The sequence below is a fragment of the Stenotrophomonas sp. CCNWLW57 genome (assembly GCF_037203925.1).
In the GTDB taxonomy this organism is placed as follows: domain Bacteria; phylum Pseudomonadota; class Gammaproteobacteria; order Xanthomonadales; family Xanthomonadaceae; genus Stenotrophomonas; species Stenotrophomonas rhizophila_A.
Map to the genome: position 1 here is coordinate 226,486 of NZ_JBBCBJ010000006.1, position 114,069 is coordinate 340,554.

General features: G+C 66.8%; 99 protein-coding genes and 3 pseudogenes (2 of these 102 cut by a window edge). 44 read left to right on the top strand and 58 right to left on the bottom strand.

Translation table 11 applies throughout. The features are described from left to right. The 9 genes from V9K91_RS15720 to V9K91_RS15760 all read right to left on the bottom strand — a co-directional run. Positions 1-914, bottom strand: partial view of a GDSL-type esterase/lipase family protein gene (locus V9K91_RS15720; protein WP_336443613.1) — the 5' portion only. The gene continues 193 nt to the left of window position 1, outside the view; 914 of the gene's 1,107 nt are visible here — the first part of the coding sequence; its start codon is at positions 912-914; its stop codon lies off the left edge, out of view. 157 nt (positions 915-1,071) lie between these two features. Next, the gene (gene kduD, locus V9K91_RS15725; RefSeq protein ID WP_093535379.1) at positions 1,072-1,827 is read right to left on the bottom strand and encodes a 2-dehydro-3-deoxy-D-gluconate 5-dehydrogenase KduD; all 756 of its coding nucleotides are present in this window, start codon (positions 1,825-1,827) and stop codon (positions 1,072-1,074) included. Positions 1,828-1,860: 33 nt separating this feature from the next. Next, positions 1,861-2,709: a 5-dehydro-4-deoxy-D-glucuronate isomerase gene (kduI, locus tag V9K91_RS15730; RefSeq protein WP_068848104.1), complete on the bottom strand. Its 849-nt coding sequence runs from the start codon at positions 2,707-2,709 to the stop codon at positions 1,861-1,863. A gap of 219 nt (positions 2,710-2,928) precedes the next feature. Continuing rightward, the gene (locus V9K91_RS15735) at positions 2,929-3,987 is read right to left on the bottom strand and encodes a LacI family DNA-binding transcriptional regulator (RefSeq protein ID WP_093535383.1); all 1,059 of its coding nucleotides are present in this window, start codon (positions 3,985-3,987) and stop codon (positions 2,929-2,931) included. Between the two features lie 41 nt (positions 3,988-4,028). After that, positions 4,029-5,606: a family 43 glycosylhydrolase gene (locus V9K91_RS15740; RefSeq protein ID WP_336443654.1), complete on the bottom strand. Its 1,578-nt coding sequence runs from the start codon at positions 5,604-5,606 to the stop codon at positions 4,029-4,031. An 89-nt stretch (positions 5,607-5,695) separates the two neighbouring features. Beyond that, the gene (locus V9K91_RS15745; RefSeq protein WP_068848098.1) at positions 5,696-6,979 is read right to left on the bottom strand and encodes a TRAP transporter large permease; all 1,284 of its coding nucleotides are present in this window, start codon (positions 6,977-6,979) and stop codon (positions 5,696-5,698) included. A 3-nt stretch (positions 6,980-6,982) separates the two neighbouring features. Continuing rightward, positions 6,983-7,516, bottom strand: a complete 534-nt coding sequence (locus V9K91_RS15750) for a TRAP transporter small permease (RefSeq protein ID WP_210132924.1) — start codon at positions 7,514-7,516, stop codon at positions 6,983-6,985. Positions 7,517-7,527: 11 nt separating this feature from the next. Then, complete coding sequence (locus V9K91_RS15755; RefSeq protein ID WP_336443611.1) at positions 7,528-8,535, bottom strand: TRAP transporter substrate-binding protein; 1,008 nt, start codon at positions 8,533-8,535, stop codon at positions 7,528-7,530. Between the two features lie 37 nt (positions 8,536-8,572). After that, on the bottom strand, positions 8,573-9,394 hold the full coding sequence (locus tag V9K91_RS15760; RefSeq protein WP_336443610.1) for a 2-keto-4-pentenoate hydratase: 822 nt from the start codon (positions 9,392-9,394) through the stop codon (positions 8,573-8,575). 170 nt (positions 9,395-9,564) lie between these two features. On the opposite strand from V9K91_RS15760, the gene V9K91_RS15765 reads away from it, so the two are divergent. From V9K91_RS15765 to V9K91_RS15775, 3 genes are all read left to right on the top strand, one after another. Then, a complete protein-coding gene (locus V9K91_RS15765; protein WP_336443609.1) occupies positions 9,565-10,542 on the top strand; it encodes an alpha/beta hydrolase in 978 nt (325 codons plus the stop codon). Then, positions 10,539-12,164 (top strand): carboxylesterase/lipase family protein, encoded by a 1,626-nt coding sequence (locus V9K91_RS15770; RefSeq protein ID WP_336443608.1) that lies wholly within the window; start codon positions 10,539-10,541, stop codon positions 12,162-12,164. The genes V9K91_RS15765 and V9K91_RS15770 overlap by 4 nt, the downstream gene beginning before the upstream one ends. Before the next feature lie 161 nt (positions 12,165-12,325). Continuing rightward, positions 12,326-12,916 carry a cysteine dioxygenase family protein gene (locus V9K91_RS15775; protein ID WP_336443607.1) on the top strand — a complete coding sequence of 197 codons (591 nt, stop codon included), beginning with the start codon at positions 12,326-12,328 and terminating at the stop codon, positions 12,914-12,916. A 21-nt stretch (positions 12,917-12,937) separates the two neighbouring features. On the opposite strand, the gene V9K91_RS15780 is transcribed toward V9K91_RS15775, so the two are convergent. Continuing rightward, on the bottom strand, positions 12,938-13,294 hold the full coding sequence (locus V9K91_RS15780) for a hypothetical protein (protein WP_095362412.1): 357 nt from the start codon (positions 13,292-13,294) through the stop codon (positions 12,938-12,940). A gap of 165 nt (positions 13,295-13,459) precedes the next feature. Between V9K91_RS15780 and V9K91_RS15785 the strand changes: the two genes are divergently transcribed. After that, positions 13,460-14,299: a PhzF family phenazine biosynthesis protein gene (locus V9K91_RS15785; protein ID WP_095362629.1), complete on the top strand. Its 840-nt coding sequence runs from the start codon at positions 13,460-13,462 to the stop codon at positions 14,297-14,299. Positions 14,300-14,303: 4 nt separating this feature from the next. On the opposite strand, the gene V9K91_RS15790 is transcribed toward V9K91_RS15785, so the two are convergent. After that, complete coding sequence (locus V9K91_RS15790; RefSeq protein WP_336443653.1) at positions 14,304-18,065, bottom strand: LamG-like jellyroll fold domain-containing protein; 3,762 nt, start codon at positions 18,063-18,065, stop codon at positions 14,304-14,306. 259 nt (positions 18,066-18,324) lie between these two features. After that, positions 18,325-21,084: a TonB-dependent receptor gene (locus tag V9K91_RS15795; RefSeq protein WP_249833406.1), complete on the bottom strand. Its 2,760-nt coding sequence runs from the start codon at positions 21,082-21,084 to the stop codon at positions 18,325-18,327. A gap of 268 nt (positions 21,085-21,352) precedes the next feature. Here V9K91_RS15795 and V9K91_RS15800 point away from each other — a divergent pair, with 268 nt between their 5' ends. The 3 genes from V9K91_RS15800 to V9K91_RS15810 are packed head-to-tail and all read left to right on the top strand — an operon-like array spanning position 21,353 to position 23,389. After that, complete coding sequence (locus V9K91_RS15800; protein ID WP_176472573.1) at positions 21,353-22,375, top strand: sugar kinase; 1,023 nt, start codon at positions 21,353-21,355, stop codon at positions 22,373-22,375. After that, entirely contained in the window at positions 22,362-23,000 is a 639-nt protein-coding gene (eda, locus tag V9K91_RS15805) for a bifunctional 4-hydroxy-2-oxoglutarate aldolase/2-dehydro-3-deoxy-phosphogluconate aldolase (protein WP_068848083.1), read from the top strand. Before V9K91_RS15800 ends, eda begins: the two co-directional genes overlap by 14 nt. Positions 23,001-23,005: 5 nt before the next feature. Beyond that, positions 23,006-23,389, top strand: coding sequence for a hypothetical protein (locus V9K91_RS15810; RefSeq protein ID WP_095362409.1), 384 nt, complete (start codon positions 23,006-23,008; stop codon positions 23,387-23,389). A gap of 14 nt (positions 23,390-23,403) precedes the next feature. Here V9K91_RS15810 and ligD read toward each other — a convergent pair whose 3' ends face one another. From ligD to V9K91_RS15825, 3 genes are all read right to left on the bottom strand, one after another. Further along, positions 23,404-25,959, bottom strand: coding sequence for a DNA ligase D (gene ligD, locus V9K91_RS15815; protein WP_336443606.1), 2,556 nt, complete (start codon positions 25,957-25,959; stop codon positions 23,404-23,406). A gap of 5 nt (positions 25,960-25,964) precedes the next feature. After that, positions 25,965-26,921 carry a Ku protein gene (locus V9K91_RS15820; RefSeq protein ID WP_093535409.1) on the bottom strand — a complete coding sequence of 319 codons (957 nt, stop codon included), beginning with the start codon at positions 26,919-26,921 and terminating at the stop codon, positions 25,965-25,967. Between the two features lie 96 nt (positions 26,922-27,017). Beyond that, positions 27,018-27,416, bottom strand: a complete 399-nt coding sequence (locus tag V9K91_RS15825) for a hypothetical protein (protein WP_068848077.1) — start codon at positions 27,414-27,416, stop codon at positions 27,018-27,020. A gap of 154 nt (positions 27,417-27,570) precedes the next feature. On the opposite strand from V9K91_RS15825, the gene V9K91_RS15830 reads away from it, so the two are divergent. Continuing rightward, positions 27,571-27,912 carry a hypothetical protein gene (locus tag V9K91_RS15830; protein ID WP_184126341.1) on the top strand — a complete coding sequence of 114 codons (342 nt, stop codon included), beginning with the start codon at positions 27,571-27,573 and terminating at the stop codon, positions 27,910-27,912. A 21-nt stretch (positions 27,913-27,933) separates the two neighbouring features. Here the strand turns inward: V9K91_RS15830 and V9K91_RS15835 are convergent, their stop codons facing one another. Beyond that, the gene (locus V9K91_RS15835) at positions 27,934-30,069 is read right to left on the bottom strand and encodes a TonB-dependent receptor (protein ID WP_336443605.1); all 2,136 of its coding nucleotides are present in this window, start codon (positions 30,067-30,069) and stop codon (positions 27,934-27,936) included. A gap of 149 nt (positions 30,070-30,218) precedes the next feature. Between V9K91_RS15835 and V9K91_RS15840 the strand changes: the two genes are divergently transcribed. The 8 genes from V9K91_RS15840 to V9K91_RS15875 all read left to right on the top strand — a co-directional run bounded on the left by V9K91_RS15840 (position 30,219) and on the right by V9K91_RS15875 (position 39,762). Beyond that, positions 30,219-31,421 (top strand): amino acid aminotransferase, encoded by a 1,203-nt coding sequence (locus V9K91_RS15840; protein WP_095362627.1) that lies wholly within the window; start codon positions 30,219-30,221, stop codon positions 31,419-31,421. A 155-nt stretch (positions 31,422-31,576) separates the two neighbouring features. Continuing rightward, positions 31,577-32,590 (top strand): class 1 fructose-bisphosphatase, encoded by a 1,014-nt coding sequence (locus V9K91_RS15845; RefSeq protein WP_095362405.1) that lies wholly within the window; start codon positions 31,577-31,579, stop codon positions 32,588-32,590. 101 nt (positions 32,591-32,691) lie between these two features. Beyond that, the gene (locus V9K91_RS15850) at positions 32,692-33,402 is read left to right on the top strand and encodes a 2OG-Fe(II) oxygenase (RefSeq protein WP_068848069.1); all 711 of its coding nucleotides are present in this window, start codon (positions 32,692-32,694) and stop codon (positions 33,400-33,402) included. A gap of 319 nt (positions 33,403-33,721) precedes the next feature. Next, positions 33,722-34,042 (top strand): SymE family type I addiction module toxin, encoded by a 321-nt coding sequence (locus tag V9K91_RS15855; RefSeq protein ID WP_249833403.1) that lies wholly within the window; start codon positions 33,722-33,724, stop codon positions 34,040-34,042. Positions 34,043-34,142: 100 nt separating this feature from the next. Then, positions 34,143-34,523, top strand: a complete 381-nt coding sequence (locus V9K91_RS15860) for a tautomerase family protein (protein ID WP_249833402.1) — start codon at positions 34,143-34,145, stop codon at positions 34,521-34,523. A gap of 1,031 nt (positions 34,524-35,554) precedes the next feature. Beyond that, entirely contained in the window at positions 35,555-35,956 is a 402-nt protein-coding gene (locus tag V9K91_RS15865) for a GFA family protein (RefSeq protein ID WP_093535423.1), read from the top strand. A gap of 75 nt (positions 35,957-36,031) precedes the next feature. Next, positions 36,032-39,460 (top strand): response regulator, encoded by a 3,429-nt coding sequence (locus V9K91_RS15870; RefSeq protein ID WP_336443604.1) that lies wholly within the window; start codon positions 36,032-36,034, stop codon positions 39,458-39,460. 65 nt (positions 39,461-39,525) lie between these two features. Next, positions 39,526-39,762 carry a hypothetical protein gene (locus V9K91_RS15875; RefSeq protein ID WP_141236168.1) on the top strand — a complete coding sequence of 79 codons (237 nt, stop codon included), beginning with the start codon at positions 39,526-39,528 and terminating at the stop codon, positions 39,760-39,762. 1 nt (position 39,763) lies between these two features. Here V9K91_RS15875 and V9K91_RS15880 read toward each other — a convergent pair whose 3' ends face one another. Both V9K91_RS15880 and V9K91_RS15885 read right to left on the bottom strand, forming a co-directional pair. Further along, positions 39,764-40,042, bottom strand: a complete 279-nt coding sequence (locus V9K91_RS15880; RefSeq protein ID WP_095362400.1) for a hypothetical protein — start codon at positions 40,040-40,042, stop codon at positions 39,764-39,766. 70 nt (positions 40,043-40,112) lie between these two features. Continuing rightward, positions 40,113-40,517: a hypothetical protein gene (locus tag V9K91_RS15885; RefSeq protein WP_141236167.1), complete on the bottom strand. Its 405-nt coding sequence runs from the start codon at positions 40,515-40,517 to the stop codon at positions 40,113-40,115. 126 nt (positions 40,518-40,643) lie between these two features. On the opposite strand from V9K91_RS15885, the gene V9K91_RS15890 reads away from it, so the two are divergent. Then, on the top strand, positions 40,644-41,624 hold the full coding sequence (locus tag V9K91_RS15890) for a polysaccharide deacetylase family protein (protein ID WP_255220450.1): 981 nt from the start codon (positions 40,644-40,646) through the stop codon (positions 41,622-41,624). 18 nt (positions 41,625-41,642) lie between these two features. On the opposite strand, the gene V9K91_RS15895 is transcribed toward V9K91_RS15890, so the two are convergent. Next, the gene (locus V9K91_RS15895; protein WP_095362398.1) at positions 41,643-42,134 is read right to left on the bottom strand and encodes a hypothetical protein; all 492 of its coding nucleotides are present in this window, start codon (positions 42,132-42,134) and stop codon (positions 41,643-41,645) included. 203 nt (positions 42,135-42,337) lie between these two features. Then, positions 42,338-43,396, bottom strand: a complete 1,059-nt coding sequence (locus tag V9K91_RS15900; RefSeq protein WP_336443603.1) for a hypothetical protein — start codon at positions 43,394-43,396, stop codon at positions 42,338-42,340. A 197-nt stretch (positions 43,397-43,593) separates the two neighbouring features. Here V9K91_RS15900 and V9K91_RS15905 point away from each other — a divergent pair, with 197 nt between their 5' ends. Then, the gene (locus V9K91_RS15905) at positions 43,594-44,151 is read left to right on the top strand and encodes a transglycosylase domain-containing protein (RefSeq protein ID WP_336443602.1); all 558 of its coding nucleotides are present in this window, start codon (positions 43,594-43,596) and stop codon (positions 44,149-44,151) included. Here V9K91_RS15905 and V9K91_RS15910 read toward each other — a convergent pair. The 7 genes from V9K91_RS15910 to cls form a co-directional block, all read right to left on the bottom strand. Continuing rightward, positions 44,138-44,530, bottom strand: coding sequence for a hypothetical protein (locus V9K91_RS15910; RefSeq protein WP_255220444.1), 393 nt, complete (start codon positions 44,528-44,530; stop codon positions 44,138-44,140). The two genes, V9K91_RS15905 and V9K91_RS15910, sit on opposite strands and share 14 nt — an antisense overlap. Before the next feature lie 282 nt (positions 44,531-44,812). Continuing rightward, positions 44,813-45,070, bottom strand: a complete 258-nt coding sequence (locus V9K91_RS15915) for a hypothetical protein (protein WP_095362396.1) — start codon at positions 45,068-45,070, stop codon at positions 44,813-44,815. A 193-nt stretch (positions 45,071-45,263) separates the two neighbouring features. Beyond that, entirely contained in the window at positions 45,264-45,782 is a 519-nt protein-coding gene (locus tag V9K91_RS15920; RefSeq protein WP_141236166.1) for a hypothetical protein, read from the bottom strand. 69 nt (positions 45,783-45,851) lie between these two features. Then, on the bottom strand, positions 45,852-46,943 hold the full coding sequence (locus V9K91_RS15925; RefSeq protein WP_095362395.1) for a PA0069 family radical SAM protein: 1,092 nt from the start codon (positions 46,941-46,943) through the stop codon (positions 45,852-45,854). Between the two features lie 257 nt (positions 46,944-47,200). Next, on the bottom strand, positions 47,201-47,944 hold the full coding sequence (locus V9K91_RS15930; protein ID WP_336443601.1) for a pyridoxine 5'-phosphate synthase: 744 nt from the start codon (positions 47,942-47,944) through the stop codon (positions 47,201-47,203). Beyond that, positions 47,941-48,225, bottom strand: a complete 285-nt coding sequence (locus V9K91_RS15935; protein ID WP_336443600.1) for a hypothetical protein — start codon at positions 48,223-48,225, stop codon at positions 47,941-47,943. The genes V9K91_RS15930 and V9K91_RS15935 overlap by 4 nt, the downstream gene beginning before the upstream one ends. A 62-nt stretch (positions 48,226-48,287) precedes the next feature. Beyond that, entirely contained in the window at positions 48,288-49,757 is a 1,470-nt protein-coding gene (gene cls, locus V9K91_RS15940) for a cardiolipin synthase (protein ID WP_336443599.1), read from the bottom strand. A gap of 116 nt (positions 49,758-49,873) precedes the next feature. On the opposite strand from cls, the gene V9K91_RS15945 reads away from it, so the two are divergent. Continuing rightward, entirely contained in the window at positions 49,874-50,503 is a 630-nt protein-coding gene (locus V9K91_RS15945; RefSeq protein WP_141236165.1) for a hypothetical protein, read from the top strand. Positions 50,504-50,702: 199 nt separating this feature from the next. On the opposite strand, the gene V9K91_RS15950 is transcribed toward V9K91_RS15945, so the two are convergent. The 11 genes from V9K91_RS15950 to dnaA form a co-directional block, all read right to left on the bottom strand. Then, positions 50,703-51,119, bottom strand: a complete 417-nt coding sequence (locus tag V9K91_RS15950) for a biopolymer transporter ExbD (RefSeq protein ID WP_068848037.1) — start codon at positions 51,117-51,119, stop codon at positions 50,703-50,705. A gap of 3 nt (positions 51,120-51,122) precedes the next feature. Next, entirely contained in the window at positions 51,123-51,548 is a 426-nt protein-coding gene (locus V9K91_RS15955) for a biopolymer transporter ExbD (RefSeq protein WP_068848035.1), read from the bottom strand. A 57-nt stretch (positions 51,549-51,605) separates the two neighbouring features. Continuing rightward, positions 51,606-52,367, bottom strand: a complete 762-nt coding sequence (exbB, locus tag V9K91_RS15960) for a TonB-system energizer ExbB (RefSeq protein ID WP_068848033.1) — start codon at positions 52,365-52,367, stop codon at positions 51,606-51,608. 84 nt (positions 52,368-52,451) lie between these two features. Beyond that, entirely contained in the window at positions 52,452-53,009 is a 558-nt protein-coding gene (locus tag V9K91_RS15965; RefSeq protein ID WP_184126410.1) for an energy transducer TonB, read from the bottom strand. 256 nt (positions 53,010-53,265) lie between these two features. Continuing rightward, positions 53,266-54,471 carry a tetratricopeptide repeat protein gene (locus V9K91_RS15970; protein WP_095362389.1) on the bottom strand — a complete coding sequence of 402 codons (1,206 nt, stop codon included), beginning with the start codon at positions 54,469-54,471 and terminating at the stop codon, positions 53,266-53,268. Positions 54,472-54,603: 132 nt separating this feature from the next. Then, entirely contained in the window at positions 54,604-55,410 is an 807-nt protein-coding gene (locus V9K91_RS15975; RefSeq protein ID WP_093535447.1) for a M48 family metallopeptidase, read from the bottom strand. 68 nt (positions 55,411-55,478) lie between these two features. Then, positions 55,479-56,318 (bottom strand): CPBP family intramembrane glutamic endopeptidase, encoded by an 840-nt coding sequence (locus V9K91_RS15980; RefSeq protein WP_249833387.1) that lies wholly within the window; start codon positions 56,316-56,318, stop codon positions 55,479-55,481. Positions 56,319-56,391: 73 nt separating this feature from the next. After that, positions 56,392-58,851, bottom strand: a complete 2,460-nt coding sequence (gyrB, locus tag V9K91_RS15985) for a DNA topoisomerase (ATP-hydrolyzing) subunit B (RefSeq protein WP_068848023.1) — start codon at positions 58,849-58,851, stop codon at positions 56,392-56,394. A 110-nt stretch (positions 58,852-58,961) separates the two neighbouring features. Continuing rightward, entirely contained in the window at positions 58,962-60,059 is a 1,098-nt protein-coding gene (recF, locus tag V9K91_RS15990) for a DNA replication/repair protein RecF (protein ID WP_249833386.1), read from the bottom strand. 796 nt (positions 60,060-60,855) lie between these two features. Next, positions 60,856-61,956, bottom strand: coding sequence for a DNA polymerase III subunit beta (gene dnaN / locus V9K91_RS15995; RefSeq protein WP_068848019.1), 1,101 nt, complete (start codon positions 61,954-61,956; stop codon positions 60,856-60,858). Between the two features lie 276 nt (positions 61,957-62,232). Continuing rightward, positions 62,233-63,567 (bottom strand): chromosomal replication initiator protein DnaA, encoded by a 1,335-nt coding sequence (gene dnaA, locus V9K91_RS16000; RefSeq protein WP_068848017.1) that lies wholly within the window; start codon positions 63,565-63,567, stop codon positions 62,233-62,235. 253 nt (positions 63,568-63,820) lie between these two features. Between dnaA and rpmH the strand changes: the two genes are divergently transcribed. The 6 genes from rpmH (at position 63,821) to V9K91_RS16030 (ending at position 71,457) form a co-directional block, all read left to right on the top strand. Further along, the gene (gene rpmH / locus V9K91_RS16005; RefSeq protein ID WP_006404565.1) at positions 63,821-63,961 is read left to right on the top strand and encodes a 50S ribosomal protein L34; all 141 of its coding nucleotides are present in this window, start codon (positions 63,821-63,823) and stop codon (positions 63,959-63,961) included. A 5-nt stretch (positions 63,962-63,966) separates the two neighbouring features. After that, on the top strand, positions 63,967-64,455 hold the full coding sequence (rnpA, locus tag V9K91_RS16010; protein ID WP_083214014.1) for a ribonuclease P protein component: 489 nt from the start codon (positions 63,967-63,969) through the stop codon (positions 64,453-64,455). After that, positions 64,455-66,146 (top strand): membrane protein insertase YidC, encoded by a 1,692-nt coding sequence (gene yidC, locus V9K91_RS16015; RefSeq protein WP_068848015.1) that lies wholly within the window; start codon positions 64,455-64,457, stop codon positions 66,144-66,146. Before rnpA ends, yidC begins: the two co-directional genes overlap by 1 nt. A 93-nt stretch (positions 66,147-66,239) precedes the next feature. After that, on the top strand, positions 66,240-68,918 hold the full coding sequence (locus tag V9K91_RS16020) for a polysaccharide deacetylase family protein (RefSeq protein ID WP_306990327.1): 2,679 nt from the start codon (positions 66,240-66,242) through the stop codon (positions 68,916-68,918). Between the two features lie 3 nt (positions 68,919-68,921). Beyond that, positions 68,922-70,265 carry a tRNA uridine-5-carboxymethylaminomethyl(34) synthesis GTPase MnmE gene (mnmE, locus tag V9K91_RS16025; RefSeq protein ID WP_336443598.1) on the top strand — a complete coding sequence of 448 codons (1,344 nt, stop codon included), beginning with the start codon at positions 68,922-68,924 and terminating at the stop codon, positions 70,263-70,265. A gap of 154 nt (positions 70,266-70,419) precedes the next feature. Continuing rightward, a complete protein-coding gene (locus V9K91_RS16030; RefSeq protein WP_336443652.1) occupies positions 70,420-71,457 on the top strand; it encodes a glycerophosphodiester phosphodiesterase in 1,038 nt (345 codons plus the stop codon). Between the two features lie 151 nt (positions 71,458-71,608). On the opposite strand, the gene V9K91_RS16035 is transcribed toward V9K91_RS16030, so the two are convergent. Further along, entirely contained in the window at positions 71,609-72,388 is a 780-nt protein-coding gene (locus V9K91_RS16035; RefSeq protein ID WP_068848008.1) for a rhomboid family intramembrane serine protease, read from the bottom strand. Positions 72,389-72,487: 99 nt separating this feature from the next. After that, the gene (locus V9K91_RS16040; protein ID WP_249833383.1) at positions 72,488-73,444 is read right to left on the bottom strand and encodes a TerC family protein; all 957 of its coding nucleotides are present in this window, start codon (positions 73,442-73,444) and stop codon (positions 72,488-72,490) included. Between the two features lie 277 nt (positions 73,445-73,721). Between V9K91_RS16040 and V9K91_RS16045 the strand changes: the two genes are divergently transcribed. Together V9K91_RS16045 and V9K91_RS16050 are read left to right on the top strand one after the other, a co-directional pair. Next, on the top strand, positions 73,722-74,894 hold the full coding sequence (locus tag V9K91_RS16045; protein WP_068848004.1) for a class I SAM-dependent rRNA methyltransferase: 1,173 nt from the start codon (positions 73,722-73,724) through the stop codon (positions 74,892-74,894). A 114-nt stretch (positions 74,895-75,008) separates the two neighbouring features. Further along, entirely contained in the window at positions 75,009-76,244 is a 1,236-nt protein-coding gene (locus V9K91_RS16050; protein WP_249833382.1) for a dipeptidase, read from the top strand. Between the two features lie 44 nt (positions 76,245-76,288). Here V9K91_RS16050 and V9K91_RS16055 read toward each other — a convergent pair whose 3' ends face one another. From V9K91_RS16055 to V9K91_RS16070, 4 genes and pseudogenes are all read right to left on the bottom strand, one after another. Further along, entirely contained in the window at positions 76,289-77,719 is a 1,431-nt protein-coding gene (locus V9K91_RS16055; RefSeq protein ID WP_217537877.1) for an amino acid permease, read from the bottom strand. Positions 77,720-77,819: 100 nt separating this feature from the next. Next, positions 77,820-78,203, bottom strand: coding sequence for a hypothetical protein (locus tag V9K91_RS16060; RefSeq protein ID WP_249833381.1), 384 nt, complete (start codon positions 78,201-78,203; stop codon positions 77,820-77,822). 165 nt (positions 78,204-78,368) lie between these two features. Further along, positions 78,369-78,995 carry a leucine efflux protein LeuE gene (gene leuE, locus V9K91_RS16065; protein ID WP_249833380.1) on the bottom strand — a complete coding sequence of 209 codons (627 nt, stop codon included), beginning with the start codon at positions 78,993-78,995 and terminating at the stop codon, positions 78,369-78,371. A gap of 16 nt (positions 78,996-79,011) precedes the next feature. Further along, positions 79,012-79,979: pseudogene (locus V9K91_RS16070) on the bottom strand (LysR family transcriptional regulator); the annotation flags it as partial. Positions 79,980-80,066: 87 nt separating this feature from the next. Here V9K91_RS16070 and V9K91_RS16075 point away from each other — a divergent pair. After that, a complete protein-coding gene (locus V9K91_RS16075; RefSeq protein ID WP_336443597.1) occupies positions 80,067-81,074 on the top strand; it encodes a zinc-binding alcohol dehydrogenase family protein in 1,008 nt (335 codons plus the stop codon). Between the two features lie 3 nt (positions 81,075-81,077). Here the strand turns inward: V9K91_RS16075 and V9K91_RS16080 are convergent, their stop codons facing one another. Next, positions 81,078-81,698: a glutathione S-transferase N-terminal domain-containing protein gene (locus V9K91_RS16080; RefSeq protein WP_336443596.1), complete on the bottom strand. Its 621-nt coding sequence runs from the start codon at positions 81,696-81,698 to the stop codon at positions 81,078-81,080. A 49-nt stretch (positions 81,699-81,747) separates the two neighbouring features. On the opposite strand from V9K91_RS16080, the gene rmuC reads away from it, so the two are divergent. The 5 genes from rmuC to V9K91_RS16105 all read left to right on the top strand — a co-directional run bounded on the left by rmuC (position 81,748) and on the right by V9K91_RS16105 (position 85,049). After that, the gene (gene rmuC / locus V9K91_RS16085; RefSeq protein ID WP_336443595.1) at positions 81,748-83,211 is read left to right on the top strand and encodes a DNA recombination protein RmuC; all 1,464 of its coding nucleotides are present in this window, start codon (positions 81,748-81,750) and stop codon (positions 83,209-83,211) included. Positions 83,212-83,269: 58 nt separating this feature from the next. Beyond that, complete coding sequence (locus V9K91_RS16090; RefSeq protein ID WP_336443594.1) at positions 83,270-83,647, top strand: hypothetical protein; 378 nt, start codon at positions 83,270-83,272, stop codon at positions 83,645-83,647. Positions 83,648-83,705: 58 nt separating this feature from the next. Next, positions 83,706-84,266, top strand: a complete 561-nt coding sequence (locus V9K91_RS16095; protein WP_184126375.1) for a glutathione peroxidase — start codon at positions 83,706-83,708, stop codon at positions 84,264-84,266. 83 nt (positions 84,267-84,349) lie between these two features. Next, a complete protein-coding gene (locus V9K91_RS16100; protein WP_336443593.1) occupies positions 84,350-84,736 on the top strand; it encodes a type II toxin-antitoxin system RelE/ParE family toxin in 387 nt (128 codons plus the stop codon). Next, positions 84,717-85,049 carry a helix-turn-helix domain-containing protein gene (locus V9K91_RS16105; RefSeq protein ID WP_095362372.1) on the top strand — a complete coding sequence of 111 codons (333 nt, stop codon included), beginning with the start codon at positions 84,717-84,719 and terminating at the stop codon, positions 85,047-85,049. The genes V9K91_RS16100 and V9K91_RS16105 overlap by 20 nt, the downstream gene beginning before the upstream one ends. 42 nt (positions 85,050-85,091) lie before the next feature. On the opposite strand, the gene V9K91_RS16110 is transcribed toward V9K91_RS16105, so the two are convergent. From V9K91_RS16110 to V9K91_RS16135, 6 genes are read right to left on the bottom strand one after another with little or no spacing between them, the layout of a single operon-like run. Beyond that, the gene (locus V9K91_RS16110) at positions 85,092-86,108 is read right to left on the bottom strand and encodes a VacJ family lipoprotein (RefSeq protein ID WP_336443592.1); all 1,017 of its coding nucleotides are present in this window, start codon (positions 86,106-86,108) and stop codon (positions 85,092-85,094) included. Between the two features lies 1 nt (position 86,109). Then, the gene (locus V9K91_RS16115; protein WP_336443591.1) at positions 86,110-86,421 is read right to left on the bottom strand and encodes an STAS domain-containing protein; all 312 of its coding nucleotides are present in this window, start codon (positions 86,419-86,421) and stop codon (positions 86,110-86,112) included. Next, on the bottom strand, positions 86,411-87,073 hold the full coding sequence (locus V9K91_RS16120) for an ABC transporter substrate-binding protein (RefSeq protein WP_068847976.1): 663 nt from the start codon (positions 87,071-87,073) through the stop codon (positions 86,411-86,413). Before V9K91_RS16120 ends, V9K91_RS16115 begins: the two co-directional genes overlap by 11 nt. Next, positions 87,070-87,594: an outer membrane lipid asymmetry maintenance protein MlaD gene (mlaD, locus tag V9K91_RS16125; RefSeq protein ID WP_068854468.1), complete on the bottom strand. Its 525-nt coding sequence runs from the start codon at positions 87,592-87,594 to the stop codon at positions 87,070-87,072. The genes V9K91_RS16120 and mlaD overlap by 4 nt, the downstream gene beginning before the upstream one ends. Positions 87,595-87,631: 37 nt before the next feature. Next, positions 87,632-88,381, bottom strand: coding sequence for an MlaE family lipid ABC transporter permease subunit (locus tag V9K91_RS16130; RefSeq protein WP_068847974.1), 750 nt, complete (start codon positions 88,379-88,381; stop codon positions 87,632-87,634). Next, entirely contained in the window at positions 88,381-89,169 is a 789-nt protein-coding gene (locus tag V9K91_RS16135; protein ID WP_320458234.1) for an ATP-binding cassette domain-containing protein, read from the bottom strand. The genes V9K91_RS16130 and V9K91_RS16135 overlap by 1 nt, the downstream gene beginning before the upstream one ends. Before the next feature lie 234 nt (positions 89,170-89,403). Here V9K91_RS16135 and recC point away from each other — a divergent pair, with 234 nt between their 5' ends. Genes recC through recD form a run of 3 tightly spaced genes read left to right on the top strand, consistent with a single transcriptional unit; the run spans position 89,404 to position 98,278 of the window. Next, a complete protein-coding gene (recC, locus tag V9K91_RS16140) occupies positions 89,404-92,748 on the top strand; it encodes an exodeoxyribonuclease V subunit gamma (RefSeq protein WP_336443590.1) in 3,345 nt (1,114 codons plus the stop codon). Beyond that, positions 92,745-96,392: an exodeoxyribonuclease V subunit beta gene (recB, locus tag V9K91_RS16145; protein ID WP_336443589.1), complete on the top strand. Its 3,648-nt coding sequence runs from the start codon at positions 92,745-92,747 to the stop codon at positions 96,390-96,392. Before recC ends, recB begins: the two co-directional genes overlap by 4 nt. Next, a complete protein-coding gene (gene recD / locus V9K91_RS16150; protein ID WP_336443588.1) occupies positions 96,389-98,278 on the top strand; it encodes an exodeoxyribonuclease V subunit alpha in 1,890 nt (629 codons plus the stop codon). Before recB ends, recD begins: the two co-directional genes overlap by 4 nt. A 27-nt stretch (positions 98,279-98,305) precedes the next feature. Here the strand turns inward: recD and V9K91_RS16155 are convergent, their stop codons facing one another. The 6 genes and pseudogenes from V9K91_RS16155 to V9K91_RS16180 all read right to left on the bottom strand — a co-directional run bounded on the left by V9K91_RS16155 (position 98,306) and on the right by V9K91_RS16180 (position 103,991). Further along, positions 98,306-98,725, bottom strand: a complete 420-nt coding sequence (locus V9K91_RS16155) for a hypothetical protein (protein WP_093535498.1) — start codon at positions 98,723-98,725, stop codon at positions 98,306-98,308. A gap of 35 nt (positions 98,726-98,760) precedes the next feature. Beyond that, entirely contained in the window at positions 98,761-100,785 is a 2,025-nt protein-coding gene (locus V9K91_RS16160) for an FUSC family protein (protein WP_095362365.1), read from the bottom strand. A gap of 115 nt (positions 100,786-100,900) precedes the next feature. Next, positions 100,901-102,334 (bottom strand): annotated as a pseudogene (locus V9K91_RS16165) (efflux transporter outer membrane subunit); the annotation flags it as partial. Beyond that, a complete protein-coding gene (locus V9K91_RS16170; protein ID WP_179197390.1) occupies positions 102,331-103,245 on the bottom strand; it encodes an HlyD family secretion protein in 915 nt (304 codons plus the stop codon). The pseudogene V9K91_RS16165 and the gene V9K91_RS16170, both read right to left, overlap by 4 nt. Continuing rightward, positions 103,242-103,451: a DUF1656 domain-containing protein gene (locus V9K91_RS16175; protein WP_017354740.1), complete on the bottom strand. Its 210-nt coding sequence runs from the start codon at positions 103,449-103,451 to the stop codon at positions 103,242-103,244. Before V9K91_RS16175 ends, V9K91_RS16170 begins: the two co-directional genes overlap by 4 nt. An 84-nt stretch (positions 103,452-103,535) precedes the next feature. After that, positions 103,536-103,991: a MarR family transcriptional regulator gene (locus V9K91_RS16180; RefSeq protein ID WP_068847958.1), complete on the bottom strand. Its 456-nt coding sequence runs from the start codon at positions 103,989-103,991 to the stop codon at positions 103,536-103,538. 129 nt (positions 103,992-104,120) lie between these two features. On the opposite strand from V9K91_RS16180, the gene folE reads away from it, so the two are divergent. From folE to V9K91_RS16200, 4 genes are all read left to right on the top strand, one after another. Further along, positions 104,121-104,723, top strand: a complete 603-nt coding sequence (gene folE, locus V9K91_RS16185) for a GTP cyclohydrolase I FolE (RefSeq protein WP_210132850.1) — start codon at positions 104,121-104,123, stop codon at positions 104,721-104,723. A gap of 94 nt (positions 104,724-104,817) precedes the next feature. Next, positions 104,818-106,287, top strand: a complete 1,470-nt coding sequence (locus V9K91_RS16190) for a DUF3375 domain-containing protein (protein WP_068847954.1) — start codon at positions 104,818-104,820, stop codon at positions 106,285-106,287. Continuing rightward, positions 106,274-106,975: a DUF4194 domain-containing protein gene (locus V9K91_RS16195; RefSeq protein WP_068847952.1), complete on the top strand. Its 702-nt coding sequence runs from the start codon at positions 106,274-106,276 to the stop codon at positions 106,973-106,975. The genes V9K91_RS16190 and V9K91_RS16195 overlap by 14 nt, the downstream gene beginning before the upstream one ends. A gap of 19 nt (positions 106,976-106,994) precedes the next feature. Continuing rightward, positions 106,995-110,366 carry an SbcC/MukB-like Walker B domain-containing protein gene (locus V9K91_RS16200; protein ID WP_336443587.1) on the top strand — a complete coding sequence of 1,124 codons (3,372 nt, stop codon included), beginning with the start codon at positions 106,995-106,997 and terminating at the stop codon, positions 110,364-110,366. 5 nt (positions 110,367-110,371) lie between these two features. Here the strand turns inward: V9K91_RS16200 and V9K91_RS16205 are convergent, their stop codons facing one another. Beyond that, positions 110,372-111,148: a TSUP family transporter gene (locus V9K91_RS16205; RefSeq protein WP_068847948.1), complete on the bottom strand. Its 777-nt coding sequence runs from the start codon at positions 111,146-111,148 to the stop codon at positions 110,372-110,374. A gap of 59 nt (positions 111,149-111,207) precedes the next feature. Between V9K91_RS16205 and V9K91_RS16210 the strand changes: the two are divergent. The 4 genes and pseudogenes from V9K91_RS16210 to V9K91_RS16225 form a co-directional block, all read left to right on the top strand. After that, positions 111,208-111,596 (top strand): annotated as a pseudogene (locus tag V9K91_RS16210) (YchJ family metal-binding protein). Positions 111,597-111,680: 84 nt separating this feature from the next. Beyond that, entirely contained in the window at positions 111,681-112,973 is a 1,293-nt protein-coding gene (gene egtB, locus V9K91_RS16215) for an ergothioneine biosynthesis protein EgtB (RefSeq protein ID WP_336443586.1), read from the top strand. After that, complete coding sequence (egtD, locus tag V9K91_RS16220) at positions 112,970-113,944, top strand: L-histidine N(alpha)-methyltransferase (protein WP_249833371.1); 975 nt, start codon at positions 112,970-112,972, stop codon at positions 113,942-113,944. The genes egtB and egtD overlap by 4 nt, the downstream gene beginning before the upstream one ends. Positions 113,945-113,999: 55 nt before the next feature. Beyond that, on the top strand, positions 114,000-114,069 hold the 5' portion of the coding sequence (locus tag V9K91_RS16225) for a lytic murein transglycosylase (protein ID WP_336443585.1). The gene runs 2,108 nt beyond the window's last position; the window shows 70 of its 2,178 coding nt (coding positions 1-70); the start codon lies at positions 114,000-114,002; the stop codon falls past the right edge of the window.

Consider the following 114,069-nt stretch of genomic DNA (forward strand, 5'->3'; position numbering starts at 1 on the left):
GCGCCCTTGTGCAGCACGCGCTTGCGCAGCACGAACGGCAGGTCCTTGTCGTCGGCGAAGAACGGGTACGCCGTGGTCGGGCCGGCGCCGCCATGCGGTCCCGGCTGCGAAATGCCGATATCGCGCTCGTGGACCACCCGCGAGGGCTTGGCTGGGTCGCTGCCCTGCCCTGCGGGTTGGCTTACGTCGCAGTCGATGTCGCGCTTCAAGGCCGGCTTCAGCGTTGGCTGCAACGCCACCCAGTCACGCAGCACCAGGCAGGCCACCGCGGTGGCACCGGCGGTGCTGAAATGGGTGCCGTCGGCCTTGTTCTGTTCGGGTACGAACATGAAGTATGGCTTGGCGCCCTGCTCGCCCAGCGCGCGGATCCAGCGGGTGGAGCTGGCGTTGAGATCGATCAGCGCCACCTGTTCGCGCGCGGCCAGCTGCTTCACCGCCTGGGTGTACAGCCCGTGCGTGTCCAGCAGCGAACCGAAGTCGTACAGCAACCGCGCCACCGGAGTGATCAACACCGGCGTGGCGCGCTTGTCGCGGGCCAGCTGCACGTAGCGCATCAGGTACTGCGGGTAGGCGGCGTCCGGGTCGTCGTAACGGGTGGGGTCTTCGAATTTTGCGTCGTTGTGGCCGAACTGGATCAGCAGCACGTCGCCGGGCTGGATCTCGGCCGCAATCGCATCGAGGCGTTTTTCCTCGATGAAGCTGCGCGCGCTGCGGCCCGCCTTGGCGTGGTTGCGGACCTGCCAGACCGCGGGGTCCAGATAACTTGGCAGGGCCTGGCCCCAGCCCATCAGCGGCGCGCGCTCGGGGCCGTAGTCGGCAGCGGTGGAATCGCCGGCAATGAAAACACGGTGCGGCGCCGCGTGTGTGGTGACCGCCGCGAACAACAAAAGCATCGGGAGCAGGAAGCGGTGCATGTTCGGGCTCCAGGAGGGCCGGCCAACGGCCGGCGCTACCGTCAGGACGTTTGGCGGGGGTACCGACCAACGGTCGGTACCTACCGGTCTTGCGCCGCGGGTTCGCGGCCGACGATCTGATCCCGGTAGGTATCGACCGTTGGTCGATACCCATGCATCACCGAGCCAGCCAACCACCGTCAACGGGAATTACCGAACCATTGACGTAGTCTGACGCGCTCGACGCCAGGAACACGGCCGTACCTGCGAGATCTTCCGGGGTACCCCAACGCCCGGCCGGAATGCGGTCGAGGATGGACTTGTTGCGGTCCTGGTCGGCGCGCAGGGCGGCGGTGTTGTCGGTGGCCATGTAACCCGGGGCGATCGCGTTGACGTTGATGCCCTTGTTGGCCCACTCATTGGCGAGCAGGCGGGTGATGCCGGCGATGCCGCTCTTGCTGGCGGTGTACGACGGCACCCGGATCCCGCCCTGGAAGGACAGCATCGAGGCGATGTTGATGATCTTGCCGCGGCCCTGCGCGATGAAGTGGCGACCGGCAGCCTGCGAGATGAAGAACGCGGACTTGATGTTGACGTTCATCACGTCGTCCCAGTCCTGCTCGCTGAAGTCCACCGCATCGGCGCGGCGGATCAGGCCGGCGTTGTTGACCAGGATATCCAGGCCACCCAACCCTTCGATGGTTTCGCGGATCACCCGCTCCACCGGCTCGATGCTGATCAGGTTTGCTTCCACCGCCAGGCAGCGGCGGCCGAGCGCGGTGATCTTTGCGATGGTGTCGGTGGGCGGCGCGATGCCGGCCACGGCCACATCGGCGCCGGCCTGGGCCAGCGCTACGGCGATGCCCTGCCCCAGGCCGGTGTTGCCACCGGTAACGAGGGCGACCTTGCCTTCCAGACTGAACGGATTAGCCATTGCGGTTACGGTCCTTATCCAATGCGGTGTGGGTTACTTGAGCTGGCAGATGTCCAGCACGTGCATGTCGGTGTAATCCAGGTTTTCGCCGCCCATCGCCCAGATGAAGGCGTAGTTGCTGGTACCGGCACCCATGTGGATCGACCACGGCGGGGACACCACCGCTTCGTTGTTCTGGATCACGATGTGGCGCTGCGCGTCCGGCTCGCCCATGAAGTGGTACACGCGGTCGTTCTGGCCCAGGTCGAAGTAGAAATAGACCTCGCTGCGGCGGTCGTGCAGGTGCGGCGGCATGGTGTTCCAGACGCTGCCCGGCTTCAGCACGGTCAGGCCCAGCAGCAGCTGCGAGGACTGGCAGGTTGCCGGCACGATGTACTGGTAGATGGTGCGTTCGTTGCTGGTTTCCAGCGCGCCGCGTTCCAGCGCAACTGCATCCTTGATGGACAGCTGCTTGGTCTCGAAGCGCGCGTGCGCCGGGGTCGAGGCCAGGTAGAACTGCGCGGGGTTGGCCGCGTCGTCGGAGGCGAACACCACCTCTTCGCTGCCCATGGCCACGTACAGGCCGTCCTTCGGGCCCAGCGTGTACACGGTGCCGTCGACGGTGACGGTGCCGCTGCCGGCGCCGACGTTGATGATGCCCAGCTCGCGGCGCTCCAGGAACGCGTGGCCGGCGGCGGAGGCCGGTTCGGTCTGCTTCGGCAGCGACACCGGGCCCTTCACCGGGGCCGCACCGCCGAGCACGAAGCGCTCGTAGTGGGTGTACTTCAGGGTCACTGCGTCGGCATTGAACAGGCCGTCGAGCAGGTACAGCTCGCGCAGGTCGTCGTTGCTGGCGCCCTTGATGGCGTCGGGATGGGTGGCGTAGTGGGTCTTGCAGTACATGGCGTCTCCAGAGCAGGGGTGGGCCGACGGGGCGGCCCCGGCGCGATTTCCCCCATTCTAGCCAAGGAGGAAACCGGTGTCATTTTGCATTGCGGGATCGGTGGGAAGTCACGACCAACGGTCGTGACCTACCACGTGGAATCATCTCGTGGGGCTTTCGGTCGGGTGGGCTACCTTGCCGGTAGGTCACGACCGTTGGTCGTGACCCGCACCGTCCCGTCAGTCCTCCGGCGGCTGGCACGAATCGCGCACGATCAGGTGCGGGCGTACGCTGGCGATCTGCAGCGCGGCCTGGCCGTCGGGCTGGACCAGCATCGCGGCGGCGGTGCGGCCGGTGTCGCGGGTGTGGCGGCGCACCGAGGTCAGCGACGGCCACAGGCGCGAGGCCAGCGGGCTGTCGTCGTAGCCGATGATGGACAGCTGGCGCGGAATGTTGATGCCCGCGCGCAGCGCCACCTTGTAGATACCGGCGGCCATTTCATCGTTACCGGTGAAGATCGCGGTGGGGCGCTGCTTGCCCAGCAGCAGCTTCTCGGCGGCGGCCACACCGGATTCGAAGGTATAGCCGGCTTCCACGATGCGCCCGGGCGGCAGCTCGATACCGCGCTGGGCGAGGGCATCGATGAAGCCGGCGGTGCGCTCGTGCGCCGACCGGTAGGCACTGGGGCCGGTGACCAGCGCGATGTCGCGGTGGCCCAGCGACAGCAGGTAATCGGCCGCTTCGGCCGCGCCGTCGCGGTCGTGGGTCACCACCATCTGCGAGGTGTCATCCAGCGGCAGCGCAGCGATGCGGGTGAAGCGGCAGCCGATCTCATCCAGCATGTCCACCAGCGCCTGGTCTTCCGAGGCACGCGGCACCAGGATGACACCGTGCAGCTTCTGCTGCTGCACGAAGCGGCGCACGCCTTCGATGTAGCCGGGGCTGCGCGAATCGCACGGGTGCACCACGAGTTCGAAGCTGGACCCACGCAGCGCGTCCAGCGCGCCGTACTGCATGTCCACGATGTACTGCGCGGTGGGGTTGTCGTAAACCATGCCGATCAGGAACGAGCGGCGGAAGGCCAGCCCGCGCGCCAGCGGGTCGGGCGTGTAGCCCACCTCGCGCATCAGCGTTTCCACCTTCTCACGGGTGTCCTTGCGCACCAGTGGCGAGTTGTTGATGATCCGCGAAACCGTTTTCTTGGATACACCCGACAGCCGCGCGATGTCATTGATCGTGGCGGCCTTGCCCTTGGTCAACCCGTGCGGTGACGGGTCGGTCTTGCTGCGCAGTGACATGTGTTCAAACCATGAGAGGTCGAAGGAGTCTACCGGCGCCCTCAATCAAGGGCGCGGTAGCGGAACTGGCGGAAGGTCACCTTGCCGTCGCCGGCAGCGTACAGGGCCGGCTTCAGGGCGAGGAACTTCCCGGCCACATTGTGATGGTAGCCGGAGACTTCCATCTGAACCGGGTACTTCTGCCAGGTTTTGCCGTCGGTGCTGGAATGGATGGTCACGATGTGGCGGTTGTTGGTCACCCGCAGCCACAGCTTGCCGCCTTTGGCACTGGGGGCCAGCCGGGTGGGGCGCTCCTCGCCGTAGCGGTGCATGATGAACTTCTCGCCGTTGCTGCCCACGCCCACGTACAGCCGGTCGCTGTAGAAGAGCAGGGCACCGCCCACCGCGCCGGGCGCGATGTCCATTTCGACCTCTAACTGGTAAGCCTGGTCGCCGGCAATGGCGGTCAGCGGCGAGCTGTCCTTCGGGGTGTCGCCCTTGCCCTGCAGGGTCAGGCCGTTGGCGCTGAAGCCGAGGCGTTTGTACTCGTCCTGGGCCGGGTTGAAGAACGACCACTGCGCGCCCAGGGTCTTGCCGGTGAAGTCGTCCGACAGCGCCATGCCGTGCTGGCCCACCGACTCGCCCGAGGGCTTGGCCAGCGGCTGGCCGAGATCGCCGCCCTTGGCCACGAACCAGCCATCGTCGGTCCACTCGATCGGCTCCAGCAGTGCCTGGCGGCCCAGGGTCCAGTAGCCGTTCTCGTAGCCGTGGTAGATCATCCACCAGCGCCCGTCGGTGCCTTCCACCACGGTGGCATGGCCACGCGACCACCACGGCTCACTGGCGGACTTCGTGCGGGTGATCGGGTTGTTCGGCGCGTTCACCCACGGCCCGTGGATCGAGCGCGACCGCGCGGTGATCACCATGTGCCCGGTCGGCGGTCCGGCGGTGCCGCCCACGGCGGTGGTCATGTAGTACCAGCCGTTGTGGAAATTGATCTTCGGGCCTTCCTGCGCGTAGGCCTCCACGTCCCAGCTTTCCGGGTACTTCCAGCCGTCGTAGACGTGTTTCGGCTTGCCCACCACGCTCAGGCCATCGTCGGCCAGCTGCACGTAGGCGCCGCCGCTGAGGAACAGGTAGCGCTTGCCGTCTTCGCCCACCGCGTGGCCCGGGTCGATGTAGCCGCCCAGGCCGATGTCGATCGGCTCGCTCCACGGCCCGCGGATGTTGTCCGACCACACCACGAAGTTGCTGCGGGTTTCGCCGGTGCGTGCCGGGAAGTAGATGAAGTAGCGGCCGTCGTGCTTGACGATGTCCGGTGCCCAGATCGCGCCGACATTCTTCGTGATCGCGTGGCCCAGCGGCTGCCAGTTCACCAGGTCGCGCGAATGCCAGATCGGCAGGCCCGGGTAGGCGTCGAAGGAGGACAGGGTGAGGTAGTAGTCGTCGCCATCCTTGAGCACCGAAGGATCGGGGCGGTCGCCGGCGAACACCGGGTTGAGGAAGGTGCCGTTGCCCAGGTCGGCCTGGCGCTGGTTCTCGATGCCACGCTTCCACGACGTGGCCGGCACATCGGCGGCATGCAGGGCGCCGGCGAGCAGCAGGCCGGCGGTGGCCAGCCCGGCCAGCAGGGTCTTCATACGCATGGGGTGTCTCCCTGGTTCGGTGCAGGACCCGCCCGTGCGGGGCGGGTCCACGTCAGCGATGGCGGCAGTGGGCCGCCGTGCGGTCAGGCGCGCAGCAGCGCAGGCAGCCACAGCGACAGCTGCGGGAAGAACGTCACGATCAGCAGCACGCCCACCGCCGCGAACCAGAACGGCCAGATCGAACGCATGCTTTCGCCCACGCTGATCTTGCCGATTGCCGTGCCGATGAACAGCACCGAGCCCACCGGCGGGGTCACCAGGCCCAGTCCGCCGGTCAGCACCAGCACCAGGCCGAAGTGGATCGGGTCGATCCCGTAGGCCTTGGCCACCGGCAGGAAGATCGGCGTGCAGATCAGGATCATCGGTGCCAGGTCCATGAAGGTGCCCAGCAGCAGCAACATCACCACGATCATCAGCAGCACCATGAACTGGCTGTGCGCGAACGACTGCAGGAAGTCCACCGCCGCCGCCGGCACCTGCAGGAACGCCAGCAGCCAGCCGAACACGGCAGCGGTGGCGATCACGAACAGGATTACGCCGGTACTGCGCGCCGCATGGGTCACCGTGCCCAGGAACTCGCGCCAGTTGAGCTGGCGGTACAGCACCGTGGTCACCAGCAACGCGTAGACCACGGCAATGGCCGCGCTTTCCACTGCAGTGAAGATGCCGGCGCGGATACCGATGAAGATCAACGCCACCAGGCCCAGGCCGGGCAGGGCGGAGACCATGCGCAGCAACACCGCGCGCCAGCCCGGGAACACTTCCACCCCGTAGCCACGACGGCGTGCCACCACGTAGCCGGTGACCATCAGTGCCACGGTCATCAACAGCGCCGGCACGATGCCCGCCGCGAACAGGTCGGCAATGGACAGGCCGCCACCGGCGGCGGCCGAGAACAGGATCAGGTTATGCGAGGGTGGCACCAGCAGCGCCACCAGCGCGGCGGTGATGCTCACGTTCACCGCGAAATCGCGGTCGTAACCCCGCTTGACCATCTGCGGAATCATCGTGCCGCCAACCGCAGACACGTCCGCGATGGCCGAACCGGAGACACCGCCGAAGAACAGCGAGGACAGGATCGACACCTGCCCCAGGCCACCGCGCATGCGCCCGACCAGCGACGAGGCCAGCGCGATCAGTCGTTCGGAGATGCCGCCGCGCATCATGATTTCGCCGGCGAAGATGAACAGTGGAATGGCGATCAGCGAGGCCGAACCGGTACCGGCCGAAATCTGCTGCACCAGCACCAGCGTCGGCAGGTCCAGGTACCACAGGGTGGCAAGCGCCGCCGCGGCCAGCGCATAGGCCACCGGCACGCCGAGCAGCAGCAGCACCGCGAATACAGTGAAAAGAATCGTAATACCCATGACTCAGCGGTCTCCCTCTGCTTCAGCGACGGCCGGTTGCACGGCCTGCACCATCTGGTTCACGGCGAACACCGCCATCAGCGCACCGCCAATGCACAGCGGCAGGTAGTTGATGCTCTGCGGCAGGTTGGCGCCGGCGGTCTTGATGTCCAGGCCATCCAGCAGCAGCACGGCTGCCCACCAGGCGATCACCACGCCAAGCAGGGCCACCACGAACGAGGCAAACACGTCCACGGCACGACGCAGGCCGGGACCCATGTGCGCGGCCAGCAGGAAGAAGCCGAAGTGGCGTCGGGTGTGCACACCGGTGGCCGCGCCCAGGCTCATGGCGGTGGCCAGCAGCAGCAGGGTCACCGGCTCGGTCCAGCTGGGCGAATCGTTGATCACATAGCGGGCGAACACCTGCCAGCCCTGCACCACCACCAGCCCGAGCAGGGCAAGTACGGCGATGTAGATGGTGATGTCGGCAATGCGGTCGAGTGCGCGCTGCGGTAGCGTGCGCAGGTCTACGGCGGTTTCGGAAGTCGGGTCGGACATCGCGGCAGGCCTCAGGCGAAGTCGCGGATGCGACGGGTGAGGGCAGCCAGCTCCGGCTGCTGCAGGTACTGCTGCAGCAACGGGTCGGCGGCCTTGCGGAAGGCCGGCATGTCGACCTCGTTGAACTGGATGCCGAAGTCGGCCACCGCCTGGCGGGCGGTGCTTTCCGAGGCGTCCCACTGCTGGCGCATCACCCCTACCGATTCGCGCGCCGTCTGCAGCAGCAGCTGGCGGTCTTCCGGGCTGAGCGATTCAAAGCTGCGACGCGACATCAGCAGCACGTCCGGCGCATACGAATGGTCGCTCTGCGACCAGTAGCGCGCGGCCTCGAAGTGGCGGCTGGAGTGGAAGCTGCGCATGTTGTTTTCCGCACCGTCGATCATGTGCGTTTCCATGCCCGAGAAGGTGTCGCCCAGCGACATCGGGGTCGGGTTGGCGCCCAGCAGGCGCATCAGCTGGATGAAGATGTCCGAGGAGGCCACGCGCAGCTTCAGGCCGTGCAGGTCTTTCGGTTCCACGATCGGATGCTTGGTGTTGTAGAAGCAGCGCGCGCCCGAATCGTAGATCGCCAGTCCCACCAGGTCGCGGTTTTCAAAGCCGCGCAGCACGGTATCGGCCACGCCGCCGTCGAGCGCGCGGCGCATGTGCGCCACCGAATCGAACACGTAGGGCAGGCACAGCGCCTGGGTGAGCGGGAAGGCGTTGTTGAGCGCGCCGGAATACACGCGGGTGATGTCGATGACCCCGAAGCGGGCCATGTCGATCGCTTCCGATTCGCGGCCGAGCTGGCCCGAATGGTACTGGCGCAGCCGCAGGCGGCCGCCGGTCTTCGCTTCCAGCTGCTGGCCGATCCACTTCACCGCGGTCACGGTGGGGTAGTCGGCCACATGCACATCGGTTGCGGTCAACAGGCGCGCGCCATCGGGCGCGTCACCGGTGGAACGTGAACACCCGGCCGACAACAGGGGCACGCTGAGCGCGCCCACGCTGGTGGCAAGGAAACTTCTGCGAGTAATCATCTGCGCCCTCCCAAGCGTACTCGCCATGGCCGCACGGTTACCCGGCGGCGATGGCCCTGCAGGTAATGTCGCCGTAACCGGCGAAACGGATCAGTGCCTGTTGGCCTACGGCGATGTCATGGATACCGGTGGCATTACCACTGGCGATCAGATCGCCGGCTTTCAGCGGCCGGCCACGCTGGGCCGAACGGGCCAGCGCGAAGGCATACGCGGTGCGCAGGCCACCCGGCAGCAGGGTGGCGCCACCGGTGCCTACCACTTCGCCTTCAATGCGGGTTTCGGCGCGCAGGTCGGCATCGTCCAGCGAGGTCCAGTCCGCAATCTCCGGGCCCAGCACCAGGCCGTTGTTGTTGCCGAAGTCCGACACCACTACGCGCGGGCCCAGTTTGTTGATGGTGGCGAGCGGGCTGCTGGCCACTTCCACGCCGATGAACAGCTTGGCGGGCAGGGCTTCTGCCTCTTCGGCGGTCCAGTGCAGCTTGTCGGCCGGGGCGTCCTGCTGCAGCTGGATCACGTACTCGGCTTCCACCGCGCCGAAGCCGCCGACGAACACCGGAATGTCCACTGTTCCACCGGTAGCATTCCAGAGCCGCTGAGAGAAAATCGGGCCCAGCAGGCGGTCGTCGCCGGAGACATCGCGGCGCTCGGCGGCGATGTAGCCGACCTTCCAGCCCACCACCTGGTCGTTCCAGAGCGCGATGGCCTGGTCCTGCACCTGGTAGGCGGTAACCAGGTCTTCCGGGATGGTTCCGGGGAAATCCGGCAGTGAACGGCCCTGCTGGCGGGCCGTGACGAACGCGTGGGCGATGTCGCCCAACCCTTGTTCTGGCAGGTCCTGTTTGCCTTGATCGTTGCTCAAGCGGGTCTCCCGGTGAATTGTTGCACTGCCCATCGACAGCACTTGGATGAGCTGTATATGGTAAACCGGTGTCATTGGCAATGTGCACCGCGTCAGAACCTGCACGAGCCCGGCACGCTACCGTTTGCCCACCCCTGAGAGGACTGCCGCGGATGCGTTGTGCTGTGTTGATGTCCCTGCTGGCCGGCTGCCTGCTGGCCGCCGTTGCCCCACCGCCGGCCCAGGCCGTTGAGCGCCCGGTGCCGCAGAGCGAGCCCGCCCCCGGCACGCCCACCCGCATCGCGCTCTGGCCCGCCGGCAGGGTGCCCAGGGAACCCAAGCGCGGCGCGGTGCCCAACGTGGTCGAGCGCAGCGCCGACCCCGCGCTGCCGGACCGCTACATCGACAACGTCAGCGCGCCGTACCTGGTTGCCTACCGCCCGGCCAGACCCAACGGCACCGCCCTGCTGGTCATTCCCGGTGGCGGCTACCAGCGCATCGTCCTGGACAAGGAAGGCACCGCGCTGGTGCCGGCCTTCGTGGAGCAGGGTGGGGTAACCCTGTTCGTGCTGCGCTACCGGCTGCCGGCCGGGCGCGGGGACCGCCAGGCCGCACTGGCCGATGCACAGCGCGCGATGCGGGTGATCCGCGCCGGCGCAGCGAAGTGGCAGCTGGATCCGCAACGGATCGGCGTGATCGGCTTTTCCGCAGGCGGCCATGTTGCTGCGCGGCTGAGCAACGGCTACGCCACCGCGCTGCCGGGCATCGGCGATGCCACCGATGCGCTCAGCGCGCGCCCGGATTTCGCGCTGCTGCTGTACCCGGTGATCGACATGGGCCGGCACGCGCACAGCGGCTCGCGCACCCGGCTGCTAGGCGAACACCCCACGCCCGCGCTGGAGCAGCAGTATTCGATGCAGGCGCAGGTCAGCGCGCAGACTCCGCCCACCTTCCTGGTCCACGCGCAGGACGACGACGTGGTGTCCGTGCACAACAGCCTGCTGTACTACCAGGCACTGCTGGCGGCGGGCGTGCCCAGTGAAATGCACCTGTTCGCGCACGGCGGGCACGGCTTCGGTGTACGCCTGCCGCCCGCTGCGCTTGCCACCCAGTGGCCCACCCTTGCGCTGCGCTGGATGCAGGCGCAGAACGGGGAAAAGGCGCCATGACGCTCACCCCTGCCGACCTGCAGCGCCGCCGCTTCCTGCGCGACAGTGCGCGCTACGCAATGCTGCTGGCGGCCGGTACGTTGCCGTTGGCTTCATCGCTTGCAGGCGCGTCCACCCGCACCGACTCGACCGCTTCACTGGCGACGGTGCGCGGCGGCCGCCTGCGCGGCCGGTATGACCAGGGCGTGCACCGTTTCCTTGGCGTGCCCTATGGCGCGGACACCGCGACCCGGCGCTTCCAGCCGGCACTGCCTGAGCTGCCGTGGCGCGGGGTGCGCGATGCACTGGCCTACGGCCCGGCCGCACCGCAGGGCAGCAAGGAGGACGGCCCCGGCAGCGAAGACTGCCTGTACCTCAACGTGTGGACGCCGGCGCTGCGCGACGGCAAGCCCCGGCCGATCCTGTTCTACATCCACGGCGGCGCGTACAACAACGGCTCCGGCAGCGACCCGCAGTACGACGGCAGCGCGCTGTGCCAGCGTGGCGATGTAGTGGTGGTCACCGTCAACCACCGGCTCAATGTGTTCGGCTACCTGTACCTGGCGCAGCTGGGTGATGCGCGCTTCGCTGATTCGGGCAACGTGGGCCAGCTCGATCTGATCCAGGCCCTGCGGTGGGTGCGCGAACATGCGCACGAGTTCGGTGGCGATGCCGGCAACATCACCGTGTTCGGTCAGTCCGGCGGCGGCGCCAAGATCGCCACGCTGATGGCCATGCCCGCCGCGCGCGGCCTGTTCCAGCGTGCCTGGACGATGAGTGGCCAGCAGGTCACCGCGGCCGGGCCGCGTGCGGCCACCCAGCGTGCGCAGATCGCCATGCAGGCGGTGGGCGCACAGGATGTGGAGGGCTTGCTGGCGCTGCCGGTGTCGGCGCTGCTGGCGGCCACCCGCGCGCGCGATCCGTCGCGGGTGGAGAACACCAGCCTGTACTTCGGGCCCGTGGTCGATGGCGGCGCGCTGCCGGCACATCCGTTCTGGCCGCAGGCGCCCGAGCAGTCCGCCGGGATCCCGATGGTGATCGGCAACACCCACGACGAGACACGCGCGTTCCTGGGCCACGACCCGGCCAACTTCGCGCTGACCTGGGAGACGTTGCCGGCCAGGCTGGAGAAGGAACAGTTCGTCGATCTGCTGCCATCGGTGGTGATCGCCGAATATCGGCGCCTGTATCCGCACTACACGCCCTCTGATGTGTTCTTTGCCGCCACCACCGCCGGCCGCTCCTGGCGCGGGGCGGTGGAGGAACTGGAAGCACGCGCGCGGCAGGGCGCGCCCACCTGGGCGTACCAGCTCGATTGGTGCTCACCGCTGGACGGCGGCAGGCTGGGAGCGTTCCACACGCTGGATATCCCGCTGGTGTTCGACAACACCCGGGCAGAGGGTTCGCGTACTGGGGAAGCGGCCGACGCGCAGCGCATGGCGGCAGCGATGAGCGATGCCCTGATCGCCTTCGCCCGCACCGGCAACCCGCAGCACCCGGGGCTGCCGCAGTGGGAGCAGTACGGGCTTGATCGCCGCCAGACGATGCTGTTCAACACCCCGCCGCAGCTCGCTGACGACCCCCGTGGCGGCGAACGACGCCTGTACCAGCAGGCCCCGTTTGTACAGCGAGGCACGATGTAGCGACACGCCTCGCGCGTCCCACGCACAGCCGTGCCCGTTCCAAACAACGATAGGCAGCACCAACCAAACAACGAAATCCAATAGATTTTCGGCCAATACGCAGTTATTTGCCGTGATTCAGATCAAACATGTCCTTAACCTCCATCGCCTAGACTGGGGGCATGCAGGACCATTGCGATCTCTTTACGCCGTTCCATGGCCGCGATCGATTGATAGCCGCCATCGATCACGCCGTGCAGCATGACGATCCCCAGCAGATCGCCAGAACCTTGCGCGGTGCGCTCTGCGAGGCCATTGCCGACAGCCGCATCCAGCTGCCGGCCTGCGTGCACCGCCCGATCAGCGACCACTACGCACGCCGCGAGCTGTACCGCAGCCCGGCGCACGGCTACAGCATCGTGGCGATGAGCTGGGCGCCGGGGCAGGGTACGCCGCTGCATGACCACAGCGGCCTGTGGTGCGTGGAAGGGGTGTGGCTGGGGCAACTGGAAGTCACCCAGTACCGGCTGCTCGAACGCAGGGGCGAACGTTTCCGCTTCCAGGCCGAGCCGTCGGTGATCGGCGACTGCGGCAGCGCCGGCAGCCTGATTCCGCCGCACGAATACCACACCATCCGCAACACCAGCGACGAGCGGCTGGCCATTTCCGTGCACGTCTACCAGGGCAAAATGACCCGCAGCGCGATCTTCGAACCCGACCACGACGGCTGGTACGAGCGCCGCATGAAGGAAATGGAAACCGACGCCGCGTGACGCGGCGTTGCCAAGCCGCAGTCATGCGGGATGGATGCACCACACCGCTTCTTCGCCTTTGCTGAACCGGGTGAGGGAGAAACGGGCACCAACGTAGACCTCGGTGCATCTGGCGCCCTCGGGCAACTTCAACCGCCAGTTCGGCAGCGACACCCGCGCTGTGGGAAACCCTACGTGGAGTGCCCAGAACACGCCCGCGGCGTAGGCGATGACCAGTTGCACCCGGCCCGTACCATCGCGGACTTCAACGTGGTCCACACCGCCGTCCTCGTACTCCCGCACCCGCCAACCGTGGGTTGCGCCAGAAACGTCAGGCTGTGGGCGCGGACGTGCTTCGGTCAGCAGCGCCTTGTCGATGGCGGCGACGCTCGTGTTCATAGGTGCATCCCCAAGAAGTAAGGCGCTGTGCATCGGCGTGTCGATGACGACTAGATGCTATCTGCGGCCATTGGGGTGGTGCGTTGAAAAAGATCCTAGATTTGATGCAGGGTTCACCGCCAAGATGCCCGCATGTCGCCACATCCCGCCAAGGAACCGCTGCCCATGACGTCCCACCCCTTCCTCCAGGTCAACGTCTTCAGCACCGATCCGCTGCTGGGCAATCCGCTGGCCGTGGTGCTTGATGCCGATGGGTTGAGCGATGCGCGCATGGCCGCCTTTGCGCGGTGGACCAACCTGAGCGAGACCACGTTCGTATCGAAGCCGAACGACCCGCGTGCCGATTACCGCGTGCGGATCTTCACCACGCTGGGCGAGCTGCCGTTCGCCGGGCATCCCACGCTGGGCAGTTGCCATGCGTGGCTGGCCAATGGCGGCGTGCCGCGTGGCGGGGAAATCGTGCAGGAGTGCGGGATCGGGTTGGTGCGGATCCGCCGCGATGCGGCCGGGTTGGCGTTCGAGGCGCCGCCATTGCGGCGGGAGGGGCCGTTGGACCCGTCGTTGCGCGAGCGGGTGCGGGTGGGATTGGGGGTGGCCGTGGATGAACTGGTAGATGCGCAATGGGTGGACAACGGCCCGCCGTGGTTGGCGTTGCGATTGCGCAGCCGTGCGGCCGTGTTGGCGGTGCGCCCCGATTACGCGGCGTTGGATGGGCTGATGGTAGGCGTGTTCGCGGCGTGTGGCGAAGGCGACGCGGTGGATGCACAGTTTGAATCGCGTGCGTTCATTGCCGGCGAGGCCGCACCAGAGGATCCGGTGACCGGCAGCCTCAATGCGGGTATCGCGCGGTGGTTGCTACGGGAGACTGCGGCGCCGGACCGGTATGTAATCAGCCAGGGCACGGTGATGGGTCGCGCCGGACGCGTGCAGGTGGAATGGGTGGGGGACGCGCTGTGGATCGGGGGTGCCTGCGTGACGTGTATCGAGGGGGCGGTGACGTTGTAGGCGGTCACTCGACCGCCACCACGTTGTTGAGCTGGGTCACTTCGGCGCCGCCATCGCCCAACATCACCCGCACCTTCAGCCCGCTGCGGTTACCCGCAGACAGCGGCAATGCCACCGTGGTGGTCTTCGGCACCAGATCGGTGGGCGCTGCCATTGCCGGAATTTCGGTCCGCGCCAGCTCACGCCCGTCCGCATCTTCCAGCACCGCCGTCCCCAACGGCGTGCCCACATGCCCCAGGCTGTGCACGGTCACGTGCACCTGGCGGCCATCCACGCGCACGTCGCCACGGCCTACCGCCAGGTCGGGCCGCTGTTCCACCGGCGTGCCCGCCTGGATCAGCTCGAACTCCACCACCTGCGCCTGCCCCGGCGCGAACCGCAGTGGCACGGACGCGCTGCGCTCCAGCGTCACCTCGCGCACGTCGGCCCTGCCGTCGATCCGGTCATCCCCGTCGCGGTCGACCCCGCTGGTCATCCGCCAGGTCCCGGCGGTGACATTCCACGTGCTCATCTGCGCATCCACCGCGCGCTTGCCGGTGTTGTAGGCAATCACCTTGAAGCGCTCGGTGGACGGTGCATGCACCAGCAGCGCCACCTGTTCGGCTGCATCGGGCTGGGCGAAACGCCAGCTCACCGTGTGGCCCGGCCAGCTCTGGTTGCGCTTGAGCGCGATACCGCCCAGGCGGGCGCGCTGCAGGAACTCGCTCGGTGCTTCGACGCGGTCGGACCACCAGTGGCCTTCAGTGTTCATGTACTCGCGCTGCGCCTTGGCCTGGATGCCATCGGCGTGCAGCGCCTCCAGGTACTTCTTGTCACCAGTGGCCTGCCACGCCATCAGGCTGGAGAACCCGGTGTTGCCTGCATCGGCATCGGCGACCAGGCCGGGGTTCCACTCCGCGCCCTTGCCCAGCACCTCGACGAAGTTTTCGCCCAGGTTGGCCAGTGCGCCAGGGCCCCCCCGCTGCACGCGGTAGTCCAGCGCCTTCAGGTACTTGTCGTCGCCGGTCCAGCGCCACGCCGCCCAGAAGGTGTGCATCACATCGCCGCCGCCGGAGCCGTTGTTGAGCTCACCGCCGCGCACCTTGCCGGTGGCCCAGTTGATCTCGTTGGGCAGCGCCCAGCGGCCCTTGTCGTCGGTGTAGGCGTGGGCCAGGTAGCTGTCGGCCAGTCCGGTGACCAGCTTGCGGCCGGTCGGGTCGGCGTTGTACTGGCCCATCAGGAAGGCCGGGTGCAGCGCCGGGAACGAGTATGGCTTCTGCCACTGCCAGTTCGGCTCGCGGTAGACCTTGTTGCCGCCGAACCAGTTGCTGGAGAACAGCAGGTGGCCCTGCGGGTTGGGCAGGATGATGCGCTCGTCGAACGCCTTCACCGTTTCCATCAGGCGCTCCACCGTGAGCGGGTCGCCCCAGTTGAGGTAGAGCATGGCGCTGTTGGCGTTGATGCCTTCCTCGTAGGCGTGCAGCTCGTCGGTTTCGATGGTGCTCAGGCCATTGGAGAACATGCCGTTGCGGTACACCGCGTCGGACAGGGCGGTGAGCGAGCGGTTGAGCCGGTCCGGCTCCACGCCCATCAGCGCCAGGCCCGGCCACTGCTGGGTCAGGTCGGTGTCGTCGGAGATGCCGCCACCGAAATCGCCGTAGGGGATCTGGCGGTTGTCGATCCACCAGTCCACGAAGCGGCGCACGAACTTCAGGTCTTCGGTCTGGCGGAACGCCCACAGCGGCACGCCCTTGGGCGCATCGGGCTGCGTGAACGGCGGTTTGCCCTGGCTGTTGTAGCTGATGTAGTTCCAGTACAGCCGCCCCAGTTCGTGGTCCGGGTCGACCCGCAGCAGGTCGGTCAGGTCCGCGTACACGCGCGCATACAGGCGCTGGCGCTTGGAGGTGGTGTGCTCTTCGACCAGGAAGCCCCAGTTGTCGCGGGCCTGGTTGAAGCGGTCGGCTACATGTTCCTTTTTCGCTTCGGCGCGATCCTTGTACACCATGCGGATTTCCGCGCCGTCCAGCGAGCCGGCGTTGAATCCGGGCGCACCGGAAGCGATGCTGATCCACAGGCTGTTGGCGGTGAGGATGCGGTCGCGCAGGTCCAGCCACAGCGTGCGCTTCTCGTTCGGCTTCACCGACACCGACACGTCGATCATGTCGCGCGCCGGCCAGATCGGGTCCTTGATGCGGATGTTGAGCGGAATGAGCCCGTCCTTCGCCGCCGGCAGGTCCAGCGCAGGCAGGTCGATGGCCACGCCGTCCAGGCCGTCATGCATGTTTTCCCAGCTGTGCGCCCAGCTGCGGATCAACGGCTGTGCAGCGGGGGCGTCGCCCACGCCGGAAGGAATCAGCACGTGCACGATCGGCAGTGGGTTGGCCGGCAGCGTATCGGCCGCACGCCGCCGCGAACCTGCGCCCTTGGGCAGGGCCATCACGGTGCTGCGTTCGGCCGCCGGATAGCGGCCGCCGATGTAGTCGCGCAGCGCGGTGATGTTGAGGTAGTCCGGCCGTGCCTTGCTGTCGATCAAGTAACGCTGCTTGACGGTGCCGGTCGGCTCGGCCGCGTCGCTGACCTGGTAGGCCCAGATTTCCTGGATGGGGGTTTCCTGCGCGGTGTTGCGGAAGTGCAGCACCCCGCCGGTCTGCGCCGGAATTGGGTCGACGCTGCGCACCACGCCCTGCGGGCGCTGCAGCAGCGGTGTGGCCGCCGTGCTGCCCGCGCTGTGACTGAGCGCGCCAAAGGCCGCGCCGCGCACCTCGATGCGGTTGACGGTCTCACCGTCAGGCAGGGTCAGGTCCAGCTGCTGCCCGCCTTCCACGTAGGTGTTCCAGTCGGGCAGCTGGAAATAGTCGTTGCGACCGGGCAGGCGCGAGCGGTTGTACACGCCCGGCCAGGTGGTCTCGGCGATGCCATCGGTGGCCTTCCACATCCACTGCTTGTGGTCTTTGGTGTCGGCGAACTCGATCTTGCGGATGCTGGTGCTGGGCGCGGTCAGCGCGGGCGGTGCCGCCGTGTCCCAGCCGAAGCGATGGTTCCAGGCGCGCATCGCATTGCCATCGGCAACGGCGGAGGCCGGCGCCCTGTTCGCGGCAAGCGCGGCCATGCCTGTCGGGTCCAGCAGGCGGTCGTAGACGCGTATTTCGTCGACATCGCTGCCGCGCAGGAAGTTGTAGCGGCTCTGCACTTGGTACGGCGCCATCACCCTGCCGGCCAGGCCGAGCTGATCCAGGGCGGCATCGTAATCGGCGGTGGTTTCCTGACGGGCGACCTCTTTGCCGTCCACGTACAGGCGCACGCCGTGGTTCTCGTCCCAGCCGAAGGCGATGTGCTGCCACTGCTGTGGCGACGGAAGGGCATCCAGTTTGAACGACACGCGGGTGCGTGCCAGGTTGGCGTCGGTCACGAAGGCATCGAAGCCGTGCCCGTTCCAGTCGATGCGCAGCCAGGCCATGTCCCAGCTGCTGTGGTCGGCATAGCCGACCCGGAAAATCACGAACGGCGCTTCACCCACCGCGTAGCGGGGGCGCCAGAAGAAACCCAGGGTGCCGCGTTGTGCCTGGATGTTGCCGGGGGCATTCCAGGACAGCACGCCGTCGTCTTCCCACTGGATGGCCGCACCGTGCGCGCCATCGGGCACGCGTTTGACCTTGTCCTGGAAGTTCGGAACCGCGTCGCCTTGCGCGGTGTCGGCGGTAAAGCCGCTGTCGGCCGAGACATGGAACAGCAGCTGCGGCGCGCCCTGTGCCCAGGCGCCGGCACTGCCTCCCAGCAGCAGCAACATCAGGCTGGCGGAAAGGCGGGTACGGCGGGGCGAACGGACAACGTGCAGCGGCATGGCAGGTTCCTTTCGACAACTCAGCAGTACGGCAGTGGCGTTGGAGAGCGGCACAACGCAGTGCACGTGCGCTGCGTGCAGGCGCGCGGACATCCCCGCCGCACGCCTGCACGCAGTACACGCTAGCAAAGCAGCGGTTCCCCAACATCTTGCGTCGCAGCAGCGGCGGCGTGCACGTGCACGCCGCCGCCGGCTCTGCGATGGATCAGAACTTGTAGCGCGCGCCCAGCATGAACTGCCGGCCGGTTTCGGTGTACTGAAGCGGCAGGCGACCGGTGGCCGGCGAGTACACCCACTCGTCGCTGGCTTCGTTGGTCAGGTTCATGCCTTCCAGGCTCAGCTCCAGCTTGTCGCTGATCGCGTAGCGGATCGAGGCGTCGATGAAGGTGGTGCCGGTCATGCCGTGGGTACCGTCCACGTTGAAGCCTGCTTCGGTGCCCGGCACCTGGGTCAGGTAATCGTCGCGGTTGGTGGCCGAAACGCGGCCGGAGAACACCTTGCCTTCGTAGAACAGCGTGGCGTTCCAGCTCGACTTGGACAGACCGGTCAGGTCGGCCTTCATCACCGGCTGGCCGCTGGAGTTGATGTACTGGATCTGCGATTCAACCCAGGTGTAGTTCAACTGGATGCCCAGGTTGGACCAGTTGCCCGGCAGGAAGGTGAAGGGCTGGGTGTAGTTCGCTTCCACACCGTGCAGCTCGCCACCGGGGGTGTTGACCGGCTTGGTGTAGGTGAAGTCATCGGCCGGCGACGCACCGGTACCGATCAGCAGCTCGGCCGGCAGGCCGCTGGCGCTGTACGGCGCCACTTCGCGGGTGGTCTGCACGAAGCTTTCGATGTCCTTGTAGAACAGGCCGATACCGGCCATGGCGCCTTCGCTGAAGTACCACTCGAAGCCCAGGTCCACGTTGGTGGCCCGGATCGGGTCCAGGTTCGGGTTGCCGCTGGAGATCGTGCGCGCACCGCCGGCCACGGCCACCGTGGCGCCCGGAGTCAGGCTGCCCAGGCCCGGGCGGCTCATCACCTTGGCCGCACCCAGGCGGATCAGGAAGTCCGGCGCCACTTCGGCCACCACGTTGAACGAAGGCAGGGTGTCGTCGTAGCTGCGGTCCACCGTGGTGGACACGGTGCCGGTGGCCAGCGTGGAAAGACCGGTGGAGCTCTGCTTGGTCTTGACGTAGCGCACACCGAAGTTACCGGAGAACGGAATGCTGCCCAGGTCGGTGGAGAACTCGCCCATCAGGTAGCCGCCGCGGTCTTCCTCATCCACGCTGCGCACGTTGTTGGCGCGCGGGGCGACGGCGAAGGTGCCCGAGTTGCTGTAGATGTTGAACTGGTCGGCGATGGCGTCCAGGTTCGGCACGACCCACTGGTCCGGCGTACCGGTGATGCCCTTCAGGCCGGCCTGCTGGGTCATGTCCACCGGCACGATCTTGGTGCCGTTGGGGAAGTTGGGCACGGCCAGTTCGCTGGCGCGGCGCAGTTCCACGGTGCTGAAGGTGTAGTTCTTGGCCAGGATGCCGCCCTTCAGGCGGAAGCCGGGGCTGATGTTCCAGTTGAAATCGACCTGGCCGGTGTCGAAGTCATTGTCGACGTACTGCGGGCGCAGGCGGATTTCCGCCAGTTCCCAGCCCGCCGGGTTGGTCGGGTCGATGCCGTAGTTCAGCTTCGGGAACCGGCTGTTGCCCCGGTAGTCGTAGCTGTAACCATCCACATCGTACTTGTCCATGATGATGGTGGTCTGGATCGGGTTCTCGTGCTTTGAGCGCGAGATGCCGACTTTGCCGGACAAGGTGAAGTCATCGCCGAAGCGGTGCTGGCCGTTCAATGCGATCTGCTTGAACTCGGTGCTCCACTCGTCGTGGCGGTTTTCGGTGCGGATGTCGACGTTGTCGAATTCGCCGTAGACCAGCGCGTTGTTCTCGATCACGCCATCCTTGACGATCATGTTCGGCTTGCCGACCAGGCGCGGGGTGCTGCTGGTGCCGCGGCTGAAGGAAATGGCTTCGATGTAGTGCTCGTCGCGCTCGGCGTCGATCTTCGAGTACAGCGCATCCAGCGAGATTTCAGTGGCGTCGGTCGGCTTCCACTGCAGGGTGCCGGTCACGCCCAGGCGCTTCTGCTCGTGTTCCATCTGCACGTAGCGCGGGAAGCGCGGGTGGTAGACGTTGGCCGAACGCGCGGCGGCGAACGGCGAAGTCGCGCTGAAGTTGCCGTTGCTCGGGCCGTTGGCCCAGCGGCCGGTGTTGGAACCTTCTTCCAGCGCCTGGCGCTCGGAATAGGCCACCGACAGCAGGCCCCCGAAGGTGCCATCGGCCCAGGTGTTGGAGATCAGCGCGGCGACGCGCGGGTCGGCCTTCTCGGCCATGGCGTTGTAGCTGGCCTGGCCGCTGGCGGCGAAGGTGTAGCCGTCATAATCGAACGGACGCGCGGTGCGCAGGTCGACCGTGGCGCCCAGCGAGCCTTCTTCCACGTCGGCCGACGCGGTCTTGCGCACGATCAGCTGCGAGAACAGGTCCGAGGCGAACACGTTGAAGTCGAAGCCACGGCCGCGGTTGGTGCCGCCGCTCTGGTCGCCCGCGCCTACCGTGGTCAGCGCTTCCATGCCGTTGATGCGGACGCGGGTGAAATCCGGGCCCAGGCCGCGCACCGAGATGTTGCGGCCTTCACCGGCTTCACGGGTGATGACCACGCCCGGGACGCGCTGTAGCGACTCGGCCAGGTTCAGATCGGGGAACTTGCCGATATCCTCGGCAACGATGGCGTCGACCACGCCCGATTCGCTGCGCTTGATGTCCAGCGCCTTCTCGACGCTGGCGCGGTAGCCGGTGACGGTGACGGTGTCCAGGTCGGTGGCCGCGGCCGGGGCAGGATCCTGCGCCAAGGTGGTACCGCTCAGCGCCAGGCCGATGGACAGGGCGAGCAAGGTAACCGGTGTCTTTTTATGGATGTTTCGATATTGCATGTTTTCCCTCTCCCAAGGTGCTACATGAAACAGCTATCCGGCGACATGTCAGTGCAATGACACCGCTGGTCAGGGCGGACGTTAACAGTCCGTTGGGGATCGGGCATCTTGCACCGCAACAGACTTTCAATGTCCCGTAGACGCTTGCGGGACATAGGTTCCGACAAACTGGGTAGGTGGACGAAGGCCACCGCCCCGCTAGAATGACACCGCTAGCCATTACTGTCCGGGCCCTGACCCGCAGGTCATGCCCACCACGAAGGGATCCATCGCCATGAGTCGTGTTGTCTGTTTCGGGGAGTTGTTGCTGCGCATGAGCGCGCCGGGCCGTGAGCTGCTGCTGCAGACGCCGCAGCTGGCCGTGCATGCCGGCGGCGCGGAGGCCAACGTGGGGGTTTCGCTGGCCCACTTCGGGCACACCGTGCAGATGGTCAGCACGCTCCCGGCCAACCCGCTGGGCCAGTTCGTGGCCGGAGAACTGCGAAAGCATGGCGTGGGCACCTCCACTGTGCAGACCCGTCCCGGCCGCATGGGACTGTACTTCCTCACCACCGGGGCGGTGCAACGCGCCAGCGAAGTGGTCTACGACCGCGTGGACTCTGCCTTCTCGCTGGGCTCGGCGGCGGACTACGACTGGGATGCGTTGCTGCGCGGCGCGCAGTGGCTGCACCTGTCCGGGGTGAGCCCGGCACTGAACCCGGCGATGGCCGAGGCGACCCTGGTCGCAGCGCGCGCGGCGTGCGAGCGGGGGGTCAAGGTCTCCTTCGACGGCAACTTCCGCCCGTCGCTGTGGGCGCGCTGGGAAGGCGATGCACCGCGCATCCTGCGCGAGCTGTTCGGTTGCGCCACGGTGGCGTTTGCCGACTACCGCGATATCGGCGTGGTGTTGGGCGGGCAGTTCGAGCAGCCCGCGCTGGCCGACCGCGTGGACGCCGCTGCGATACAGGCCTTCGCCGCCTTCCCGCGCCTGCAGTGGATGGCATGCACGCAGCGCACACCGGTCAGCGTGGATCACCACACGCTCGGCGCGATGCTGCTGGGCCGCGACGGCACCCGCGCGGTGGCGCCGGCGCGCGAATTGATCGGCATCGTCGACCGCATTGGCGGCGGCGATGCATTCGCTGCCGGCATCCTGCATGGCATGATGCAAGGGTTCGAACCGGACGTGATCGTGCGTTTCGGCCTGGCCGCGGCCAGCCTGAAGCATTCCATCCCCGGTGATTTCAACCCCGTCAGTGAAGCTGACGTACTGGCCCTGACGGGCGAGGAGCGATTCGATGTCCGGCGCTGATCCACGCGTACGCGCAGTCCTGAAACTGGCCCCGGTGATTCCGGTGTACACCCCTGAAAGCGTGGACGAGGCGGTGCATGTCGCCCAGGCGCTGTTCAACGGCGGGCTGCCGGTGATCGAGGTGACCCTGCGTACCGCCATTGCGATGGAGGCGATCCAGGCGATGGTGGAAGCCGTGCCCGATGCGGTGGTCGGTGCCGGTACCGTGCTGACCGCCACCCAGATGGAGCGGGTCAAGGCCGCAGGTGGCCGCTTTGCGGTGGCGCCCGGTGCGACCGAACGGCTGTACGCCGCCGCACGCGATACCGACCTGCCGTTCCTGCCGGGCGTGGCCACCTCGTCCGAGCTGATGCTGGGGCTGGAGCACGGGCTGGATACGTTCAAGTTCTTCCCCGCCGTGCAGGCCGGTGGCACGGCAATGCTGTCGGCTTGGAACGGCCCGTTCGGCGATGTGCGGTTCTGCCCGACCGGCGGAATCAGCGCGCAGACCGCGCGCGACTTCCTGCACCTGCCCAATGTGCTGTGCGTCGGTGGCTCATGGCTGACCACGCGGGCGCTGCTGCAGGCGCGCGATTGGGCGGGGATCGAGGAACTGGCGCGGGCGTCGGCAGCGCTGGTGGGCTGAGCTCGATGTCCGCACTGTCCACCGCGAAGACCGTAGTGCTCTCGGTGCTCTGCGTCGTGGTGGCGCTGTTCGTGCTGGGCATGGTGAGCGGTGCCGGTGGATGGATCGCGCCCTGGCTGGGGTTGGGCGAGGGCGAGGTGCGGCTGGCGTGGGACCTGGGCTGGACGATCCTGGGTGGCATTGCCGCTACGGCATTTGCTGCGCGCTATGCGCCGATGTGGCCGTACGCACATGGCGGCGTGGTGTGGGTATTGATTGCCGCCGCGTCGGTGTTTGCCGCGTGGGACCTGGGCAGCGATTACCCGTTCTGGTTCGTGGTGACGTTGTTGGTGTCGTTGCCGGTACAGGCGATTGGAATCTGGTTGGGGGCGCGGTATCGGACTCGGTGAGTCCGCGCGCCCGATCACAGCGTAGGCAACACCTGCTTGACCTGATCGATTCCTTCCCAGGGATCTTTCTTCAGCTTCTGCGCACGCTGCAGCGCCTTGGGCAACGCAAACGCATCGGCGGCGGTGACACGTCCCAGCTCTTCCCAGCGCAGCGGCACTGCCACGCCGGCTGATGGCCTGGCACGCAGCGACCACGAACACACGCTTGTGGCGCCGCGCGCATTGCGCAGCCAATCAATGAAGATCACGCCGGTGCGCTTGGCCTTGCTCATCGTGGCCACGTAGCGATCCGGTGCGTGCTCGGCCATCGCCTGGGCGAACGACTCGCAGAAATCCTTGGCCTGCGCCCAATCCGCCTTGGGCGTGAGTGGCACCACCACGTGCACGCCCTTGCCGCCGGACAGGCGTACGAAGCTTTCCAACCCGATATCCTGCAGGCGGTCGCGCACATCGCGTGCTGCGGCCTTGATCGCCGCCCAGGTCACGCCCTCACCGGGATCCAGGTCGAACACCAACCGGTCCGGATGCTCGGGGTCGTCCACGCTGGCGCCCCACGGGTGCAGTTCCAGGGTGTTCATCTGCACCAGCTGCAGCAGGCCTTCGGTGTCTTCGATATAGAGGTAGTCCTCGCGGCCGCTCTTCTGCTCCAGCGGGATGGCTTCCACCGCGTCGCCCAGGCCGGTGCCGTGGTGCTTCTGGAAGAAACACTGCTTGTCCACGCCATCGGGGCAGCGCAGCAGTGACAGCGGGCGGCGGGCGACCTCGGGCAGGATCCAGCGCGCCATCTGCCGGTAATAGTCGGCGACGTCGCCCTTGGTCAGCCTGGCTTTGGCGAACACCACACGTTCGGGGTGCGAGATGTTCACGCCGTCGGCGGCGCGATCGGGCGCTTTCGCCTTTGCGGGTGCCTTCGTCGCCTTCGCGGCCTTGGCAGGTACCGCACTGGCAGCCGCACCCAGCTCCTTGGCCGTCTTGTCTTCGCGCAGGCGCTTGAAGCTGGCCTGCCGCAGCAGCCCTTCCTTGGCCCAGCCACGGAAGGCGACTTCGGCCACCAACGTGGGTTTGACCCAATGCACGCTGCTCGCCTTGAACGGCACGTGCGAAGGCAGTTCCACGGCGGCCTTGTCGGTATCCAATGCCTTCAGCTGGCGGTGCATGGCAGCCAGCTTGGCATCATCGAAGCCGGTACCCACGCGGCCCACGTAACGCAGGCCGCTTTTTTCGGGCACAGCCATCAACAGTGAGCCGAAGCCACTGCGTGATCCCTTGGGGTCGGTGTATCCCACCACCAGGAACTCATCGGTGTTCTCGTGCTTCACCTTCACCCAGCTGGGCGAGCGCGCGTTGACGTACGGCGCATCCACCCGCTTGCTGATGATGCCTTCGAAGCCGGCCTTGCCGCTTGCCTCGAAAACCGCCGGGCCGTGATCGAGCACGTGGTCGCTGTATGCCAGTGTGCCGGGCGTGTCACCCAGCAGATCCTTCAGCAGTGTCTTGCGTTCCAGCAGCGGCGCGCGGCTGATATCCACACCGGCCACGCCGGGCATGTCGAACACCACGTAGCGCAGCGGCTGCCTGGCGGTGCCGTCAATCACTTTCTGCAGGCCGGTGAAATCGCTGCGGCCCTGCGCATCCAGCACCACCAGCTCGCCATCCAGGCGCAGGTCGGTGACCGGCAGTGCCTGAATGGCCTGCACCACTTCCGGGAAGTCTTCCGTCCAGTTCAAGCCGTTGCGCGAGCGCAGCGCCACCACGCCATCGCGCACATCGGCCAGCAGGCGGTAGCCATCCCACTTGATCTCGTGCAGCCAGGTTTCGCCGTCGGGTGCAGTGTCGCGGTGATCGGTGAGCTGGGGTTTGAAGTCGTGGGGATAGGGCTTGTCGCCTGCATGCTGCAGCGACAGCGCGCGTTTTGCCCAGCGCGCGTCGGCATTGCGGCGTGCAACCGGTTTGATCGTCCTTGTCGTCCTGGAAGAGCGGCTGGAGCTTGTCTTTGTGGTCGTGGTGGACTTGATGGTCTTTACGGTCTTCGTAGACGTTCGCTTCGGTGGCACAGCTTCCTCCAGCATCGCGTCCGCGTCGGTATTGCGCGCCTCTTCGTCATCACGCTTGATCAGCAGCCACTGATGCTGCTTCCCTTTCATGTTGGTGCGCACCAGCTTCCAGCCGCCCTTGAGCCGGCTCCCATGCAGCACGAGTTCGACTTTGCCGGCGGCGATCGCCTCCAGCGGGTCGCCATCACAGGCCCACGTGCCGTGGTCGTAGACATCCACATGCCCGGCGCCGTAGTGGCCTTCGGGAATATCGCCCTCGAACGTGGCGTAGGACAGCGGGTGGTCTTCCACCTCCACCGCCAGCCGCTTCTCGCCCACGCGTAGCGACGGTCCCTTCGGCACGGCCCAGCTCTTCAGCACGCCATCGGCTTCCAGCCGGAAATCGTAGTGACGGGCACTGGCGTGATGCAGCTGCACCACGAAGATGGGTCGGGGCGCGACGGCGCCCCGGCGCTCGTCGTCGGGTTCGGGGGTTTCACCGAAGCGGCGCTTGCGCCGGTACTCCTGCAACGACATGGCGCTTACCCGGCCTTGCGCGTCGGCGCGCTCTTGGCAGTCTTCTTCGTCGCCTTCGTGGCTTTGGTTGCCTTGGTTGCCGCCTTGGTGGTCTTGGCTGCCTTCTTCGCAGGTGCCGCCTTCTTCACCACTTTCGACACCGCCGTCTTCTTGGCCGGGGTGCGCTTCTTCGCATCCAGGCTCTTCTGCAGCAGCGACATGAAGTCCACCACGTTGGTGGTGGCGTCATGCGGCGCGGCCGGCTCGTCTTCCACGGTGGTGGTGCCGCCCTTCTGCTTGATGCGCTTGGTCAGCACTGCCTGCAGGCGTTCGCGGAATTCGTCGTGGTAGTCGTCCGGCTTCCATTCACCGGACATCGATTCGATCAGCTGCTCGGCCATCGCCGTTTCCTTGCTGCTGATCCGGTAGTCGGCCAGCGAGCCGGTAGGCAGCTTGTGTTCTTCAGGATCCACCAGCTCCTGCGGGTAGCGCAGGATGAGCAGCACCAGCGCATGCTCGTGCGGCATCACCGCGCACAGGTATTCGCGGGTGCGCACCACCACGCGGGCAATGCCCACCTTGCCGGTGCTGCGCAGGGTTTCGCGCAGCAGCACGTAGCCCTTCTCGGCCTTTTTGCCCGGTACCAGCAGGTAGGGCTTTTCGAAGTAGCGCGGGTCGATCTGGCTGGCGTCGACGAAGCTTTCCACTTCCACGGTTTCGTGGCTTTCCGGCGCGGCCGATTTGATATCGGCCTCATCCAGCACGACATAACTGCCCTTGTCGTATTCGTAAGCCTTGACGATGTCCTTCCATGGCACTTCTTCGCCGGTATCGGCGTTGACCCGCTCGAAGCGGATCGGCTTGCGGTCGCGTGAATCGAGCATGCGGAAGCTGAGGTCGGTCTTGCGCTCGCCCGACATCAGCGACACCGGCACATTCAGCAGCCCGAATGACAGGGTTCCAGTCCAGATCGGTCGGGCCATGGCGGCGCCACTCCAGTGCAAGGCGGGAGGCCAGCTGTACCGCGCAGGGCGTGAAACGCCCGTGTCCGGCCCGTAAAGGCCGGCTGCACGCGCCGCTTACTGCAGCTGGCCGTGCACTGCGGCGGCGGGCATGTGGTCCAGCGCCATCCAGGCGTCTTCGACAATGGCGCGCGCCTGCTGCCAGCCCAGCCGTGACTGGCCGCGCATCTGTTCCCAGTGCTCGGCAAGCTCGCCGTCGGTGTCGTCGTCGCTGCCACGCGGCCAGTCTGCGTAGTGGGTGGTCAGCGCAAAGGCATACGCCGGGTAAAGATCCTTCCAGCTGCGCCTTCCCTGACTGCGGCGGCGTTCGTAATCGCTGCGCATGTACTGCAGGTAGTCCTGCGCCACGGCCTCCGGCTCTTCGGCGCGCGGACGACGGCCGCGGCGCGCGTTCCGGTCCGGCTGCAGGTAGGCGTTGAACAGCGCGGGTGCGGTGCGGCGATCCAGGCGGGGCATGGCACGTCTCCGGCGGGGGTGGGGGTTGGCAGGAATAGCCCCGCCGCCGTTATCCAGCCGTGACAGATCCGTTGAGATCGGCGCGCTGCGCTTCACGTCGGCCTCCCCTCGGAGGTGCGTACAGTCCAGCCAACCCTCCACGGAGACCACCACCATGCAACGCGATCCCCTACGCGAAGCCACCGCCCCGGTACCGGGCGAACAGCGCGCCAAGCACGACCTGCAGAACGAAGAAGACCGCGGCGCCGGCATGTCGCCGTCCGAAGCGCCCGAGCACATGCGCACCGGCATCGACCCGGTCCACGCCGGTGAGGTACACCCCTCCCGCGACCGCAAGGACCCGGCCGCCGCGCCGCACCCGGGCGGGGATGAGCATGAGCACCATCGCGCCGCGCGCAAGGCGCACGAGAGCGACAACCAGGACGAGGCGTTGGAGGAGACGTTCCCCGCCAGTGACCCTACGTCGCCGTTCGTGCCGGCCAAGATCCCCAAGTGAATGGGGCAGGGTGGGCGTGGATCATTGCCACGCCCACTGCACGCCCACGCTGTAGCGTCGGTCCGGCCCCGGTTCGAAGAACCGCTGGTTGCCGTCGTTGACGATCACCGAGCCGATGTAGCGCTGGTCCAGCACGTTGTCCACCCTCGCGAACACCCGCAGCGCGCCCTGCGCGGTGGTCCACCTGCGGGCCGCTTCCAGATTGAACAGGGCATACCCCGGCGCCTGGTCGGTGGCCAGGTCGTTCACCACCGTATCGCTTGAGGCCACCACCTCGCCCGCCCACTGCCACGCGCCGGGCTGGTACTGCAGCCGCCCGAACCACTGCTGCTCCGGCACGCCGGGCAGCCGTGAGCCGGCCGCCACCACCGTGTTGGGGACGGCGCAGCCCGTGCCCGCGCACACCAGATACGGCTCGCGCACCGTGGCTTCTACGTAGGTATAGGCCAGGCTGGCCTCCAGCGCTGCGGTGATCGGCAGCTGCAGGCTGGCTTCCACGCCCTGCCGGCGGGTCTTGCCGATGTTGCGGTAGGTGCTGCGCCCGTTGGTGTTGCTGGCCACGGCCAGCTCGTCATCGGTATCGGCGCGGAACACCGCTGCATCGAAGGACGCGTCACCGGCACCGCGCCACTTTCCGCCCAGCTCCAGGTTCCGGCTGCGCGCGGCCGAGAGGTTCAGCGCCAACCCGGCCGCGCCATCTGACCGGTAGCCCAGTTCGTTGAAGGTGGGCGTTTCAAACCCGCGTCCGGCCGAGGCATACACCCGCCAGGCATCGCTGGCGTGGAACACCACCCCGGCCACCGGCGTGGTGGCCGAGTAGTCGCGCTCGCCGCTGTCGTCCGGGTTGCGCGCGGTGACGTAGTGGTCGTTGGAGCGGAACCGCACCTCGCTGTGGCGCACGCCCAGCAGCAGCGACCAGCGCGGCGCCCACTGCCAGAACGCCTGCGCGAACTGGTCCACGTTGCGCACCCGGTCGGCCTGGTCGCGCCGCAGTGCGCCGCGCACACCCAGCGTATCCCCGACGAAATTCTCATAACCGCGTCGATCCTGCTGCTGCTGGTCGGCATTGGCGCCGATCACCACTTCCAGCGGCCGCCCGGCCCAGTCGCCCTGCCAGGCCCAGCGCAGGTCCAGCCCGCCATAGCCGCCGTCCAGGTCGATCACCCCGCCGGCATGCAGCGGGTTGGCCTGCGGCCCCGGCGGAATGGCCAGGAACTGCTCCACGCTGCGCTGCCCGGCATAGCCCATCGCGCGCCAGGTCTGGGCCCCTCGGGTGCGGGTGAACACCAGCCCAGCCTGCGCCTGGCGCACGGATTTTCGGGTGTTGTACTGGGTGGCCACCGCCGTGGCCTGGCGCGGGTCCTGCCGCACCTGCTCGCGGGTGAGGCCCAGCGGGTCCTGCGCGTCGGGGGAATCGAAGTAGTTCAGCACCAGGTCCAGCTCGCCGCCGCCCACGTCGGTGCCCAGCCGCGCGTTCACCGATTCGCGGCGCGCTGCGCTGTGCTCGCGCCAGCCATCGGTGCGGAAGTGGTTGGCCGCCACGTTGTAGCGCACCGGGCCCTGCTCGCCGCGCAGCTGCGCCCCGGCGCTGAGCGTGCCGTCGCTGCCGCCGGCCACCCGCAGCCGCCAGGGATCGCCGGCCTGGCCATCGGCGCTCCACACCTGCACCACGCCGCCGGACGAGTTGCCGTACAGCGCCGAGAACGGCCCGCGCAGCACCTCCACGCGCTGGGCGGAAAGCATGCTGGCGTGCGAGAGCTGACCCTGCCCATCGGGCATGGTGGCCGGCACCCCGTCCACCAGCACCCGCACCCCGCGCACCCCGAAGGTGGAACGCGCGCCGAAGCCACGGATGGAAAGCTGGGTGTCCTGGGCCAGGTTCTGGCGGTCGCGCGCGACCACGCCGGGCACCCCGCTCAATGCGTCAGCGATCTGGGCCAGGGTGCCGTTGGCATCGTCATCCAGCCACACCGTGCTGAGCGAGGCCGGCAGATCCACGTCGGCCACCTGCTGGCCCCGTGCGGCCTGCACCTGAACCGTGGGCAGCCGCTCGATCGGGGCAGCGGAAACCGGGGCAGCCTGGGCCTGTGCCAGGTTCGGCAGGGCGGTGGCCGAAAGCAGCGCACAGCAGCGGGCCAGCGGGGTAAGACGGAACATACGCAGAGGGGAATCTCCAAAAAATGAGCACCGCACGACAGGGTACGGTCCCAAGCGTGACGGCGGCCGCCGCGCCCACGCCGAGGCTTTGTTACGATGAGGTAGTTTCGCGCCAACCTCCCCCATCCGTCATCCGAATGAGTACCGCCGTGTCCTTCTTTGCAAATGTGGAACTGGTCCCGGGCGACCCGATCCTGGGCCTGACCGAGGCATACAACGCCGACAGCCGCCCCACCAAGGTCAACCTGGGCGTGGGCATCTATTACGACGAAAGCGGCCGCATTCCGCTGCTTCGCGCCGTGAAGCAGATCGAGCAGCAGCTGGCTGGCGAAGCCAAACCGCGCGGCTACCTGCCGATCGACGGCCTGCCTGCCTACACCCAGGCCACCCGCGAACTGGTCTTCGGCAAAGATTCGCCGCTGCTGGCCGCCGGCCGCGTGGCCACCTCGCAGACCATCGGTGGCAGCGGTGCCCTGCGCGTGGGCGCGGACCTGCTGCACCGCCTGCTGCCGCACGCCACCATCGCCATCAGCAACCCGAGCTGGGAAAACCATCGCGCGGTGTTCGGCGCGGCCGGCTTTGAAGTGGTCGAGTACGCCTACTTCGACCCGGCAACCCACGGCGTGGATTTCGCCGGCATGCTGGCTGACCTGAACAAGCTGCAGCCGGGCACCGTGGTGCTGCTGCACGCCTGCTGCCACAACCCCACCGGCGCCGACCTCACCGTGGCCCAGTGGAAGCAGGTGGCCGAGCTGCTGAAGGAACGCCAGCTGTTCCCGTTCATCGACATGGCCTACCAAGGCTTCGACAAGGGCATCGACGAAGATGGCGCCGCCGTGCGCATCATCGCCGAGGCCGGCATCGACAGCTTCGTGGTCGCCAACTCGTACTCCAAGTCGTTCTCGCTGTATGGCGAACGCGTGGGCGCGCTGTCGGTGGTGGCCCCGGATGCGAACGCCGCCAAGGCCGTGCAGTCGCAGGTCAAGCGCATCATCCGCACCATCTACTCCAGCCCCTCCACCCACGGCGCCGCCCTGGTGGCCGGCGTGCTGACCAGCCCCGAGCTGCGCCAGCTGTGGGAGCAGGAACTGACCGAGATGCGCGAGCGCATCCACGCCCTGCGCCACGGCTTGGTGGACAAGCTGGTGGCTGCCGGTGCACCGGAGTTCGCCTTCATCAACGACCAGGCCGGCATGTTCTCATATTCGGGCCTGAGCCGCGCACAGGTGGACCGCCTGCGCGACGAGTACGGCATCTACGCCGTCGGCACCGGCCGCATCTGCGTGGCCGCGCTGAACCAGGGCAACCTGGAATACGTGGCCAAGGCCGTGTCGACCGTCGCCAGGGGCTGAGCTGCTGCAACGGTGAAATGAAGGACGGCCGCCACGTGCGGCCGTTTTTCTTTTCGTGCAGCCAGGTTGAAACCGGTTACGTGTCCCGGTTGCCTCGTAATGCCCTGCCGAACGGGCCACAATACGGCCCCCGAAATGTCTTTGGCAGCCATTCCATGTCCCGTACGTCGCTTACCCGGTACCTGATTGAAGAGCAGCACGCAGGCCGCATCAATGCCGACCTGCGCCAGCTCATCGCAGTGGTTGGCCGCGCCTGCACCAACATCTCCATCGCGGTCAGCAAGGGCGCGCTTGGCGGCGTGCTCGGGGACGCCGGTACCGGCAACGTCCAGGGCGAGGCGCAGAAGAAGCTCGACGTGATCAGCAACGAGATCCTGCTCGAGGCCAACGCCTGGGGCGGCCACCTGGCGGCCTGTGCCTCCGAGGAAATGGATCACTGCCAGCCCGTGCCGGACACCTACCCGCGCGGCGACTTCCTGCTGCTGTTCGATCCCCTCGATGGCAGCTCCAACATCGACGTGAACGTCTCGGTCGGTACCATTTTCTCGGTGCTGCGCAGCCCGGCGGGCACCGAACAGCCCACCGACGAGAGCTTCCTGCAGCCGGGCACCGCCCAGATCGCGGCGGGCTACTGCATCTACGGCCCCAGCACGCAGATGGTGCTCACCACCGGCCACGGCACCCATTCGTTCACCCTGGACCGTGAAACCGGCGAATTCGTGCTCACCCAGCGTGACATGCGCATTCCAGAGGACACCCAGGAATTCGCCATCAACATGTCCAACCAGCGCCATTGGGAAGCCCCGATGCAGGGCTACGTGCAGGACCTGCTGGCCGGCAAGGAAGGCGCGCGCGGCAAGAACTTCAACATGCGCTGGATCGCCAGCATGGTGGCCGACGTGCACCGCATCCTTACCCGCGGCGGCATCTTCATCTACCCGTGGGACAAGAAGGACCCCAGCAAGGCCGGCAAGCTGCGCCTGATGTACGAAGCCAACCCCATGGGTCTGCTGGTGGAACAGGCCGGCGGCGCCGCCACCACCGGCCGCGAGCGCATCCTGGACATCCAGCCCGACCACCTGCACCAGCGCGTGCCGGTGTTCCTCGGCTCACGCAACGAAGTGGCCGAAGCCACCCGCTACCACCGCGAGCACGACGCCCGGGCCTGACGTAGCGCGACCCTTTGTGACCCCGTTCCCAATCATGGCAACGGGGTGACACCTGCACCAACACAGGTCACCATCGGGCTGAAACGCCCACGGATGACCCCATGCCGGCCGATACCCCGCTCGACTTCATCGAAGTAATCCACAACGCCATCCCCGTTGAGACCTGCGCCGCCATACAGGCCCAGATGCGCGCCAGCGCACAGTTGAAGCCCGGCGAAGTAGGCAGCGGCGTGTTCCCGGAACTCAAGCACAGCAAGGATCTGCGCATAAGTGGGCGTCCCGAGTGGCGCCAGGTGGAAATCCAGCTGCAACAAGCAGTATTCAGCGGGGTTTTGACTTATCTACGCCGTTATCCACAGGCGCTGATCTCCCCGCTGATGTTGCAGGTTCAAGACAACGATGGCACCGCGCGCCGCCTGAAGGCTGAAGATTTCCCCGGCATGGACGACAACGCGCTGTCCGAACTGGCCCGTACCTGCCTGCGCCCGGGCGCCATCAACCTGCAGTGGTACGCGGCGGGCGAGGGCGGTTACCCCTATTGGCACTGCGAGCTTTACCCGCGCGACCCCGGTGCGGAGACCCTGCACCGGCACCTGCTGTGGACGCTGTACCTCAACGACGAGTTCGACGCCGGCGAAACCGAGTTCCTGTTCCAGGACCGGAAGATCGCCCCGCGCACCGGCAGCCTGCTGATTGCGCCTACCGCATTCACCCACACCCACCGGGGCAACCGCCCGCAGGGCGGGGACAAGTTCATTGCGACAAGCTGGATCCTGTTCCAGAGCGCGGAGAAGCTTTACGGGGGTGGGTGAGATGCGTGGGCTGGTTCACACAGAAACACCAATCGGAATGCTGCAACGGGCTGCACGCGTCATCAGTAGGCTGTGCCTACTGAAATCGAAAATTCAACAGAAACAATCGTTTTGTGTTGCGCAGCCGACGTCTGCATGGTGGGTGCCGGAGCTCAAAAACTCCGCATAACCGAAAATAGTGGATGCCCCATGTCGGGAGGGTGGTTAATACAAGACCCTTTACGGGGGAATACGCCCGCCGTCTGGTTATGCACGGTTTTTGACCTCCCGACGCCCTCGCCCTCACCGGCGGGGGCCATTCCCCGTTTGGAGGCAAACCATGAAGAGCGACCCGGCCCAGCCGACTGAAGACCACCGCGTCCCGCGCGAGCGGTGGATGCAGTACAGCCAGATCAACAACGTACGTGCGGTTCCGCAGATCTCCGAGCGCGACCGCGACCATTTTGGCCCCGTTCCCTTTGTGATGCTGCGCGGCACCTGGCTGCGTAAGTTCGGCTTTGAAGTGGGTGTCCATATCAGGATTGAAGTGGTCCACGGCCAGATCACCGTCAGGCCGCTGTGGAACGACGGCCAGTTCGAAGGCCAGGGCACTGCGGCAGACAAGCCCATCACGTGGCGCGCGCAAGTAAAGGACCGCTGAGGACCGAGGCTGGGCGGCCCCCCACGCAGCGCCATGTAGTGGCACCGCACCCGCCCATGTGCTTCCATTGCCAGGCACACAGATCCGTGAGGAATCCGCCATGCCCCTGGCCCGCATTGACCTCCGCAAAGGCAAGCCCGCCGCCTACCGCCAGCAGGTTGGCCAGGTGGTGTACGACGCCATGCTCAGCATCGGCGTGCCGAAGGATGATCGCTTCCAGATCATCCAGGAGCACGAACCGGATGGACTCATCTACGACCCCGGCTACCTGGGCATTGCGCGCACCGATGACTTCATCTGCGTCCAGGTCACCTGGAACGAGGGCCGCACGCTGGAGCAGAAGAAAGCCTTCTACAGCGCCGTCGCCCATGGCCTGCACGACGCGGTGGGCATTCGTCTTGAGGATGTCTTCATCAACCTGGTGGAGGTGAAGCGCGAGAACTGGTCGTTCGGCAATGGCTTGGCGCAGTATGCGATGTGAGCGACCAGGCGGGCTTGCGGCGCCTCATTGCATTGATTGGTGCACCGCGTGACCTGGTCCGCAGACGAGATCCTTCTTGCCGGCAGCAGGCGTGCAGTGGAGATTGTCGGTAGGTCGAGTCTTGCGCCCTATGCGTTTCACATCACTGACCTCGACGGCTATCCGTGGCATCGCCCGGAGGCAGCCCATGGCCTTCCGGAAGGCGGGTTCCTCGCCATTCGCCTGCCTGATGGAGCGTCTGCAGGAGCTGGCGAGTGGCGAGAGGAGGGAGAACAGGCCAGGCATCTGCTAAGCGTGACTGCGACGGCTGTGCTGGCAGAGCACTTGCCTGCCGACAAACAGATACCAGAGCAGCGTCGCCTCTCTACCGCGCATCTGGCGCTGCAGGTTGGACAGCCCATCCTGCACTACAGGTGTGAGATGTGGGCCGGAGAGCTGGAGTTCGAATGCACCCTGGTTTACTCGCCTGCGGAGTCTGTCCTTTGCACAGATGTTTCCGAAAGCAGCTCGCCGGCCGCACCTGATGCACTACGCGATGGGCTCTTGCGCATTGGGCTGCAGTTGCCAACGCGGTACTTCGCCCCGCATGCGCGCGATTTTCCGTGGAGCCGGTACAGGCTCCAACCGACGCTATGACCTCTTACCGAGTCGCTGCGGCACTTGGTTCGGTTGAAAACCACATCGTCTGATCATCGGGTGCTGCCGATGGCGTGGCCCTTTGGCGGTGCTAACCTTCGCCGGGTAGGCAATCCGGTCTGAACCTTAGGAGTAGGGCAGTGGGAAGAACCTGCGATTCAACCTTGCACCGCGAGAAGTTGCTCGCAAGCGATGTGGCGGCCTGCTACTACTGCTTCTCGGAATTTCCGCCCAGCGCCGTCGACGAATGGTGCGATGGCGATGATCAGGATCAGACCGCGCTCTGCCCGCGTTGCGGAGTGGATGCCGTGGTGGGCTCCAATGGCCCAGTGGATACGACGTGGATTCGGTCCGCGCACCAGATTGGATTTGGTTAGAGCCAAGGTGAACTGAACATGCTGAAGGAAGTTGGCGGCGTCCCCATCCAACCCAAGCACCGCGCCACGTGCCACTGCGGCGCCGTGGAGCTGGAGCTTGATCTTCCCAACGGTATCGAGAGCCCACGCCGGTGTGACTGCTCGATCTGCCGGCGCAAAGGCGCGGTGGTGGCTTCGGTCCCTCTCTCCGGGCTTCGTGTCGTGAAGGGGGCAGAGCACCTCAAGCGCTACGAGTTCAACACCCACACGGCCAAGCACTACTTCTGCGGCATCTGCGGGATCTATACCCACCACCAGCGCCGCTCGAACCCTCATCAGTACGGGTTCAACGTCGGGTGCCTGGAAGGCATCAACCCCTTCGCCATACCCAACGTTCCCGTGGAGGATGGAGTTCACCATCCAGCAGACGGCACAGGCTGACAAGCGATCCGGCAAGGGTTCCACAGCCTGCGCGCGTGATAATCTGATGGGTTGCACCCACCCACCTGCCAACCCATGCCCACCACGCCCAAACCCCGCGTTGCCACCCAGGCCGGAACCGGCTTCCGCACGCTTTGGCCCCTGCTGGCGGTCATGCTGTTCTTCCTCGGCAGTGGGTTCCTGGCCGGCAAGAACATCCACACCATCCGCGAGGGCAACGCGCTGGTGATCCGCTCCCAGGAGACGATGACCGCGCTGGGCGATGTGCTCTCTGCGGTGCAGGACGCCGAGACCGGCCAGCGCGGCTATCTGCTCACTGGCGATGACAGCTACCTGGAGCCCTATCGCACCGCCCTGGGGGTAGCCAGCACCCGGCTGGAGACAGTGGAAAAGTCCTTGGCCGATGACCCGGCCCAGGTCGACCGGCTTAAGCTGCTGGCACGGCGGGTCCAGGACAAGCTGGACGAACTGCATGAAACCATCGAGGTGCGGCGCACCCAAGGCTTAGAGCCCACCCTGGAGGTGGTCGGTTCCAACCGCGGCAAGGCAGCCATGGACGACATCCGTGCGCGCCTGGCCTCGATGGGGGCCATCGAACTGGACAAGCGCGCCAAGCGTCTTGAAGAGATGGAATCGGCCTACAACGCGGCGCTGAGCTCCGGCGCGGCCAGCGCGGTGCTGGGCATCGTGCTGACGATCTTCATCGCCATCCTGCTGCGCCGCCATACTCGGGCCCGCGAGCGCGATGCGTGGTTGCAGCGGGGTCGGCTGGAGCTCACCACCGCCACCGGTGGCGACCTGGACAGCGGTTCGCTCGCGCGGGCCAGCTTGGGCTTCCTGGCCGGCTTCACCGGCGCACAAGCCGGCATGTTGTTCGTGCCGGAGGACAACGGCTTCCGGCAGATCGGTGCGGTGGGCACCGCGTCCGCCCCGGACGGGACCGACCAGTTGCGCGACAGCGGCAGCCTGCTCGGCCGCGCGGTGGACGAGAAGCGCGTGCTGGTAGTGTCGGACGTGCCGCAGGGCTACTTCACGGTCGGCTCCGGGTTGGGGCAGGCACAGCCGCGCCACCTGGTCATCGCCCCCAGCATCCACGAGGGCGAAGTGAGCGGGGTGATCGAGCTGGGCTTCTTTAGCGCGGTGCCAAGCGAAGTGGTGGAGCTTCTCCAGTTGGCATCCGGCGACATGGCGGTAGCGCTGCGGTCAGCGGCGTACCGCGCCAAGCTTTCCGAGCTGTTGGCACAGACCCAGCGGCAGACCGAAGCGCTGCAGGTGCAGAGTGAGGAACTGCGGGTTTCCAACGAGGAACTGGAGGAGCAAAGCCGGGCGCTGCGCGGCTCCCAGCACGAGCTGGAAGAGCAGCAGGCCGAGCTGGAGCAGACCAACAACCAGCTGTTCGACCAGTCGCAGCAGTTGGAGAACGAGCGCGACAAGCTGGCGCGGGCCAACGCGGCCATCGTGGCCGAGGCGGACAAGGTGCAGCGCGCGAGCCAGTACAAGTCCGAGTTCCTGGCCAACATGTCGCACGAGCTGCGTACGCCGCTGAACTCCGCGCTCATTCTTTCCAAGCTGCTGGGCGACAACCGCGACGGCAACCTGAGCGCGGAGCAGGTGAAGTTCGCGCGCACCATCCATTCGTCCGGCACCGACCTGCTCAACCTCATCAACGAGATCCTGGACCTGTCCAAGATCGAGGCCGGGCACATTGAAGTGCACGCCGAGCGCTTCGGCGTGGAAAAGCTGCTGACCGACATCTCGGCGCTGCTGGGTCCGGTGGCCAGCGAGAAGGGCCTGACGCTGGACGTGTCGATGACGGCCGATTGCCCGGTGGTGATCGAATCCGATCGCCAGCGCATCGAGCAGATCCTGAAGAACCTGCTGTCGAACGCACTGAAGTTCACCGAAACCGGCGGGGTGACGGTGTCGGTTTCGTCGGCCGGGAACGGCAAGGTGGCATTCGCGGTGACCGACAGCGGCATCGGCATTGCGCCGGAGCAGCAGGCGCGCATTTTCGATGCCTTCCAGCAGGCCGATGGTTCGATCAGCCGGCGCTATGGCGGCACGGGCCTGGGGCTGTCCATTTCCCAGGAACTTGCACGCCTGCTGGGCGGCGACATCACGGTGGAAAGCGAGCCCGGCAAGGGCAGCTGCTTCCGGCTGGTGGTGGCCACACGGCTGGCAACCACCGAGCGCCCGGCAGCGCCTGAAGCACTGCCGGCGCCGGTGCCTGCACGCGCGCCGTTCGCAGCGGGTGGTGTGGCCATGGCGCTGGAGGCGCGCCCCTTGGCCGCTCCAGGCAGCAAGGCCAGCAGCAACGGCCGCGGCCTGATCCTGATCATCGAGGATGACCCGGCCTTCGGCCAGATCGTCAGCGACCTGGCGGTGGAGATGGGCTTCCGTGCACAGGTGGCGCAGACGGCGGCAGAGGCCCTGGCCGCCGCGCGCACGGAGCTTCCGCACGCCATCGTGCTGGACATCGGCCTGCCCGACCAATCCGGCCTGTCGGTGCTGGACGTGCTCAAGCACGACATCCGCACGCGGCACATTCCCATCCATGTGGTGTCGGCGACGGACCATTCGCGCAAGGCGCTGGCGCTGGGTGCGGTGGGCTATCTCGGCAAGCCGGCCACCCGCGAGGAGCTGGGCAACGTGCTGCTCTCGCTGGAGCGCAGGCTGTCGCAGCGGCCGCGCCTGGTGCTGGTGGTGGAAGATGACGATGTGCAGCTGGACGCGGTTCGCCAGCTGCTGGCGCTGGCCGATGTGGAAACCATCGGCGCGCGCTCGGCCTCGGAGTGCCTGCAGGCGCTCGCCCAGCACACGTTCGACTGCATGGTGCTGGACCTGAGCCTGCCCGATGCCTCCGGCTTCGAGCTGCTCGAGCTGCTCAGCGAGCAGAGCCCGCATGCGCTGCCGCCGATCATCGTCTACACCGGCCGGGTGCTGTCGCCTGCCGAAGAGGTGCGGCTGGGACGGTACTCGAGTTCGATCATCATCAAGGGCGCGCGCTCGCCCGAACGCCTGCTCGATGAGGTCACGCTGTTCCTGCACAAGGTAGTGAGCGACCTGCCCGAATCACAGCAGGGCATGATCCGTTCTGCGCAGCACCGCGATACCGCGCTGGAAGGCCGCCGCGTGCTGGTGGTCGAGGATGATGTGCGCAACATCTATGCGCTGATGAACGTGCTGGAGCCCCACGGGTGCAAGGTCACCATCGCGCGCAACGGCCAGGAAGCCATTGACGTGCTGACGGCCGCCGTCGGCGGCCCGTCGCCCATCGAATTGGTACTGATGGACATCATGATGCCGGTCAAGGATGGCCTTACCGCCACCCGTGAGATCCGCCAGGACGGGCGCTTCGGCAAGCTGCCGATCATCGCCCTCACCGCCAAGGCGATGCCCGATGACCAGCAGCAATGCATCCAGGCCGGTGCGAACGACTACGTGGCCAAGCCGCTGGACGTCGACAAGCTGGTGTCGCTGATCCGGGTGTGGTTGATGGCGTGAGCTGCACAAGGAAACGCGGCACCATGTAAGCTGCGCTTGATCAACGTGGACAACAAAGGAGCTTCATGAAAAAGGCATTTCAACGTTTGACCATGCTCTCGGTACTTGTTCCATTGGCTGCAGCGGCCGATGCCGCTTCCCACGAAGCAGGCTATAGCGCGGGTTACAAGCTGGGTTGGTACGTGGGATGGTTTATTGGAACCTTCGGTCCGTACCTGATCGCCGCCGCCTTGGTAGGTGTTGTTGGGTGGCTGTGGTTCCGCCGGGCAAAGGCACGGCGGATCCGTGGTGATGGCAGCTGAGTCATCCCAAGCGCTGCTGTACCTCCAACCGAAGCCGCGCCTGCTCCCGCTGCACCCATAGCTCGGCGCCGGTTTTGCCATTGGCAAAGGCGGTGCAGCGCCGGTGCCGCCGGCCTTCCGGCTCCCGATGCGCATCAAGCATGGCCACCCATTCCCTGCCTCGCTCGGGTTGATAGATGTGGACCACCCACGTGTCGCCATGGGCGATCACCGTTTCGTCGTAGGCGGTGGCGGCGGGTTTGATCCATCGGAAGTCGGGCGGGAGCATGGGCGAGAGCATTACCGTTCCGGCTCTCAGAAACTGCGACGGGGAGGGTGGCCTGCGAAGTCCTGCTGGTCTGACCGTTGCTTCAGAGTTTGCCAGCTGCCTTGTAACGGGAGACGCCCTGTTCGATCAGCTGCTGGAGCTCCTGCAGCAGGGTGGGATCGATGACGTCGAAGTTGAAGCATGATTTCCCCTGCATGCGCTTCTTCAGGCCAGGACTGAGGCTCTGCAGCAGCTCGGGAAAGTCGTAGACCGGCATGAAGTGGAAGGCGTGCTTTCTGGCAGAGACTTTCACCGCCCCGAAGAACTGCGCCTTGCCCTTGCTGTCATCGTCTTTGCAGTTGGCGTAGAAGTGGGTGTCGGTATCGTGCACGACCGCCAGCGCCTGCTTGTGGGCCAGCAGCAGATTGCGCAATGCGACGAACAACGCCGAGGGCGTCCCCGATTCCAAATGGTGCGTCTGGGAGGCTGGTTTGCCGGGAGTCTTCATGGGTACCTCCGGAAGTTCTCGCAACCATACCCCCGGGGAGGGCACGACAGGTAGTGGCATGCCTGGGCCCAGCGTTTGAGGGTGACCGGCGACGGAGCTATGCTGGACCGGCTATCAAGATGGGAGCTGCGGGTGCGAAAGGGATGGGCTTGCTGTGTCGTTCTGGCGCTCGCGTGCATTTCGGGTATCGCCCATGCGGCCGAACCGGATCGGCGCATCGCGCTGACCATCGACGATCTTCCCTGGCAGCGGCTGGGCGAACGTACCGAGCCGGAGCTCGCCGCCCAACACGCCAGGTTGCTTGCCGCGCTGAAGCAGGCCAACGTGCCGGTGGTGGGCTTCGTCAATGAAGCCAAGCTTGAGGTCGGCGGCCAGGTGCAACCTGCGCGCGTGCAGATGCTGCGCGACTGGCGTGATGCCGGGTTCGAGCTGGGCAACCACACCTTCGGGCACGTCGACCTGCATGCGATGCCGCTGCAGGCTTACGAGCAGGACATCCTTCGCGGTGAAGCCACCCTGCGCCCACTGCTGGCCGAAACCGGGCAGGTGCCGCGCTGGTTCCGGCATCCCTACCTGCATGCCGGGCAGTCGCCTCAGGTGCGCGCTGAACTTGGCGCGTTCCTGCAGCAGCACGGCTATGAGATCGCCCCGGTCACGATCGACAACAGCGAATGGATCTGGGCCTTTGCTTACGACCATGTGCGCGACACCGAAAGCGATCCGGTCAAGCGGGATGCGCTGATGCAGCAGCTGCGCCGGGGCTACGTGCCGTACATGCTGAACAAGCTCGACTACTACGAACAACGCTCGCAGGAACTACTCGGCCGGCTGCCGGCGCAGGTCTGGCTGATGCATGCCAATGCGCTTAATGCCGATTGTGTAGGCGAGCTGATAGCCGCCACCCGTCGGCGCGGCTACCGCTTCATTTCGCTGGAAGCTGCGCTGCAGGATCCTGCCTACCAGCACGCCGACGGCTACAACGGCGGTAGCGGCATGAGCTGGATACAGCGTTGGGCGATGGCCGAAAAGGTGCCGAAGTCCTTCTACGCGGGCGAGCCCACGGTGCCTGGCTGGGTCATGAAGCTTGCCGGGCGGGATGGCGAGTAGTTGAGCCCGGCAGATCGATCAGTTTTCCTGATAATCGCTTTCATCGTACGTGCCCGCAACCGTGCAGGTCAGCTGCGGCGCTACGCCCTCGCCCAGCATGAGTTCCCCCATCGTAGTCGTGCGCCCACCCGCCGTGCCGAGTTTTGCAGCTTTGCGCACCGCCGTTGCGTTGGCACCCAGGGTTGCGGTGTAACTCTCACCCAGTTCGCCGTCCGCGTCGATGAAGATGGACACTTCCTGCACCGGTAGACCGAACACCGTGAAGGGCACGGGTGGCTTGATTGCCTCAATGGCACCGGATTCGTCGCGGGGCAGCGCCTTCCAGGCCGTAGCAGTGGTATCGGGCTTTGCGCGGCATTCAACAGCTGCCTGGATCGCGGGTGCTACGGCCTGCCATTGCGCCGCGTCGAACGCCTGCGCTGCCGGAGCGAACAAGGCGCCAACAAGCAGGGTGGTAAGGATCTTGATGGTTGCGCCGCGCTGATGCGGCTTCCCTTGGGTATTGGTCATGAGGCATTCCATTTGCGCTGTAGGGCTCTACTTCCAAAGCAAGTTTACTGTGCAACGCATCAGGCCGCCCAATAGGCGGCCTGATGGTCTACAGGGTTGCGATGCTCAGAAGAAAATCGCGTAGAGGATCAACAGCGGGATTGGTACGCCGAGTGCCCAGAGCAGCAGGGTCTTCATGGGAAGTCTCCTTGTCGATTGAAAAGTTACAGGTCGCGGCGACGGCCGCCCCAGGTGGCACTGAGGCTGGCGAAGAAGGCGCCGATCAAAAGGGTGATGAACAGCCACAGTGCCGCGTAGGCGGTAGCCTTGCGCGCATCGTCGGCCACCTGCTTGGCGGTGTTCTTGGCTTCTTCCAGTGCAGCACGCATGCGGGTCTGGGTTTCGGTAACCCGGGCCTCGGCCTCGGCCTGGCTCATGCCGGTCTCGCGGGCAATCACCTGCGCCAGGTACTGCTTGTCTGCCGGGTTGAGGCCTTCGGACTGCAGGCTGGTGACGATGATGCGGTTCACCTCGGCACGCACTTCACGGCGGTCGCCGCCCGGTCGCGGGCCCTGCGGCGGCAGCGGGCGCGGCGGTGCAGCGTTTGCAGCACCCACCGCGGGAACCATCGCCGACGGATCGACCGGTGCGGCCGGATCAGCCGGCGTTTGGCCGGGCATGGGTGCGGGCATGCTGCCAGTGCGGAACAGCGAGTCCACCCAGTAGTTCAGGTCGCCCTGGTCCGAACCCGCGGCGGCGGCGGTGCCGGCGCCTGCGGCCGCAACACCGGCGGTGGATGCTGCAGCACCTGCAGTTGCGCCGACAGCTTTGACGCCGGTGCCGAGCACTCCGCCAATGGCCGAGGTCAGCAGGCCGGCGGTGAGGAGGGTGGCGACGGCCCAGGAGACGAAGCCGTGGGCGGTGTCGCGGAAGTAGGTTTCATCGCCGTGCAGGCGAGTCCACTTGGTGCGCAGGCGGCCGGCCAGATAGCCGCCCAAGCCGGAGGCTGCGAGTGCGGTAAAGGTCAGCCAGACGATGCTGCCCCAGCCGAAGGTTTCCTTCGAGACGCCATCAAATGCCCACGGCGATACCGAGGACAGGCCCAGCCCCACGCCGAGGATCAGCAGGACCAGCGACAGCGCGGCGGCGGCGACGGCACCGGCCAGGATCGCGCCCCATGACACCGCGCTTTCGGGCGCGGGTTCGATGACGGATGTTTCAGTCACAACGGCGATGTCGGGCCCGAGGGCGCCTCGATCAGGGTAATCAACTCGGGTGTTCATCGGTACTTCGCTCCGTCTGGATGCTGCGTGTGCAGCTGGCACCCAGAGGCTGCGCGAAGGCAGGTGAAATCGGCGAGACCTGCGTCTTCACTTCCTGCATGCGCGGGCGGATGCCAGGGCGATATGCTGTCTGGCGGTCGCGGTGGCGAGGTTGTAAAGCCGGGCCATGGATCTGTGATTCAGGGATAGGAGGGCACATGAAGCGCCGCGCAAAAGTACTGATCGCCATCGTGTGCACCCTGATGCTGGCGCCCGCCGTGGCATTCCTGATCTATGACGCATTGGTGTTCTGGCCGCATCGTGATCACATGCGAACCGTCCTGGAGAATGCAGATCCGCTGGATCGTTCGCCGCCTGCAAAGGTTCGCGCCTACATCCGCGCACAGCATGATGGCGCGTTGCCGTCCGCAGTGGTGGCGCGTCAGTTGCACTCCCGTTGGCTGCCCCGCAGAGGCATGCTTGACTGGCACGTGCGGAGCTTCCTGTGGGAGCGGCTTGTCTCCCTGCACCTGTCACAGGACGAGGTGTTGGGACTCTATGCGAGCCTTGCCTACAACGGAGAGGGGCAGGGGTTGAACTCCCTTTCGCAGCGCTTGTTCACCAAGCCATTGGATGCGCTGTCGGACGAAGAGGCTGCGATGGTGGTTGCCTACACATGGGCACCTGATCTCTATGCCCAGCATCCGGAACGGCTGCGGGCGCGTACGGACATCCTGCTTTCCCGGGCGCGCCGCACCCAGCTCAACGCTCTTTGATGGCGCCGCGAGCGATCGCTTGCGCGACTTCTCTGTCAAAGCGCTCACTCTTGGTGATGTGTCGTCTGACGTCGTCGGCCATCAGCTGGTCAGCGTCCAGGTAGGAAAGCTCGACCAGCTTCAGCAGAACGTCTTTCGACGGAGATTGCTTCAGCCACCAATGGAAGACGCCATTGCGGTCGTGTTCGGAAGCATCCTCCATGCCAGGTTCGTAGCTCTCCATCAGCAGTTGCAGCTGGTCCGCCGGTACCAGCCCGTACTCTTTCCACTTGGGGTGAAAGTGCATGAGTGCGAGGTAGCTCTCAATGTCCATCACGCGCTCCGTTGAAAACGTGACCAGGTCGGTGCCGGTGTCCAGCACCCAGGCAACGCGATCCATGAGAGGAGGAAACCGACCCAGAGGCGTGTTCTTTCTTTCGGGGAGAGCGGTGGTGCGATTGTCCTCTTGCCTTCCATGAGCAGCTCCTGCGGAATGGTATCGGCGTGTGACGCTTCAGAACAACTGCCCCTGCGGCGAATCCTCACGCGGCGGCCGCGACGGGCGACGGAGCAGACACCTCTGCCGGAAAGCGGGCCGGCTCACTGTCTTGGTGGAGGTTACAGGGCAGAGGACTCACCATCCAGATGGCTACACGATTCACCTGGGGTCAGGAGGCGAACTTCAGATTTGCTTGTCAAGAAGGTGAGAAGCAATGAAGAGGACAAGAACAGATGCAATGATGAGATAGATGTAGCCCTCAATCGAAACCGGATAATTCTGGCAGAGCTCGATTACCACCGGCTGCGCTACTTGTTCCACGCACTCGCGTAGTTGCTTGTATGTGCTGACCGCCTTGAACTGCGCATAGAAGAAAGCGACCAAGGAGATCGTGCGCGCTCCAAGAAGTGTCCATCTTTGGGCCTGACCACTCATCTTCATTTACATTTCTCAAAGAAAGTCCGCTTGGAACCTTACCAGCTCGATCCTTCTCCACTCAGCCCAATTGGGTCGCTCTGAATGTAGCTGCCGACACTGGCGTCGTAGCGCCCGAATCCGTTGTACCAGAGCCGGGAAGGTGCCATCAAATTGCCCTGCGTTGGTGCCAAGCGGTGCCGGTGTTTGCCCGCGGGTTCTACAGCTCAACAGCTCCTGCTATGCGATGGGGTTCTTTGCAGTCCTCCGGCCAACCGAGCGGACTCACAAGCCGAAACTGGAGTTTGTAGTGCAGGGTAGTTGTATTTGCCGACTTCTTGATCTCCGCTGTTCCATCTTCCAACACGCCTACGCAGCCAGTTTTTCCCCTCAGGTCAAACAAGCCCTGCGAATAGAACGCATCGAACCTGACAGGGCCTTCCTCGCCTATTGCGCTAGCCGGCCGAATAAAGATCGATGTCATCTCTCTTTCAGCCGTGTCACTGCGCACGGACACGCGCCTATTTGCGTTCGAAATAAGCACTTGAACTCCATCTCCCGCAATTCCTTGATGGCATGCCATCTGTGATCCAGCTATTTCATCGGCGATTGCAGAGGTCGGACGGCAGTTGGTCGCATTAGGAATTTCCCCTGTTCTCAAATTTACTGACGTGCTATTGCAAGCTGCCAATAAAAGAACTGCAGCAAGATAGAGAACAGGTTTAGTTTGTGCAGCCACAGCCCTCACCTCCAGCGTTGGTCTTGGCCGCTTCCGTTCTCTTAGCGGCTTCGTCGTAGATCTTGGGATTCAGAACAACGACCCCTGCGGCGACTCTTCCCTCGGCGGCAGCGGCCGAACAAACTTCGTGCAGTCCAGCTTCGGCCAATGGCTGTTCTGCGCGTCGAAGCCCAGGCGCTTGCGGGCGAGCTTGAAACGGCTGGAGAGCAGATCGGCGTAGACGCCTTCGCCGCGCATGCGGGTGCCGAACTCGCTGTTGTAGTCCTTGCCGCCACGCAGCTGGTTGATGGTGCTCATCACGTGCGCGGCGCGGTCCGGGTGATGCGTATCGAGCCAGTCGCGGAACAGCGGTGCCACTTCCAAAGGCAAACGCAGCAGCACATAGCCGGCGGTGCTGGCGCCGGCGTCGCGTGATGCTTCGAGCACCGCTTCCAGCTCGGAATCGTTGATCCAGGGAATCACCGGGGCCACCATCACGCCTACCGGAATGCCGGCTTCGTGCAGGCGGCGCATGGCGCGCAGGCGCGCGTGCGGGGCCGATGCGCGCGGCTCAAGGCGGGCCGACAGGTGCGGGTCCAGCGAGGTCACCGAGAAATGCACGCTGACCAGGTTCTTTTCCGCCAGTGGGGCGAGCAGGTCGATGTCGCGCTCGACGAGGGCGTTCTTGGTGATGAGCGAGAACGGGTGCTGGGTTTCCAGCATCACTTCGATCAGCTGGCGGGTGAGTTTGAGCTTGCGTTCTATCGGCTGGTAGGCGTCGGTGTTGATGCCCAGGGCGATCGGCTGCGGGGTGTAGGCGGGCCGCGAGAGTTCCTTGCGTAACAACTGCGGTGCGTTGGTCTTGGCAAACAGCTTGGTTTCGAAGTCCAGGCCCGGGGACAGGTTGAGGAAGGCGTGCGAGGGGCGCGCGAAGCAGTACGAGCAGCCGTGCTCGCAGCCGCGGTACGGATTCACCGATTGGCTGAAACCTACATCGGGGGACTTGTTGCGGCTGATGATGCTCCGCGCGGTTTCGGCGCGCACTTCGGTGCGCAGGCGCGGGGCGGCGAATTCTTCGCTGGTTTCCGGTTCCCAGCCGTCGTCCATGGCTTCGCTGACCGTGACTTCGAAACGTCCGGCGAGGTGTGTGGTGGAACCACGGCCTTTGATTGCGATACCCATCTTCAGAGGCTACCGGCGAGACGTCTCAGCGGCTGAGACGTGGGGTGGAGCGTGGCGGAGTGCGGAGGGGTACGCATGGGTTAGCAGTATTACTAACCACAGGGTCGTAGGGAAGCACCATCCGCGCCCCTGTTGGGTTTGGGCTGAATGGTTGGGGTTTGTTCCCCAGGGTTATCCACAGGGGATTCTTCAGCGCAGTTGGGTCCCAGCGAAGAGCATCCGGGCAGGGCCCGGATCTACGGTTTGCGCGGGATCCATCAAAGGAGGCCGAGGTAGCCCTTTACCGTTGCGTCCAGCCCGGCGTACAGGGCTTCGCTGATCAGGGCGTGGCCGATCGAGACTTCGAGGACGTTCGGGACCGTGTGCAGGAAATCCCGGAGGTTTCCCTGGGAAAGATCGTGGCCGGCGTTGACCCCGAGGCCGGCGGCCTGGGCGCGGCGGGCGGCGTCGGCGAACAGGGCGAGCATGACGGTGGCGTCGCCTGCGGCGTGCGCCTCAGCATAGGGGCCGGTGTAGAGCTCGATGCGGTCGGCGCCAATGTCGGCTGCCTGGGCCAAGTCCGGGTTGCCGGCGTCCACGAACAGGCTGACCCGGCAGCCGTAGCTTTTGAGTTCGGCGATCAACGGGCACAGGCGGTCGGCATCGCGGCTGAAATCGAAGCCGTGGTCGGAGGTGAGCTGGCCGTCGCTGTCGGGCACCAGGGTGGCCTGGGCGGGGCGGGTCTGCGCGCACAGCGGCAACAGGCCCGGGTAACCCGGCCGAGGCGGGGCGAACGGGTTGCCTTCGATGTTGAATTCCACGCCCCGCGCGGTGGTCAGCGCCGAGAGGGCGAGCACATCCTCGGCGTGGATATGCCGACGATCCGGGCGTGGGTGCACGGTGATGCCGTGGGCACCGGCGTCCAGGCAGGCTCTGGCCGCCTGCAGCACATCAGGGTCCTGGCCGCCGCGCGAATTGCGCAGGACGGCGATCTTGTTCACGTTGACGCTGAGGTGGGTCATAGGCTCGGGGGAAGGTCATTCGGGTCGCGGTCGGCGTCGCGGCGGGCCTGGGCCTGCTCGCGCAGCCGGCGCAGCTCGGCAGGGTCGATCGCGTTGTAGATGTCGTGCGACCCGGCCGCATCCCGCTGGCTGCCGCCAAAGCTGGCCAGGTAGCGGCCGCGAATCCAGGCCAGCAGGAACACCAGTGCACCGGCCAACCACAACATCATCAGGCCGGTGGACGGTGTCTTGATGGCAAAGGTGAAACAGCCCAGCGACAGCAGCAGGAACAGCCAATACATTGTCATTCTCCCCGTTGACCTGCGCAGTGTAGCGCCGGGGTGGGGACGGTTCCACGTGGTGGCTACAGCAGCGGGGAGGCCAGGCGGGCGAACGCCTCAGGCACCCGGTGCAGCCACAGCGAGCGCTGGCGGTCGTTGCGCACGGGCGTGGAAGCGGCGAATTCCGCGATGAGGATTTTCTCCAGTTCCGCCACGCACTCGGCGCTGCTGATCATCATCGACAGTTCGAAGTTGAGGCGGAAACTGCGGTGGTCGAAGTTGGCGCTGCCGGCGATGCAGATGTCGTGGTCGGCGATGAACGCCTTGGTGTGCAGCATGCGCGGCCCGTACTCGTAGATCTTCACCCCGGCCTGCAGCAGCTCGTCGAAGTAGGAGCGCGCGGCCTGGGTGACGAACCAGGAATCGCTCATCTTCGGTACCAGCAGGCGCACGTCCAGCCCGCCCAGTGCGGCCGAGGTGAGCGCCATGCGCGCGGCTTCGCCCGGCACGAAGTAGGGCGTGACCAGCCACACGCGTTCGCGCGCTTCGTGGATGGCGGCCACCTGCAGGCGGTGGATGGTTTCCCAGCCCGAGTCCGGGCCTGATACCAGCACCTGGGCGTTGATGGCGCCGTCCTGGCGGCCCGGCATGTCGGTGGGCCACAGCTGGGCGATGTTGAAGCGCTCCTTCGGTTCGCCGGTGGCGTAGATCCAGTCTTCGACGAACACCAGCTGGAGACTGCGCACCACGTGGCCCGTCAGGCGCATGTGCAGGTCGCGGTAGGCATCGGGCCGGCGGCTTTCGTCTTCTTCGTCGGTGATGTTGATGCCACCGGTGAAGGCGACGCGGCCATCGATCACCACCAGCTTGCGGTGGGTGCGCATGTTCATCCACGGCCGCTTGAACGGTTTGAGCAGCTGGCGCGGGTGGAACCAGGCCACTTCGGCGCCTGCATCACGCAGCGGCTTGAGGAACCGCGTGCGGATGCCGGACGAGCCCACCGCATCCAGCAGCAGGCGCACGCGCACGCCTGCCTTGGCGCGTTCGACCAGGGCATCGCGCAGCGCGGTACCGGCGTGGTCGGGATTGAAGATGTAGTACTCGACGTGCAGGTGGTCGCGCGCCTGGGCCACGGCCTTCAACAGCGCGGCATAGGTCTGCGCGCCGTCCACCAGCCACTCCACTTCGGTCGCCGAGCTGGGCGCCAGGCCGGTGGTGGCCTGGGCGATCTTGGCCAGTTCGGTGCAGTCCGCATCGGGCGGGCACACGCTGCTGTAGTGCTCCATGCCGGAACGCGCGCGGCCACGGCGCAGGCGCTGCCGTTTCACCTTCTGCGGCCCGAGCAGGTAGTACACGAACAGGCCCAGATAGGGCAGGGCGGCCAGCGAAAGGATCCAGCTGAGCGTGGCCACCGGCTCGCGCTTCTGCAGCATGATCCAGCCGATCAACCACAGCAGGTACAGCACGTAGGCGGCGATGAGCAGCGGGCGCAGGTGCGGGAACGCATCCAGCCAGTGGAGCCAGTCGGCAAGCGCGGGGTAGGTGGCAAGCATCCGCGGATCATAGCCGGACGCGGGTGTCCGACGCATGCGTGACTGTTTTGGCCTTGAAGTCGGGGCGCCTGTAGCCCGAGTCTCTTGACGCACAACACGGTGTCATGGAGCAAGGGATGGCGGTCAACTGGTCAGGCGGTCTAATCCGCTGGATGCCCCACAGGGACAGGCAGGGCAAGGCCTTCCCCTTGAATCACCTGCATCCCTTTCGTCTCAACTACGCCCTGCTTGCCGCTAAGGGGCACCCCGGCCGGGAGGTCGTCCTGTATGTCGGCTTTGGGCTTCATTGCTTCTCTGTGCAGCGTCGTGGAGCTGATGACGACATGATTTCCGACAATCGCGAGTGCCGCGCATTTGATGGTGTTCGATACACGTTGTCGAAGCGGCTTCCGGAGATCATTCGCCACGTGATCGAAGGGCGACAATCCTGCGAGCGCACCGCAGCGGACAACTATGTTGCCGTGCGGCTGGACAGCGGCGAACGCTATGGCGTCTTCTTCAATCTTAAACGGTGGAAGCGGCACGGCTCGAACAGTGTGCTGCTGCTGGTGCAATCCGCGTATCCGCTTGATCCGCGCAAGCCGCATCCCGGCAAGGGACGCTATTCCTTCAATCTTTTATTGGGAGAGATCCTGCGGGGACGCGCAAGGCAGGACGATGAACCCGATCCAAGACGATTCGCGGATGTACTGGAGGCGCCTCAAGAACGAAAGCCCCGGCCAGCGATGCTGGGCGAGGCTCCGTGAGTCCGATTCCCTTGGATATACCCGGGCCGGCCGGGACCTGGTGACCAGGTGGGATGCACAATGGCTCGGCTATGTGTTGCTTGCGCGTAACCATGGTGGAACGGCCCCGGATTGATGTCAATGGCCGAACGCGCCAACAAAAAAAGCGCCCCTGTTTCCAGGGGCGCTTTCCAGTCGCGTCATGACTTGGTGTTGCGTCTTACTGCTGCTGCTGGAACCCGATCTTCTTCATCTGCGCGTTCTTCGCGGCGGCCAGAACCTTGGCCATCACGTCGTACTCGGAGTCCGGGCTGGCGTCGATGCGCAACTCGGGCTGGTTGGTCGGGTCACGCTGCACTTCCTGTTCCATACGCTGCTGGAGCTCAGCCGTTGCAACCGGGCTGTTGTTCCAGAACACCTGGTTGCTGGCGTCGATCCGCAGCTCGATCGGCGGCGGCGGTTCGACCAGCTGCGGCGGTGGGTTGAGCACGCGCTGCGGCAGGTCCACGGCGATCGGGTACGTCATGATCGGCGCGGTAACGATGAAGATGATCAACAGCACCAGCATCACGTCCACGAGGGGCGTAACGTTGATGTCGGCCATTGGGCCCTTGCCACCACCAGAACTGAATGCCATGGCTTACTGCCCCTTCTCTTTGGTGGCCACGAAGCCAACGTCGAGCATGCCCTGCTCCTGCGCGACCTTCGTCATCTCGTTGATGACGCGCATCTTGGTGGTGCGGTCACCACGCAGATTGAGCGGGGGCTGGGGGGTCTGCTGGGCGGCGGTCGCCAGGCGCGACTCGAGAGTCTGCTTGTCGATCTCTTCGTCGTTCCAGTAAATCGAGCCGTCTTCCTTCACCGCCAGGGTGATGGGGCCCTTGCGATCAGCCGCATCTTCCGGCTTCTGCACCAGGTTGGCCTCAGGCAGGTCGACCTTGACCTTATGGGACATCAGGGGCGCCGTGATGATGAAGATGATCAGCAGCACCAGCATCACGTCCACGAGGGGCGTAACGTTGATGTCGGCCATGGGGCCGCCGCTGTTACCACTACTGAAAGCCATAACGGGCTCCGTCTAGATCGTGTTGACTACGTTCTCGCTGGGTACAGCGCGTCGCAATTAGCGGACGCGCGAACCGGTGGCGAAGAAGTCGTGCAGGTCGTGAGCGAACGTATCGAACTTGCTGATCGTGGCGCTGTTGATCTTGCTGAAGAAGTTGAAGGCGAACACGGCCGGGATTGCCACGAACAGACCGATGGCGGTCATGATCAGGGCTTCACCCACCGGGCCGGCAACGGCGTCGATGGAGGCCGAACCGGTTGCACCGATCTTGATCAGCGCGCCGTAGATGCCCCACACGGTGCCGAGCAGACCGACGAACGGAGCGGTTGCACCGACGGTGGCCAGCAGGGTCATGCCCGACTGCAGGTTGTTGCTTTCGCGGGTCACGGCCTGACGCAGGGCGCGGTCGACGAACTCCGAACGGCTCAGGTTTTCACCCAGGCCACCGGTGGCGCCACCTTCGGCACGCTGGTGGTGGGCGGCAGCCTGGGCTGCGTCCAGGGCGATCTTGGAGAACGGCTCGGAAGCCGGCTGTTCTTCCATGGCGCGGATGGCGTCCTGTGCGTTCGGGGTATCCCAGAACAGGCTCACGACCTTGTCAGCAGCGCTCTTCAGGCGGGTAGCACGGAAGATGTTGATGACGGTCCAGTACCAGGACATGGCCGACATGATCACCAGGGTCAGAAGCACGACCCAGGAGACGGCAAAGTCGCCCGGCTTGGAGGTCATTTCGTGGATCAGATGCTCGAAGCCCATCTGCGAGAGGGCATTCGACGGGTTGCCCCCGGCAGCAGCGGCGATGAAGAGTTCCTGCAGCATGACGCTTACCTTTGTTGTGTGTGGTGATGAATGTTGTAGCTAGGTTCAAGTGACAGGAGGGTGGCCGGCAGGCCACCCGGCCCATCAATTCAGCGCAAAGTTGACCGGGACGCGGACGCGACCTGCAGCTTTCTTCCCGCCCGATTCGGCTGCGTTGAAGCGCCATTTACGGGCGGCTTCCATCGCTGCACGGTCCAGATCGCGGTTACGGCTGGACTTTTCGACCGACACATTGGTGACGTTGCCGTTGGCATCGACATCAATGATCAGGATCACTTCACCCTGGATACCTGCGCGGAACGCGGCCGGCGGGTAACGCGGGGGATTCATGGCCTTGGACGAGATATCGACGCTGGCCTCGATGGAACTCGGCGGCTGCGGCGGGCTCGGCGGACTCGGCGGCGTGACGATGTCGTTCGGACGCGGTTCCGGCACGTCGATCACCGGCGCCTGCGGCGGCGGCGGCACCGGCGAGGGCTTGGGCGGCGACAGGTTCTTGACCGGCGGCGGCGGCGTTTCAGTCGGCGGCGGCGGCGGCGGCGGCGGTGGGGGCGGCGGCGGAGCGTCGACCAGGGTCACCATGATGTTGCGTTCCTTCTCCGTCACGGCCTTGGGGGCCACGGCGGGGATGAGGAGCAGCATCAGGGCGGCGAGATGCAATGCGATTACAAAGGCGATACCCACGATGCGCGGCCAGCTGAGGCCGGTGTCATCGCGTTGTTCGTACCTGTGAACGACTAGTTGTTCCGTCATGCGCCAAGAGCTCATTAGTGGGGCCGGGTACCTGGGGACAGATAGCCCATGATCAGCGGTGCATGACACCGCAGGAACCTCCAAGCTTATACCAATCCTGAGCGCCTGCGCATCACTCACGCAGGCGTTCAGGCGTTATTCCTACTTACTTCAGGTTGATGATTTTCTTGGCATCCGCCTGGTTCTTCACACCCTTCGCCAGCGCCTGCTGGGCGGCCGTCTTGGCCTCCGGAATGCGACCTTCCGAATGCAAGACACGTGCCAGGTTCAAGTAGGTTTCACCGTCCTTGGAAAGCGGGGCGGCCTTCTGCCACGCTTCGATCGCCTTTTCGACCTGCGGCGGTTCCGAGTAGTAGTACGCCTGGGCCTGGGCCAGGTACACCTGGTAATCCGGCTTCAGGATGCCCTTCTGCAGGCCATCGTTGATCACCGCAATGACCTCGGCTTCCTTCTTGTCCGAGTTGGCGTAGATCGAGTACGCCTGCTTGTACTCGCGCTCCTCGGTCAGCTGGCCGCCCTTGAAGAGCTTGTCCATGACCGCGCCGGCCTTGTCCATCTGGTCGGCCTGCAGGTACATGCTGGCCAGGTTCATCTGGGCCTTCTTGTCCGCCGGGTTCTTGGCGGCAAGCGCTTCGGCCTGCTTCACTGCCTCACCGGTCTGGCCGGACTCGGACAGGGCGGCCATCAGCAGCTGGTTCCAGTTGTCCTTCGGCTCGGTGGCGCCGGCGATGGCCTGCTGGATCACCGGCACTGCTTCCTGGTAGCGCTCGAGCTGGTACAGGGCCTGGCCCTTGATGATCAGCTCTTCCGGCTTGGTCGACTTGGTTTCAGCGAAGTACTTGTCCAGGGTGGCCAGACCTTCGGCAAGCTGGTCGTCCTGGATCTGCAGCTGGCCCAGCATCAGCATCGACTGGAAGTGGCCGTTGTTGTCCAGGCCATTGAATTCCAGCACCTGCAGCAGGTACTTCTTGGCAGCGGCGTTGTCGTCGGTGTTGTAGGCAGCCTGCGAGGCGAGCTGCGCGGCCAGCGACTTGTCATACGCATTGGCGGCGCTGTTGCCCAGGATTTCATTGGCCGCAGCCAACGTCTCCGGGAACTTCTGATCGTTGTAGCTGTCGATCATCTTCTGCAGCTGCTTGCCCAGCTTCGGCGATGCCTTGATGTCCGGCTCGGCGCGGGTGGCCTGCGGGTACAGCGCTTCGGCCTTGGCCTGGTCCTTCTTGCCACCACGGCGATCGGCGCTGCGATCAGTGGTGCGGGTCTGGGCGACGGCGTCAGTGACCACAACGCCACCAATGGCGGTCGCGATGAGGACGGAAAGCACGGCTTGCTTGTGGTTGCGGAAAATCATCTTTCACCTCGATCGAACCGCCGCGGCGGCGTCAAAACGGACTGTCAGAAAAATCTGAGCCGCCAAACGTATCAGAAACCGATGGCGTGAGAAATCGTTTCCGATGCTGCAATACAGCATCCTTTAGTCGAATCACCCGCACTTGGGGCGCCGTCCAGCGGCCTGGGCCTGCTGGAAAACACCGGTCAGGGCGGGGGCATCGCGTTGCAGCTCCCGGATCCGGTTGGCCGGGTCCGGGTGGGTGGACAGCCATTGCGGGGAACGCCCGCCACTGGCGGCCATCATGTTCTGCCACAGGTTGACCGCCTGGGCCGGGTCGAACCCTGCCTCGGCCATCAGCCGCTGGCCGACCACGTCGGCTTCGCTTTCCTGGGTGCGCGACCCGGGCAGCAGGAAGGCGGCCTGTGCGCCGGCACCGCCGAGCTGGTTGACCGTGCTGGCCGCGCCGTCGCCGTATGCCGCGCCGGCCAGCGCACCAAGCACGGCCAGGCCGGTCTGCGCGCCCATCTGGCGGGTGAGGCGCTCTTCGTGGTGGCGCGAGATGACGTGGCCGATCTCATGCCCGATCACGGCGGCGAGCTGGTCCTGGTTCTTGGCCACGGTGAAGATGCCGGTGTTCACGCCGACCTTGCCGCCGGGCAAGGCGAAGGCGTTCGGCTCGGCATCGACGAATACCGCGGTCTCCCACCGTACGCCACGGTACTGAGGCGGCAGCTGCGCGACCAGCGCATTGACCACGCACTGCACGTAGCCGTTCTGGCGGCCGTCGCTGCTGATCTTCTGCTTCTGTTTGGTTTCGGCGAAGGCCTGCGCGCCAAGCTGGTCCAGCTCGGCCTGCGATACACCGCCCACCATCTGCTTGCGCCCGGTGGGCGAGGTGGTGGTGGCGCAGGCGCTGAGCGCCAAGGTGATGACAAGTCCGAGCAGCAAGGGTTTCAAGGCGGGGACTCCCGTGTTCATGTCTGCAGTGTGGCGGGCCGAATGTAAGGTTTTGTCAAACCGTCGAGTCAGTGCAAGCCCAGGAATACCAGCGCCGCCAGGGCGATGGCGTTGTTCAACGCATGCGCCACGATCGGGGCCCACAAGGTGCCGGTACGCTGGTAAAGCCACGCGAACGCGGCGCCCATGCCGCCGTACACCAGCCACAGTTGGGCGATTTCCCACGGGCCGTTGGCACTGGTGCCGGGCACTTCGTGGACCAGCGCGAACGCCAGGCTGCTGAGCAGCATGCCCAGCCATGGGCGACCGGCCTGCCACAGGCGGCCGAACAGCACGCGGCGGAACAGTAGTTCTTCGTAGGCCGGGGCCAGCACGATCGCGAACAGGGCCAGGAACCACGGGAAACGGGCCAGCGCCTGTTCCATCAGGGCCAGGTTGGTGGGTACCGGTTCAATGCCCGCCTGCCGGGCCAGCCAGGCGATGCCGTTGCTGCCGATGATCACGCCCACCGCAACCAGCGCGGTCCAGCCCCAGGTGGACGGCCGGCGGGCCGCCTCGAACGAGGCGCGGCGCTCGGTGGCGTCGGCACGGCGCCTGAGGAAGTACAGGAAAATCGCAGCGCCGCCGGTGGCGAACACGGCCATCAGGATCTGCGCGAGCGCGCCAGGCTGGCCCACCTGCTGGGCCAGCGCATCGGCCGCTTGCGCGCCGGTGTCGCGGACCACGATCAAGGCGCGGTAGAGGCCCCATAGCAGGCCGCTGGCCATGCTCAAGGCGAGCAGCGAGAGCGTGGCGATACCGAGATCGATCAGGAATCCCGCGATCGGGGAGCCTGGTTTCCGTTGGGGCGCCTTGGGCAGGGCGGGCGGCAGCGGAGGCGTGGTGGACGCCGGGGCGGTAGCGGACATCGGGTTCCTGGCAGCAATAGGCGGTGGCCAGGCCGGTTGCAGGTCGCAACCGGCCGGCCCTGAGCCGATTGTGTCAGATATCCAGGTTGGCGACCCGCAGCGCGTTGTCTTCGATGAAATCGCGGCGCGGTTCCACCACGTCACCCATCAGGGTGCTGAAGATCTGGTCGGCCGCCACGGCGTCCTCGATACGCACCTGCAGCAGCCGGCGCGTATCGGGGTTCACGGTGGTGTCCCACAGCTGTTCGGGATTCATTTCGCCCAGGCCCTTGAAGCGCTGGATCTGGCGACCCTTCTTGGCTTCGTCCAGCAGCCAGTTGCGGGCATCGGCGAAACCACCGATCTCCGACGACTTGGCACCGCGGACGATCTTGGCACCTTCGCGCACCAGCCCGTGCAGCAGCAGCGAGGACTGGTGCAGGGCACGCAGTTCGCCGGTTTCGAAGGCCGACAGCGGCAGCACCTGGATCAGCTGTTCGCCCATGTGGCGACGGGTGACCAGCAGCGCGGCGGGACGCTCTTCGGTGGGTTCCTGCAATTCCAGGCTGAAGCGCGGCGAGCCCAGGCTGCCCTGGTTGAGGCGCTTGGCCAGTGCGGCCAGGCCTTCGTCGGCGCCGGCCTTGCGCAGGTGCTCCAGGTCCATCGGAGTGAAATCGACCAGGGCTTCAAGCACCTGGCGGTCGTAGCGATGGGCATTGCGGCCGATCGCTTCCTGCGCCGAGGCGTAGGCCAGCAGCAGCTTTTCCAGGGCGACGCCTTCGATGGCCGGCTCGTTCTCGGCCGGAATCAGCGAGGCATTTTCGACCGCGTTGCTGGCCAGGTAGGCGTCCAGCGCGGGGTCGTCCTTCAGGTAGAGCTCCTGCTTGCCCTGCTTGATCTTGTACAGCGGCGGCAGGCCGATGTAGACGTGGCCACGCTCGATCAGCTCCGGCATCTGCCGGTAGAAGAAGGTGAGCAGCAGGGTGCGGATGTGCGCGCCGTCGACGTCGGCGTCGGTCATGATGATGATGCGGTGGTAGCGCAGCTTGTCCGGGTTGTACTCGTCGCGGCCGATGCCGGTGCCCAGCGCGGTGATCAGCGTACCGACCTGGTCGGAGGCCAGCATGCGGTCGAAACGGGCTCGTTCCACGTTGAGAATCTTGCCGCGCAGCGGCAGCACGGCCTGGTTCTTGCGGTTGCGGCCCTGCTTGGCCGAACCACCTGCGGAGTCACCCTCGACGATGAACAGTTCGGACAGCGCCGGGTCCTTCTCCTGGCAGTCGGCCAGCTTCCCGGGCAGGCCGGCGATATCCAACGCGCCCTTGCGGCGGGTCAGGTCGCGCGCCTTGCGCGCGGCTTCGCGGGCGCGGGCGGCATCGACGATCTTGCCGGCGATGGCCTTGGCTTCGTTCGGGTTTTCCTGCAGGAACTCTTCGAGGCGCTGCCCGAACGCGCTTTCCACGGCCGGTCGCACGTCCGAGCTGACCAGCTTTTCCTTGGTCTGGCTGGAGAAGCTGGGGTCGGGCACCTTCACCGAGAGCACGGCGATCATGCCTTCGCGCATGTCGTCGCCGGTCAGGTTGATCTTGGCCTGCTTGGCGATGCCGTTCTGCTCGATGTAGTTGTTGAGCACACGGGTCAGCGCGCCGCGGAAGCCGGCAAGGTGGGTACCGCCGTCCTTCTGCGGGATGTTGTTGGTGAAGCAGTACATCGTTTCCTGGTAGGAATCGGTCCACTGCAGCGCCACGTCGACGGTGATGCCGTTGGATTCGCCGGTGACCGAGATCACGTTCGGATGCAGCGGGGTCTTCAACTGCGCCAGATGCTCCACGAAGCTGCGGATGCCGCCTTCGTAGTGGAAGTCGTCACGGCGGCCATCGCCACGCTCATCGACCAGGACGATCTTGACCCCGGAGTTCAGGAACGAGAGTTCGCGCAGGCGGCGCGCCAGAATCTCGTAGTGGAACTCGACGTTGTCGTGGAACGCGACCACCGACGGCCAGAAGCGCAGGGTGGTACCGCGCTTGGTGCTGGTTTCGACCTGGGCCAGCGGGCTTACGGCCGCGCCATCGGCGTATTCCTGGTGGAAGTGGAAGCCGCTCTGGAAGATATCCAAGGTGAGCTTCTGCGACAGCGCATTGACCACGCTGACGCCAACGCCGTGCAGGCCGCCGGAAACCTTGTAGCTGTTGTCGTCGAACTTGCCGCCCGCGTGCAGCACGGTCATGACCACTTCGGCAGCGGACACGTCGCGGCCGAGCTTCTGGCTCATCTGACCGTGCTTGCCGGTGGGAATGCCACGGCCGTTGTCGGACACGGAGACCGAGCCGTCGGCGTGGATCGTCACCGCCACGTGGTCGGCGTGGCCTGCCAGCGCTTCGTCGATGGAGTTGTCGACGACTTCGAACACCATGTGGTGCAGACCGGTGCCGTCATGGACGTCGCCGATGTACATGCCGGGCCGCTTGCGGACCGCCTCCAGGCCTTCCAGGGCGGTAATGCTGTTGGCGTCGTAATTGCCGGTAGGTGCCGGAGTGTTCTGTTCTTCAGTCATTGCGCTTGCCATAGGCTCCGCAGTTCGGGCCGCCGCGGGAAGCGGGGCGCCGATGGATAAGGGGTTGCAACAGCAATTATACCAGCCGGGCGCTTCGGCCCCTGCCGGCACTATGGCACAAGCTGGACGTGGCCATGTTCCACGTGGAACCGGGTGATATCGGTGCGGTCCTGCAGCGCGGCGGGCGTTTCGGTGGCGGTGATGAATATCTGCGCCGGGCCTGCGCGCAGACGATCCAGTACCCGGGCTTGATGGGTACGATCCAGCTCGGACGCCAGGTCATCCAGCGCGATTACCGGCCATTCGCCGCGCTGTTCGGCGTAATCCTCCGCCTGGGCCAACAGGCAGGTAAGGGCGGTGAGCTTGGCCTGGCCGCGCGAGAGCGCGTCGCGGCCGGGAATGCTGGCAAACCCCACGCTCCAGTCGGCGCGGTGCGGACCCACGGAGGTATAGCCCGCCAACCGGTCGCGTTCGCGCGCCAGCAGCAGGGCGTCGGACAGGGAAAGCTCGTGTTTGCGCCAGCCGGGGCTCAGCGTCAGTGACTGGATGCCCAGGTTCGGGGCCAGTTCCTGCGCCAGGCCGATGGTTCGGTCCTGCAGGCGGTCCAGGTAGTGCTGGCGCCGGGTGGTGAGCGGTTCGCCGGCTTCTGCCAGCTCACGGTCCCACGCATCCAGTGCATTCGGGTGCCCGCCTTGCTTGAGGAGGGCATTGCGCTGCTTCAGGGCCCGCGAATACCGCCGCCAGAGGGCGAGGAAGTCTGGTTCCACGTGGAACAAACCCCAATCCAGGAACCGGCGACGCGGCTCGCCGCCCCCACTGACCAGCGCGTGGCTGCCCGGCTCAAAGGTGACCACAGCCAAGGCCGCGCAAAGGTTTCCCAGCTGCGCAACGTCTTCACCATCCAGCCGTCCCTTCCATTCCTGCCCGCTGTGGCGCAGCCCGGCTTTGCGGCGCGTGGCCGATTCCGCCCCTGAACGCTGTTCGTCCCATTCAACGAAGACATCCAAAGCGTCCTGGCCCTGGCGCACCAGCCCATCCCGCACGCGACCGCGGAAACTGCGCCCGTAGGCCATTACGTGCAGCGCTTCAAGCACGCTGGTCTTGCCTGCGCCGTTGTCGCCAGTGATCAGGTTGATGCCCGGTTGCGGGGCCAGTTCCACGCTGTCGAAGCGGCGAACCTGGTGCAGGGACAGACGACGGATGTGCATGCGGTCGGATCAACGCCGCAGATGCGGCAGAGAGGTTGGGGGAATCGATCAGCTTACTGCATCGGGGTGGATTCGCCGCACGTTCGAGACGCCGTGAATCCTTTGAAATCTGACAGAGCGTCAAGGGTGAAGCCGTGCAGATTTCAAGGAATTCGCGCGTCTTCGGGATGGGGTGCACGTCGGGCAAATGCGATTGCCCGCTCGATTCTTTGAAATCTGAAACGCGGAGCAGGGTAGGCGTTCTCAGATCTTGCGAGATTGACGTCTTCCATTTCTGGCTATCCACAGGGGGTCTGTATGACTTATGCACAATCTCTGCACAATCTGTGGATAAAAAAGGCACCTTGGGTACCGCTGAAAGATATCCACAGGTTGAACCCCAGGCTCAGACCCTGTTCTACCGGGGGTTTCAGCACCATATTTCCCTTTAAATTCAGGGAGATAAGGTACTTTTCAACCAAATCTGCCTCTACCACCACCACCTAGCTTTAGATTTATATACAGTTTTTAAAAGCTTAGAGCTGGGAATCAGGGGGCAAACCCACGCGTTCTGCGAACCTGGTGAACCATGCCCTGCTTGGCTGATCTTGTCGTGAGATTTGAACGTCCCCTGCCTCGAGTAGGTTCGGTTGTCCAACCGCAGCGGCAAGAAGCAAGATCACAAGCAGTCACGCACGGCGTGGCTCTACGCGTGCTGCTTGTCCGAGGATCCACGTGGAACGTCCGAGCAAAAAGAAACCCGGCGCTTGGCCGGGCTTCCTGGTTACCGCGGTTCCACGTGGAACCAAGCATCCGGTCAGAGACGCAGCGGCATCACCACGTGGCGCGACTTCTCGCTGCTGGCTTCGCGAACCAGGGCCGAGGAGTTGGAATCGCGCAGCTGGATGACCACGTGCTCATCGCGCAGTGCGGACAGGGCGTCCAGCAGGTAATTCACGTTGAAGCCAATGGCCAGATCGCTCACGGTGGTATCCGCTTCGATCTCTTCCTGTGCTTCTTCCTGCTCCGGGTTGTGTGCGCTGATCTTCAGGTTGCCCGGCGAGACTTCCACGCGGATGCCGCGGTACTTCTCGTTGGACAGAATCGCGGCACGCTGCAAGGAGGCACGCAGGGCTTCGCGATCCACCTTCACTTCACGGTCGGCACCGATCGGAATCACGGCCTCGTAATCCGGGAAGCGACCATCGATCAACTTGGAGGTGAAGGTCACATCGTCGCGCTTGACGCGAACGTGGCTGCGGCCGACTTCCAGCTCGATCTCACGATCCCCGCTTTCCAGCAGGCGCTGCAGTTCGGTCACGCCCTTGCGCGGCACGATGATCTGACGCTTTGCGCCACTGGCCTTTTCCAGGTCGGTTTCGCACAGCGCCAGGCGGTGGCCGTCGGTGGCAACGGTGCGCAGCGCATCGCCGCGCAGGTCGAACAGGAGGCCGTTGAGGTAGTAGCGCACGTCCTGCTGGGCCATCGCGAACGCGGTGCGTTCGATCAGCTCCTTCAGGGTGGCTTCGCCGATCGCCACGCGCTCGGTGGCTTCCACTTCGTCCACCGACGGGAAGTCGTTGGCCGGCAGCGTTGCCAGGGTGAAGCGGCTGCGGCCGGCCTGCACGGTGATCTTGTCACCGGTCTGCGAGACGGTGATCCGGCTGCCGTCGGGCAGGGCGCGGATGATCTCGAACAGTTTGCGTGCCGGGATGGTGGTCTCGCCGTCCTGGGCATCATCCACCGCGATCCGCGACACCATCTCCACTTCCAGGTCGGTACCGGTCAGCGACAGCTGCCCGTTCTGGACCTGGACCAGGAAATTAGCCAGAACCGGCAAGGTCTGGCGGCGTTCGACCACGTTGACGACTTGTGCCAACGGCTTGAGAAAGGCTTCGCGCTGCAGTGTGAAACGCATGTGGTTCCGTGCCCCTATGCTTTAAAAAGATGTGGAATAAATCAAAAGCTTGGTGGTGATGGTAGAGCCAGAATTGCGGGAAAACACATCTAAGTATTTGTAAATAAAGGCTTTATTGGCCTCGAAACCCTCTGCACTACTACCCCCCAAGGGGTGGGGAAGCCTGTGGATAAAAATCCCGCCAATTCAAACCGGGTTTTTATCCACAGCCTGTCCCTCGCTTACACCCGGATTTTGCACCGTTTTATGCGATGACGCCTATGCGGCGTACATGCATCATTCGCTCAACTTCCGGATCAGCTTGTCCCAGTCTTCCCGCAACTTGCCGTCGGTCTCCATCAACGTCCGGATCTGCCGGCACGCATGCAGCACCGTGGTGTGGTCGCGACCGGCAAAGGCATCGCCGATTTCCGGCAGGCTGTGCTCGGTCAGCTCCTTGGTCAGCGCCATGGCGACCTGTCGCGGACGGGCCAGTGAGCGGGTCCGGCGCTTGGACAGCAGATCCTTGATCTGCAGCCCGTAGTAGTCGGCCACGGTTTTCTGGATGTTGGGAATGCTGATGGCCTGCTGCTGGGCACGCAGCAGGTCGCGCAGGGTTTCCTGGGCGAAGTCGGTGGTGATCGCGCGGCCGGTGAAGTTGGCACGGGCGGTCAGGGTATTGAGCGCACCTTCGAGGTCGCGGACATTGGAGCGCATCTTCTTGGCAATCAGAAACGCCACATCGTCGGGAATCTCAGCACCGCGTTCGCGGGCCTTGGCCAGCACGATCGCGGCGCGCGTTTCGAAGTCCGGCGGCTCGATGGCCACCGACAGGCCCCAGGCAAGTCGCGACTTCAGGCGCGCTTCCAGGCCTTCGACTTCGCGCGGGTACCGGTCGCAGGTGAGGATGATCTGCTGCTTGCCGTCGAACAGGGCGTTGAACGTGTGGAAGAACTCTTCCTGCGTGCGGTCCTTGCCGGCAAAAAACTGGATGTCATCGATCAGCAGCGCGTCCACCTGCTGGAACTGGCGCTTGAACTGATCCATGGTTTTTTCCTGCAACGCACGGATCATGGCGCTGAAGAACTGTTCCGAACGCAGGTACAGCACCTTGGCGGCCGGGTTGGCCTGGCGCATGGCGTTGCCGGCGGCGAACATCAGGTGGGTCTTGCCCAGGCCGGTGCCGCCGTACAGCAGCAGCGGGTTGTGCGCCCGGTCGCCCGGTTTCTGGGCGGCCTGGAACGCCGCGGCCAGGCCCAGCTGGTTGCTGCGGCCTTCCACGAAGTTGGTGAAGGTGTAGTGCGAATCCAGGTTGCCGGCGAACGGCACCAGCGGCTCAACCGGCGCAGCGGGCGCGGAATGGCCCGGAATCGGCGCGATCTGCGCCTCCACGGCCCGCGGACGCGAGCCGATTTCAAGAAAAACGTCGCCAAAACCGGCGAAGTGCGCCAGCAGTTCCTTGATCCGCGCCAGGTACAGCTCGCGGACCTGGTCGACGATGAAGGCGTTTGGCGCATAAAGCACCAGGCTGTCCGCGCGCAGATCGGCCTGCAGCGGCTTCAACCAGGTGTGAACATCTTCGGGCGGGAACTCCGCCTCAAGGCGTTCGAGACAACGGGACCAGGCATCCATCGGCAATAATCGTCTGGGGCCGGCGGTTGGGGCGCAGAAAGCCGCCGTGCCGCAGGCCGGAAGGGGAAAGAATGGATGGCGCAGACTACCACCGACGCAGGGTGCCGGGAATGGTTGTCCCGAAGTTATTCACAAAATGATCCACAGCTATTGCACAGGCCGGTGAAATCCCGTAGTGACATGGGCTTGACGCGCCCCGGGGTAGGTCTATAGAATTTCCGGTTCTTTCCGTCCCCTTCATATAGAGGCCCGCATGGCCACCAAGCGCACTTTCCAACCCAGCAACCTCAAGCGTAAGCGCGACCATGGCTTCCGTGCCCGTATGAAGACCGCTGACGGCCGCAAGATCCTGTCGCGTCGCCGCGCCAAGGGCCGTAAAGTCCTGAGCGCTTGATTGCAATGCCGCTTCCCGCGGCAGACGCAATCCTGACTGTGAGCAGTTCCGACCCGCGCAAGCGATTTCCTCGCTCTGCGCGGGTTCGTACGCGTGCCGAATATACAACGGTCTTCAACGGCGCCCGCCGTGTGTCCGAACCGCTGATGACCCTGCACTGGCTGAAGAGCGACACGCCGGCCAGGCTGGGTCTTGCCGTTTCGCGCAAAGTCGATCCCCGAGCCGTGGGTCGCAACCGTATCAAGCGAGTGCTGCGCGACGCCACCCGCCACCTACGGCCGTGGATGACGTCCGGCGATTACGTCGTGGTTGCCCGCAGTTCCGCCCGTACCGCAAGTAATTCCGAGATCCGCCAGGCCTTCGAGCGCCTGCTGCGCCGGCTGGGCGCATTGCCCATGCCGGGCGCGGACGGCACAATGCCGCCGCCCGGGGTTGCACCCCTTTCCCAGTCCGAGCCGGCACCTGCTGCCGGCCCCGTCGAGCCTGCACGCTGATGAACCAGACCCGCGTTTTCCTGATTGTTGCCTGGCTGATGGTGGCCATCCTGCTGTGGATGCAGTGGGGTAGCGACAAGGCCCAGCCGGCGCCTACCGCGCCGGTGGCCGCCCAGACCCAGGCACCGGTGCCGGGTGCAACGGGCGCCGTGCCCGCTGCCAACGTGCCGCAGGCCCCGGGCAGTGCCCCGGCCACCCAGCCGACCGCGCAGGCCCAGGCCGGCGCGCCGCGCGTGACCGTGACCACCGACGTGCTGCGCCTGGTGCTCGACGGCGGCTCCGTGCTGGATGCGGAGCTGCTGCAGTTCCCGCAGACCAAGGACGACGGCAGCCCGCCGGTGCGCCTGCTGACCGAAGACCCGGCTCACCCGTACCGCGCGGTGACCGGCTGGACCAGCCAGGACAAGAGCATGCCGGTGCCGGAAGCCAACGGCTTCACGCTGGTGGGCGATGCCAAGGACTTCGTGCTGGCCAAGGGCCAGAACGAACTGCAGATCCCGTTCGTGTGGAATGGTCCGAATGGCGTGAGCATCCGCCGCACCTTCACCGTCAACCGCAATGAATACGCGGTCAAGGTCAAGGACGAAGTGATCAACGCCGGCACCGCCCCGTGGAGCGGCTACGTGTACCGCACCCTGGACCGCACGCCGACGATCCTGTCGCGCAGCATGACCAACCCGGACTCGTTCAGCTTCAACGGCGCCACCTGGTTCGACAAGGACGGCAAGTACCAGCGCCGGGCTTTCAAGGATTACCTGGACGATGGCCCGCTGAACCAGCAGGTCACCGGTGGCTGGGTGGCGATGCTGCAGCACCACTTCTTCACCGCGTGGGTGCCGCAGAAGGACCAGGCCGCGAACTACTCGCTGTCCCAGCATGATGGCCGCGACCAGATCCAGGCCACCGGCCCGGCGTTCACCGTGGCCCCGGGCCAGCAGGTGAGCAGCGAGGCACGCCTGTGGGTGGGCCCGAAGCTGGTCAACCAGATCGCCAAGGAAGATGTGCCGGGCCTGGATCGCGTTGTCGATTACAGCCGCTTCTCGATCATGGCCGTGATCGGCCAGGGCCTGTTCTGGGTGTTGAACCAGGTCCACAAGGTCGTCAACAACTGGGGCTGGGCCATCGTGGGCCTGGTGGTGCTGCTGAAGCTGGTGCTGTACCCGCTGTCGGCGGTGCAGTACAAGAGCGGCGCCAAGATGCGTCGCTTCCAGCCGCGCATCGCGCAGCTCAAGGAACGCTATGGCGATGACCGCCAGAAGTTCCAGACCGCGATGATGGAGCTGTACAAGAAAGAGAAGATCAATCCGATGGGCGGCTGCCTGCCGATCCTCATCCAGATGCCGATCTTCTTCGCCCTGTACTGGGTGCTGGTGGAATCGGTGGAACTGCGCCAGGCGCCGTGGCTGGGCTGGATCCAGGACCTGACCGCACGCGACCCCTACTTCATCCTGCCGGTGATCAACGTGGCGGTGATGTGGGCCACCCAGAAGCTGACCCCGGCGCCGGGCATGGACCCGATGCAGGCCAAGATGATGCAGATGATGCCGCTGATCTTCGGCGTCATGATGGCCTTCATGCCGTCCGGCCTGGTCCTGTACTGGGTGGTCAACGGCGGCCTGGGCCTGCTGCAGCAGTGGTGGATGACCAAGCGCCATGGCGGCGACCCGGTCCCGGCCACCGCCAAAAAATAAAACCCCTGAAAAACCCGCCCTCCGGCGGGTTTTTCTTTGCCGGCGATACAATCGCCTGCACTCACCCACCCGCAGCACCTCACCGAGCCCCCCATGCCCCGTGCGTCGTCGTTGTTCCGCCTGCCGTCCCTGCTGCTGCTGACCCTGGCCGTTGCCAGCTGCGGCAACAACGACCCCGCCGCCCCGGCAACGCCCACCCCGACGCAGCCCAGCGCGCAGGCTGCGGCCTCCGCCGACCCCGCGGCCGCGCCGCTGCTCACCGCCCTGCAGAAGCAGCTCGACGGCCACCGCCGCATCATCGTGCTGCTGGCCGACGAAGCGCAGCAGTCCGCGCGTGACCGTGACACCTCCAGCCGCATCGGCCAGCAGTTGTTCCACGACGGGCTGGACCAACGCCAGTCCATTGCCGCCCAGTTCGATGCGTTGCTGCGCGGCGGCAGCCCGCAGCGCTTTGCCACCCTGGGCACGGTGCTGGACTACATCGAATCGGCGCCGGAGCTGTACGACGCCGACCGCCTGGCGTTCCGCGAAGTGCTGCGCGACCTGCACGAGCGCATCGGCACCGATTCGTCGCTGCCGGCGGTGAAGCTGCACCAGCGCGTGGGCGAGGACCTGGACGCGCTCGATGAGATCGAGCGCAACTACAACCAGGAAATCACCAACATCTTCAGCCGCTTCGACCGCACCCGCGCGATCACCCTCAAGCGCGAGAAGTGGGACGACTACCTGGCCCACCTGCACAAGCAGTACAGCCGCGAGGCGATCCTGCGCGATTACGGCGTGATCGAGCCTTATCCGATGTCGATGAAGGACAGCGACCGCGAGATCTTCGGCCGCGACCTGCCGCCCAAGACCGTGGTGCTCACCTTCGATGATGGCCCGCACAAGGCCTACACCGACGAAGTGGTGGCCATCCTCAAGCGCTACGACGTGCCGGGCGTGTTCTTCGAAGTGGGCCGCAACCTGGGCGAAGTGCATGCCGATGGCAGCGTGAAGCTGGGTCCGATGGCCGGTATCAGCCGCAACCTGATGGAACAGGGCTACGCGGTGGGCAACCACAGCCTGACCCACGCGCAGCTGTCACGCACCACCGGCGAAGCGCTGCGCCAGCAGGTGCTGGTGACCGACACGCTGCTCAAGGACGTGGACAAGCGCCGCGCGCCGCTGTTCCGCTTCCCCTATGGCGCGCGCAACGCCGAAGGCCTGCAGCTGCTCAACGAGGCCGGCCTGAAGTCGATCATGTGGAACATCGATTCGATGGACTGGGCCGACCCGGTGCCCGAATCGATCGTGCAGCGCGTGCTGGGCCAGGTGCAGAAGGAACAGCGCGGGATCATCCTGTTCCACGACATCCACGACCGCGCGGTGAAGGCACTGCCGCAGATCCTGGACCGGCTGATTGCCGAGGGCTACCAGTTCGCCGGCTGGAATGGCCGCGAGTTCACCGTCAGCCGCCCGCGCAGCGCTGCTGCCAGCGAAGCCACCGTCACCACCGGCTACGAGAAGTCGTGGGCGATCGTGATCGGCATCGACGAGTACGCCAAGTGGCCGCGGCTGGAATACGCCAGCCACGATGCGCAGGCCATCGCCGATACGTTGACCGGGCAGTTCAGGTTCCCGTCCTCGCAGGTGATCGTGCTGAAGGACAAACAGGCCACCCGCAACAACATCCTGGCCGCCTTCCACGACCGCCTGGCCGATGACCGCACCGGGCGCAACGACCGCGTGTTCGTGTTCTTCGCCGGCCATGGCGCCACGCGGCGGTTGGCGTCGGGCCGCGACCTGGGCTACATCATCCCGGTGGATTCGGACCCCAACGAGTTCGCCACCGATGCCATCGCGATGACCGACATCCAGAACATCGCCGAAAGCATGCAGGCCAAGCACGTGATGTTCGTGATGGATGCCTGCTACAGCGGCCTGGGCCTGACCCGTGGCGGCCCCTCGTCGTCGGCCTTCCTGCGCGAGAACGCCAAGCGCAGCGCGCGGCAGATGCTCACCGCCGGTGGCAGCGACCAGCAGGTGGCCGACAGCGGCCCGAACGGCCATTCGGTGTTCACCTGGGTGCTGCTGCAGGCGCTGGCAGGCAAGGGCGACCTCAATGGCGATGGCCTGATCACCGGCACCGAACTGGCGGCCTACGTGGCGCCGGCGGTGTCGGCGGTGTCGCGGCAGACCCCGGCGTTCGGCAGCCTGCCCGGTTCGCAGGGTGGCGAGTTCGTGTTCCAGGTGCCCGACAGCCAGGAATACCTCACTGCCGATACCCGGCAGCTGTCGGCGGACGCGATCGCGCTCAACAACCGGGTGGATGCCGCGCAGGACGCCAAGCCCGCTGGCGAGGCGCCGGTGACCGTGGCCGACCTGCAGGGCGGCAAGAGCACGCTGGTGGTGCCGGCCGCCGTGCCGACCTCCGACCGCCAGCGCGCGCAGCAGGCCAACGACCGGGGCCTGCAGCTGTACCGCGAGAAGCGCTATGACGAGGCCGTTGCCCAGTTCACCGAAGCGCTGAAGCTGCGACCGGACTTCGCCCAGGCGGCCAACAACCTCGGCTTCGTCTACTACCGCCAGCAGCGTTACGCTGAAGCGGCACGCTGGCTGGAAAACACGCTGAAGATCGACCCGTCACGTGCGGTAGCCCACCTCAACCTGGGCGATGCCTATTTCCACGCCGGCGACAAGACCAAGGCCAGGCAGGCTTACACCACCTACCTGGCGCTGCAGCCGCAGGGCAGCGGCGCTGCCCAGGCCCGCGCACAGCTGGAGAAGCTCTGAGCCATGAACGCCGCCACCGACACCATCGTTGCCATCGCCACCGCGCCCGGTGCCGGGGGCGTGGGCATGCTGCGCGTGTCCGGCCCGCAGGCGCTGCGCATCGCCGTGGATCTGGGCTGCCCGCAACTGCAGCCGCGGCACGCGCACTACGCGCGCTTCCGCGATGCCGCCGGCGAAGTGCTGGATGACGGCATCGCCCTGTACTTCCCGAATCCGCGCAGCTTCACCGGCGAAGACGTGGTGGAGCTGCAGGGCCACGGCAGCCCGGTGGTGCTGCAGCAGCTGGTCGGTCGCTGCATCGCGCTCGGCGCGCGACAGGCACGGCCAGGGGAATTCAGCGAGCGCGCCTTCCTCAACGGCAAGCTCGACCTGGCCCAGGCCGAGGCCATCGCCGACCTGATCGCGGCCAGCGATACCCGTGCCGCGCGCGCGGCGCGGCGCTCGCTGGACGGCGTGTTCTCGCGCCGGGTGGAAGATGCCGGCGAGCAGCTGGTGCGCCTGCGCATCCATGTGGAAGCCGCGATCGACTTCGCCGACGAACCACTCGACACCCTGGGCGGCGATCAGGTTCGGCAGGGCCTGGGCGAAGTGCAGTTGGCGCTGGCGACGCTGCGCGACGATGCCGAACGCGGCCGCCGCCTGCGCGATGGCCTGCACGCCGTGCTGGTCGGCCCGCCCAACGCAGGCAAGAGCTCGCTGCTCAATGCGCTGGCCGGCAGCGAACGCGCGATCGTTACCGACATTGCCGGTACCACTCGCGACACCCTGCGCGAAACGATCCGCATTGATGGGTTGGAGCTTACCCTGGTCGACACCGCCGGCCTGCGCGATGGCGGCGATGCCATTGAACGCGAAGGCATGCGGCGTGCGCGCGCGGAGATGCAGCGCACCGACCTGGCCATCATCGTGCTCGATGCGCGCGACCCGCAGGCCGGCCACGCCGCGGTGGCCGATGCCATCGCCGAGGTGCCGCTGCAGTTGTGGATCCACAACAAGAGCGACCTGCTCGAGGCACTGCCGGCCGACATCGATGCCAACGTGGTGCACGTCTCGGCCGCCACCGGCCAGGGCCTCGACCGCCTGCACACACGCCTGCGCGAGCTGGCCAGCGGCAGCGCCGGCGACAGCGTGGAGGGCGAGTTTTCCGCCCGCGCCCGCCACGTGGAAGCGATCACCCTGGCCGTCGGCCACGCCGAGCGCGCCGAAGCAGAGCTGGTGCATGAACACCTGGAGCTGGCCGCCGAGGAGCTGCGGCTGGCGCATGAGGCGCTGGGCGAGATCACCGGCCGGATGAGCGCCGATGACCTGCTGGGGCGGATTTTCTCGAGCTTCTGTATCGGGAAGTAACCTCTTCTTCCGGCTGTAACACCGCGCTGGCAGAATGCGCCACGTCTCCGGCCCCGCCGCGTCGGCGGGGCGGTACCAACAGGGGTTTGCAGTGTCGAAGTCGTTGTGGGGTTGTGCGTTGCTGTTCTCGCTGGCCGTGGCACCATCGGTGGCCATGAGCGCTGAATCTTCCCCACCCGCGCCGCGCAAGGCGGCGGTGTACGGCCATCGCGGCGCCAGCGCGCTGCTGCCCGAACACACCCTGGCCGCCTACGCGCAGGCCATTGCCGATGGTGCCGACTACATCGAACCGGACCTGGTGATGACCAAGGACGGCGTGCTGGTCTCGCGGCACGAGAACGAGATCAGTGGCACCACCGATGTGGCCACCCATCCCGAGTTCGCCAGCCGCAGAACGACCAAGACCATCGATGGCGAACGCATCGAAGGCTGGTTCACCGAAGACTTCACCCTGGCCGAGCTGAAGGCCCTGTACGCCCGCGAGCGCCTGCCGCAGCTGCGCAGCACCGCCTTCGACGGCCAGTTCCGCATTGCCACGCTGGACGAGATCGTCACCTTCCTGGTCCAGCAGGCCGGTCGCGCCGGGCGCGGGATCGGGCTGGTGCCGGAGATCAAGCACGGCACCTACTTCAAGGGCATCGGCCTGCCGATGGAAGACCTGCTGGTGAAAACCCTCCAGGCCAACCCGTATACCCGCGTGGCCCCGGTGACGATCCAGTCGTTCGAGGTGGGCAACCTGCGCTATCTGCGCGCCAAGCTCGGCCGCGACAGCAACATCCGCCTGCTGCAGCTGCTGGGCGACCCGAAGCAGCAGCCGGGCGACGTGCTCGCCGCCAAGGGCAGCCAGCGCTATGTCGACATGATCACGCCCGCCGGGCTGGACCAGATCGCCGGCTATGCCGATGGCATTGGACCCAGCTTGCGCATGGTGATTCCGCTGGATGCCAACGGTCGCCTCGGCCCGCCGACCTCACTGGTGCGCGATGCGCACGCGGTAGGCCTGATGGTGGTGCCGTATACGTTCCGGCCGGAGAATGCCTTCATGGCCGCCGAATTCCGCAAGGGTGAGCCCAACACGCGCAATCCCGACGGGTCGGTGGCGGAGATGCGCGCCTACCTGGCCACCGGGATCGATGCGTTTTTCACCGATGATCCGGCATTGGGGCGCAAAGCGGTGGATGGCACCCCGTAAAAACGACGCCGCGCAGGTAGGTACCGACCGTTGGTCGGTACGGAGAATGATCGGCACGCAGCGCATCGACCAACGGTATGCCCGCCGTTGGCGGGCACCCCTCGGCCGTCGCAAGCGACGTCAGGAACGGCATTACCGTTCCTTGCGATGCCTACCGGGAGGAATCCGAATCCCGCGGGCGGAACGGCAACACGACGAAATCCTGCCCTTCGCGCGGCTGCCACAGCACCGGCACGCGGTGCGGGGAGGGCGGTTCGAGGTCGCTGTCGCGCTGTGCCTCCAGCGCGTCCTCGTCTTCTTCTTCCCAGCTGTAGCGCTTGCGCGGGGCCATCGGGTCGGACAGGCGGAACAGCAGCGCGCTGATGATGCCGGCGAAGGCGCCACCCATGTGCGACTGCCAGGACACACCCGGCTCATGTGGGAGGATGGTGATGAGCATGCTGCCGTAGAACAGGAAGGCGATCAGGCCGGCCGCAATGGCGGGGCGGTCGCGGCGCAGCAGGCCCAGCACAAACACCAGGAACATCAGGCCGTGGGTGATGCCGCTGGCGCCCAGGTGGCGGCTGCCGATATCGCCGAGCAGCCAGGCGCCCAGCCCGGAGCCGATCCACAGCAGCGGGAAGGCCCGCAGGGTCGCCTTCGGATAGACGCTCCCTGCCAAAGTGCCAAGAATTAATAGAGCAAAGCTATTGGCGGCCAAGTGCTGGACCGAGCCATGCAGCAGCGGCGCACCGAGGATGCCCAGCAGGCCGTCGCTTTCCAGCGGGGCCACGGCCCAGGGGCGCCAATCGAAGTGGCCCTGCGCGGTGAATACCGCCACCAGCACCAGCACGAAGGCCAGGCTCAGGTTGAACGCCCGCACCACGCGGCCACGGTCGTTGCGGGAAGAGACCGGCGGCTCGCCGGCAGGCAGGGGCAGGTTGGCGTTCATACCCAAAGGGATTGCGTCGCGCCAGCCTGAACACAAGGGCAACGCGACGGGAGACAGAGGTGCCGCCGACGGGACAATCCCGCCGGCGGCAATCAGGGGTTACGCGTCGCCGGTCTTCGGCGGGTTCTTCAGGCTCAGCACCACGGTGGCGGCGATGATCACCGCAACCACGCCCAGCGAGATCGGGGTGGGGATCTTGAAGATGTCGATCAGCATCATCTTGGCGCCGATGAAGGCCAGCACCAGAGCCAGGCCGTACGGCAGCAGGTGGAAGCGATCGGCCATGCCGGCCAGCAGGAAGAACATCGCGCGCAGGCCCAGCACCGCGAACACGTTGGAGGTGAGCACGATGAACGGGTCGGTGGTGATGGCGAAGATCGCCGGGATGCTGTCCACCGCGAAGATCACGTCGGTGACGGCAATCAGGATCAGCACCACGAACAGCGGGGTGTACCAGCGCTTGCCGTCGCGCATGACGCTCATGGCATTGCCGGCGTAATCGGGCAGCAGGCGCAGGTGCTTGCGCATCCAGCGCAAGGCCGGGTTGGCTTCCAGGTCAGGCTCCTGGCCGGCCGAGAACCACATCTTCCAGCCGGTGAAGAGCAGGAACGCGCCGAACACGTAGAGCAGCCAATGGAACTTGGTGAGCAGCACGCTGCCGGCGAAGATCATGATCGTACGCAGCACGATCGCACCCAGGATGCCGATGATCAGCACCTTCTGCCGCTGTTCCTCGGGTACCGCGAAGTAACCCATGATCATCAGGAACACGAAGATGTTGTCCACCGCCAGGGCCTTCTCGACCAGGTAACCGGTCAGGAACTCCAGGCCGACCTTGTTGGCCACCACCTGGCCGGCGGTCTCGTTCAGGTAGTACCAGAGGCCACCGTTGAAGGCCAGGGCCAGCACCACCCAGCCGATCGACCACCACAGGGCCTCCTTGAAGGTCACCTTGTGCGGGCCGCCGTGTCGCATCAGTACCAGATCGACCAGCAGCGCGATGATCACCACCGCGCCGAAGCCGCCCCACAACCACAAATTACCGATCGTCTGCATGAGTTTGTCCGTTGAATGAATGAAATGCCTCAAGCCGGACGGCGAGGATCTGCAACGGAGGATCGGAGGGGATCCGGGGACAGAGCTTCGCCATACGGCGAAGGTCTCGCTCGCAGTCCCACCGGGTGGGACTGCCGTTGCACCGGAGCCTGCGGGCTCGAATTGACGGCGACAACGTCTGGGAGCTACTCCCCTTCTGGGGCCGATTCTGCGGGGTGAATGGGTTGGCGTCAAATGGGCGGCCTGCCGGACCATGGGGCCCGTCTACAATAGGCAGATGAATACCGTCCCCAATCCCGTTGTCCGCCTTAAAAACGCCTGGCGCTCCAGCCACCCGTGGATCTTCCAGAAACTGGTCGAAAAGCCCGCCGTCCGCCCGAAACCCGGCGCCATCGTCGACGTGGTCGGCGTGGATGGGGAGTGGATCGGGCGTGGCTTCTACAACGGTCATTCGCGCATCGCCGTGCGTATCCTCGAGACCGACCAGCGCGTCCCCGTCGATGCCGGCTGGTTCTCGCGGAAGATCGCCCAGGCGGTGTCGCTGCGCCGTGATGTCCTGAAGCTGGACGCGATTTCCGATGCCTGGCGCGTGGTGCACAGCGAGGGCGACGGCCTGTCCGGCCTGGTGGTGGACCGCTACGGCGACCTGGTGGTGGTGGAGTTCTTCGCCGCCGGCATGTTCCGCCACCGCGAGTGGGTCTACGAGGCGCTGCGCGAGCAGTTCCCCGGCTGCCGCTTCCACAGCTTCGCCGACGAACACGTGCAGAAGCAGGAAAGCTTCGACTTCCACGGCAACACCACCACCGAAGCGGCGGTGATCACCGAGTACGGCGTGAAGTTCCGCGCCGACCCGGCCGGCGCGCACAAGACCGGCTTCTTCGCCGACCAGCGCGAAAACCGCCAGTGGCTGAGCCAGGAAGTGGAAGGCAAGTCGGTGCTGGACCTGTGCTGCAACACCGGTGGCTTTGCGGTGTACGCGGCCGCGCGCGGTGCCTCTGATGTGCTGGGCATCGACATCGACGAAGACGTGATCGCCATCGCCAAGGGCAATGCGCGCCTGAACAACGTGCGCCCACGCTTCGTGCAGTCCGACATCTTCCCGTGGCTGCGCGACGCGGCCAACCGCGGCGAGCAGTTCGACGTGGTGATCCTGGATCCGGCGAAGATGACCCGCGACCGCGACCAGGTGATCACTGCGCTGAAGAAGTACCTGGACATGAACAAGCTGGCGCTGGGCGTGGTCAAGCCGGGTGGCCTGTTCGCCACGTTCTCGTGCACCGGCCTGGTGGCCGAGGACCAGTTCCTGGACATGCTGCGTCGCGCGGCGTTCTACTCCGGGCGCACCATCCAGATCCTGAAGGTCGCCGGCGCCGGCCCGGATCATCCGTTCATGGCCCACGTGCAGGAATCGCGTTACCTCAAGGCCGTGTTCTGCCGCGTGCTGGATTGACCCTCGCGTGCCGACCAACGGTCGGCACCCACCGCGAAGTGGCAGGGTAGGTACCGACCGCTGGTCGGTACGCTTTGCTATGGTCTGACGCATTCCCATCCGAAGAGAGGCGTCATGACGTTGCGCAGCCTGTTCCTGCTGGTGTCACTGGCGCTGTGTGCGCCGCTGTCGGCCCACGCCATCGAGTTCAGCGCGCAGGAGCTTGCGCGCGCTGCCACCCTGCAGAAGAAACTGCTTACCCTCGACAGCCATCTGGACACGCCGGCGAACTTCCACCGGGAAGGCTTCGACATCCAGCAGCGACACGACCACAACGCGCTGTCGCAGGTGGATCTACCGCGTATGGTGGACGGCGCGCTGGATGGCGGGTTCTGGGCCATCTACACCGACCAGGGCGACCGCAGCCCGGCCGCACACCAGCACGACCGCGATGCGGGCCTGCTGCGGTTGATGGAAATCCGCGAGATGCTCGCTGCGCATCCGGAGACCTTCGCGCTGGCACTGACCGCCGCCGACGCCGCCCGGATCAAGGCGGCCGGCAAGCGCGTGGTGTACATCAGCATGGAAAACGCCAGTCCGCTGGTCGACGACCCCACGTTGCTCAGCTTTTACCACCAGGCCGGCCTGCGCCTGCTCAGCACGGTGCACTTCGCCAACAACGAGTTCGCCGATTCGGCCACCGACACCAAAGGCGCCGAATGGAAGGGCCTGAGCCCGGCCGGCAAGGCATTGGTGGACGAAGCGGTACGGCTCGGCATCGTGATCGACCAGTCGCATGCCTCCGATGCGGTGTTCGATGACCTGATCCAGCGCATGCCGGTGCCGTTCGTGCTGTCGCACAGTTCGGCCAAGGCAATCTACAACCACCCGCGCAACCTGGACGACGTGCGCCTGAAGCAGCTGGCCAAGGCCGGCGGGGTGATCCAGGTGAATGCCTATGGCGGCTACCTGATCGACACCGGCAAGAACGCGGCGCGAACGCAGGCCGAAGACGCCCTGATGAAGCAGATCGGCGCCGATTACGACGACCTGAGCATGGCCCAGGGCGTGCAGCTGAAGCAGGGCCTGGCCGAGATCGACCAGCGCCTGCCGCTGCGCAAGGCAACCCTGGACGATTTCTTCGCCCACTTCGAACACATCCTGGGCGTGGTCGGCCCCGAGCATGTGGGTATCGGGCTGGACTGGGACGGCGGCGGCGGGCTTACCGACCTGCAGGACGTGAGCGATCTACCGAAAATCACCGCCTGGCTGCTGCGCAAGGGCTACACCGAGAAACAGATCGCCGGGATCTGGGGCGGCAACCTGCTGCGTGTGCTGCAGCAGGCGCAGGATCATGCCAACAAAAAATGACCGTTGGGGTGCCGGGCAACGCCCGGCACCCCAACGTCACGGCCTCAACGGCCGATCAGCGCATTGCGGCGGCTGTAGAGGAAATAGACGGCCAGGCCGATCACGTTCCAGATCAGGAAGTACAGCTGGGTGCTGCTCGGCAGGCTGATGAACAGGTAGATGCAGCCCAGCGCTGCGGCCGGGCCGATGAACCAGGCGATCGGCGTGCGGAAGGTGCGCTTGGCATCCGGTGCACGCTTGCGCATCACCACCAGGCAGATACCCACGGCGGTGAAGGCCGCCAGCGTGCCGGCATTGGCCAGCGCGGCAATCTCGTCCAGCCGCGCCACGCCGGCCAGGGCCGAGACCACGGCAGCGCTGAACAACGTGGTGGCCACCGGGGTTCCGGTGCGCTTGTTCACTGCCGACAGGCCGCGCGGCAGCAGGCCGTCGCGGCCCATGACGAAGAACACGCGGCTCTGGCCGAACAGGAAGGCCAGCAGCACGGTGGGCAGCGCAACGATGGCCACCACACCGATGACCGCCGCCGCCTTGGGCTGGCCCAGTTCACGCATGATCAGGGCCAGCGGTTCGGCACTGCTGCCAAACACCGCGTAGCTCATCGCGCCAACGGCGGCCAGCGCCACCAGCATGTAGATGATGGTGCAGCCGACCATCGAGCCGATGATGCCGATCGACAGGTCACGGCCCGGGTTCTTGGTTTCTTCAGCGGCGGTGGAGATGGCATCGAAGCCGTAGAAGGCGAAGAAGATGATGGCGGCCGCGGCCATCACGCCACGCTCCACGCCATCCGGGCCCAGCGACTTGGCAAAGCCGTGCGGCATGAACGGGTGCAGGTTGGCCGAATCGAACGCGGGCAGCGCCACGGCGACGAACACGCCCAGCGCGATGATCTTCAGCACCACCAGGATCGCATTGAGCGTGGCGCTTTCCTTGGTGCCCAGCATCAGGCCGCCGGCGACCACCCAGGTGATGAGCACCGCGGGCAGGTTGAACACGCCGCCTTCCACGTGCGGGCCGGCCGAGAGCGCCAACGGCAGCCGAAGGTCGATGCCGGTGTTGCCGTGTATCCATTCCAGGAAGCCGACGAAATACCCCGACCACCCCACCGCCACGGTACTCACCACCAGTGAGTACTCCAGGATCAGGCTCCAGCCGACCACCCAGGCGAAGACTTCGCCCAGCGCGGTGTAGCTGTAGGTGTAAGCGCTGCCGGCGGCCGGCATCATGGTGGACAACTCGGCGTAGGACAGCGCCGCGCAGGCGCAGACCGCACCGGCGATGGCGAAGGAGATCAGTACCGCGGGGCCGGCGAGATTGGCACCCACGCCGATCAGCGTGTAGATGCCGGTACCGACGATGGCACCGATGCCCATGGCGATCAGGTGCGGCCAGCTGAGGGTACGAACCAGGCTCCTGCCGGCTTCATGGACGGTGACGGAATCGAGCGGCTTGCGCCGTAGCAGCGATGACATGGAACCTCACAGAGTGACTGGTATCGACAATTTTCCGAGTGTGACCGAACGCGGCGCACCATTACTACTGCCGGACGTCGTGAATCCCTTGACGATCATTTCAAATAGCCCGCTTTGACGAATCTGGCACAACCCGGCTGGCCGCGATCAACGGCCCCCAGCGCGCCACATCGTCGGCGCCCTGTGGATAGATCACGCAGGTGTCGTCGGGAAGCTTCTTGCAGCGCAGAACCCCCCGTTCATCGAATACCCGCCAGCCGCAGGCGTCGGCCTCGGCTTCGCAGATGCGTCGGCGCAGCCCCAGCAACAGGCTGGCGGCGCTATCGAAGCGGCAGCCCCGGAGCTCGATGCGGTCCAGCGGCTGCAGGTCCGCCACGATCCGCTGAACCGACGGATGGGCCAGGTCGACGCGGTCGGTGCTCAATGCCAGCAGCCGCTCGTCGTGGCCGGCCAGGTGCTGCACGAAGTACATGGGGGTGGTCATCTCGCGGTTGCCTCGCCACGGGTCGGATGCCCGCGATGGCAACGATTTGACACCTGCCGGCGCCTGGGAAGAATTACGCGCTATCGATCGCCGAGGGCAATTTCGATGACGTTGCCTATCGTCGCGCGCCGGCAATGCAGGTCAAACGCCCACCCCGAAAAGGGTTCAGCCACTCAGCCCCAGGCGCACGCCAAACCCGATCAGGAAAACCCCCGCGACGCGTTTCAGTACTACCCCCACACGCGGGTGCTGGATGATCCGACGGCGCAACAGGTTGCCCACCCCGATCAGCGCCGAGCAGTACGCCAGGCTGAGCACGAAGATCAGCGTGGCCATGGTCGCGAACGTCACCACGCCCTGGTGCCGCGCCGGGTCGATGAACAGCGGCAGGAACGCCATGTAGAAGATGATCGCCTTGGGGTTGAGCAGGCTGATCAGCACCGCCTGGCGGAAGTAGTGCCCCGGCTGCAGCCGGATGCCGCCGGTGTCACCGCTGGCCGGCGCGGGCCGCAGCAGGCCGATGCCCACCCACACCAGATAGGCCGCACCGAGGTACTGCACCGCGTGGAACACCAGCGGGTTGGCCTTGAGCAGGGCCGCCACGCCGGCCACCGCCAGCCACATGAGGATCTGGTCGCCAAGCAGCAGCCCGAACAGCGCGGTATAGCCGCCGCGCACGCCACCGCGCCCGGTGGCGGTGAGCAGGGTGAAGGTGCCCGGCCCTGGCAGCGCCAGGAACACCAGCACGGCGATGACAAAGGTCCACAGGTCCTGGATGCCCATCCACGGCATGGCGGTGACTCGACTTCGGGGGGCCGCCATTGTCGGCTACCCGGCCCGCTGCCGACAGCGCTACGGCGCACGTCCCGGCAGATCGGCCAGCATCGGCTGCAGGCGCTGGGCGCACAACGCATGCAGCTGGCGGATCGCGGGCGAAAACTGTTTGCGGTGCGGGCACACCAGGTTCAACGGCAGGCTGTCGCCTGCGCCCCCCATCAGCACCTGCAGGCGCCCGGCGCGCACATCGTCGGCCACATCCAGCCACGACTTGAACACGATCCCTTCGCCAGCCACCGCCCAGCGCCGCACTACGTCAGCGTCATCGCACACCAGCTGGCCGCGCACCGGTACCACCACGCGCCGCCCGTCCTGTTCGAAACTCCAGCGGTCGTAGGGACGCCCGGCCAGCTGGTAGACCAGGCAGTGGTGATCCTTGAGCGCGTCCAGCGAGGCCGGCGTACCCTGCCGCTCCAGGTAGGCCGGTGCGGCGCACAGCACGCGCCGGTTGCCCGGCAGCAGCGGCAGCGCCACGTAGCTGGCGGTGTCGAAGCGGCCCAGCCGGAATGCGATATCCACCGGGTCGCGGAACACGTCGGCCACCTGGTCGGACAACAGCAGGCGTAGCTGCAGCTTCGGGTGCGCCGTGCGGAACTCGGTCAGCCAGGGCAGCAGCACATTGCGGCCGAGATCAGAGGGCGCGGCCACCTGGAGCACGCCGCGCAGCTCGGCATCTTCGCCGCGCACCCGGGCCTGGCCTTCATGCAGCGTATCCAGCAGGTCCTGCGCGTAGGGAAGGTAGAGCACGCCTTCGGCGGTCAGCCGCAGGCTGCGGGTGGAACGCACGAACAGGCGCAGGTCCAGCTTCCGCTCCAGCCGGGCCACTGCGGCAGCCACCTGGCCGGGCAGCAGGTCGGCCTCGCGCGCTGCACTGGAGAAGCTGCCCAGCGCGGCGGTACGGACGAACAGCTGAAGATCCTCGAAGCGGACCATTTTCATTCCAGGAGTGAAAGTGCTGCTGCATTCTGCGCCTTTCCGGCCGGGGCCGGGCAAGCCAACCTGAGCGCCTCATCCAAGGACCTTCCCATGAAAGCCATCGCCTATACCCAGCACGGCCTGCCCATCACCGACCCGACTGCGCTGGTCGACATCACCCTGCCGGTGCCGACCCCGGGCCCGCGCGACCTGCGGGTGCAGGTGCGCGCAGTGTCGGTGAACCCGGTGGACACCAAGGTTCGCCGTGGCGTGGCCGTCGAGGCCCCGCGCGTGCTGGGCTGGGACGCGGTAGGCATCGTGGACGCGGTGGGCAGCGAGGTGACCCTGTTCCAGCCGGGCGATGCGGTTTTCTACGCCGGCGACATCAACCGGCCGGGCAGCAACGCCGAGTACCAGCTGGTGGACGAGCGCATCGTGGGCCGCAAGCCGGCCAGCCTGGACGATGGCGCCGCCGCGGCGCTGCCGTTGACCGCGATCACCGCGTGGGAGCTGTTGTTCGACCGCCTGCGCATCGCCGAAGGCGGTGGTGAAGGCCAGACCCTGCTGGTGATCGGTGCGGCCGGCGGGGTGGGCTCGATCCTGGTCCAGCTGGCGCGCCAGCTGACCCGGCTGACCGTGATCGGCACTGCCTCGCGCCCGGACACCCAGGACTGGGTGTACGCCCTGGGGGCCCACCACGTCATCGACCACAGCCAGCCGCTGACCGAAGGCCTGGGCCGGATCGGGATCGAGGCCGTCAGCCACGTGGCCAGCCTGACCCACACCGACCAGCACTACGCCCAGATCGTCACCGCGCTGGCACCGCAGGGCCAGCTGGCCCTGATCGACGACCCCGGCCAGCTCGATGTGATGTCGCTCAAGCGCAAGAGCCTGTCGCTGCACTGGGAATCGATGTTCACCCGCTCCAGCTTCAGCACGCCCGACCTGCAACAGCAGCACGTGCTGCTCAACCGGCTGGCCGAGCTGGTCGACAGCGGCGTGCTGCGCACCACGCTGGGCGAGAACTACGGCCGCATCGACGCGGCCAACCTGCGCCGCGCGCATGCGCACATCGAAAGCCACCGCGCGGTGGGCAAGGTGGTGCTGGAAGGCTTCTGAGCCTCAAGCCACGCCGTTGTCGCAGTGGAGGGCAAACCCGGGGCGCGGGCCGAGGCGGTGGAACCACGCCGCCACGGCCGGCAGTTCGGGTTTGTCGCCCGGGGTCAGCCGCCAGCGCTGGGTGGAAAGCCCCAGCACGATGTCGGCGAGGGTGAAGTCCTCGCCGGCCACGTAGGCGCCGGTCCCGGCCAGCTGCTGATCCAGGTGCTGCATGAGCCGGTTCCACTGCACCAGGCTGGCCTGCGCGGCGCCATCGTCAGGGTAGGCCGGGTGCTGGCGCACGCGGGCCATGAACACGTGCCGCCAGGCGGTGTTGAGGTCGGTGGCCTGCCAGTCCATCCATTGCTCCACCCGGGCCCGGCTCCGCGGGTCGCGGGGCAGCAGGTCGTGGCGGCCGGCTGCCGCGGCCAGGTAGCGGCAGATGCTGTTGGATTCCCACAGCACGAAGTCGCCATCGCGGATCACCGGTACCTGGCCGTTCGGGTTGAGCGGGTGCAGGGCCGCGAGGAAATCCGCATCGTGGCCGTCGGCCCCGAGCTGCCGGTACTGCAGGCCCAGTTCGGCGCACAGCCACTGCACCTTGCGCACGTTGATCGACGTCGACTTTCCCAGAAGATCCAGCATGGAGCGATCCGGCGCAGCGAATGAGACCGGCTCAGCCTACACTTCTTCCATGCAACCTGAATTCATCATCCTTGGCGGCCTGCTGTGTGCCGTCCTCATCCTGCAGCTGGTGGCCCTGCTGCGGCGTTCCGGCCATGGCGACCTTGAGCAGAGCCTGCGCGAAGAAGCGCGGACCGGCCGCAGTGAACTGCGCGAGCAGCTCGAAGGGCTGGGCCGGCAGCAGGACGCGCGGCTGGAAACCTTCGCGCGCGCGCTGACCGACCTGTCCACCCGCACCGACCAGCGCCTGGACCTGCTGCGCGATGCGCTGGGCGAAGACGCGCGCAAGGCCCGTGAGGACGCCGCGCAGGCCCAGCAGCGCAACGACGCGCACCTGGCCGCGCTGCGCCAGACCCTGGCCGACGACGCCCGCCTGGGCCGTGACGAGACCGGGCAGTCGCAGCAGCGCCTGGCCGAATCGCTGGGCCTGCGCCTGCAGGAGATGACCCAGCGCAACGAGCAGCGCATCGGTGAGATGCGCGCCACCCTGGAACAGCAGCTGCAGAACCTGCAGGCCGACAACGCGCAGAAGCTGGACCAGATGCGGGTCACGGTGGACGAGAAGCTGCAGACCACGCTGGAAGCCCGCCTGGGCGCGTCGTTCCAGCTGGTCTCCGACCGCCTGGAGCAGGTGCAGCGTGGGCTGGGCGAAATGCAGCAGCTGGCTACCGGCGTGGGCGACCTCAAGCGGGTGCTGACCAACGTCAAGAACCGCGGCAGCTGGGGTGAAGTGCAGCTGGACAACATCCTGGAACAGACCCTCACCCAGGAGCAGTACGCACGCGGCGTCAAAGTGCGCCCCGACAGCGGCGAAATGGTGGACATCGCGGTGCGCCTGCCCGGGCGCGGCCATGACGACACCCCGGTGTGGCTGCCGATCGATTCCAAGTTCCCGCGCGAAGACTACGAGCGCCTGCTCGATGCGCAGGAGCAGGGTGACGCCGATGGCGTACGCGTGCAGGGCGCGCAGCTGGAACGCGCGATCCGGATCCAGGCGAAGTCGATCTGCGACAAGTACATCGTGCCGCCGCACACCACCGATTTCGCAGTGATGTTCCTGCCTACCGAAGGCCTGTACGCCGAGGTGATCCGCCGCCCGGGGCTGGTGGACCTGCTGCAGCGCGAACACCGCGTGGTGGTGGCCGGACCGACCACGGTGACCGCGCTGCTCAACAGCCTGCAGATGGGCTTCCGCACCCTGGCCATCGAACAGCGCTCCAGTGAAGTGTGGAGCCTGCTGGGCGCGGTGAAGAGCGAGTTCGGCAAGTTTGCCGGCATCCTGGAAAAGGCCGAAAAGCAGATCAGCACGGTTGGCCGCAGCCTGGGCGAGGCCAGCCGCAAGACCCGCACCATCGAACGCCGCCTGCGCGGGGTGGAATCACTGGGCAGCGAGCAGACCGATCTGCTGCTGGGCGATGCCAGCGGCGACGATGACGATACCGGCGTGGATGAGACCACCCTCGCGCAGGACTGACACCTCCTGCCCGCACACTGCACTCCCCGCCTTCATTGTTTCCAAAAGGATTGAACCGATGCGCTTTGGCTTGATGTTGTCCCTGATGTTCGTGCTCGCCGGTTGCAGCACCGCGTCCCACCCGACCGATACCACCGCAACTACGCCCGGCACCGTAGGAGCCGTTGCGGATGCGGCCAGCTGTGCCGCCGCCGGCGGTGAAATGAAGCCGCTCGGCCGCCTGCAGCGCGTGCAGTGCGTGAAGCCGTACGCGGATGCCGGCAAGGCCTGCAGCGCCAAGACCGACTGCACCGGCCAGTGCCTGGCCGACGGCGAAACCGAACTCGTGGCCGGTGCGAAAGCGCGTGGTGTATGCCAGACCGACGTGAGCCAGAACTTCGGCTGCCGCCAGCGCATCGACAACGGCGTGGCCCAGGGCACGATCTGCGTCGATTGATTTCCCATTCCCAGGGCACATCTCCGATGTGCCCTTTTCACTTCGCACAGGATTTCCCGTGAGCCAGACCGTCTACGACATTCCCGTTTCCACCATTGAAGGCCAGGCCAGTTCGCTGGCCGACTACCGCGGCAAGGTGCTGCTGGTGGTCAATGTCGCCTCCAAGTGTGGGCTGACCCCGCAGTACGAAGGCCTGCAGGCACTGTATGCCGACAAGCAGGCTGCCGGCCTGGAAGTGCTGGGCTTCCCGGCCAACAATTTCCTGGCCCAAGAGCCGGGCAGCGACGCTGACATCCAGCAGTTCTGCCAGCTGGAATACAACGTGAGCTTCCCGATGTTCGCCAAGATCAGCGTGGCTGGCGATGACATCCACCCGCTGTACCAGCAGCTGACCCAGGCCCAGCCGGCCGCCACCGGCGAAGGTCCGATGCGCGAGAAGCTGCAGGGTGCGGTCGCCAAGTACCCGGACCTGGTCGTCAACCCGGCCCCCGGCGTGCTGTGGAACTTCGAGAAGTTCCTGGTGGGCCGCGACGGCAAGGTCATCGCCCGCTTCGCCCCCGACGTGCCGGCTGACGACGCCCGCCTGATCGCCGCCATCGACGCCGCACTCGCCGCCTGACGGGCCTCGCATCTGTTGGCCCATGTGCCCGCAGGTGACCAGATGCTCAGATTTACCATACCACCCAGTGGTATGGTAAACTCATGACGCGAGTATTCAAGACGCGGGTGTTCGTCCGCATGATGCGCAAGCTGGATCTGACCGATGCCGCACTCTGCGCAGCGGTGCAGGAGATGATCCACGGACTGGTCGATGCGGATCTTGGGGGCGGCGTCCTGAAGAAGTGGGTTGCGCTACCGGGGCGGGGCAAGCGGGGAAGCACGCGCACATTGCTCGCCAGCAATCGCGGAAACCGCTGGTTCTTTCTGTTCGGCTACGAGAAGAATGTGCGTGCCAACGTCACGCCTGCTGAACGCGATGCATTGCAGCTTTTGGCCGTGGATCTATTGGGCATGCCGTCGGCTTCCTTGGACCTGGCTCTAGAACGAGGCGAATTGCAGGAGATCTGTCATGGCAAACAAAAGCCTTAAGGCTGGTACCCGGAGTGCGGTACTCGACGCAGTGCATGACACTGCCCGCGGCCTGCAGGATCACGGCTTCATCGACCAGCGACGGATGCATCAGTACGACGCACTGTGCCTTGAACCTGTACCCGAATACAGCAGCGCGCAGATCCGCGCGCTGCGCGACATGCTGAAGATCAGCCAAGCCGTGCTGGCCGGTGTCCTGAACACCAGCGTTTCCACGGTGCGAAGCTGGGAGCAGGGAGACAAGCGGCCCAGCGGGCCATCGCTGAAGCTCCTGAACCTGATCGACAGGAAGGGCCTTGAAGCAGTGCTGTAATCCGGCAGGTACAAAAAAACCCCGCAGAAGCGGGGTTTTTTCTTAGTTGCCCCAGTTGGGCATCGGCATCGCGTCGACCGGGATCGGCGCGTCGTCCGCGTCCTTGCCGCGGTCACGGCGGCCGCGCAGGTCGTTCTGGATCTGGTAGTTGCGGCGCTGCAGCCAGGCATCGCGGGTCAGCGCGTATTCGTCCACGGCGCCGTCGCGGATGTCGTCCAGTGCCAGCAGCTGCGAGCGCATGTCCACCAGCTGCAGGCCCTGCAGGGGGATGCGGACCTTGTCTTCCTCGATCGTGCGGATCGGCGACAGCGGAATGTCGCCAGCCAGCCCGAATACATCGCGCACGGTACGCGGGCCGAAGAACGGCAGTTCCACGTAGCGCGAGCTGCGCCAGCCCCAGGCACCCAGCGTCTGGCCGAAGTCTTCACTGCGGCGCGGTACCAGCGCGCGGCTGGCCGGGTCGAAGAGACCACCGATGCCCAGCGTGGAGTTCATCACGAACCGGCCCAGGCTGTCCCAGGCATCCCCGGGGCGGCCCTGCAGCAGCTGGTTGGTGATGGTCACCGGCGCGCGCAGGTTGCTGAAGAAGTTGGTCACGCCGGTGCGTGCGAAGCGCGGCACGACATTCACGTAAGCGGTGGCCAGCGGGCGCGCGACCGCGCGGTCGACCACGTTGTTGAACGCGTGCACGCGGCGGTTGAAGCCTTCCCACGGGTCGTACGGCGAGCGGCCCGGTTCGGCACCGTCGGCGGTCGGCGCCGGACCGCCGTACAACGCGGCGAAGTCGTCCTCGGCACCCGTCGGCGCGACCTCCGTGGCGGCCGGCACGGGCGCGCCATCGCCTTGGGCGGAATCAACGACGGCCATGGGTGCCGCAGCGCTGGCGACGGTCGGCGAGGTCGCTGCATCGGCGGCGCTGTCGGCCGCTGCGGGAGCCGCCGGTGCAGAGGCGGGCGCTACCGCCACGCTGGCGGGCGCACTGTCGCGAGCCGGCTTGGCTGCACAGGCACTCAGCGCCAAGGCCAGCAGGAGAAGGGAGGCGGTGCGTATGACGTTCATGTCAGCTCGCGGCAGAAGGGGCATTGAAATCCAAGGACGGCGCCAGCCGATAGGCGGCGCTGAGTTCGGTGAAACCAGGAGGGGTACCGTTGAGAACCAGCGTACGCCCGTTCGCGCGCGTGCGCGCCGACAGCTCGGCCAGCAGCGCCAGGCCGGCGCTGTCCACGCCCTCCACCGCCGCCAGGTCGAGCTGGGAGATGCTGTCGGGGAGGGCCTTCAGCTGCGGCCACAACGCCACGACCGCATCGCGGTCCAGCACGCCGGTGAACCGGGCGTGCGGACCGTCGAGCTGCACGGTGGCGTTACTTGCCATTACCGGCCGGCCCGGCCTGCAGGGTACCGCCCCGCAGTTCCTTGGCCACTTCCTGGATGCCCTTCTGGCGCAGCGGGCCGTCGAACTGGGTACGGAAGGTCTGCACGTAGGAAATGCCTTCGATATTGACGTCGAAGATCTTCCACTGGCCGTTGACGTTGCGCATCAGGTACTCGACCGGGGTCGACTCGCTGCCGGCGCGCAGCAGCTCGGTCGATACCTTGACCCCGCGATTGCCCGGCAGCGGCTGCTCGCCCTTCAGGCGGAAGCTCGGCTTGCCCTGGATGGTCAGCAGGGCCGAACCGTAGCGCTGCATCAGGTTGTCGGCCATGGCATCGGCGAACAGCTTCACGTCCGCGTCCGAAGCCGTGCGCGCGTTGGAACCCAGCACCAGGCGCGCCGCGTAATCACGGTCGAAGGTGCGGTTGAGCTCGCTGTCGATATAGCTGCGCAGCGCGGTCGGGTTCTTGCTGAACTCCGCACGGCGCTGCTGCAGGGTGTTCAGGATGCGGGTGCTGGCATCCAGCACCACCTTGCCGGCTTGGCTCTGCGGCGCGGCGGCGGTGGCCGGGGCGGCCTGGGCGAACGACAGCGAGGGCAGGGTGGCGAGCAGGGCCGAAGCGAGCAGCGCCGGAATCAGGGTCTTTTTCATTTCTGCGGTTCCGTTGCCGGCGCTTCCGCGCCGGGAGCTTCCTGGGAAGCGGCGCCGGCATTGCCCGGGCCGCTGAACATGTACTTGCCAACCATCTGGATCAGGTCCACGGCTGGCTGGGTGAAGACGATCTCGTCACCGGACTTGAGCACCTCCGGGTCACCGCCCGGTTGCAGTCCGATATAGCTCTCGCCGAGCAAACCGCTGGTGAATATGCCGGCGGAGGTATCGGCCGGCAGATCCTTGAACTTCGGGTCCAGCTTCAGGGTGACGATCGAATCGAAGCGGACCGGGTCCAGGTCGATGTTGCCCACCTGGCCCACCACCACGCCGCCGATCTTCACCGGCGCCTGCTTGCGCAGCTGCCCGATCTGGGTGAAGCGCGCCTTGAGTTCATAGCCCTCGCTGCCAAAGCCCCAGCGCTGGTTGGTCGATGCCATCGCCAGCACCAGCAGCGAGGCCAGCGCCAGCAGCAGGAACGCGCCGACGGAAAATTCGAGTCTGGGACCGCGGATGGCCATGTTCATCTCACCGTATCTGATCAAAGGGGGGTGCGGGTCAGCGGAACATCATGGCCGACAGCACGAAGTTGAACATCAGCACCAGCAGCGAGGCGTTCACCACCGCGCGGGTGGTGGCCACCGACGTGCCCTCGATGGTCGGCTCGGCGTGGAAGCCCACGTACGACGCCACCAGCGCGGCGGTGCCGCCGAAAATGGCCGACTTCAGCATTGCCACGCCGAAATCGTCCCAGAAATCCACGCTGTTGCTCAGCGCCGACCAGAACACGCCGTTGTCCAGGCCCAGCACGTGCACGGCTTCGAAGTAGCTGGCGCTGATCGCCAACGAACAGAAGATGCCGGTGAGCAGGGGCACGGTGAGCACCGCCGCCCAGAAGCGCGGTGCCACCACCTTCGCCACCGGGTCGATCGCCATCAGCTCCAGCGCCTTGATCTGGTCGGTGGCGCGCATCAGCCCCAGCTCGGCGGCAATCGAGCTGCCGGCGCGGCCAATGAACAGCAGCGCGGTCAGCACCGGTGCGAGTTCGCGGTACAGCGACAGGCCCAGCAGGGTGGACAGCGCATCTGCGGCGCCGAACGTGGTGAGCGTGCGGTAGCCCTGCAGGGTCAGCACCAGGCCCACGAACGCACCGCCCACCGCGATGATCGGCAGCGAACGCGCGCCCACCTTGTAGATCTCGCGGGTGAGCTCGGCCAGGAAGTCGGCGGTCGGCAGCGAACCGCGCAGCACGGTCAGCGAGAACAGGCCGGCCCGGCCCAGTGAACGGGTGCTTTCAACGAACGGCATCAGGCCACCTTCGCGCGGGGCGCGGCATCGAACGGGATCGGGCCGTCCGGCTGTCCGTGCAGGAACTGGCGCAGCAGCGGGTCCTGGCTGGACTCCAGCGCGGCCGGGCTGCCCTGGAAGACCACACCGCCATTGGCAATGGCGATCACCTGGTCGCAGATCGGCAGGGTCTCGTGCACATGGTGGCTGACGATGATGCTGGTCAGGCCCAGGCTGTGGTTGAGGCGCTGGATCAGGCTCATGATCACGCCGCTGGCGATCGGGTCCAGCCCGGTCAGCGGTTCGTCGTAGATCATCAGCGGTGGGTCCAGTGCCAGCGCGCGCGCCAGCGCCACCCGGCGCGCCATGCCGCCGGACAGCTCGCGCGGCCAGGCATCGGCGGCGGCCAGCAGGCCCACCGCATGCAGCTTCATGTCTACCAGCCGGCGCAGCACCGGCGCCGGTAGCTTGGTGTGCGTGCGCAACGGCAGCGCCACGTTCTCTGCCACGGTCAGGTCGGTGAGCAGCCCATTGCCCTGCAGCAGCACGCCGACACTGCGGCGCATCGCGCGCAACGCGCTGCTGCCGGTGGGAATCGGCTGGCCGAACAGGGTCACGCTGCCCGCCGCGGGGCGCAGCTCGCCGGTCAGGGCGGCCAGCAGCGTCGACTTGCCGCTGCCCGACGGGCCTAGCACGGCGGTGATGCTGCCACGCGGTACCGACAGCGAAACATCGCGCAGGATCGCCCGACCGCCGCGATCAATACGCACGTTCTCCAACTGCACCAGCGGTTCTGCGGAAGCCGTCATGGACGCCATTAACAAAATTCCAACGTTGTAAGATCGTGGTGGGCGGCTGAACAAAACCGAACTGGACCGTGCAGTATTGTCGCATGTCGGCATCCCAAGCCCCGCCACGGCGCGGTTCCCGGCCCGCAACACTGCGTACCGCCCTGATCTGTGCGGGAGGTCACAGACGTCACCGGCCTGCCGCCCGTATCGGCGAGGGTCGAGATTGGCGCCGGGCTGCGGCACACTGCCGCGATGACCGACCCCGCTTCAGACTTCCGCCTGTACCACTCCAATTCGCTCGACGTGCTGGCCGCGCTGCTGGCCCGCACCCTGCGCGAGCCGGTGGCGGGGCAGTCGATCCTGGAGCCGGACGTGGTGCTGATTCCCCAGGTGGCGATGCGGCGCTGGCTGCAGTCCACCCTGGCGGCGGAGTATGGCATTGCCGCCAACCTGGCGTTCCTGACCCCGGGCGAGTTCGTGGCCCGCGCGCTCAATGCCAATGTGCCGGGCGAACATGACGACCTCACTGCCGCCGCGCTGCACTGGAAGCTGTACGCCGCGCTGACCGACCCGCTGCTGATGGCGCAGCCGCCGCTGCGCGCGCTGCAGGCGTACCTGTCCCAGCCCGACCCGCTCAAGCCGTGGGCGCTGGCCGGGGAGCTGGCCTCGGTGTTCGAGAAGTACCAGGCCTGGCGCCGCGACTGGCTGCTGCGCTGGGAGGCCGGCGCCGACCCGCTGGATCCGCAGGCGATCCTGTGGCGCCACATCGGCAGCGGCCACCAGTACCGCGCGCGCCGCATCCATGCTTATCTCGACGGCTTCGAAGGCGCGGACCGTCCATTGCCGGCGGGGCTGCCGCCGCGCCTGTTCGCCTTCGCCACCTTGAACGTCTCGCCGGATGTGCTGCGCGTGGTGGCCACCCAGGCGCGGGTCGGCACGCTGCACTTCTACCTGCCCACGCCGACGCGTTCCTACTGGGGCGACCTGCAGACGCTGGGCGGGCGGCTGCGTGCTGGCGCGGTTGATCCGTTCGGCAATGGCAGCGATGAGAACCGCCTGCTGCAGGCCTGGGGCGCGGCAGGGCGCGACTTCATGGCGGTGCTGGGCAGCTATGAAGTGGTGCATCCGTCCGGTGAGATCGCGGCCTACGACGATCCCGAAGACGACGCGCGCCCGGACATGGCGCACGGCGGCCTGTCCGACAGCCTGCTGCACCGCCTGCAGCGCGACCTGTTCCACCGCCGCGCGCAACCGGCCGGTGCGCTGCGCCCGGGGCTGCTGCGCAACGACCCCAGCCTGCAGGTGCATGCCTGCCACACCCGCCTGCGCGAACTGCAGGTGCTGCACGACCAGCTGCGTGCGCTGCTGCAGGACCCGCGCTTCGATCCGCCGTTGGAGGCACGCGACATCGCGGTGCTGGCACCGGACATCGACCCCTACGTGCCGTACCTGGAAGCGGTGTTCGGCGGCCGCAGCGGTGGCGAAGACCACATTCCCTACGCCCTGGCCGATACCAGTCCGCTGACCGGCGAACCACTCGCCGATGTGTTCGTCCACCTGCTGGGATTGCCGGTGTCGCGCTTTGGCCTCAATGAAGTGCTGGACCTGCTGGCGAGCGCGCCGCTGGCCGAAGCGGCCGGGCTGGATGCGGCCGCGTTCGACCGCCTGCACGACTGGCTGCAGGCCGCCGGTGCGCGCTGGGGCTTGAGTGCGGCGCACCGCGCGCAGCACCAGGCACCGGACGATGATGCCTACACCTGGCAGTTCGCGCTGGACCGCCTGCTGCTGGGCCATGCCAGCGGCAGCGACGGCGACATCGCCGGGGTGGCGCCGTGGCCGGAGCTGGAGGGCAGCGCGCTGGATGCGCTTGACCGCCTGCTTGGGCTGATGCGGGTACTGGCCCGTTACCAGCGCGCACTGGGCGAGGCGCTGACACCGGCGCACTGGCGCCAGCGCCTGCTGGCCATGCTGGATGCGCTGTTGCCCGAGGCACCGGAAGCGGCCAGCAGCCAGCGCGCGCTGGAACGGCTGCGCAAGCTGGTCAACGAGTTCGCCCGCGATTCCGAACGCGCCGGGTTCACCGGTACGGTACCGCCAGAGGTAGTGCGCGCACATTTCGCCGGCGCCTTGAGCGAGGCCGACACGCGCGCGCCGCTGCTCACCGGTGGCATCAGCTTCGGGCGCATGGTGCCGATGCGGCTGCTGCCGTTCCGGGTGATCTGCGTGCTCGGCCTGAACGATGGCGATTTCCCGCGCCGCGACCCGGCCGCCGGGCTCAACCAGCTCACTGCCGAACTGGGTACCGACAAGCGCCGCCACGGCGACCGCTCGCTGCGCGAGGACGACCGTTTCCTGTTCCTGCAGCTGTTCGCCTCGGCGCAGGATGTGTTCTACCTGAGCTACCTGGGCGCCGATCCGCGCGATGGCAGCGTACGCGAGCCCTCGGTGCTGGTCAGCGAGCTGATCGATGCCGCCGCCGAATACCATGAGGATCCCTCGGCGGCGGCAAAGCAGCTGACCGTGCGCCATTCGCTGCAGCCGTTCTCGCCGGCCGCCTTCGGTGGCGGCGATGAGCCGCGACGTTTCAGCTACCGCCAGCAGTGGCACCCGGCCGCCGGTTCGCTGGGCAGCGTGCGTCGCGCGCCGCCGGCGTGGTTCGAGCAGGCGCTGGCGCCGCTGGAGCAGGAGGGCGCGCCCGAACTCTCGCTGGACGCGCTGCGCCGCTTCCTGGTCGATCCCGCCGGGCAGTTCCTGTCGCAGCGGCTGGGCCTGCGCCTGCCCGATGACCTGACCACCGCCGACGACCTGGAGCCACTGGTGCTGGCCGGCCGGGGACTGGAGCAGCGCCTGCTGCAGCACGCGGTGATCGAGGCGACCCTGCAGGGCGATGACACCCCTCTCTATGCACGCCTGCGCGCCCGCGCGCTGCTGCCGTCGGGCGCACTGGGCGAACGCCAGTTCCAGGCCCTGCAGGAGCAGACCCGCCCGTATGCGTTGGCACTGGCCCAATGGCGTGGCGACAGCGACGCCGACAGCCGCCGCTATGAGGTGGAGATCGATGGCGTGCGCCTGCATGGGCGGGTGGACGACATCCACCCGCAGGGCATCGTGCGCCTGCGCGCGGGCAGCTTGAACGGCCCGGCGGCGATCCGGCATGGGCTGGACTGGCTGCTGGCCAACGCCGCCGGCGATGCACTGGCGCTGGTCGAATTCCACGACGGCGGCGACGACGGGGTAGGGCCGCACGTGCTGCCTGCAGTGCCCGCGCCCACCGCCAGGGCGGCGCTGCAGGCGCTGCTGCAGCTGCGTCGCGAAGGCATGTGCGCGCCCCTGTTGTACGGGCCGTACACCGCCTGGACGCTGTACCGCGCGCCCGCCGCCAAGCGTGAAAGCGAAGGCTGGGCGCAATGGCATGGCGGCGAACGCCGCTGGGGCGAAGCCAGCGGCGATGCGGTGCAGCTGGCCCTGCGCGGCCGCGATCCGTTCGCCGACGCAGACAGCTATCAACAGCTGCTGCACACCAGCTTCGTGGTGTTCAGTGCGGTCCGCGAGGGCCGGGTGTTCCAGGGCTTCAGCGACGAAGGAGCCGTGGCATGAGCGGGCTGATGCTGCAGGACGACCCGTACCTGTCGCTGCCGCTGGACGGCGTGCGCCTGATCGAGGCCAGCGCCGGCACCGGCAAGACCTTCACCCTGGCCACGCTGTTCACCCGGCTGGTGGTGGAGCAGGGTTACCGCATCGGCCAGATCCTGGCGGTGACCTTCACCGACGCGGCCACCCAGGAACTGCGCAAGCGCATCCGAGAGCGCCTGGCGCTGGCCGCGCAGCTGCTGGCGCGCGCACCGGCCGCCGACGACGCACCCGAGGTGCAGCTGACCCGCTACCTGCTGCAGCGCGAACTGGCGCTGGGCCGGGAAACACCCGCAGCGTTGGCCCAGCGCCTGCAGACCGCCGCCGATGAGATCGACCTGGCCTCGATCTTCACCATCCATGGCTTCTGCACCCGCGTGCTGCGCGAGCACGCGCTGGAAAGCGGGCATACCTTCGACCCGCCCACGCTGCTGCCCAGCGAACGCGAACTGCACGACCAGCTGGCGGCCGACCTGTGGCGCGTGCATGCCAACGACCCGGCCACGGTGGATGCGTTGACCCGGTTGTGGTCCGCGCCCGATGCGCTGGCGCGCGACCTGTCGGCGCTGATCAAGCCATTGCCGCTGCTGCCCGCGTTGCCGCAACAGCACCTGGAGGATCCCAGCCCCGCGCTGCAGGTGGCCGCCGAGGCGCTCGGCAGTGCGATCGACGCGCATGTCGACGCCGCCCAGGCCAGCATCGCCAACGCCTTCGAGCGCAAGCTCTTCGACGGTCGCCGCGCGCGGAGGCCGAGCTTCGACAAAGCCTTTGCCGAGCTGCTGGCCGGTCGTGCAGCGCGCACCTGGCCGCGTGGTTCCACCTCGCACCTGGGCAAGCTGCTGCCGGTGGCGTTGCTCGGGTTCTGCAAGGAGGACCAGCAGGGCCATTGCCCGGCCTCGCCGCTGTTCGATGCGCTGCAGACCTGGTGGCACGCCGCCGATGCCTGCGACCAGTGGCTGCGGCAGCAGGCGCTGCTGCTGCTGCACCAGCTGCGCGGGCAGGCCCGTGCGCGCCTGGACGAACTCAAGCGGGTCGGCCGCGTGCAGACCTACGATGACCTGATCGACGGCGTGGCCGCCGCACTGGAGGGCCCGCACCGCGCGGCGCTGGTGCAGCAGCTGCGCGCACAGTACGCCATTGCGCTGGTGGACGAGTTCCAGGACACCGACGACCGCCAGTGGGGCATCTTCCAGCGCGTGTTTGGCGATTCGCCCGAAACCCGCGACGCCGGGCTGGCGCCGGCGCTGTTCCTGATCGGCGATCCCAAGCAGGCCATCTACGGGTTCCGCGGCGGCGATATCCACACCTACCTCAAGGCCAAGCGCGAAGCAGAGGCCGCACCGGCGTTGAACCGCAACTTCCGTTCGCGCCCCGGCGTGCTGCGCGCGCTGCAGGCGTTGTACGACGCCGCAGGCGAGCGCGCGTTCCTGGAAGCGGACATCGCCTTTGAACCGGTGCTGCCGGGCAGTACCCGCAGCGATGCCGATTTCCTGCGCGATGGCCAGCCCGCACCCGGGCTGACCCTGCGCCTGCTGCGCAGTGACGATGGTGCTGACTTCAAAGCAGACCCCTCGCGCCAGCAGGCCACCGACGCCTGCGTGGCCGCGATCCACCAGGTGCTGCTGGAGGGTCGCGAAGGCCGCGCGCTGCTGCGCGGGCAGACGGTGCAGCCAGGCGACATCGCAGTGCTGGTGCGGCGCCACCACGAAGCCACCCGCATCCAGCGCGCGCTGAGCGCGGTGGGCATTCCGGCGGTGGCTGCCGGCAAGCAGAGCCTGTATGCGACCGCCGAAGCCCGCGAGCTGCGCGTGCTGCTGCTGGCCCTGCTGCAGCCGGCCGATGAAGGCCGCCTGCGCGCGGCGCTGTCGACCGTGCTGCTGGGCGAAAACGCCGCCTCCATCGACGCGATGGAGCGCGACGGCGACCCGCAGCGCGCGTTCCAGACCCGGCTGCTGCTGTGGCGGGAACGCTGGCTGCGCGGCGGGCCGTTCGCGGTCATCGCCGACCTGTGCGCCGAACACGCCGAGCGCCTGCTGGGCCTGCTGGATGGCGAACGCCGGCTCACCAACTACCTGCAGCTCGGCGAGCTGCTGCAGCAGGCCGCGGGCCAGGCGCTGGGCATGCACGGCCTGCTGGACTGGCTGCAGGTGCAGATGGCGCACGCCGACCAGGACGATGAACAACAGCTGCTGCGGCTGGAATCGGATGCGCGCCGGGTGCAGATCATCACCCTGCACAAGAGCAAGGGGCTGGAATACCCGCTGGTGTTCCTGCCGTTCGTGGGCATCGACAGCGGTGGCGGCAACACCGACTCCAACTGCACCGTGTACGCCGACGGTCGCCGCGAGCTGCACTGGAAGCTGGACAAGGACGAGGCCTGGAGCGCGGCCAGCGAGCGCAGCGCACAGGAGCAGCGTGCTGAAGACGCGCGCCTGCTGTATGTGGGCCTGACCCGCGCCGAGCATGCGTTGTGGATCGCGGCCGGGGACCTTGCCGGGCTGGCGAAGACGCGGCTGGCGCCGATGCTGTCCGACCTGGAAGCGCTGCGCGCGCACCCGGACATCGCGGTGATCGAAGGCCCGGTGGAGCCACGCCCGGCGCAGCTGCCTGTGCAGCGCGAAGGCGAACTGCCGCCGGTGCGCGCCATCACCCGGCGGGTGCCACACGACTGGTGGGTGTACAGCTTCACCCAGCTGGCCCACGCCGACGCCGGCCACGACACCGACGCGGTGGCTACCGAAGCGCCAGCTCCGGCAGCCGACGAACCGGCCGGCGTGGAACTGCCGCTGGAAGTGGAACCGCCCGCGCCCGGTGAGCCGCAGCCGGAGATCGACCCGCGCTTCATGGGCAGCCGCTTCGGCAACGTGCTGCACGATGCACTGGAGAACACCGATTTCGCGCGCTGGGCCGACTGGCGCGCGGGCGACCCGGCACCGGGCGATGAGACCGAGGTGCTGCGCGAATCGCTGCGCAGCGAAGGCTACGCCGATGCCGACCTGGACGACGGCGTGGCGGTGCTGGTGCCGCTGGTCGGCCAGACCCTGACCGTGCAGCTGCCCGAAGGCGGCGCGCTGCACAGCGTACCGCTGCACGACCGGCGGGCCGAAATCGAGTTCCACTTCGCCATGCAGCCCACCGCGGTGCCGGCGCTGCTGCAGCTGCTGCACCACCACGGGCTGGTGCCGGACCGCCGCGGCTTTGGCACGCGACGCCAGCTCGAGGGGCTGATGACCGGCAAGATCGACCTGACTTACGTGCGCGATGGACGCTGGTACGTGCTCGACTACAAATCCAACCGCTTGCCCGGCTACGACGCCGCGCGCCTGGCGGCCGCCATGCAAAGCAGCGAGTACGACCTGCAGGCCTTGATCTACTCCGTGGCACTTCACCGCTGGCTGCGCTTCCGGCTGGGCAGCCACTACACACAGGAGCGCGACCTGGGCGGCATCCGCTATCTGTTCTGCCGTGGCCTGGAAGCGGGGCGCGCGGACGCACCGGGCGTGCACGCGCAGCGTTTTGCCCCGGCCCTGGTCGAGGCAATGGATGCACTGTTCGCAGGCGGCCCCGAGAAGCACGCCGAACTGGTGGCACGCGCGCGGGGTGAGGCATGAGCCTGCTCGACGCACTGCTGAAGCAGGGCACCCTGCGCACGCTCGACCATGCGCTGGCGCAGAGCCTGCGCCGGCTGCAGCCGGATACGCCGGATGCGGTGCTGGCTGCCGCCGCGCTGGCCTCGCTGGCGGTGGCGCAGGGCCACGCCGGCGTCGACCCGGCAGCGCCCCGGCGGTTGGTGGATGCCGAGCTGGACTGGCCTTCGCCGGACACATGGCTGGCGCAGCTGCGTGCATCGCCGTGGGTGGCATCGCCCGACAGCGACGACGTGCTGGCCGCCGATGCACCGCTGGTGCTCGAACACGGCCTGCTGTACCTGCGCCGTTACCGCGAATACGAACGCCGTTTGGCACTCGGCCTGCAGCGCATCGCCGCGCATTCTTTGCCGGCGCACGATCCGGGCGGGCTCGCCACGCTGTTCGCCCAGCTGTTCCCGCAGGCGCTGGAGGGCATGGACCACCAGGCGCGCGCGGCTGCAGTAGCGCTGCTTCATCCGCTGGTGCTGGTCACCGGTGGCCCCGGTACCGGCAAGACCACCACCATCGCGCGCCTGCTGGTGCTGCTGGCCGCGCAGGCGCAGCAGGCCGGTGCGGCCCTGCCACGAGTGGCACTGGCCGCCCCCACCGGCCGCGCCGCCGAGCGCATGGCCGACAGCCTGCGCCAGGCGCTGCAGCGGCTGCGCCTGGTCGGTGTCGCGTCCGAACTGGCCGAGGCCATGCCGACCACCGGGGCGACCCTGCACCGGCTGCTGGGCGTCATTCCCGATTCGCCACGCTTCCGCCACCACGCCGACAACCCGCTGCCGTACGACATCGTGGTCGTGGACGAGGCCTCGATGATCGACCTGCCGCTGATGACCAAGCTGGTCGAAGCGGTGGCCAGCGGCACCCGGCTGGTGCTGCTGGGCGACCCGGACCAGCTGCCGTCGGTGGAAGCCGGCGACGTGCTCAGCGCGATCCTGCAGGCCAGCGGCGACGGCCTGGGCACCCAGGCCGATGACGCGGCCGCGCTGCGCCCGTTGCTGGCCGGCCCTGCGTTGCTGCCGCTGGCCCCGCCCCGCGCGTTCGCCGGTCGCCGCGTACAGCTGCAGCGCGGCTACCGGCAGAGCGATGCGCTGGACCTGGCGCCGCTGGCGCGCGCGGTGCGCGAGGGCGACAGCGCCACCGCGCTGCAGCTGCTGCGCGGCGGTACCCTGGCGGGCGTGGCGTTCCACGAAGACCAGGTCGACCCACTGCTGCAGCACCGGCACACCCTGCTGGCGCACTGGCGCGGGTTGGGCGAAGCCGATGATCCGGTGCAGGCGCTGGCGCAGGCCGGCCGGCTGCGCCTGCTCACCGCGCTGCGCGAGGGTCCGCAGGGTGCGCGCGGGCTGAACGAGCGGATCGAAGCCGCCCTGGCCGGCAGCGCGCGCCCGGGCAGTGGCCCGCGCTATTTCCACGGCCGGCTGCTGCTGATCACCGAAAACAGTTACCGGCACCGGTTGTTCAACGGCGATATCGGCTTGTGCCTGCGCAGCCGCGAAGGCGCGATGCTGGCCTGGTTCCCCGGCGACAGCCCGGAGCAGCCACGCGCCTTCCATCCGGCCGCGTTGCCCGCCCATGAAAGTGCCTTCGCCATGACCGTGCACAAGGCACAGGGCTCGGAATTCGATGAGGTCTGGTTGCAGCTGCCTCGGCGCGACAACCGGGTGCTGTCGCGCGAGCTGGTGTACACCGGCATGACCCGCGCGCGGCAGGCGTTGCATGTGCTGGGCAGCGCAGAGGTGATGCAGGCCGCGTTGGCGCGGCATGCCAGCCGGTTGTCCGGGCTGGCGCAGCGACTGGAGGGTGCAGCCGGGCCTTGCCCGGCTGCACCTGCAGAGCCCGCCCAAGGCGAACTCTGGTAGAGAAAGGCGCTACCGCCGCCTACAGAATCAGGCGTCGCCTTCTTCTTCTTCTTCCCCGGGAATCAGCACGGTGCCGTCCGGGTACACGATCGCACCGTCGCCGCTGACATCGAAGAAGCCGATCTGGTGCTTGTTGGCCAGGATCTGCACCTGGCCATGGGCGTCTTCAGCCACCTCGTCGTCGAACGAGGCATAGATGATATGGGTGCCGATGCTGTAGTCGGTCACCTGCGGGCGGTCATCCTCGTCATCGGACAGCGGGCCGTCCATCGGCGGGAAATCTTCGGCCAGTTCGGTGAAGAAGGCCTGCAGCGCCGGCACCGAGACGGCGGCGTCGTCGTACTCGTGCTTCTCGTTCCATTCGGTCTGCGCGTTGTACCACTGCAGGAACGCCTCCGCTTCGCGCGGCGCCACGGCCGGGTCGAACACCATCACGTCGTAACTCATTGGGATTACCTTGTTCCATGCAGGAATGCAGGGCGTCAGGATACTCCCCCCTGTGTGACCGCCGGCTGCTCCGGGAACAGTGCATAGCGCAGCCCCAGAACGCCCATCAGCGCTTCATCACGCGCCTTGCCGGCATCCACCGTCTGCACCCGCTTCAGCGAGGCCTCCAGCTTGGCCTGCAGCGCGGGCGGCGCGGGCTGGGGCCGGCGCAGCGCCACCTGGGCGCGGTAATGCGTGGCCACGTCGTCCAGGATCGCCTCGATCGCCTGCATGCTCGCCGCCGGCAGCCCATGCCGTGCCCGGCGCAGCTGCAGGATGTTCAGGCCGATGCGGGCCTCGGTGAGCATGTCCACCGAGGCGATGTCGCTGCCTTCGGGGGTGGCCGCCAGGCGCGGGGCGAGCAGGCCCAGCAGGTCCAGCATGCGCGCGGCGAACTGCTGGCGGTCCTGCTGGCCACGGCCTTCGGCCGCTTCGGCCAGCGTGGTCCAGCCCTGGCGCACCAGGCGGCGGGCGGTCCATTCAGCGCCCACCGAGCGGAACAGGCGGGTCATGACAACGGCAAAGCCAATGCCGATGAACATCGCCACCGACGAATTGATGAAGCTCTGGATGTTGGCGTTGTAGGTGTTCTGCACGTTGAGCAGCGCCACCAGGTTGACCGTCAACGGCAGCCCGATCAGCGCGGTCTTGGGCCGGTGCAGCAGCAGCCCCAGCGGCAGGAAGATCACCGCCAGCACCAGCGCCAGGCTGCCGAAGTCGTGCACCGCCGGGAATATGCCGAACAGGTACACCGCCGCCACCAGGCTGGCCACGATCGCCCACAGCAGGAACTGCAGCATGCTCGGCGCCGGGTCGTCCTGCGCGGCGAAGAACGCGGCGGCCACCGCGGCCATCATCGCGCCGTTGCCACCGCCTTCCCAGCCCAGCCCGATCCACAGCGCGCAGTAGGTCATCAGCGCCACGCCGGCACTGGCCGCCGAGAACAGCGCCATGCCGTAGTCCACGTGGCGGCTGGCGCCCAGGCGCTTGGCGTTGATCCTGTAGTGGGCGACGTCGTGCGGCGCGGTCCCGTTCTCGATGGCCTGGTGCAGCGTGGCGCAGTCCTGCCACAGGTCCACCAGCTCCTCCAGCCGGAGTAGCAGGGTCACCAGCAGCAGGTGGTCCAGCTCGCCATCCACCGCCGGCTTCAGCGCCAGGATGCGCGCGCGCAGGGCGGCGTACTCGCTGGCGCTGGAGCGGCCCGGCTGTTCCAGCCAGTGCGCGATGTCGTTCACCAGCGGCTCCAGCCCCGGCGGCAGCGTGCGGCCGCCGGCGCGCAGCGCGCCCAGCCGGTCGGCGATGGACGACAGCACCGGCAGCATCAGCAACATGCGTTCGCGCAGGCGCTCCATGGACACCGCTGCGCCTGCGTGGCGCGGGTCATCGCGGCGCAGGAACTCGATCAGCGCCTCGAACTGCACCAGGTCGGCGGCCAGCCGGTTGCGCGGGCCATGGGCCTGGCCGCGCAGCAGGATCTGCCGGCACCATTGCGCGGCATCGTCCATCCAGTTGCCGATCCGCGCGCGCAGCATCGGCCGCGCCGAGGTCGGGAAGAACAGCGAGGCGAACAGCACCGCCACCACCGTGCCCAGGATGATTTCCTCGCTGCGCGCCACCACGGTGTCGAAGATGGTGTCCGGCGAGGTCACGGCGGGGAAGCCGATGAACGCGGTGGTGTAACCGGCCAGCAGGAACGCATAGCCGCGCGGGCCGCGGTTGAGCAGGGCGATGAACAGGCACGCCGACAGCCACAGCGACATCGCCGCGCTCAACAGCAGCGGGGTTTCCACCAGGTGCGGCAGCATCCACAGCGTGGCCGCGCCGGCAATGAGCGTGCCGACGATGCGGTACACGCCCTTGGCCCGGGTCGGGCCCAGCATCGGTTGGGTGACGATGTAGACGGTGGCCATCGCCCAGTACGGGCGTGACAGATTGCCGGCCAGGCCGATGTAGAGCGCGGCGAGGGCGGCCAGGAAGGTCTTTACCGAGAACAGCCAGGCTTGGCGGTCGAGCAGGAGCATTGGGTTAGTGCTGCTGGGTTGTGGTGTGCCGACTGGCAGCTTGCCGACTAACAGCATGCCGACTAACAGTCGGCACTACCGTCTGCGCGCCTGTCGGCGTTGACGTTGTCGGTGCGGCGTCGGCGTTCCAGCCGCCGCCTAGGACCAGGAACAGCTGGATCTGGTCGCGCGAGACCTGCGCCTGCTGCTGCGCGAGCGTGGCATCGGCCGACACCAGGGTGCGGTCGGCGTCCAGGCTGGACAGGTACGGGGTGCGCCCGCCCTGGTACAGCCGGCGGTTCTGCTCGGCGGCCAGCGCCGCCTGGGCCTGCGCCTGCTGCAGCGACTGCAGGCGCTGCAGGTCGTGTGCGTAGCGGCTGAGCGCGGTCTGGGTTTCGCGCAGCGCCTGCAGCACGCTGTGGTCGAACTCGGCCAGCGCCGCATCGGCCCCGGCTTCGGTGGCGTGGATGCGCGCGTGGGTGCCCGAGGACGGCAGCGTCCACGAGATCAGCGGGCCGAACGACCACTGCTGGGTCAGCGGCTCGCCGAAATCGGCGAGCAGGCCGGCCGCGCCCAGCGACGCGCCCAGGCGGATGTCCGGGTACAGCTCGGCGGTGGCCACGCCGATCCGCGCGGTGGCCGCAGCCAGCTTCCGTTCGGCCTGGCGGATGTCGGGGCGGCGCTGCAGCAGCGCGCGGCCATCGCCCACCGGCAGCGGCTGGGCCAGGGTCGGGGCGTGGTCGCACGCGTCCACGCCCTCGGGCAGCTGGCCCGGGGTGCGGCCGAGCAGGGCGGCCAGCTGGTATTCGGAGGCCTGGCGCTGCGCCTGCAGCGGCGGCAGTGCGGCTTCCAGCATCGCCACCTGCGCATTGGCGCGGGCCAGCTCCGGCGGCGTGCCGCGCCCGGCGCTGATCAGCCGCTGGGTCACCTCGCGGCTGCGCTGCTGCAGCTGCAGGGAGTGTTCGGCCACGTGCAGTTCGTGGTTGGCGTGGCAGATCTCCACGTAGCTGCCGGCGACCTGGGCCACCAGAGAAACCCGTGCCAGGTCCATCGCCGCGGCCACCGACTGCTCATCGGCCCGCGCGGCTTCGGAGGCGCGCTTGAGCTTGCCGAACAGGTCGAACTGGTAGGACACCGCGAACTTGCCGTCGGCCAGGTTGATCGGCGGCAGCTCGTGCTCGAGCAGGAACGATTCGGCCGACAGCTGCGCGCGGCTGACCCCGGCCTCGGCTTCGTATTCGAAACCACCGGCATCCAGCGCCTGCTCGTACACGGCGGCGGCGCGGCGCAGGTTGGCATCGGCCACCTTCAGTTCCACGTTGTCGCGCAGCGCCTGTTCCACCAGTCCATTTAGCGTGGCGTCCTGGTACAGCTCCCACCAGCGTGCCGGCAGCTCGGCGCCTGGTGCCACCTGCGGGTTGGCGGTGTCGATGAACGCCGCGTTGGCCTCAGGGCGCTGGAAAGCCGAACCGGCCGGTACCGCGTAATCCGGGCCGACCGTGCGGCATGCGGCCAGGCTGCTGGTCAGCGCCAGGGCGAAGGCGATGCGGTGCAGGGTCGGGCGGTTCACAGTGCCGCCCGTGCCGGTTGCGCCGGCGTGGGGGTGGGAGTGGCGGCGTCCGGCTCGATGGTGACCGTGGCGGTGCGCCCGGCGATCAGGTTCACGCCGGTGGGAATGGTGTCGATGTGGATGCGCACCGGGATGCGCTGGGCCAGCCGCACCCAGTCGAACGCCGGGGTCACGTTCGGCAGCAGGCTGGAGCCTTCGCTGCGGTAACGATCCTCGATGCCGGCGGCGATGCTCTGCACGTGGCCCTGCAGCGGCTGCGCCTCGCCCATCAGGCGGATGTCGACCTTCTGCCCGGCATGCACGCCGCGCAGGCGGGTTTCCTCGAAGTAGCCATCCACCCGGAACGAGCCGGTATCCAGTACCGCCATCACCGGGCGGCCCGCGGTAACGTAGTCGCCGGCGCGCACGGTGCGGTCGTTGACGTGGCCGTCGCTGGGGCTGCGTACTTCAGTGCGGGCCAGGTTGAGCTTGGCCAGGTCCACCGCGGCCTGCGCGGTGGCGGTGGACGCCTGCGCGGCCTGCAGCTTGGCGCGGCGGACTTCGGCGTCCTCGGCGGCCACCAGGTCCTGCAGGCTGCGGTCGCGGGCGATCTCGCGCCGCAGCTGCTCCAGCGTGGCGCGGCGTTCGCCCAGCGTGGCCTGGGCCTGTTCCAGCGCGATCTGGTAACGCGCCCGGTCCACCACGAACAGGACCTCACCGCGCTTCACCGGCTGGTTGTCGGCCACCTTCACCGCTTCCACCAGCCCGGACACGTCCGGCGCGACCTGGACCACGTCCGCGCTGACGTGCGCATCGCGGGTCCACGGTTCGTCCATGTAGTACGACCACAGGTGGCGCAGCACCAGCAGGGCGGCAATGACGGCAACCACGGTCAGGACGACCGGGAAGGTGTGCTTGAGGATCTTGTTCACGATTGCATCCAACGCATCAGGGAAAACAACCCGCCGAGCACGATCACGTACACGGCCAGGTTGAACAGGGCGGGGTGCCAGATGTGGCGGTAGGCGCCGGTGCGCTGCAGGACCAGGCGCAGCCCGCTCTTGAGCAGGTAGGCCAGCAGCATCAGCCCGAGCAGGGTCGGGACGAACACACCATAGAGACTGAATTCACCGTACATCGGGGCAGGAAGTTCGCAGGAAAGCGGAAAGGGGAACACCACGGCGTCGCAGGACAACACCGGGAGGTGGGGCAGGGCAGCGGCTTACGTCACGCGGTCGGACGCCTCGGCCAGCAGCTTCCAGAGCTTCAGCACGGTGCGCAGTTCCTCGGTGGTCAGCTCGCCGAACACGTCCTGGCGCAGGCCGATCAGCTGGCTCTCCAGCGCACTTACCAGCGCCTCGCCCTTGTCGGTCAGCCACAGCAGGTTGGCCCGGCGGTCGCTGGCATCGCTTTCGCGGCGCACCAGCTCGCTGGCCGACAGCTTGTCCAGCAGGCGCACCAGCGAGGGGCCTTCCATGCCCAGCTGTTGAGCCAGGGTGACCTGGCGGATACCACCGCCGGCGCGGCCGATCATCAGCAGCGGCATGGTGCAGGCGGCGGAAATGCCATAGCTGCCCAACGCCTGGTCGGCCAGGCGCTGCCATTGCCGCCCTGAGTGGAGCAGGCCGGAGCTGAGCTGCATCTGCAGCTGGGTGCGTTCGTCGAGGGAGCGTTTCATGGCAGATAGATAGGATACTACTAATTTCATTCCTATCAATACCCCCAGCCCAACCGCAGCCCAACGGCCGGGGGACGCCCGGGGGCTCTGTCGGGTACGATGCTCGCCCCCCTTCGGGTGCTGTATGTAATGAGCAAACAAGACAACGACGTGACCCCGGTGACCCAGGACGAGGCCGAATCGGCCGTGCGCACCCTGCTGCGCTGGGCGGGTGAAGATCCCTCCCGTGAAGGACTGCTGGACACCCCGCGGCGCGTCGCCGAAGCCTATGGCGACTGGTTCAGCGGCTACCGCGACGACCCGCGTGCCTACATGGAACGGACCTTCGAAGAGGTTGCCGGCTACGACGAACTGATCGTGCTGCGCGACATCGAGTACGAAAGCCACTGCGAACACCACATGGCGCCGATCATCGGCCGCGTGCACGTCGGTTACCTGCCGGCCGGCAAGGTGGTGGGCATCAGCAAGCTGGCCCGCGTGGTGGAGGCCTATGCCCGCCGCTTCCAGGTCCAGGAAAAGATGACCGCGCAGATCGCCCAGTGCATCCAGGACGTGCTGCAGCCGATCGGCGTGGGCGTGGTGGTGGAAGGTGCGCACGAGTGCATGACCACCCGCGGCATCCACAAGCGCGGCGTGAGCATGGTCACCTCCAAGATGCTGGGCAGCTTCCGCGAAGACGCCCGCACCCGGGCCGAGTTCCTGCGCTTCATCGAAGTGGGCGGCAAGCGCTGAGTACGCCGCGCGCCCGGCATGAGCGTGCCGGGCCGATGCCCCTCCCGCTGCGCGGCGCCTGGCCGCGCGGCGTCTATCCGGATGTCCTGGCTGCATGAAGCACCGCGAACGCATCACCCGTTACCGCACCCTGCGCGAACAGCCCCAGTGGAAGCTGCTGGCCGCTGCCAACGCCCCGGAGATCATCGGCCTGCTGCAGAGCCTGCTGATGGACGGCGAGCGCACCCTGCCGGCGGCAGCGCTGCACGAGCGCCTGCAGCGCGCGCTGGACCAGCTCAATGGCGAAGAACTGTCGCGCGAGCTGCCGCGCACCGCCCAGGCCTACATCGCCCACTGGCTGGCCCAGGGCTGGCTGGAGCGGCGCCTGCCCGAGGGCGCCGACCAGGAGCAGTACGAACTGTCCACCCAGGCGCTGCAGGCGATCCGTTTCGCCGACAGCCTGGAGCAGACGCGCGTGGCGGCCACCGAAAGCCGGTTGGCGCTGGTCATCGAGCAGCTCTCGCAGCTGGCCGCGCAGACCGAATCCGATCCGGACGCGCGCCTGTCGGCGCTGCGCGACGAGCGCGACCGCATCGACGCGGAGATCGCGCGGGTCGGCGTTGGCCGCGTGGCGACCCTGGATGGCAAGCGCGCGCTGGAGCGGGCGCGCCAGATCATCGGCCTGGCCGACGATCTCACTGAAGACTTCCGCCGTGTCCGCGACGACTTCGAACGGCTCAACCGCGAGTTCCGCGAACGCATCATCGACGACGAGAGCGAACGCGGCGACGTGCTGTCGCGGCTGTTCGAGGGCGTGGATGTGATCGGCGACAGCGACGCCGGGCGCAGCTTCCAGGCGTTCTGGCGGCTGCTCAACGATGCTGAACAGAGCGCCCAGCTGGATGCGGCGCTGGAGACCGTGCTCGCGCGCGGCTTCGCCCGCAAGCTGGACCGCGACGAGCGCGCCTTCCTGCGCGGCTTCACCGGCACCATGCTCGACCGCGGCGGCCAGGTCCACGATGTCCTGCAGCACTTCGCACGCAGCCTGCGCGGCTTCGTGCAGAGCCGTGGGTATCTTGAGCAGCGCCGGCTCAACCAGCTGCTCAAGCAGGCGCAGTCCGAAGCACTGGCGCTGCGCGATGAATTCACCGCCCAGCGGCCGATCGGCCGCGACCTGCAGCTGACCACCAGCCGCCTGCGCTCGTGGTCGCAGTGGAAACTGCATGACCCGCGCAGCGCCCACGTCGATGGCAGCGTGCAGCGCAACGATGCCGCCAGCATTTCGCTGGAAAGCGTCGGCGACCTGGTGGCTTCGTCGGAAATCGACTTCCGCACCCTGCGCCGCGACCTGCACGACCTGCTGGCCATCCAACCGAAGCTGAGCATTGCCCAGGCCCTGTCGCAGCGCGACGCGCCGCAGGGGTTGGGCAGCGTGATCGGCTACCTGTCGCTGGGCACGCGCCACGGCACGGTGGTGGAAGGCGAACAGGAAACCGCGCATTGGCGTGGCGGCGATGGACAGTGGCGGCGGGCCCGTATCCCGTTGGTTTGGTTCACCCAGGAGAAACGCCATGAGCTGGCATGAAGATTCCAACGACGCCACCCTGATCGACGGTGACGCACCCGACCTCGACGCAGAGCCGGTGGTGGTCACACCGCTGCCGCGGCGGAACAACGACGTCTACTACCTGGGCGACACCGGCCGGCTGCCGCTGGATGGGCGCCGCGCGCTGTGCCAGCTGCTGATCGGCCCCAGCATCGACCAGCTGCGCCACCCCAAGCTGTGGCCGGCGCTGATCCGCAGTGAAGCGGCCATCCGCTCCTCGCTGGCCGACCTGTTCCTGGAACTGGTGCTGGACCGCGACAGTGGCGTGGCCTTCACCCGCCAGGCCGACACCGAAGATGTCGAAGCGCCGGTACTGCTGCGCAGCTCGCCGTTGACCTTCATCGACTCGGTGCTGCTGCTGTACCTGCGCCAGCAGCTGGCCGAGGCCGACGCGCGTGGCAATCGCGCGGTCGTGGCCGACACCGAGATGGCCGAAGCGCTGGCGATCTACGAGAAGAACCTCTCCACCGACCGCGCCGGGTTCAACCGTCGCGTCGCCGCGGCGGTGCAGAAGATGAAAGAGAACCACATCCTGACCCGCCTGGCGGGCCAGGAAGACCGGCACGAAGTATCGCCCGCACTGAAGCTGCTGTTCTCCGCCGAAGACGTGTCCGCACTTTCGTCGGTGTACCGCCAGTTGCGCGAAACCCCTGCCGCCAAAGCCTGAACGGAACGACCGATAACGCATGGCCATCTCCAAGAACACTCCTGCCCTGTTCACCGAAGGGCTGCCGGACCCGCGCCAGCAGCAGTTCCGCATGCGCCGGCTGCAGGTGCACAACTGGGGCACCTTCAACGGCCTGACCGAAGTTCCGATCGCCGAGCGCGGCTTCCTGTTCGTCGGCCGTTCCGGTTCGGGCAAGTCGACCCTGCTCGATGCCATGTCGGCAATGCTGGTGCCGCCGTCGATCGTGGACTTCAACGCCGCCGCCCGCGAAGCCGAACGCAGCGGCCGCGACCGCAACCTGGTCTCCTACGTGCGTGGCGCGTGGGCGGACCAGCAGGACCGGGGCACCGGCGAAATTGCCACCCAATACCTGCGCAAGGGCGCCACCTGGACCGCGCTGGTGCTGGAGTACCGCGCCGGCGATGGTCGCGTGGTGAGCCTGGTGCGGCTGTTCTGGATCGCCGGCAACGGCGCGGCTGCCGCCGACGTCCGCAAGCATTACCTGATCGCCGAGCGCCCGTTCGATATCGCCAAGGACCTCGGCGGCTTCGACCTGGACCTGCGCAAGCTCAAGCAGCGGCTGGGCGATGTACACCACTTCGACAGCTTCACCGGCTACGCCGAGCGCTTCCGGCACCTGCTGGGCATCGACAATGAAATGGCGCTGCGCCTGCTGCACAAGACGCAGTCGGCCAAGAACCTGGGCGACCTGAACGTCTTCCTGCGCGACTTCATGCTGGATACGCCGCGCACCTTCGATGCCGCCGAACGGCTGGTCAGCGACTTCTCCGAACTGGATGGCGCGCACAAGTCGGTGGTCACCGCCCGCCTGCAGGTGGAAACCCTGCTGCCGGCGCGCGCGCTGCATGCCGAACTGAAGGCGATGAACCTGCAGCGTGCCGACGAGGAGACGCTGAAGCTGGGCCTCGACAGTTTCCGCGAGTCGCGCCTGCAGCTGCTGCTGGAGAAGCGGCTGCAGGAAATCGATGTGCGCAACCGCGGGCTGCAGGGTGAAGAAACCCAGCGCCGGCAGGCCCTGGCCAACCATGAGGAGCACCTGGCCGAGCTGGAGCTGCAGCGTCGCCAGCAGGGCGGCGAGCGCATCGAGGAACTCGAACGCGAACAGGGCCGGACCCAGGCCGAACTGGACCGCCGCCAGTCCAAGCGCGAGCAGGCCCGCCAGGCCGCCGCCAGGCTGCAGAACGAACTTCCCGATGACGCCCATGCCTTCGCTGCGCTGGTTGCGCGCGCGCAGGGCGAACTCGACAATCGCCAGCAGGCCGCCGCAGCCCTGGATGACGCCATCTCCGAGCGCCAGGCTGGCAAGCAGGACGATACCCGCCGTTTCGCCGATGTCCGCGCGGAACTGGAGGCCATGGAGCGCAATCCCTCCAGCATTCCCGCGCCGCTGCAGAAGCTGCGCAGCCGGATGTCCGAAGAAACCGGGGTGCCCGAGGCCGCACTGCCGTTCGTTGGCGAGCTGATCCAGGTCCACGAGGACCAGAGTGCCTGGCAGGGGGCGATCGAGCGCGTGCTGTTCGGCTTTGCACAGTCGCTGCTGGTCGAGGACAAGCACTACAACGAGATCAACGCCTGGGTGAATCGCACCCAGCTGGGCATGCGCCTGACCTACTACCGGGTCCGCCGCAACGACGAGGCGATCGCACGCTCGCCGTCCGCGCGCTCGCTGCTGCACAAGCTGGAGCTGCGCGACAGCGTGTTCGAGCCATGGCTGCGCCGCGAGCTGGGCAAGCGCTTCGACTATGAGTGCGTCGATGCCAGGCAGCTGCGCGATGTCGAACGCGGCATTTCGCGCGAAGGCCAGGTCAAGCATCCCGGCGACCGGTTCGAGAAGGATGACCGCAGCGCGATCGGCGATCGCCGTCGCTGGCTGCTGGGCTTCAACAACCAGGAAAAGCTGGCGCTGTTCCGCCGCGAAGCGCAGGAACTGGCGCAACGCATTGCGGCCTGCGACGAGGATGTCGTGCGCCTGCGCGGCCAGCGTGACCTCGACAACGAGCGTCGGATGGCCTGCCACCAGCTGGTGAACGTGGCGTGGGAGGAGGTCGACGTCGCCACCGCGCTGCAACGCCTGCAGGACATCGGAACGGCACTGCGTGAGCTGCGCGAAGGCAATTCCGACCTGGCCCGCCTGGCCCAGCAGATCGACCAGGCCCGGGCGGACATCGTGCAGGCACGGCGCACCTACGAAGACACCCGGGTAGAGCTCATCCAGCTCTCGCGCGAGCGCGACAAGCTCGATGCCCAGCGCCAGCGCAGCCGCGCCCTGGTGCTGCCGGCGCTGGGCGCCACCCAGGAAGCCGGGCTCAAGAAGCGTCTGGATCTCCTTGGCGGGCTCAGCCTGGAAACGCTGGAAGCGCACATGCGCGAGATCAGCAAGGGCATCAACGAAAGCCTGGCCTCGTCCCAGCAGGACGTGCACCGGGTCGAGACCCAGCTGGTGGGCTGCTTCCGGCGCTTCGCGCAGGCGTGGCCGGAGGAGTCCGGTGATTTCACCGCGTCGGTGGCTTCCGCGGAGGATTACCTGGCGCGCCTGGCGCGGCTGGAACGCGATGGCCTGCCGCAGCACGAGGAGCGCTTCTTCGACCTGCTGCAGAACCAGAGCAAGAACAACCTGCTGGCCCTGCAGCGGCACAGCGCCGAAGCGCGCAAGTCGATCGGCCAGCGGCTGGACGAGGTCAATGCATCGCTGGAGCAGGTGCCGTTCAACCGCGGCACCCTGCTGACCATCGAGCTCAGCGACCGGCGCCTGCCGGAAGTGCTCGAGTTCCACCAGCACCTGCGCGAAGTGCTGTCGCATCACCAGACCGAAGAGCGCGACGTCGCCGAGACCCAGTTCGCCGTGCTGCGCGAGCTGGTCAAGCGGCTGGGCTCGCAGGAAGGCGAAGACAAGCGCTGGCGCGAGAACGTGCTCGACGTACGCCTGCATGTGGAGTTCATCGGCGTGGAACTGGACGCTGCCACCCGCCAGCAGGTCGAGATCTACCGCAGCGGCGCCGGCAAGTCCGGTGGCCAGCGCCAGAAGCTGGCCACCACCTGCCTGGCGGCGGCGCTGCGCTACCAGCTCGGCGGCGCCGACAGCCAGCTGCCCAGCTACGCCGCCGTGGTGCTGGACGAAGCGTTCGACAAGGCCGACAACGAGTTCACCGCCCTGGCGATGAACATCTTCGAGAACTTCGGCTTCCAGATGGTGGTGGCCACCCCGCTGAAATCGGTGATGACGCTGGAGCCTTTCATCGGCGGCGCCTGTTTCGTCGAGATCAGCGGCCGCCACGACTCCGGCGTGCTGTTGATCGAGTACGACGAAGAAGGCAAGCGGCTCAAGCTTCCTGAGCGCACCCGCAGCGCGGACGGGCAGGTCGAGGACTGACCTGCCTAGCCGGCGAACGTGTCCCAGCCCATCCGGGCGATCAGCACCACCACCAGGCCCACGAACAGCTTGCGGATGAACGGCGTGCCGCCGCGCAGCGCAAGCCGGGTCCCGACCACCGAACCGACGATGTTGGCGGTGGCCATCGGGATGGCGAACAGCCACAGGATGTTGCCGGTCGGCACGAAGAACGAGATCGCGGCCACGTTGGTGGCCAGGTTGACCACCTTCGAGGCGGCCGAGGCGCGCAGGAAATCCAGCCCGAAGAAGCGCACGAACAGGAAGATCAGGAAGCTGCCGGTGCCCGGCCCGAAGAAGCCGTCGTAGAAGCCGATCACCGCGCCGATCGCCAGCGCCGTGGCAAGTTCCTTGCGGCCGATCTCGCGCGGTCGGTGCAGCGCGCCGAAGTCCTTCTTCCACAGCGTGTAGCCCAGCATCGCCACCAGCAGCACCAGCACAAGCGGGCGCACCGCGTCCTTGGGCAGCAGGCTCACCGCCGTGGCCCCGGCGAACGAGAACACGAAGGCCGTGGCGGCCGCGAACAGTACCGGTCGCCAGGGGAAGCGCACATTGCGCGCGTAGCGGAACGCCGCTGCGGCGGTGCCGAACATCGAACTGAACTTGTTGGTACCAAACAGCATCGCCGGGGTGTGCTGCGGCAGCACCGTGAACAGCCCGGGCAACTGCACCAACCCACCACCACCGACGGCGGCATCGACCAGGCCGGCGATGAAGGCGATCGCCACCAACCACAACAGTTCAGGGGGAACCAGCTCGAACACGGCAGCGCATCACGGCGGAAAGCGCGCCAGCATACGCCTCCCCGCGGCACAATACGCCCATGACCCCTGCCGATTCCTGTCCCTGCGGCCGCCCCGTCGCCTACGCCGCCTGCTGCGGCCGCTTCCACGCCGGTGACGCCGCGCCCGATGCCGAGGCGTTGATGCGCTCGCGCTACAGCGCCTATGTGAAGCAGCTGCCGGCATACCTGCTGGCCAGCTGGCACCCCGATACCCGCCCGGAGACCCTGTCGCTGGACGAGCCGGCCGGGCAGCGCACGCACTGGCTGGGCCTGACCGTGCACGAGCACACCCTGCAGGATGCCGACCACGCCCAGGTGCGCTTCACCGCGCGCTACCGGATCGGCGGCGGCAGCGCGGTGAAGATGCAGGAGCACAGCCGCTTCGTGCGCCTCGATGGCGCTGGTTCTATCTCGACGCGCTGCCCTGATCGCGTATTCAACTTGAACGGCGTAACACCGCTTACGCCGCGCCATGACATCGCGCTCACCCATGCTCGCCGATCCTTCGTGCGATGAACGCCGTCGTTGCCCCGCCTCCTACCGCCGTCACCGCTGCCAGCGCACTGGCAGCCCAGTTCGCCCGGGTACGCGCCCGCAGCGTGGCCCTGGCCGCACCGCTCAGCGCCGAAGATGCGATGGTGCAGAGCATGCCCGATGCCAGCCCGAGCAAATGGCACCTGGCCCATACCACGTGGTTCTTCGAGCGCTTCGTGCTGGCGACCCAGCCGGACTACGTCGCGTTCGACGCCGATTGGCATTACCTGTTCAACAGCTACTACCAGAGCATCGGCCCAGCCCATGCGCGGCCGCAGCGCGGCCTGCTGTCGCGCCCATCGCTGGACGAAGTGCTGCGCTTCCGCAGCCTGATAGACCAGCGCGTGCTGGCGGCGCTGCAGGCGGATGCACTGGACGAGCAGGCCACCCGGCAGCTGGTGCTGGGCCTGCACCACGAGCAGCAACACCAGGAGCTGCTGCTCACCGACATCAAGCACGCGCTGTGGAGCAACCCGCTGCAGCCGGCCTACCGCGACGACCTGCCGCGCAGCACCGGCACCGCCTCGCCGCTGGCGTGGATCCACAGCCCGGAACAGATCGTGGAGATCGGCGCGCCCGCGTGGCCGGCGCATGCCACCTTCGCCTATGACAACGAATCGCCGGTGCACCGTGTGCTGGTGCCCGCCCATGCGCTGGCCAACCGCCCGGTCAGCAACAGCGAGTTCCGCCGCTTCGTCGAAGCCGGCGGCTACCGCGAGCCCGCCCATTGGATGAGCGAGGGCTGGAGCCTGTGCCAGCAGGAACACTGGCAGCACCCGCTGTACTGGGATGACGCACTGGCGCGCGAGTTCACCCTGGCGGGCTGGCGCGCGCTCGACCCCGATGCACCGGTCTGCCACCTCAGCTACTTCGAAGCCGACGCCTACGCCCGTTGGGCCGGTGCGCGCCTGCCCACGGAGTTCGAATGGGAAGCCGCCGCCGCCGGGCAGGCGCAGCAGGGCAACTTCGCCGACAGCGGGCGCCTGCATCCGGCCGCGCCAGACCAGGGCAGCGCGCCCGATTGCCACCTGCAGCTGTTCGGCGATGTCTGGGAGTGGACCAGCAGTGCCTACGGGGCCTATCCCGGTTTCCGTACCTTCGAAGGCAACCTCGGCGAATACAACGGCAAGTTCATGTGCGGGCAGTGGGTACTGCGCGGCGGCAGCTGCGCCACCCCGGCCGACCACATCCGTCCCAGCTACCGCAATTTCTTCGCACCGTCGGCGCGCTGGCAGTTCGCCGGCCTGCGCCTGGCCAAGGATGCCGCATGAGCACTGTCAGTGATGCCCTGGATGCGTTGACCGACCTGCAGCCGGACCGCGCGCGGATCACCGCCGACATCCTGCACGGCCTGTCGCAGCGCCCGCGCCAGTTGCCTTCCAAGTATTTCTACGATGCACGCGGATCGCAGTTGTTCGAACAGATCACCCGCCAGCCGGAGTACTACCCCACGCGCACCGAGCTGCAGCTGCTGCAGCAGGTCAGCGCGGAGATCGCCCGCGCGGTGGGGCCGCACCTGCACGTGGTGGAACTGGGCAGTGGCAGCGGGCGCAAGACCGAGCTGCTGCTGCATGCCCTGGCCGATCCGGTGGCCTACACCCCCATCGAGATCTCGCGCGCGGCGCTGCTCGACAGCGTGGCACGCCTGGCCGAAGCGCTGCCGGAGATCGAGATGCTGCCGGTCTGCGCTGACTTCACCCGCCCCGTAACGCTGCCCGAACCGCAGCGCGAACCGGCACGCCGGCTGCTGTTCTTCCCGGGTTCCACGCTTGGCAACTTCGCCCACGACGATGCCGTGGCGCTGCTCGATGCCATGCGCCAGACCATGGGCCCCACCGGGCTGGCGCTGATCGGCATCGACCTGCACCAGGACCCGGCACTGATCGAAGCGGCCTACAACGATGCGGCCGGGGTCACGGCGGCGTTCACCCTCAACCTGTTGCGCCGGCTCAACCGCGAGATCGGCAGTGACTTCGACCTGGACGGCTTCGAGCACCGCGCGCGTTACAGCGTGCCGCGCCTGCGCATTGAAACCGAGCTGGTCAGCCGTTGCGCACAGCGGGTGCACGTGGCCGGCCGCGCGTTCGATTTCGCCGACGGCGAAGCGATGACGGTGGAATACAGCCACAAGTACACCGACGCCGCCTTCGGCGCGCTGATCGCCGAGGCCGGCCTGCGCGTGCGCATGCAGTGGAATGCCGATGCCCCCGCCTTCGGCCTGCGGTTGCTGGAACGGGCCTGAACCGCATGGGTTGCCGCTATGATGCGGTAACACTTGGCTGCAGGGATTCACGCCAATGAGGTTTACCGCCGTCGGCCTGCTGGGCGCGCTGTGCCTGGCCGGCACCCAGGTCGCTGCCGCGCCGC

Bases quoted from the DNA above. Each gene is read 5' to 3' on its own strand.
- mnmE (WP_336443598.1), top strand. From the start codon at position 68,922: ATGAACGCCGCCACCGACACCATCGTTGCCATCGCCACCGCGCCCGGT.
- cls (WP_336443599.1), bottom strand. From the start codon at position 49,757: ATGCTTGCCACCTACCCCGCGCTTGCCGACTGGCTCCACTGGCTGGAT.
- V9K91_RS15910 (WP_255220444.1), bottom strand. From the start codon at position 44,530: ATGGATCGCGTTGCCTGGGTGCTGGACACCGGCACCGACCTGGTCACG.
- V9K91_RS15980 (WP_249833387.1), bottom strand. From the start codon at position 56,318: ATGTCCGCTACCGCCCCGGCGTCCACCACGCCTCCGCTGCCGCCCGCC.
- V9K91_RS16155 (WP_093535498.1), bottom strand. From the start codon at position 98,725: ATGAGTTACGACGTGATGGTGTTCGACCCGGCCGTGGCGCCGCGCGAA.
- exbB (WP_068848033.1), bottom strand. From the start codon at position 52,367: ATGCTGCAGGAACTCTTCATCGCCGCTGCTGCCGGGGGCAACCCGTCG.
- V9K91_RS15870 (WP_336443604.1), top strand. From the start codon at position 36,032: ATGCCCACCACGCCCAAACCCCGCGTTGCCACCCAGGCCGGAACCGGC.
- V9K91_RS16115 (WP_336443591.1), bottom strand. From the start codon at position 86,421: ATGGCAAGTAACGCCACCGTGCAGCTCGACGGTCCGCACGCCCGGTTC.
- V9K91_RS16130 (WP_068847974.1), bottom strand. From the start codon at position 88,381: ATGCCGTTCGTTGAAAGCACCCGTTCACTGGGCCGGGCCGGCCTGTTC.
- V9K91_RS16035 (WP_068848008.1), bottom strand. From the start codon at position 72,388: ATGAACGCCAACCTGCCCCTGCCTGCCGGCGAGCCGCCGGTCTCTTCC.
- kduD (WP_093535379.1), bottom strand. From the start codon at position 1,827: ATGGCTAATCCGTTCAGTCTGGAAGGCAAGGTCGCCCTCGTTACCGGT.
- V9K91_RS15740 (WP_336443654.1), bottom strand. From the start codon at position 5,606: ATGAAGACCCTGCTGGCCGGGCTGGCCACCGCCGGCCTGCTGCTCGCC.
- V9K91_RS16090 (WP_336443594.1), top strand. From the start codon at position 83,270: ATGCGCTTTGGCTTGATGTTGTCCCTGATGTTCGTGCTCGCCGGTTGC.
- V9K91_RS15875 (WP_141236168.1), top strand. From the start codon at position 39,526: ATGAAAAAGGCATTTCAACGTTTGACCATGCTCTCGGTACTTGTTCCA.
- leuE (WP_249833380.1), bottom strand. From the start codon at position 78,995: ATGCCGTGGATGGGCATCCAGGACCTGTGGACCTTTGTCATCGCCGTG.
- V9K91_RS15795 (WP_249833406.1), bottom strand. From the start codon at position 21,084: ATGCAATATCGAAACATCCATAAAAAGACACCGGTTACCTTGCTCGCC.
- gyrB (WP_068848023.1), bottom strand. From the start codon at position 58,851: ATGACTGAAGAACAGAACACTCCGGCACCTACCGGCAATTACGACGCC.
- V9K91_RS16045 (WP_068848004.1), top strand. From the start codon at position 73,722: ATGAATACCGTCCCCAATCCCGTTGTCCGCCTTAAAAACGCCTGGCGC.
- V9K91_RS15930 (WP_336443601.1), bottom strand. From the start codon at position 47,944: ATGACCCACCTCAGCGTCAACGTGAACAAGATCGCCGTCCTGCGCAAT.
- V9K91_RS16075 (WP_336443597.1), top strand. From the start codon at position 80,067: ATGAAAGCCATCGCCTATACCCAGCACGGCCTGCCCATCACCGACCCG.
- recF (WP_249833386.1), bottom strand. From the start codon at position 60,059: ATGCACATCCGTCGTCTGTCCCTGCACCAGGTTCGCCGCTTCGACAGC.
- V9K91_RS15895 (WP_095362398.1), bottom strand. From the start codon at position 42,134: ATGACCAATACCCAAGGGAAGCCGCATCAGCGCGGCGCAACCATCAAG.
- V9K91_RS16190 (WP_068847954.1), top strand. From the start codon at position 104,818: ATGAAGCACCGCGAACGCATCACCCGTTACCGCACCCTGCGCGAACAG.
- V9K91_RS15745 (WP_068848098.1), bottom strand. From the start codon at position 6,979: ATGGGTATTACGATTCTTTTCACTGTATTCGCGGTGCTGCTGCTGCTC.
- V9K91_RS15755 (WP_336443611.1), bottom strand. From the start codon at position 8,535: ATGATTACTCGCAGAAGTTTCCTTGCCACCAGCGTGGGCGCGCTCAGC.
- eda (WP_068848083.1), top strand. From the start codon at position 22,362: ATGTCCGGCGCTGATCCACGCGTACGCGCAGTCCTGAAACTGGCCCCG.
- folE (WP_210132850.1), top strand. From the start codon at position 104,121: ATGAGCAAACAAGACAACGACGTGACCCCGGTGACCCAGGACGAGGCC.
- V9K91_RS16195 (WP_068847952.1), top strand. From the start codon at position 106,274: ATGAGCTGGCATGAAGATTCCAACGACGCCACCCTGATCGACGGTGAC.
- recC (WP_336443590.1), top strand. From the start codon at position 89,404: ATGACCGACCCCGCTTCAGACTTCCGCCTGTACCACTCCAATTCGCTC.
- V9K91_RS15750 (WP_210132924.1), bottom strand. From the start codon at position 7,516: ATGTCCGACCCGACTTCCGAAACCGCCGTAGACCTGCGCACGCTACCG.
- V9K91_RS16030 (WP_336443652.1), top strand. From the start codon at position 70,420: ATGAGCGCTGAATCTTCCCCACCCGCGCCGCGCAAGGCGGCGGTGTAC.
- egtD (WP_249833371.1), top strand. From the start codon at position 112,970: ATGAGCACTGTCAGTGATGCCCTGGATGCGTTGACCGACCTGCAGCCG.
- V9K91_RS16020 (WP_306990327.1), top strand. From the start codon at position 66,240: ATGCCCCGTGCGTCGTCGTTGTTCCGCCTGCCGTCCCTGCTGCTGCTG.
- V9K91_RS15860 (WP_249833402.1), top strand. From the start codon at position 34,143: ATGCCCCTGGCCCGCATTGACCTCCGCAAAGGCAAGCCCGCCGCCTAC.
- V9K91_RS15865 (WP_093535423.1), top strand. From the start codon at position 35,555: ATGCTGAAGGAAGTTGGCGGCGTCCCCATCCAACCCAAGCACCGCGCC.
- V9K91_RS16060 (WP_249833381.1), bottom strand. From the start codon at position 78,203: ATGACCACCCCCATGTACTTCGTGCAGCACCTGGCCGGCCACGACGAG.
- V9K91_RS16135 (WP_320458234.1), bottom strand. From the start codon at position 89,169: ATGACGGCTTCCGCAGAACCGCTGGTGCAGTTGGAGAACGTGCGTATT.
- V9K91_RS16040 (WP_249833383.1), bottom strand. From the start codon at position 73,444: ATGCAGACGATCGGTAATTTGTGGTTGTGGGGCGGCTTCGGCGCGGTG.
- ligD (WP_336443606.1), bottom strand. From the start codon at position 25,959: ATGTCGTTGCAGGAGTACCGGCGCAAGCGCCGCTTCGGTGAAACCCCC.
- V9K91_RS16110 (WP_336443592.1), bottom strand. From the start codon at position 86,108: ATGAACGTCATACGCACCGCCTCCCTTCTCCTGCTGGCCTTGGCGCTG.
- V9K91_RS15900 (WP_336443603.1), bottom strand. From the start codon at position 43,396: ATGAACACCCGAGTTGATTACCCTGATCGAGGCGCCCTCGGGCCCGAC.
- rpmH (WP_006404565.1), top strand. From the start codon at position 63,821: ATGGCCACCAAGCGCACTTTCCAACCCAGCAACCTCAAGCGTAAGCGC.
- V9K91_RS16050 (WP_249833382.1), top strand. From the start codon at position 75,009: ATGACGTTGCGCAGCCTGTTCCTGCTGGTGTCACTGGCGCTGTGTGCG.
- V9K91_RS15880 (WP_095362400.1), bottom strand. From the start codon at position 40,042: ATGCTCTCGCCCATGCTCCCGCCCGACTTCCGATGGATCAAACCCGCC.
- V9K91_RS15850 (WP_068848069.1), top strand. From the start codon at position 32,692: ATGCCGGCCGATACCCCGCTCGACTTCATCGAAGTAATCCACAACGCC.
- V9K91_RS15775 (WP_336443607.1), top strand. From the start codon at position 12,326: ATGCAGGACCATTGCGATCTCTTTACGCCGTTCCATGGCCGCGATCGA.
- rnpA (WP_083214014.1), top strand. From the start codon at position 63,967: ATGCCGCTTCCCGCGGCAGACGCAATCCTGACTGTGAGCAGTTCCGAC.
- kduI (WP_068848104.1), bottom strand. From the start codon at position 2,709: ATGTACTGCAAGACCCACTACGCCACCCATCCCGACGCCATCAAGGGC.
- V9K91_RS15950 (WP_068848037.1), bottom strand. From the start codon at position 51,119: ATGGCATTCAGTTCTGGTGGTGGCAAGGGCCCAATGGCCGACATCAAC.
- dnaN (WP_068848019.1), bottom strand. From the start codon at position 61,956: ATGCGTTTCACACTGCAGCGCGAAGCCTTTCTCAAGCCGTTGGCACAA.
- yidC (WP_068848015.1), top strand. From the start codon at position 64,455: ATGAACCAGACCCGCGTTTTCCTGATTGTTGCCTGGCTGATGGTGGCC.
- V9K91_RS15970 (WP_095362389.1), bottom strand. From the start codon at position 54,471: ATGATTTTCCGCAACCACAAGCAAGCCGTGCTTTCCGTCCTCATCGCG.
- V9K91_RS15925 (WP_095362395.1), bottom strand. From the start codon at position 46,943: ATGGGTATCGCAATCAAAGGCCGTGGTTCCACCACACACCTCGCCGGA.
- V9K91_RS15820 (WP_093535409.1), bottom strand. From the start codon at position 26,921: ATGGCCCGACCGATCTGGACTGGAACCCTGTCATTCGGGCTGCTGAAT.
- V9K91_RS15955 (WP_068848035.1), bottom strand. From the start codon at position 51,548: ATGGCTTTCAGTAGTGGTAACAGCGGCGGCCCCATGGCCGACATCAAC.
- V9K91_RS15830 (WP_184126341.1), top strand. From the start codon at position 27,571: ATGCAACGCGATCCCCTACGCGAAGCCACCGCCCCGGTACCGGGCGAA.
- V9K91_RS15855 (WP_249833403.1), top strand. From the start codon at position 33,722: ATGAAGAGCGACCCGGCCCAGCCGACTGAAGACCACCGCGTCCCGCGC.
- V9K91_RS16180 (WP_068847958.1), bottom strand. From the start codon at position 103,991: ATGAAACGCTCCCTCGACGAACGCACCCAGCTGCAGATGCAGCTCAGC.
- V9K91_RS16105 (WP_095362372.1), top strand. From the start codon at position 84,717: ATGGCAAACAAAAGCCTTAAGGCTGGTACCCGGAGTGCGGTACTCGAC.
- V9K91_RS15905 (WP_336443602.1), top strand. From the start codon at position 43,594: ATGAAGCGCCGCGCAAAAGTACTGATCGCCATCGTGTGCACCCTGATG.
- V9K91_RS15770 (WP_336443608.1), top strand. From the start codon at position 10,539: ATGACGCTCACCCCTGCCGACCTGCAGCGCCGCCGCTTCCTGCGCGAC.
- V9K91_RS16175 (WP_017354740.1), bottom strand. From the start codon at position 103,451: ATGTACGGTGAATTCAGTCTCTATGGTGTGTTCGTCCCGACCCTGCTC.
- V9K91_RS15785 (WP_095362629.1), top strand. From the start codon at position 13,460: ATGACGTCCCACCCCTTCCTCCAGGTCAACGTCTTCAGCACCGATCCG.
- dnaA (WP_068848017.1), bottom strand. From the start codon at position 63,567: ATGGATGCCTGGTCCCGTTGTCTCGAACGCCTTGAGGCGGAGTTCCCG.
- V9K91_RS15845 (WP_095362405.1), top strand. From the start codon at position 31,577: ATGTCCCGTACGTCGCTTACCCGGTACCTGATTGAAGAGCAGCACGCA.
- V9K91_RS15915 (WP_095362396.1), bottom strand. From the start codon at position 45,070: ATGAAGATGAGTGGTCAGGCCCAAAGATGGACACTTCTTGGAGCGCGC.
- V9K91_RS15825 (WP_068848077.1), bottom strand. From the start codon at position 27,416: ATGCCCCGCCTGGATCGCCGCACCGCACCCGCGCTGTTCAACGCCTAC.
- mlaD (WP_068854468.1), bottom strand. From the start codon at position 87,594: ATGGCCATCCGCGGTCCCAGACTCGAATTTTCCGTCGGCGCGTTCCTG.
- recD (WP_336443588.1), top strand. From the start codon at position 96,389: ATGAGCCTGCTCGACGCACTGCTGAAGCAGGGCACCCTGCGCACGCTC.
- egtB (WP_336443586.1), top strand. From the start codon at position 111,681: ATGAACGCCGTCGTTGCCCCGCCTCCTACCGCCGTCACCGCTGCCAGC.
- V9K91_RS15790 (WP_336443653.1), bottom strand. From the start codon at position 18,065: ATGTTGCTGCTGCTGGGAGGCAGTGCCGGCGCCTGGGCACAGGGCGCG.
- V9K91_RS15810 (WP_095362409.1), top strand. From the start codon at position 23,006: ATGTCCGCACTGTCCACCGCGAAGACCGTAGTGCTCTCGGTGCTCTGC.
- V9K91_RS15945 (WP_141236165.1), top strand. From the start codon at position 49,874: ATGGCGGTCAACTGGTCAGGCGGTCTAATCCGCTGGATGCCCCACAGG.
- V9K91_RS16100 (WP_336443593.1), top strand. From the start codon at position 84,350: ATGACGCGAGTATTCAAGACGCGGGTGTTCGTCCGCATGATGCGCAAG.
- V9K91_RS15735 (WP_093535383.1), bottom strand. From the start codon at position 3,987: ATGTCACTGCGCAGCAAGACCGACCCGTCACCGCACGGGTTGACCAAG.
- V9K91_RS16080 (WP_336443596.1), bottom strand. From the start codon at position 81,698: ATGCTGGATCTTCTGGGAAAGTCGACGTCGATCAACGTGCGCAAGGTG.
- rmuC (WP_336443595.1), top strand. From the start codon at position 81,748: ATGCAACCTGAATTCATCATCCTTGGCGGCCTGCTGTGTGCCGTCCTC.
- V9K91_RS15765 (WP_336443609.1), top strand. From the start codon at position 9,565: ATGTCCCTGCTGGCCGGCTGCCTGCTGGCCGCCGTTGCCCCACCGCCG.
- V9K91_RS16200 (WP_336443587.1), top strand. From the start codon at position 106,995: ATGGCCATCTCCAAGAACACTCCTGCCCTGTTCACCGAAGGGCTGCCG.
- recB (WP_336443589.1), top strand. From the start codon at position 92,745: ATGAGCGGGCTGATGCTGCAGGACGACCCGTACCTGTCGCTGCCGCTG.
- V9K91_RS15935 (WP_336443600.1), bottom strand. From the start codon at position 48,225: ATGTATTGGCTGTTCCTGCTGCTGTCGCTGGGCTGTTTCACCTTTGCC.
- V9K91_RS16160 (WP_095362365.1), bottom strand. From the start codon at position 100,785: ATGCTCCTGCTCGACCGCCAAGCCTGGCTGTTCTCGGTAAAGACCTTC.
- V9K91_RS15885 (WP_141236167.1), bottom strand. From the start codon at position 40,517: ATGAAGACTCCCGGCAAACCAGCCTCCCAGACGCACCATTTGGAATCG.
- V9K91_RS15780 (WP_095362412.1), bottom strand. From the start codon at position 13,294: ATGAACACGAGCGTCGCCGCCATCGACAAGGCGCTGCTGACCGAAGCA.
- V9K91_RS16120 (WP_068847976.1), bottom strand. From the start codon at position 87,073: ATGAAAAAGACCCTGATTCCGGCGCTGCTCGCTTCGGCCCTGCTCGCC.
- V9K91_RS15835 (WP_336443605.1), bottom strand. From the start codon at position 30,069: ATGTTCCGTCTTACCCCGCTGGCCCGCTGCTGTGCGCTGCTTTCGGCC.
- V9K91_RS15965 (WP_184126410.1), bottom strand. From the start codon at position 53,009: ATGCTGCTCCTCATCCCCGCCGTGGCCCCCAAGGCCGTGACGGAGAAG.
- V9K91_RS16055 (WP_217537877.1), bottom strand. From the start codon at position 77,719: ATGTCATCGCTGCTACGGCGCAAGCCGCTCGATTCCGTCACCGTCCAT.